The sequence below is a fragment of the Qipengyuania sp. SM2507 genome (assembly GCF_053714505.1).
In genome coordinates, this window is record NZ_CM132307.1 from 524,116 (window position 1) to 635,379 (window position 111,264).

The 111,264-nt window shown below is 65.9% G+C and carries 102 protein-coding genes, 4 tRNA genes, 1 other RNA gene and 2 riboswitches (2 of these 109 cut by a window edge); of the genes, 57 read left to right on the forward strand and 50 right to left on the reverse strand.

Annotation, left to right across the window (positions count from 1 at the left end):
* Positions 1-908, forward strand: partial view of an SPOR domain-containing protein gene (locus ACWIKC_RS02490; protein WP_454598559.1) — the 3' portion only. Its footprint begins 220 nt before the window's first position; only the last 908 of its 1,128 coding nucleotides appear in the window; the start codon falls outside the window, past its left edge; it ends in the stop codon at positions 906-908.
* A gap of 63 nt (positions 909-971) precedes the next feature.
* Entirely contained in the window at positions 972-2,267 is a 1,296-nt protein-coding gene (locus ACWIKC_RS02495; protein ID WP_454598560.1) for a DUF418 domain-containing protein, read from the forward strand.
* Positions 2,268-2,274: 7 nt separating this feature from the next.
* Here ACWIKC_RS02495 and ACWIKC_RS02500 read toward each other — a convergent pair whose 3' ends face one another.
* Both ACWIKC_RS02500 and der read right to left on the reverse strand, forming a co-directional pair.
* Positions 2,275-2,763: a DUF2721 domain-containing protein gene (locus tag ACWIKC_RS02500; RefSeq protein ID WP_454598561.1), complete on the reverse strand. Its 489-nt coding sequence runs from the start codon at positions 2,761-2,763 to the stop codon at positions 2,275-2,277.
* A gap of 3 nt (positions 2,764-2,766) precedes the next feature.
* Complete coding sequence (gene der / locus ACWIKC_RS02505) at positions 2,767-4,161, reverse strand: ribosome biogenesis GTPase Der (RefSeq protein WP_454598562.1); 1,395 nt, start codon at positions 4,159-4,161, stop codon at positions 2,767-2,769.
* On the opposite strand from der, the gene ACWIKC_RS02510 reads away from it, so the two are divergent.
* Positions 4,124-4,261 (forward strand): hypothetical protein, encoded by a 138-nt coding sequence (locus tag ACWIKC_RS02510; RefSeq protein ID WP_454599528.1) that lies wholly within the window; start codon positions 4,124-4,126, stop codon positions 4,259-4,261. The two genes, der and ACWIKC_RS02510, sit on opposite strands and share 38 nt — an antisense overlap.
* A gap of 49 nt (positions 4,262-4,310) precedes the next feature.
* Positions 4,311-4,904 (forward strand): CHAP domain-containing protein, encoded by a 594-nt coding sequence (locus ACWIKC_RS02515; protein ID WP_454598563.1) that lies wholly within the window; start codon positions 4,311-4,313, stop codon positions 4,902-4,904.
* Positions 4,905-4,916: 12 nt separating this feature from the next.
* Here ACWIKC_RS02515 and ACWIKC_RS02520 read toward each other — a convergent pair whose 3' ends face one another.
* From ACWIKC_RS02520 to ACWIKC_RS02530, 3 genes are all read right to left on the reverse strand, one after another.
* On the reverse strand, positions 4,917-5,201 hold the full coding sequence (locus tag ACWIKC_RS02520; protein WP_454598564.1) for a DUF3297 family protein: 285 nt from the start codon (positions 5,199-5,201) through the stop codon (positions 4,917-4,919).
* A 98-nt stretch (positions 5,202-5,299) separates the two neighbouring features.
* Complete coding sequence (locus ACWIKC_RS02525) at positions 5,300-5,464, reverse strand: hypothetical protein (protein WP_454598565.1); 165 nt, start codon at positions 5,462-5,464, stop codon at positions 5,300-5,302.
* A gap of 11 nt (positions 5,465-5,475) precedes the next feature.
* Positions 5,476-5,700: a hypothetical protein gene (locus ACWIKC_RS02530; protein WP_454598566.1), complete on the reverse strand. Its 225-nt coding sequence runs from the start codon at positions 5,698-5,700 to the stop codon at positions 5,476-5,478.
* Between the two features lie 146 nt (positions 5,701-5,846).
* Between ACWIKC_RS02530 and ACWIKC_RS02535 the strand changes: the two genes are divergently transcribed.
* Together ACWIKC_RS02535 and tig are read left to right on the forward strand one after the other, a co-directional pair.
* A tRNA-Leu gene (locus tag ACWIKC_RS02535) sits at positions 5,847-5,931 on the forward strand.
* Between the two features lie 59 nt (positions 5,932-5,990).
* A complete protein-coding gene (tig, locus tag ACWIKC_RS02540; protein WP_454598567.1) occupies positions 5,991-7,601 on the forward strand; it encodes a trigger factor in 1,611 nt (536 codons plus the stop codon).
* 88 nt (positions 7,602-7,689) lie between these two features.
* Here tig and ACWIKC_RS02545 read toward each other — a convergent pair whose 3' ends face one another.
* Positions 7,690-9,021 (reverse strand): cation:proton antiporter, encoded by a 1,332-nt coding sequence (locus ACWIKC_RS02545; protein ID WP_454598568.1) that lies wholly within the window; start codon positions 9,019-9,021, stop codon positions 7,690-7,692.
* Positions 9,022-9,356: 335 nt separating this feature from the next.
* On the opposite strand from ACWIKC_RS02545, the gene ACWIKC_RS02550 reads away from it, so the two are divergent.
* From ACWIKC_RS02550 to ACWIKC_RS02560, 3 genes are all read left to right on the forward strand, one after another.
* Complete coding sequence (locus ACWIKC_RS02550) at positions 9,357-10,061, forward strand: ATP-dependent Clp protease proteolytic subunit (RefSeq protein WP_454598569.1); 705 nt, start codon at positions 9,357-9,359, stop codon at positions 10,059-10,061.
* Positions 10,062-10,224: 163 nt separating this feature from the next.
* On the forward strand, positions 10,225-11,490 hold the full coding sequence (gene clpX, locus ACWIKC_RS02555) for an ATP-dependent Clp protease ATP-binding subunit ClpX (RefSeq protein WP_454598570.1): 1,266 nt from the start codon (positions 10,225-10,227) through the stop codon (positions 11,488-11,490).
* A gap of 2 nt (positions 11,491-11,492) precedes the next feature.
* A complete protein-coding gene (locus tag ACWIKC_RS02560; RefSeq protein WP_454598571.1) occupies positions 11,493-11,837 on the forward strand; it encodes a hypothetical protein in 345 nt (114 codons plus the stop codon).
* Between the two features lie 15 nt (positions 11,838-11,852).
* Here ACWIKC_RS02560 and ACWIKC_RS02565 read toward each other — a convergent pair whose 3' ends face one another.
* From ACWIKC_RS02565 to ACWIKC_RS02580, 4 genes are all read right to left on the reverse strand, one after another.
* Positions 11,853-12,767 (reverse strand): cation diffusion facilitator family transporter, encoded by a 915-nt coding sequence (locus ACWIKC_RS02565; RefSeq protein WP_454598572.1) that lies wholly within the window; start codon positions 12,765-12,767, stop codon positions 11,853-11,855.
* A 5-nt stretch (positions 12,768-12,772) separates the two neighbouring features.
* Entirely contained in the window at positions 12,773-13,444 is a 672-nt protein-coding gene (mtgA, locus tag ACWIKC_RS02570) for a monofunctional biosynthetic peptidoglycan transglycosylase (RefSeq protein ID WP_454598573.1), read from the reverse strand.
* A 92-nt stretch (positions 13,445-13,536) separates the two neighbouring features.
* Complete coding sequence (rpoH, locus tag ACWIKC_RS02575; RefSeq protein ID WP_454598574.1) at positions 13,537-14,442, reverse strand: RNA polymerase sigma factor RpoH; 906 nt, start codon at positions 14,440-14,442, stop codon at positions 13,537-13,539.
* Positions 14,443-14,565: 123 nt separating this feature from the next.
* Complete coding sequence (locus ACWIKC_RS02580; RefSeq protein WP_454598575.1) at positions 14,566-15,510, reverse strand: RluA family pseudouridine synthase; 945 nt, start codon at positions 15,508-15,510, stop codon at positions 14,566-14,568.
* A gap of 19 nt (positions 15,511-15,529) precedes the next feature.
* On the opposite strand from ACWIKC_RS02580, the gene ACWIKC_RS02585 reads away from it, so the two are divergent.
* From ACWIKC_RS02585 to rnpB, 4 genes are all read left to right on the forward strand, one after another.
* Positions 15,530-15,943, forward strand: coding sequence for a Mov34/MPN/PAD-1 family protein (locus tag ACWIKC_RS02585; protein WP_454598576.1), 414 nt, complete (start codon positions 15,530-15,532; stop codon positions 15,941-15,943).
* A 32-nt stretch (positions 15,944-15,975) separates the two neighbouring features.
* Positions 15,976-16,635, forward strand: coding sequence for a histidine phosphotransferase family protein (locus ACWIKC_RS02590; RefSeq protein ID WP_454598577.1), 660 nt, complete (start codon positions 15,976-15,978; stop codon positions 16,633-16,635).
* 104 nt (positions 16,636-16,739) lie between these two features.
* Complete coding sequence (locus tag ACWIKC_RS02595) at positions 16,740-17,378, forward strand: N-acetylmuramoyl-L-alanine amidase (protein ID WP_454599423.1); 639 nt, start codon at positions 16,740-16,742, stop codon at positions 17,376-17,378.
* 6 nt (positions 17,379-17,384) lie between these two features.
* Positions 17,385-17,830, forward strand: an RNA gene (gene rnpB, locus ACWIKC_RS02600) — RNase P RNA component class A.
* Positions 17,831-17,854: 24 nt separating this feature from the next.
* Here the strand turns inward: rnpB and ACWIKC_RS02605 are convergent.
* On the reverse strand, positions 17,855-18,634 hold the full coding sequence (locus tag ACWIKC_RS02605; RefSeq protein WP_454598578.1) for an acyl-CoA thioesterase: 780 nt from the start codon (positions 18,632-18,634) through the stop codon (positions 17,855-17,857).
* Positions 18,635-18,781: 147 nt separating this feature from the next.
* On the opposite strand from ACWIKC_RS02605, the gene ACWIKC_RS02610 reads away from it, so the two are divergent.
* Positions 18,782-18,855: transfer RNA gene (locus ACWIKC_RS02610), tRNA-Cys, on the forward strand.
* Between the two features lie 58 nt (positions 18,856-18,913).
* Positions 18,914-18,989: transfer RNA gene (locus tag ACWIKC_RS02615), tRNA-Thr, on the forward strand.
* A gap of 198 nt (positions 18,990-19,187) precedes the next feature.
* On the opposite strand, the gene ACWIKC_RS02620 is transcribed toward ACWIKC_RS02615, so the two are convergent.
* Genes ACWIKC_RS02620 through ACWIKC_RS02645 form a run of 6 tightly spaced genes read right to left on the reverse strand, consistent with a single transcriptional unit; the run spans position 19,188 to position 25,079 of the window.
* Positions 19,188-19,610 (reverse strand): Na+/H+ antiporter subunit G, encoded by a 423-nt coding sequence (locus tag ACWIKC_RS02620; RefSeq protein WP_454598579.1) that lies wholly within the window; start codon positions 19,608-19,610, stop codon positions 19,188-19,190.
* Positions 19,607-19,876 (reverse strand): K+/H+ antiporter subunit F, encoded by a 270-nt coding sequence (locus tag ACWIKC_RS02625; RefSeq protein ID WP_067611658.1) that lies wholly within the window; start codon positions 19,874-19,876, stop codon positions 19,607-19,609. Before ACWIKC_RS02625 ends, ACWIKC_RS02620 begins: the two co-directional genes overlap by 4 nt.
* Positions 19,873-20,358: a Na+/H+ antiporter subunit E gene (locus ACWIKC_RS02630; protein ID WP_454598580.1), complete on the reverse strand. Its 486-nt coding sequence runs from the start codon at positions 20,356-20,358 to the stop codon at positions 19,873-19,875. The genes ACWIKC_RS02625 and ACWIKC_RS02630 overlap by 4 nt, the downstream gene beginning before the upstream one ends.
* A 1-nt stretch (position 20,359) precedes the next feature.
* Positions 20,360-21,877 (reverse strand): monovalent cation/H+ antiporter subunit D, encoded by a 1,518-nt coding sequence (locus tag ACWIKC_RS02635; RefSeq protein WP_454598581.1) that lies wholly within the window; start codon positions 21,875-21,877, stop codon positions 20,360-20,362.
* Entirely contained in the window at positions 21,874-22,230 is a 357-nt protein-coding gene (locus ACWIKC_RS02640; RefSeq protein ID WP_454599424.1) for a Na+/H+ antiporter subunit C, read from the reverse strand. Before ACWIKC_RS02640 ends, ACWIKC_RS02635 begins: the two co-directional genes overlap by 4 nt.
* On the reverse strand, positions 22,230-25,079 hold the full coding sequence (locus tag ACWIKC_RS02645; protein WP_454598582.1) for a monovalent cation/H+ antiporter subunit A: 2,850 nt from the start codon (positions 25,077-25,079) through the stop codon (positions 22,230-22,232). The genes ACWIKC_RS02640 and ACWIKC_RS02645 overlap by 1 nt, the downstream gene beginning before the upstream one ends.
* Positions 25,080-25,294: 215 nt before the next feature.
* On the opposite strand from ACWIKC_RS02645, the gene ACWIKC_RS02650 reads away from it, so the two are divergent.
* The 4 genes from ACWIKC_RS02650 to ACWIKC_RS02665 all read left to right on the forward strand — a co-directional run bounded on the left by ACWIKC_RS02650 (position 25,295) and on the right by ACWIKC_RS02665 (position 27,414).
* Complete coding sequence (locus ACWIKC_RS02650) at positions 25,295-25,567, forward strand: metal-sensitive transcriptional regulator (protein ID WP_454598583.1); 273 nt, start codon at positions 25,295-25,297, stop codon at positions 25,565-25,567.
* A 44-nt stretch (positions 25,568-25,611) separates the two neighbouring features.
* Entirely contained in the window at positions 25,612-26,103 is a 492-nt protein-coding gene (locus ACWIKC_RS02655; protein ID WP_454598584.1) for a DUF411 domain-containing protein, read from the forward strand.
* A 41-nt stretch (positions 26,104-26,144) separates the two neighbouring features.
* Positions 26,145-26,870, forward strand: a complete 726-nt coding sequence (locus ACWIKC_RS02660) for a MauE/DoxX family redox-associated membrane protein (RefSeq protein WP_454599425.1) — start codon at positions 26,145-26,147, stop codon at positions 26,868-26,870.
* A gap of 100 nt (positions 26,871-26,970) precedes the next feature.
* A complete protein-coding gene (locus tag ACWIKC_RS02665) occupies positions 26,971-27,414 on the forward strand; it encodes a DUF305 domain-containing protein (protein ID WP_454599426.1) in 444 nt (147 codons plus the stop codon).
* A 17-nt stretch (positions 27,415-27,431) separates the two neighbouring features.
* On the opposite strand, the gene ACWIKC_RS02670 is transcribed toward ACWIKC_RS02665, so the two are convergent.
* Both ACWIKC_RS02670 and ACWIKC_RS02675 read right to left on the reverse strand, forming a co-directional pair.
* Positions 27,432-29,732 (reverse strand): putative bifunctional diguanylate cyclase/phosphodiesterase, encoded by a 2,301-nt coding sequence (locus tag ACWIKC_RS02670; protein ID WP_454598585.1) that lies wholly within the window; start codon positions 29,730-29,732, stop codon positions 27,432-27,434.
* A 5-nt stretch (positions 29,733-29,737) separates the two neighbouring features.
* The gene (locus ACWIKC_RS02675; RefSeq protein ID WP_454598586.1) at positions 29,738-30,355 is read right to left on the reverse strand and encodes a methylamine utilization protein; all 618 of its coding nucleotides are present in this window, start codon (positions 30,353-30,355) and stop codon (positions 29,738-29,740) included.
* 86 nt (positions 30,356-30,441) lie between these two features.
* Between ACWIKC_RS02675 and ACWIKC_RS02680 the strand changes: the two genes are divergently transcribed.
* Together ACWIKC_RS02680 and ACWIKC_RS02685 are read left to right on the forward strand one after the other, a co-directional pair.
* Positions 30,442-31,317 carry a DUF3034 family protein gene (locus ACWIKC_RS02680; RefSeq protein ID WP_454598587.1) on the forward strand — a complete coding sequence of 292 codons (876 nt, stop codon included), beginning with the start codon at positions 30,442-30,444 and terminating at the stop codon, positions 31,315-31,317.
* A 9-nt stretch (positions 31,318-31,326) separates the two neighbouring features.
* Positions 31,327-31,872 (forward strand): group I truncated hemoglobin, encoded by a 546-nt coding sequence (locus tag ACWIKC_RS02685; RefSeq protein WP_454598588.1) that lies wholly within the window; start codon positions 31,327-31,329, stop codon positions 31,870-31,872.
* A 36-nt stretch (positions 31,873-31,908) separates the two neighbouring features.
* Here the strand turns inward: ACWIKC_RS02685 and ACWIKC_RS02690 are convergent, their stop codons facing one another.
* Positions 31,909-33,885, reverse strand: a complete 1,977-nt coding sequence (locus ACWIKC_RS02690; protein ID WP_454598589.1) for a glycoside hydrolase family 3 C-terminal domain-containing protein — start codon at positions 33,883-33,885, stop codon at positions 31,909-31,911.
* A gap of 385 nt (positions 33,886-34,270) precedes the next feature.
* On the opposite strand from ACWIKC_RS02690, the gene ACWIKC_RS02695 reads away from it, so the two are divergent.
* From ACWIKC_RS02695 to gcvPB, 8 genes are all read left to right on the forward strand, one after another.
* Positions 34,271-35,263, forward strand: a complete 993-nt coding sequence (locus tag ACWIKC_RS02695) for an ArsR/SmtB family transcription factor (protein ID WP_454598590.1) — start codon at positions 34,271-34,273, stop codon at positions 35,261-35,263.
* The gene (metF, locus tag ACWIKC_RS02700; protein ID WP_454598591.1) at positions 35,260-36,192 is read left to right on the forward strand and encodes a methylenetetrahydrofolate reductase [NAD(P)H]; all 933 of its coding nucleotides are present in this window, start codon (positions 35,260-35,262) and stop codon (positions 36,190-36,192) included. The genes ACWIKC_RS02695 and metF overlap by 4 nt, the downstream gene beginning before the upstream one ends.
* A complete protein-coding gene (locus ACWIKC_RS02705; protein WP_454598592.1) occupies positions 36,185-37,231 on the forward strand; it encodes a homocysteine S-methyltransferase family protein in 1,047 nt (348 codons plus the stop codon). Before metF ends, ACWIKC_RS02705 begins: the two co-directional genes overlap by 8 nt.
* Complete coding sequence (gene metH / locus ACWIKC_RS02710) at positions 37,231-39,855, forward strand: methionine synthase (RefSeq protein WP_454598593.1); 2,625 nt, start codon at positions 37,231-37,233, stop codon at positions 39,853-39,855. Before ACWIKC_RS02705 ends, metH begins: the two co-directional genes overlap by 1 nt.
* 153 nt (positions 39,856-40,008) lie before the next feature.
* A riboswitch (glycine riboswitch) is annotated at positions 40,009-40,113 on the forward strand.
* A gap of 52 nt (positions 40,114-40,165) precedes the next feature.
* A complete protein-coding gene (gene gcvT, locus ACWIKC_RS02715; protein ID WP_454598594.1) occupies positions 40,166-41,356 on the forward strand; it encodes a glycine cleavage system aminomethyltransferase GcvT in 1,191 nt (396 codons plus the stop codon).
* 4 nt (positions 41,357-41,360) lie between these two features.
* On the forward strand, positions 41,361-41,732 hold the full coding sequence (gene gcvH / locus ACWIKC_RS02720) for a glycine cleavage system protein GcvH (RefSeq protein WP_454598595.1): 372 nt from the start codon (positions 41,361-41,363) through the stop codon (positions 41,730-41,732).
* A gap of 98 nt (positions 41,733-41,830) precedes the next feature.
* Positions 41,831-43,192 (forward strand): aminomethyl-transferring glycine dehydrogenase subunit GcvPA, encoded by a 1,362-nt coding sequence (gcvPA, locus tag ACWIKC_RS02725; RefSeq protein WP_454598596.1) that lies wholly within the window; start codon positions 41,831-41,833, stop codon positions 43,190-43,192.
* Positions 43,189-44,760, forward strand: coding sequence for an aminomethyl-transferring glycine dehydrogenase subunit GcvPB (gene gcvPB, locus ACWIKC_RS02730; protein ID WP_454598597.1), 1,572 nt, complete (start codon positions 43,189-43,191; stop codon positions 44,758-44,760). The genes gcvPA and gcvPB overlap by 4 nt, the downstream gene beginning before the upstream one ends.
* A gap of 24 nt (positions 44,761-44,784) precedes the next feature.
* Here gcvPB and ACWIKC_RS02735 read toward each other — a convergent pair whose 3' ends face one another.
* Together ACWIKC_RS02735 and ACWIKC_RS02740 are read right to left on the reverse strand one after the other, a co-directional pair.
* The gene (locus tag ACWIKC_RS02735; RefSeq protein ID WP_454598598.1) at positions 44,785-46,068 is read right to left on the reverse strand and encodes a lipopolysaccharide biosynthesis protein; all 1,284 of its coding nucleotides are present in this window, start codon (positions 46,066-46,068) and stop codon (positions 44,785-44,787) included.
* 18 nt (positions 46,069-46,086) lie between these two features.
* The gene (locus ACWIKC_RS02740; RefSeq protein ID WP_454598599.1) at positions 46,087-46,878 is read right to left on the reverse strand and encodes an NTP transferase domain-containing protein; all 792 of its coding nucleotides are present in this window, start codon (positions 46,876-46,878) and stop codon (positions 46,087-46,089) included.
* 107 nt (positions 46,879-46,985) lie between these two features.
* Here ACWIKC_RS02740 and ACWIKC_RS02745 point away from each other — a divergent pair, with 107 nt between their 5' ends.
* A complete protein-coding gene (locus tag ACWIKC_RS02745; protein ID WP_454598600.1) occupies positions 46,986-47,723 on the forward strand; it encodes an Nmad3 family putative nucleotide modification protein in 738 nt (245 codons plus the stop codon).
* On the opposite strand, the gene mmsB is transcribed toward ACWIKC_RS02745, so the two are convergent.
* From mmsB to ACWIKC_RS02795, 10 genes are all read right to left on the reverse strand, one after another.
* Complete coding sequence (gene mmsB, locus ACWIKC_RS02750; RefSeq protein ID WP_454598601.1) at positions 47,710-48,576, reverse strand: 3-hydroxyisobutyrate dehydrogenase; 867 nt, start codon at positions 48,574-48,576, stop codon at positions 47,710-47,712. The two genes, ACWIKC_RS02745 and mmsB, sit on opposite strands and share 14 nt — an antisense overlap.
* Position 48,577: 1 nt before the next feature.
* Positions 48,578-48,925, reverse strand: coding sequence for a hypothetical protein (locus ACWIKC_RS02755; RefSeq protein WP_454598602.1), 348 nt, complete (start codon positions 48,923-48,925; stop codon positions 48,578-48,580).
* A gap of 116 nt (positions 48,926-49,041) precedes the next feature.
* Complete coding sequence (locus tag ACWIKC_RS02760) at positions 49,042-49,824, reverse strand: enoyl-CoA hydratase-related protein (RefSeq protein WP_454598603.1); 783 nt, start codon at positions 49,822-49,824, stop codon at positions 49,042-49,044.
* Positions 49,821-50,879, reverse strand: a complete 1,059-nt coding sequence (locus ACWIKC_RS02765) for an enoyl-CoA hydratase/isomerase family protein (protein ID WP_454598604.1) — start codon at positions 50,877-50,879, stop codon at positions 49,821-49,823. The genes ACWIKC_RS02760 and ACWIKC_RS02765 overlap by 4 nt, the downstream gene beginning before the upstream one ends.
* 40 nt (positions 50,880-50,919) lie before the next feature.
* Positions 50,920-52,065, reverse strand: coding sequence for an acyl-CoA dehydrogenase family protein (locus tag ACWIKC_RS02770; protein ID WP_454598605.1), 1,146 nt, complete (start codon positions 52,063-52,065; stop codon positions 50,920-50,922).
* Positions 52,066-52,138: 73 nt separating this feature from the next.
* A complete protein-coding gene (locus ACWIKC_RS02775; RefSeq protein WP_454598606.1) occupies positions 52,139-52,450 on the reverse strand; it encodes an I78 family peptidase inhibitor in 312 nt (103 codons plus the stop codon).
* 1 nt (position 52,451) lies between these two features.
* The gene (locus tag ACWIKC_RS02780; RefSeq protein WP_454598607.1) at positions 52,452-52,904 is read right to left on the reverse strand and encodes a hypothetical protein; all 453 of its coding nucleotides are present in this window, start codon (positions 52,902-52,904) and stop codon (positions 52,452-52,454) included.
* A gap of 5 nt (positions 52,905-52,909) precedes the next feature.
* A complete protein-coding gene (locus ACWIKC_RS02785; RefSeq protein WP_454598608.1) occupies positions 52,910-54,412 on the reverse strand; it encodes a CoA-acylating methylmalonate-semialdehyde dehydrogenase in 1,503 nt (500 codons plus the stop codon).
* A gap of 106 nt (positions 54,413-54,518) precedes the next feature.
* Positions 54,519-54,592 (reverse strand) — tRNA-Gly (locus tag ACWIKC_RS02790).
* A 67-nt stretch (positions 54,593-54,659) separates the two neighbouring features.
* Positions 54,660-55,454: an SDR family oxidoreductase gene (locus ACWIKC_RS02795; RefSeq protein WP_454598609.1), complete on the reverse strand. Its 795-nt coding sequence runs from the start codon at positions 55,452-55,454 to the stop codon at positions 54,660-54,662.
* 105 nt (positions 55,455-55,559) lie between these two features.
* Here ACWIKC_RS02795 and ACWIKC_RS02800 point away from each other — a divergent pair, with 105 nt between their 5' ends.
* The 4 genes from ACWIKC_RS02800 (at position 55,560) to ACWIKC_RS02815 (ending at position 57,835) form a co-directional block, all read left to right on the forward strand.
* Positions 55,560-56,123, forward strand: a complete 564-nt coding sequence (locus ACWIKC_RS02800) for a TMEM165/GDT1 family protein (protein WP_454598610.1) — start codon at positions 55,560-55,562, stop codon at positions 56,121-56,123.
* A gap of 117 nt (positions 56,124-56,240) precedes the next feature.
* Positions 56,241-56,702 carry a Dps family protein gene (locus ACWIKC_RS02805; RefSeq protein WP_454598611.1) on the forward strand — a complete coding sequence of 154 codons (462 nt, stop codon included), beginning with the start codon at positions 56,241-56,243 and terminating at the stop codon, positions 56,700-56,702.
* Between the two features lie 24 nt (positions 56,703-56,726).
* Complete coding sequence (locus ACWIKC_RS02810) at positions 56,727-57,359, forward strand: 6-phosphogluconolactonase (protein ID WP_454598612.1); 633 nt, start codon at positions 56,727-56,729, stop codon at positions 57,357-57,359.
* Positions 57,356-57,835: an NUDIX domain-containing protein gene (locus ACWIKC_RS02815; protein ID WP_454598613.1), complete on the forward strand. Its 480-nt coding sequence runs from the start codon at positions 57,356-57,358 to the stop codon at positions 57,833-57,835. The genes ACWIKC_RS02810 and ACWIKC_RS02815 overlap by 4 nt, the downstream gene beginning before the upstream one ends.
* 22 nt (positions 57,836-57,857) lie before the next feature.
* Here the strand turns inward: ACWIKC_RS02815 and dinB are convergent, their stop codons facing one another.
* A complete protein-coding gene (dinB, locus tag ACWIKC_RS02820) occupies positions 57,858-58,994 on the reverse strand; it encodes a DNA polymerase IV (protein WP_454598614.1) in 1,137 nt (378 codons plus the stop codon).
* A 67-nt stretch (positions 58,995-59,061) separates the two neighbouring features.
* Between dinB and ACWIKC_RS02825 the strand changes: the two genes are divergently transcribed.
* Positions 59,062-60,351, forward strand: coding sequence for a multidrug effflux MFS transporter (locus ACWIKC_RS02825; RefSeq protein ID WP_454598615.1), 1,290 nt, complete (start codon positions 59,062-59,064; stop codon positions 60,349-60,351).
* Positions 60,352-60,376: 25 nt separating this feature from the next.
* On the opposite strand, the gene ACWIKC_RS02830 is transcribed toward ACWIKC_RS02825, so the two are convergent.
* Positions 60,377-61,924 carry an acyl-CoA carboxylase subunit beta gene (locus tag ACWIKC_RS02830; protein WP_454598616.1) on the reverse strand — a complete coding sequence of 516 codons (1,548 nt, stop codon included), beginning with the start codon at positions 61,922-61,924 and terminating at the stop codon, positions 60,377-60,379.
* Positions 61,925-62,048: 124 nt separating this feature from the next.
* Positions 62,049-62,156: riboswitch (TPP riboswitch) on the forward strand.
* A 46-nt stretch (positions 62,157-62,202) separates the two neighbouring features.
* On the opposite strand from ACWIKC_RS02830, the gene thiC reads away from it, so the two are divergent.
* The 3 genes from thiC (at position 62,203) to ACWIKC_RS02845 (ending at position 65,121) form a co-directional block, all read left to right on the forward strand.
* Positions 62,203-64,119 (forward strand): phosphomethylpyrimidine synthase ThiC, encoded by a 1,917-nt coding sequence (gene thiC / locus ACWIKC_RS02835; protein ID WP_454598617.1) that lies wholly within the window; start codon positions 62,203-62,205, stop codon positions 64,117-64,119.
* Positions 64,120-64,171: 52 nt separating this feature from the next.
* A complete protein-coding gene (locus ACWIKC_RS02840; protein ID WP_454598618.1) occupies positions 64,172-64,525 on the forward strand; it encodes a hypothetical protein in 354 nt (117 codons plus the stop codon).
* Between the two features lie 209 nt (positions 64,526-64,734).
* Complete coding sequence (locus ACWIKC_RS02845; protein ID WP_454598619.1) at positions 64,735-65,121, forward strand: hypothetical protein; 387 nt, start codon at positions 64,735-64,737, stop codon at positions 65,119-65,121.
* Here the strand turns inward: ACWIKC_RS02845 and ACWIKC_RS02850 are convergent.
* Both ACWIKC_RS02850 and ACWIKC_RS02855 read right to left on the reverse strand, forming a co-directional pair.
* On the reverse strand, positions 65,118-66,755 hold the full coding sequence (locus tag ACWIKC_RS02850; protein WP_454598620.1) for a GIY-YIG nuclease family protein: 1,638 nt from the start codon (positions 66,753-66,755) through the stop codon (positions 65,118-65,120). The two genes, ACWIKC_RS02845 and ACWIKC_RS02850, sit on opposite strands and share 4 nt — an antisense overlap.
* 14 nt (positions 66,756-66,769) lie before the next feature.
* On the reverse strand, positions 66,770-67,462 hold the full coding sequence (locus tag ACWIKC_RS02855; protein WP_454598621.1) for a DUF2726 domain-containing protein: 693 nt from the start codon (positions 67,460-67,462) through the stop codon (positions 66,770-66,772).
* A 102-nt stretch (positions 67,463-67,564) separates the two neighbouring features.
* On the opposite strand from ACWIKC_RS02855, the gene ACWIKC_RS02860 reads away from it, so the two are divergent.
* Complete coding sequence (locus ACWIKC_RS02860) at positions 67,565-68,308, forward strand: hypothetical protein (RefSeq protein ID WP_454598622.1); 744 nt, start codon at positions 67,565-67,567, stop codon at positions 68,306-68,308.
* Positions 68,309-68,448: 140 nt separating this feature from the next.
* Positions 68,449-69,018, forward strand: coding sequence for an EF-hand domain-containing protein (locus ACWIKC_RS02865; RefSeq protein WP_454598623.1), 570 nt, complete (start codon positions 68,449-68,451; stop codon positions 69,016-69,018).
* 19 nt (positions 69,019-69,037) lie between these two features.
* Here the strand turns inward: ACWIKC_RS02865 and ACWIKC_RS02870 are convergent, their stop codons facing one another.
* Complete coding sequence (locus ACWIKC_RS02870) at positions 69,038-69,967, reverse strand: GGDEF domain-containing protein (RefSeq protein WP_454598624.1); 930 nt, start codon at positions 69,965-69,967, stop codon at positions 69,038-69,040.
* Positions 69,968-70,368: 401 nt separating this feature from the next.
* Here ACWIKC_RS02870 and ACWIKC_RS02875 point away from each other — a divergent pair, with 401 nt between their 5' ends.
* From ACWIKC_RS02875 to ACWIKC_RS02905, 7 genes are all read left to right on the forward strand, one after another.
* The gene (locus ACWIKC_RS02875; protein ID WP_454598625.1) at positions 70,369-72,255 is read left to right on the forward strand and encodes an ABC-F family ATP-binding cassette domain-containing protein; all 1,887 of its coding nucleotides are present in this window, start codon (positions 70,369-70,371) and stop codon (positions 72,253-72,255) included.
* A gap of 349 nt (positions 72,256-72,604) precedes the next feature.
* On the forward strand, positions 72,605-73,591 hold the full coding sequence (locus tag ACWIKC_RS02880) for a calcium/sodium antiporter (protein ID WP_454598626.1): 987 nt from the start codon (positions 72,605-72,607) through the stop codon (positions 73,589-73,591).
* Between the two features lie 49 nt (positions 73,592-73,640).
* Positions 73,641-74,378 (forward strand): carbonic anhydrase, encoded by a 738-nt coding sequence (locus ACWIKC_RS02885; RefSeq protein ID WP_454598627.1) that lies wholly within the window; start codon positions 73,641-73,643, stop codon positions 74,376-74,378.
* A gap of 303 nt (positions 74,379-74,681) precedes the next feature.
* Positions 74,682-75,767, forward strand: coding sequence for an efflux RND transporter periplasmic adaptor subunit (locus ACWIKC_RS02890; protein WP_454598628.1), 1,086 nt, complete (start codon positions 74,682-74,684; stop codon positions 75,765-75,767).
* Complete coding sequence (locus ACWIKC_RS02895) at positions 75,757-78,858, forward strand: efflux RND transporter permease subunit (protein WP_454598629.1); 3,102 nt, start codon at positions 75,757-75,759, stop codon at positions 78,856-78,858. The genes ACWIKC_RS02890 and ACWIKC_RS02895 overlap by 11 nt, the downstream gene beginning before the upstream one ends.
* Entirely contained in the window at positions 78,858-80,249 is a 1,392-nt protein-coding gene (locus ACWIKC_RS02900) for an efflux transporter outer membrane subunit (protein WP_454598630.1), read from the forward strand. The genes ACWIKC_RS02895 and ACWIKC_RS02900 overlap by 1 nt, the downstream gene beginning before the upstream one ends.
* A 111-nt stretch (positions 80,250-80,360) precedes the next feature.
* Positions 80,361-80,570, forward strand: a complete 210-nt coding sequence (locus ACWIKC_RS02905) for a hypothetical protein (protein WP_454598631.1) — start codon at positions 80,361-80,363, stop codon at positions 80,568-80,570.
* On the opposite strand, the gene ACWIKC_RS02910 is transcribed toward ACWIKC_RS02905, so the two are convergent.
* The 8 genes from ACWIKC_RS02910 to crtY form a co-directional block, all read right to left on the reverse strand.
* Positions 80,571-81,017, reverse strand: coding sequence for a YaiI/YqxD family protein (locus tag ACWIKC_RS02910; RefSeq protein ID WP_454599427.1), 447 nt, complete (start codon positions 81,015-81,017; stop codon positions 80,571-80,573).
* A gap of 11 nt (positions 81,018-81,028) precedes the next feature.
* Positions 81,029-82,897: a DEAD/DEAH box helicase gene (locus tag ACWIKC_RS02915; RefSeq protein WP_454599428.1), complete on the reverse strand. Its 1,869-nt coding sequence runs from the start codon at positions 82,895-82,897 to the stop codon at positions 81,029-81,031.
* A 201-nt stretch (positions 82,898-83,098) separates the two neighbouring features.
* The gene (locus ACWIKC_RS02920; protein WP_454598632.1) at positions 83,099-83,734 is read right to left on the reverse strand and encodes a glutathione S-transferase family protein; all 636 of its coding nucleotides are present in this window, start codon (positions 83,732-83,734) and stop codon (positions 83,099-83,101) included.
* 88 nt (positions 83,735-83,822) lie between these two features.
* On the reverse strand, positions 83,823-85,688 hold the full coding sequence (locus ACWIKC_RS02925; protein ID WP_454598633.1) for an acetyl/propionyl/methylcrotonyl-CoA carboxylase subunit alpha: 1,866 nt from the start codon (positions 85,686-85,688) through the stop codon (positions 83,823-83,825).
* A 36-nt stretch (positions 85,689-85,724) separates the two neighbouring features.
* Positions 85,725-86,747, reverse strand: coding sequence for a phytoene/squalene synthase family protein (locus ACWIKC_RS02930; protein WP_454598634.1), 1,023 nt, complete (start codon positions 86,745-86,747; stop codon positions 85,725-85,727).
* A gap of 13 nt (positions 86,748-86,760) precedes the next feature.
* A complete protein-coding gene (locus tag ACWIKC_RS02935; RefSeq protein ID WP_454598635.1) occupies positions 86,761-87,342 on the reverse strand; it encodes an LOG family protein in 582 nt (193 codons plus the stop codon).
* A complete protein-coding gene (locus ACWIKC_RS02940; protein WP_454598636.1) occupies positions 87,339-88,904 on the reverse strand; it encodes a phytoene desaturase in 1,566 nt (521 codons plus the stop codon). The genes ACWIKC_RS02935 and ACWIKC_RS02940 overlap by 4 nt, the downstream gene beginning before the upstream one ends.
* Entirely contained in the window at positions 88,901-90,088 is a 1,188-nt protein-coding gene (gene crtY / locus ACWIKC_RS02945; RefSeq protein WP_454598637.1) for a lycopene beta-cyclase CrtY, read from the reverse strand. The genes ACWIKC_RS02940 and crtY overlap by 4 nt, the downstream gene beginning before the upstream one ends.
* A 109-nt stretch (positions 90,089-90,197) precedes the next feature.
* Between crtY and ACWIKC_RS02950 the strand changes: the two genes are divergently transcribed.
* Positions 90,198-91,088 carry a MipA/OmpV family protein gene (locus ACWIKC_RS02950; protein WP_454598638.1) on the forward strand — a complete coding sequence of 297 codons (891 nt, stop codon included), beginning with the start codon at positions 90,198-90,200 and terminating at the stop codon, positions 91,086-91,088.
* Between the two features lie 100 nt (positions 91,089-91,188).
* Here the strand turns inward: ACWIKC_RS02950 and ACWIKC_RS02955 are convergent, their stop codons facing one another.
* Positions 91,189-93,246, reverse strand: coding sequence for a S9 family peptidase (locus tag ACWIKC_RS02955; protein WP_454598639.1), 2,058 nt, complete (start codon positions 93,244-93,246; stop codon positions 91,189-91,191).
* A gap of 129 nt (positions 93,247-93,375) precedes the next feature.
* On the opposite strand from ACWIKC_RS02955, the gene ACWIKC_RS02960 reads away from it, so the two are divergent.
* Together ACWIKC_RS02960 and ACWIKC_RS02965 are read left to right on the forward strand one after the other, a co-directional pair.
* On the forward strand, positions 93,376-94,647 hold the full coding sequence (locus ACWIKC_RS02960; RefSeq protein WP_454598640.1) for an amidohydrolase family protein: 1,272 nt from the start codon (positions 93,376-93,378) through the stop codon (positions 94,645-94,647).
* A 141-nt stretch (positions 94,648-94,788) separates the two neighbouring features.
* Positions 94,789-96,609: a DUF885 domain-containing protein gene (locus ACWIKC_RS02965; protein ID WP_454598641.1), complete on the forward strand. Its 1,821-nt coding sequence runs from the start codon at positions 94,789-94,791 to the stop codon at positions 96,607-96,609.
* A 45-nt stretch (positions 96,610-96,654) separates the two neighbouring features.
* Here the strand turns inward: ACWIKC_RS02965 and ACWIKC_RS02970 are convergent, their stop codons facing one another.
* Together ACWIKC_RS02970 and ACWIKC_RS02975 are read right to left on the reverse strand one after the other, a co-directional pair.
* The gene (locus ACWIKC_RS02970) at positions 96,655-97,965 is read right to left on the reverse strand and encodes a UDP-glucose dehydrogenase family protein (RefSeq protein WP_454598642.1); all 1,311 of its coding nucleotides are present in this window, start codon (positions 97,963-97,965) and stop codon (positions 96,655-96,657) included.
* Complete coding sequence (locus ACWIKC_RS02975) at positions 97,962-98,768, reverse strand: metallophosphoesterase family protein (RefSeq protein ID WP_454598643.1); 807 nt, start codon at positions 98,766-98,768, stop codon at positions 97,962-97,964. Before ACWIKC_RS02975 ends, ACWIKC_RS02970 begins: the two co-directional genes overlap by 4 nt.
* Positions 98,769-99,046: 278 nt before the next feature.
* Between ACWIKC_RS02975 and ACWIKC_RS02980 the strand changes: the two genes are divergently transcribed.
* From ACWIKC_RS02980 to ACWIKC_RS03005, 6 genes are all read left to right on the forward strand, one after another.
* Complete coding sequence (locus ACWIKC_RS02980; protein ID WP_454598644.1) at positions 99,047-99,814, forward strand: TorF family putative porin; 768 nt, start codon at positions 99,047-99,049, stop codon at positions 99,812-99,814.
* Positions 99,815-100,069: 255 nt separating this feature from the next.
* The gene (locus ACWIKC_RS02985) at positions 100,070-101,476 is read left to right on the forward strand and encodes a glycosyl transferase family protein (protein WP_454598645.1); all 1,407 of its coding nucleotides are present in this window, start codon (positions 100,070-100,072) and stop codon (positions 101,474-101,476) included.
* Positions 101,477-101,820: 344 nt separating this feature from the next.
* Positions 101,821-102,621 (forward strand): hypothetical protein, encoded by an 801-nt coding sequence (locus ACWIKC_RS02990; RefSeq protein ID WP_454598646.1) that lies wholly within the window; start codon positions 101,821-101,823, stop codon positions 102,619-102,621.
* A gap of 46 nt (positions 102,622-102,667) precedes the next feature.
* On the forward strand, positions 102,668-103,576 hold the full coding sequence (locus ACWIKC_RS02995; RefSeq protein WP_454598647.1) for a sulfite exporter TauE/SafE family protein: 909 nt from the start codon (positions 102,668-102,670) through the stop codon (positions 103,574-103,576).
* Positions 103,573-104,325 (forward strand): TIGR02186 family protein, encoded by a 753-nt coding sequence (locus ACWIKC_RS03000; protein ID WP_454598648.1) that lies wholly within the window; start codon positions 103,573-103,575, stop codon positions 104,323-104,325. Before ACWIKC_RS02995 ends, ACWIKC_RS03000 begins: the two co-directional genes overlap by 4 nt.
* A gap of 105 nt (positions 104,326-104,430) precedes the next feature.
* The gene (locus ACWIKC_RS03005; RefSeq protein WP_454598649.1) at positions 104,431-106,482 is read left to right on the forward strand and encodes a helicase HerA domain-containing protein; all 2,052 of its coding nucleotides are present in this window, start codon (positions 104,431-104,433) and stop codon (positions 106,480-106,482) included.
* A gap of 8 nt (positions 106,483-106,490) precedes the next feature.
* On the opposite strand, the gene ACWIKC_RS03010 is transcribed toward ACWIKC_RS03005, so the two are convergent.
* Entirely contained in the window at positions 106,491-107,237 is a 747-nt protein-coding gene (locus ACWIKC_RS03010; protein ID WP_454598650.1) for a 7-carboxy-7-deazaguanine synthase QueE, read from the reverse strand.
* A 210-nt stretch (positions 107,238-107,447) separates the two neighbouring features.
* Positions 107,448-110,228: a valine--tRNA ligase gene (locus ACWIKC_RS03015; RefSeq protein WP_454598651.1), complete on the reverse strand. Its 2,781-nt coding sequence runs from the start codon at positions 110,226-110,228 to the stop codon at positions 107,448-107,450.
* Between the two features lie 126 nt (positions 110,229-110,354).
* Here ACWIKC_RS03015 and ACWIKC_RS03020 point away from each other — a divergent pair, with 126 nt between their 5' ends.
* Positions 110,355-111,264: the 5' portion of an MlaE family lipid ABC transporter permease subunit gene (locus ACWIKC_RS03020; RefSeq protein WP_454598652.1), read on the forward strand. It continues 203 nt past the right edge of the window; the window shows 910 of its 1,113 coding nt (coding positions 1-910); its start codon is at positions 110,355-110,357; the stop codon falls past the right edge of the window.

Sequence of the window (111,264 nt, forward strand, 5' to 3'; positions counted from 1 at the left end):
TGGCGCAGGCCTATCGCCTGGGTCGCGGGGTCCAGGCCGATCCTCGCCAGGCCGAAGCGCTCTATGCCGCCGCCGCGGCGCAGGGCCATGTGAAGGCAGCCGACAATTACGGCCTGCTGCTGTTCCAGGATGGCCGCCGCGAGGAAGCGATGCCCTATGTTAGCGCCGCCGCCGATCGTGGCGATCCGCGCGCGCAATATCTGGTCGGCGTCGCCCATTTCAACGGCGATCTGGTGGAGAAGGACTGGGTCCGCGCCTATGCGCTGCTGACGCTCGCCAATGGCACCGGCCTGCCGCAGGCGCGCGCCGCGCTGGCGCAGATGGACGAATACATCCCGCTCGACCAGCGCGAACAGGCGCAGGTGTTGGCGCAGCGGCTCGACGCCCAAGCGAACGCCAATCGTTCGCAGCAGCTCGCCACGGTCGATCTCGAGCGCGGCCCGGTGCAGACCGCAATGGCGCCCGAACCCGTTCCCGCCGGGCCGCAACCGCCGATGGTGCTGCCCGCGCCGACTGCCGCCCCGGTCACGACCGTCGCAGCAAATCGGGCAGGGGCCGATTACACGCTTCCGCAATCCCAGCCCGCTGCGTCACCGGCCGCGACCCGCACCACCGTGGCACAGGCGCCGGTGGTATCGAACCCGGCAGCTACCGCTCCTGCTTCCGTCAGCACCGCCATGACCGGACCATGGAAGCTTCAGCTTGGCGCCTTCGGTCAGCCGGGCAACGCCGATCGCCTGCTCGAACGGATGCGCAGCCGTTCCGCGCTTTCCGGAGCCCGGCTGGTCAAGGAGCCGGCAGGCCGCTTGACCAAGGTCATGGCCGCGGGCTTCGCGAGCCGCGCCGCGGCGCAGCAGGCCTGCAACGCGCTCAAATCCGGCGGGCAGGACTGCCTCGTCACGCAATAGGCTTGCCGTAACGGCTTCCCCCTCGCGCCACCTTTGCTAAAAGGGCGCACGAGGGGGAAGATCATGACCGATACCGCCGTTCCGGACCAGGCCAGCGCCGAGCTCAACGCCGCGCCAGACCAACCCAGGCCGGTCGCCGAGAGCGGCAACCGCATCGCCAGCCTCGACTTCATTCGCGGCTTGGCGGTCATGGGCATCCTGGCCGCGAACATCATCGCCTTCGGCCAGCCGATGGTGGCCTATATGTGGCCGGACGCTTTCCTCGTACCGAGCGGCGATCCCGGCGGCTGGCTTTGGGCGCTGCAGTTCGTGCTGATCGACGGCAAGATGCGCGGGTTGTTTACACTGCTGTTCGGCGCCGGGCTCTATCTCTTCCTAGAGAAGGCGTGGGAACGCGGCAGCGGGCGCGGATTGCAGGCGCGGCGGCTGGCATTCCTGCTATTGTTCGGGCTGATCCATTTCTTCTTCATCTGGAAGGGGGATATCCTCACCGGCTATGCGCTGTGCGGGTTTGCGGCGCTGCTGTTCGTGAAGATGACGCCGCGCGGCCAGCTTATCGTGGGCCTGATCGGCTATTTTGTCGGCGCGATCGCGTTCACTACGCTGTTCGCGGGAATGTATGCCTTCGACCGGATGGAGCCCGCCAATGAGGAGATTGTCGCCTCGCAGGTCGAGATGCGCGCGGTAAAGACAGAAGGCCTTGCCGATGGAAAGATCGAAACAGCGCTGATCTCCTCGGGCGATTACGCCGGTCTCGTCGCGCATAATTTCGCCGAGCACTGGTCGGACCCACTGACCTTCCTGCTGATATTCGTGTTCGAGACGCTGCCGCTGATTCTGGTCGGCATGGCGCTATACCGGGTGGGGCTGTTCGATGGCCGAATGCCGACGCCCAAGGTCCGCCTGTGGGGCTGGATATTGCTGGTGTTCGGTGGCGCTCTGTCGGCGGCGATTGCCTGGTGGGCCGTGCGCGATGGGCTGACCTATTTCGGCACGAGCCTGGCGTTCATAGGATTGGCCCGGTTCGCGAGCCTGCCGATGGTCCTGGGTCTGGCGGGTTTGCTTTCCCTATGGGGCGCAAGCGCAAGCGGGGCACTGGCCGAGCGCGTTTCGGCAGCCGGGCGCGCCGCCTTCACCAATTATATCGGCACCTCGGTGATCATGCTTTTCGTCTTCCACGGTTGGGCCGGGGGACTGTTCGGCGAGTTGAACCGCCCGCAGCTCTACCTGGTCGTGCTCGCGACCTGGGTGCTGATCCTCGCCTGGTCGAAGCCATGGCTCGACCGGTTCCGCTACGGGCCGCTGGAATGGCTGTGGCGTTGCCTGACCTATGGGCGGACGTTCGCGCTCCGGAGGTGAGGGCAGTCTAGGATTCGTCGCGGGCGATGCGCGGCGGGCCAATGGCGGCGAGACGGGTTTCGAGCAGGAAGAACAACAGGCCGGTCACCAGCAGGGTCATCGTCACCACCCAGGCCAGCGCGATTACCGAGCCGATCTGCGACTCGATATAGGCGCTCACGAACAGCAGGGCGATGACGACGCTGATCGTCACTGCCGATGCGGTGCTGAACACCAGCGCCTTTTGCGAATGCCGTCGCCGCTGGCCGAGCCAGGCGAGTTCGCCCGCTTCGCTGCTTGCTACCCCGTCGTCGATGCGCCGGTTGATCCTTTCGATCCGCTCGGCAACCCAGATCAGGCGGCTCATCATGACATTCATGATGGCCCCGATCGCGCTCAGCAGGAAAGCGGGTGCGAGCGAGAGCTGGACGATCTGCTGGACGCGCGGGGTGCTGGCGGTGCGTTCGAGCAGTTCGAAGGCGAAACTGCCGCCGACGGTGAGAAGGTCGAGCGTCATAGGCTAATCTTTGGCGAAGGGGTTCTTGGGACTCTTGAGCGTGAGCCGCACCGGCACTGCATCGAAGCCCAGCTTGGCGCGGATCCCGTTGACCAGATAGCGTTCGTAGCTGGTCGGCAACGCATCGAGCCTGGTGCCGAAGATCACGAACCGCGGCGGGCGGGTGCCGACCTGGGTTATGTAGCGCAGCTTGATCCGCCGACCCTTGGGGGCTGGCGGCGGGTTGGCTTCCAGCGCATCGTCGAACCAGCGGTTGAGCGCGGCGGTTGGCACGCGCTTGGACCAGCTGGTGCGAATCTCGAAGGCGGCGCTCAGCATCGTGTCGAGCCCCTTGCCGGTCTTGGCGCTGACCGCGAGCAGCGGCACGCCGCGCACCTGCGCCAAGCCGTCGTCGAGCGCGGCGCGCACGCCGTTGAACAGCCCGCTGGCGTCCTCGGCGATATCCCATTTGTTGATCGCCACCATCAGCGCGCGGCCTTCCTGCAGCACCATGTCGGCAATCTTGAGATCCTGGTGCTCGAGGCCTTGCGTCGCATCGAGCAGCAACACCACCACCTCGGCGAAATCGATCGCGCGATGGGCGTCGGCGACCGACATCTTCTCAAGCTTGTCCTGCACCTTGGCGCGCTTGCGCATGCCAGCGGTGTCGACCAGGTGAATGTCGCGCTGTTCGCCGGTCTTGGTGTCGGTCCATTGGTAATCGATCGCGATCGAATCGCGGGTGATCCCGGCCTCGGGCCCGGTCAGCAGGCGGTCCTCTCCCAGCAGGCGGTTGATCAGCGTCGACTTGCCGGCATTGGGCCGCCCGACGATGGCGAGCTTGAGCGGGCCGAGCGTGACTTCCTCGTCGTCGACATATTCGATCCGCTCGGCCACCGCATCGGCCTTCTCGCCGATAATCGGCCACAGCGCGGCGAACAGGTCGGCGATCCCGTCGCCGTGCTCGGCGGACAGACCGACCGGTTCGCCGAAGCCGAGATTGTAGCATTCGAGCACGCCCGCCTCGCCCGCGCGACCTTCGGCCTTGTTGGCCACCAGCACCACGGGCAGATGTTGCTCGCGCAGCCAGCGGCTGATCTCCTCGTCGAGCGGGGTCAGCCCCGCGCGCGCATCGACCACCAGCAGCGCGGCGTCGGCACCTTCGAGGCTGACCTCGGTCTGCTTGCGCATCCGCCCGGGCAGGCTGGCGGGGTCGTCGTCTTCCCAGCCGGCGGTATCGACGATGGTGAATTCCAGCCCTGCCACCGAAGCATCCCCCATCCGCCGGTCGCGCGTGACGCCGGGCTGGTCGTCGACCAGCGCCAGCTTCTTGCCGACCAGACGGTTGAACAGCGTCGACTTGCCGACGTTCGGGCGACCGATGATGATCACGGTCGGTTTGGTGGATTGGGGTTTCATGACTGGCGGGCAGGTGGCCCTTGTTGCGCGGTTTGGCAAGGAGGTCGCGCCGCTTGGCGTCGACCAGACGGGCACCGGCAAGATGGTGAATTCGGGTTAACCGCATTCGAAAGGTATGTTGCAAGGCTCATGCGGCAATAATTTGCCGCATGAGCAAACCCATCGCCTTCGGCCTGACCGCCCTCGCCCTGCTGGCAGCGTCACCCGCGCTGGCGCAATCCTCCGCCGATTTCGGCTTCGGCGCGCGCGATGCCGAGCTCGCGCCCTATCTGCAATGCGTGCCCTATGCGCGCGAGGTTTCGGGAATCCGGCTTTATGGCGATGCGCACACCTGGTGGCAGCAGGCCGAAGGCCGCTATGCGACCGGCAATGCGCCGAAGGTGGGAGCGGTGATGGCGTTTCGCCCGCATCGCAATATGGAATTGGGCCATGTCGCCGCGGTGAGCAGGGTGGTCGACAACCGCACCGTGCTGCTCGACCACGCCAACTGGTCGCCGATCGATGGACGGCGTGGCCAGATCGAGCGCGATGTGCTGGCGGTGGATGTTTCGCCCGCCAACGACTGGAGCGCGGTGCGCGTCTGGTACCATCCGTTGGGCGGCCTCGGCAAAACCGCATGGCCGGTCGAAGGCTTCATCTATTCAGGCCGCGCGCGCAGCGCCCCGGTGCAGGTAGCGCAGGGGCCGACGCGCCTGAAGAGTTCGCGCCGCTTCCTCAGCGCCTTCAACGAATTCTCGAACTAGGGTTTCTGCGAATCAGTCGGTCTTGGCGACCGGCGGGTTCTCGCCCAGATCCTCGTACCAGGCTTCGACCGGGCCGTTGAGCTTGATCGTCAAGGGATTGCCCTTGCGATCCATGGTCTTGCCCGCCTGGACGCGAATCCAGCCTTCGGAAATGGAGAACTCGTCGACATTGTTGCGCACCACACCCTTGAAGCGGATGCCGACGCCGCGCTTCAGTAGCTCGGCATCGAAAAATTCGCTGCGCGGATTGACCGAGAGGCGGTCGGGCGGGGTGTCGTTGGTGGCTGTTTCGCTCATGCCGCGCCCCTAAGACGCGGCGCAACGTCCCGCAAGTTCAATCGGCTTGCAGGATCGTTGCAGGATAATTGTCATTGCCTCTCAGGATTGATCGAGAATCATATCTCGTCGGGATTGCCGCCGGGATTGTCGGTATCGGGCTGGAGTGGCTCGATCTCGGGCGGTTCGCGCATCGGCGCCTCGTTGGGCGGGCTCGCGGGCGGCATTTCGTTGGGAGCGCCGGGTTCGATCGTATCGGGGCCAGGATCGGGTTGGGTAGCCATGGTTGAGTTCCTCAGTCGGGGGGCAGGAGTGGGGCCGACCGCATCGCGCGGCGCGAGTTTTCGCCCGTATCGTCGGGACGTTCGGTGTCGATCTCGCTCTGAACGGTGCGATGGCCGAGTGGCTCGCCCTCGGTCTCGCCATCCACTTCCATCTCTGCCGCGGTTTTGGCGTCGACATCCGGATCGATCACCGGCGGAGTGTCGGGCGGGGTCTTGGGCGTATCGTAATCGGCCATGAGGCACCTTCCTTTGCCTATCAACGGCGGACCGGCCCGTGCCGTTCCATCCATCCATCGCCGCACTTGCCCTTTTTGGCGCATCCGATTAGAGGCACGCGCCTACACGCGCGGCGTGGCTGTCGACGCGCGGCTTCGTTCGGGTTGCGGGCGTGGCGGAATTGGTAGACGCGCTGGTTTTAGGTACCAGTATCGAAAGATGTGGGGGTTCGAGTCCCTTCGCCCGCACCAGTCGCCATCCGGCAGCCTCTCGCCCAGCACCGGTTAGACCCATTCAAGAGTACCCATTCATGCAGATCACCGAGACGACCAACGAAGGCCTCAAGCGCGGCTACAAGCTGACGGTCCCCGCCAAAGATATCGACGCGAAGGTTTCCGCCGAGGTCAAGAAGCTCGCCCCACAGGTCCGCATGCCCGGCTTCCGCCCCGGCAAGGTGCCCGCCAATCTGGTGCGCAAGATGCACGGCGAGCAGATGCACGCGCAGGTGATGAACGACACGATTCGCGAATCGGTCGACAATCTGATGCGCGAGAAGCAGCTGCGCCCCGCGATGCAGCCCAAGATCGATCTCGACGAGAACTACGAGCAGGGCAAGGACGTCGAACTGACGGTCGAGCTGGAAATCCTGCCCAAGGTCGAGACCCCCGATGTCGACGGGCTGAAGCTGGAAAAGCTGACCGTGCCGGTGACCGACGAACAGGTCGATGAGGCGATCGGCCAGCTGACGGCGAACAACAAGAGCTATAAGGACGCGGCCAAGTCGAAGAAGGCCGCCGATGGCGACCAGCTGATCATCGATTTCGTCGGCAGCGTCGACGGTGTCGAATTCGAAGGCGGCAAGGCCGAAGGCGCGCCGCTGGTCATCGGCTCGGGCCAGTTCATTCCGGGCTTCGAAGAGCAGCTGACCGGGGTAAAGACCGGCGACGAGAAGACCATCACTGTCACTTTCCCCGAGGACTACCAGGCCACGCATCTCGCGGGCAAGGCGGCGCAATTCGCCATCACCGTCCAGCAGGTCAAGGTCGAGGACGAAACCAAGGCTGACGACGAGTTCGCCAAGAACCTCGGCCTCGAGAGCCTCGACAAGCTCAAGGAACTGCTCCGCGCGCAGCTCGAGCAGGAGACCGCGGGTCTCACCCGCACGCAGATGAAGCGCGCGCTGCTCGACCAGCTGGCTTCGGGTCATGATTTTGCCGTGCCGCAGGGCATGATCGACGCCGAGTTCGAGCAGATCTGGGCGCAGCTCCAGCAGGAAGCCTCGCAGTCCGACGATCCCGCAGAGGCGATGAAGGAAATCGAGGCCGAGAAGGACGATTACCGCCACATCGCCGAACGCCGGGTGCGGCTCGGCCTGTTGCTGTCGGAAATCGGCCAGAGCAACGGCGTCGAGGTCAGCGGTCAGGAAATGTCGATGCTGATCCAGCAGGCGGCGCAGCAATACCGCGCCGAGGATCGCGAGCGATTCATTCAGTACGTGCAGCAGGAGCCGATGGCCGCAGCCCAGCTGCGCGCGCCCCTCTATGAGGACAAGGTCGTCGATTTCCTTTTCGACAAGGCAGCAGTCACCGAGCGCGAAGTGACCCGCGAGGAACTCGAGGCAGCGATCGAGGCGGACGAGGACGCCGAGGAGGCGAAGAAGCCTGCCGCCAAGAAGAAGGCTCCGGCGAAGAAGGCCGCCGCCAAGAAGGACGACGACAAGGCCTCCGAGGACGAGCAGCCTGCCGCCAAGAAGGCGCCTGCCAAGAAATCCGCCGCCAAGAAGGATGCGTCCGAAACGGAAGGGGTCAAGAAGCCCGCTGCGAAGAAGGCCCCGGCCAAGAAGGCCCCCGCCAAGGGCGCCGCTGCCGAAAAGCCTGCCGCGAAGAAGGCACCGGCGAAGAAGCCCACCACCAAGAAATAATCCTGCACCACGCAGGACACCAAAAGGGCGGCAGGTCGCGATGACCTTGCCGCCCTTTTTTATGGCTGCTGGACCTGTGCGAAATGGCTCAGTCGGTTTGCCGGCTTGGTTCTTCCGCTGGCTCGACCGGGCGCGGCGTGAGATAGGCCATGTCTTCCTCCTGCCCCGTGTGAATATGCGCCTTTCGGCCCTCGACAAAGGCGATCAGCGGCCCGGCGAGTATACCGTGCACCACGATCGAGACGAGAATCGCGAAGCTGACCGTGGCCCACAGCAGCGGCAACCCCTCGAACTCGCCGTGGTTCTGGCCATAGGCGAGATAATAGATCGACCCCATCCCGCGCACGCCAAGGAAGGCGATCGCCATTTTCCCCGCAATCGGAAGGTCGGACCGGCTCTCGGCCAGCAACCCGGAAACCGGCCTGACAACGAACACCAGCGCCAGCGCCAGCAGCGCCGCAGGCCAGGTGAGCGCGTTGAGCACACCGCTGGCGAGCATCACCCCGAAGCCGAGCAGCACCGCGACCAGCACGATCTGTTCGATCTGGTCGATGAAATGGTGGCTTATCTTGTGATAGCGACTGGCATTCTCGCGCTGCCTCGCGGTGACCGCCGCGACGAAGACGGCAAGGAATCCGTAGCCATGCACAAGTTCCGCCGAACCATAGGCGAGCAGCAGGGTGCCCAATACGATCAACCCCTCGCGGGTGGAATATCTCGGCGTCCCGTCGTCGACCTCGTCGATCGGCGCATCCGCCTCGCGCTCGAAGACGTACCACGCACCGATGCGGCCGATGCCCCAGCCCACCGCGACACCCGCCGCGATGCGATAGACAAGGTCGAAGGCCGCCCATTCCAGTGTCCAGGCACCCAGCGCGGACATGCCCAGCGCGGCGATCGCCAGATGGGTGAAGGGGAAGGCCAGCCCGTCGTTGATCCCGGCCTCGACCGTAAGGCTGAACCGCACATCGTGACGCTTGCCCTCGCCCGGTGGGCCGACCTGGACGCTGCGCGCCAACACGGGATCGGTCGGCGCCAGCGCCGCGCCGAGCAGGATCGCGCTGGCCGGCGCGAGCCCGACTGCCCACCAGCCTAGGAATGCGACCGCCGCGATGGTCAGCGGCATGGCGACGACGAGCAGCGGCCAGATCTGGCGCCAGTTTTTCCAGCTCACCGGCCGGTCGATGGCGATTCCCGCCGCTGCCAGGCTGGCGATGACGATGAATTCGGTCACATATTCCAGCGTCAGTGCGTCGAACCCGTCCCAGGCCGGGTTGAAGAACGGCAGTTTCAGCGGCAGCGAGGCGAGCAGGAAGCCCGCCCCGACATAGAGGATGGGAAGCGACATCCACACCCTGGCCATCCAGCGTTCGAGCGTCACAGCCAGCATCAGCCCGATGCCGAAGATGACGAACATCATGATGCGGGGGTCAAATTCCACGGATTATCGACCGGTTCGTTGTAGCATTGGGCACCAACGCTCGAGATCCAATTTCGGGGCGCGGGTTTCGCGCCTGGCAAATGGGAAAGAACGCGAGGGGAGGGAGAAGCATGCATCGCTTCTGGCAGCGCTGCAACCCATTCGCAAAGCCCGACGATAATTTCGCCCGGAAAGCGTCGCAAGGCGGGTCCTTCCACCCGTGTGAACGGCATCCGCTCGCATTACTCCCGGGGAGACAAGGTTAAGCCCCTTGAATTCATGCCCGCAGTCGCGACATAGCGGGTTCATTCATTCACGACAGGATTCTCACCGACATGATCGATCTGAGCGCGCAAATTGGCGATACCTTCGGCTCGCAGGGGCAGTTTTCCCGCGATCCGGTGACCGGCGCTCTCGTGCCGGTGGTGGTCGAGCAGACCGCCCGCGGCGAGCGCAGCTTCGACATCTTCAGCCGCCTGTTGCGCGAGCGGATCGTGTTCGTCACCGGCCAGGTCGAGGACGGCATGGCCTCGCTGATCACCGCACAGCTGCTGTTTCTCGAGAGCGAGAACCCGTCCAAGCCGATCAGCATGTACATCAATTCGCCCGGTGGCGTGGTGACCGCCGGCATGGCGATCCACGATACGATGCAATACATCAAGCCGCGCGTCTCGACCGTCTGCCTCGGCCAGGCCGCCAGCATGGGCAGTTTCCTGCTCGCGGCGGGCGAGCCGGGCATGCGCATCGCGCTGCCCAATGCGCGGATCATGGTCCATCAGCCCTCGGGCGGCGCGCGCGGCATGGCCTCGGATATCGAGATTCAGGCGCGCGAAATCCTGCGCATCAAGAAGCGCATGAACGAGCTTTACGAGAAGTACACCGGTCGCAGCCTCGAGGAAATCGAGAAGGCGATGGATCGCGACACTTTCCTCGAAGCCGACGAAGCCATGGCATTCGGTCTCGTCGACAAGGTGTTCGAGACTCGCCCCGAGAACGAAGAAAGCGACGAAAAGCCCGGAAGCGGCGGCGCTCCGAGCTGAGTCCCATTTGCTTAACGAGCTCTAAAGCGTAGCATTTTGGCAACCTTGCCGCTTCAGCTTGCGGCAAGGCGGTTGCGCTAGACGCATTTATGAAGGAAACCGACCTGTCCGGCCCCTGTGGGCCGATTCAACCAGCTGGGTCAGGCGGGGATAGTATCAAGGTATGACCGAATTGAGCGGAACCGATAGCAAGTCGACGCTGTATTGCAGCTTCTGCGGCAAGTCCCAGCACGAGGTGCGCAAGCTGATTGCGGGCCCCACCGTGTTCATCTGCGACGAATGCGTCGAGCTGTGCAACGATATCATCCGCGAAGAGACCAAGGCCGGCATCGCCGGGCGCAAGGAAGGGGATATCCCCGCACCTTCGGAGATCTTCGCGACGCTCAATGATTACGTGATCGGCCAGGACCGCGCCAAGCGCGTCCTCTCGGTGGCGGTGCACAACCATTACAAGCGCCTCAAGCACGCCGGCAAGTCGGGCGATGTCGAGCTGGCCAAGTCCAACATCCTGCTGGTCGGGCCGACCGGCTGCGGCAAGACCCTGCTGGCGCAGACGCTGGCGCGCACCTTCGACGTACCCTTCACCATGGCCGATGCGACCACGCTGACCGAGGCCGGCTATGTCGGCGAGGATGTCGAGAACATCATCCTCAAGCTGCTCCAGTCGTCCGATTACAATGTCGAGAAGGCACAGCACGGGATCGTCTATATCGACGAGATCGACAAGATCACCCGCAAGGCCGAGAACCCCTCGATCACCCGCGATGTCTCGGGCGAGGGCGTGCAGCAGGCGCTGCTCAAGCTGATGGAAGGCACCACCGCCAGCGTTCCGCCGCAGGGCGGGCGCAAGCATCCGCAGCAGGAATTCCTCCAGGTCGATACCACCAACATTCTGTTCATCTGCGGCGGCGCGTTCAGCGGTCTGGAAAAGATCATCGGCGACCGGCTGCAGAAGCGCAGCATCGGCTTCGGCGCGCATGTCGCCGATCCGGACAAGCGCCGCGTCGGCGAGTTGCTCGAGAAGAGCGAGCCGGAAGATCTGCTCAAGTTCGGCCTGATCCCCGAATTCGTCGGCCGCCTGCCGGTGATCGCCACGTTGCGCGACCTCGATGTCGAGGCGCTGGTGACGATCCTGACCGAGCCCAAGAACGCGCTGATCAAGCAATACGCCAAGATGTTCGAGATCGAGGATGTCGAACTGACCTTCACCGAGGAAGCGCTCAAAGCGATCGCCGACCGGGCCATCGCCCGCAAGACCGGCGCCCGCGGTCTGCGCTCGATCGTCGAAGGCATCCTGCTCGATACGATGTTCGACCTGCCCGACATGGACGGGATCACCGAGATCGTGGTCGACAAGGATGTGGTCGAAGGTCGCAAGGATCCGGTCCGGGTCCATGGCGGCAAGAAGGACAAGGAAGAAGCGGCCTGAGGATGGCGGCATGGCTGCCCGTTGTGGTCGCCCTGCCATTCGTCGGCCTGCTGCTTCTGTCCGGCCTCTGGGCCAGCCGTCGCTACGCGCGGTTCGAACGGCTTCCGGGTCATTACGACATGGCGGGCAATCCCACGCGTATGGCTCCGCGCCATACGATGGTCTGGATGCTTCCGATCATCTTTTCGCTCGTCTTGCTGGCCATCGTGACATTCACCATCGTGCTTCCGCGGGAGATGCTAAATGGCGATCCGGCGATCGGTGCCTTTGTTGGCGGTGTCTGCTTGTCCGGAGCGCAGGTTTTCGTCTTATGGATTACCGAACGCTGGGCACTGCGCCAGCCTTAGGCGCCGCGCGCGCCCTCAACATCGCGCAGGGCAATCCTCGCGGCTGATTTCCACCTGCACGGTCGCATGGCCGATGCGGTGGTGGTGCTCGAGTTCTTCGGCAATTTCGCGCAGGAAATCGTCGCCGGGATGGCCGCCGGGCATGACCAGATGTGCGGTCAATGCCGTCTCGGTGGTGCTCATCGGCCAGATATGCAGATCGTGGACCGTCTCGACCCCCGGCAATCCGTCAAGATAGCCGCGCACCGCGCTCTCCGAAATGCCACGCGGCACCGCCAGCAGGCTCATCTTGAGGCTGTCCTTCAGCAGGCCCCAGGTGCCCCAGGCGATCACCAGCACGATCACCAGGCTCACCGCTGGGTCGAACCAAAGCGCGCCGGTCCACAGGATCGCCAGCCCGGCGATCACCACGCCCAGGCTCACCAGCGCATCGGCGGCCATGTGCAGGAAGGCGCCGCGGATGTTGAGATCGTCCTCGCGCCCGCGCAGAAACAGCAGCGCGGTGCCGGTGTTTATGACGATCCCGATGCCGGCGACCACCACCATGGTCATCCCCTCGACCGGCGCCGGGTCGGCCATGCGGGTGATCGTTTCATAGAGGATCGCTCCCACCGCGATCAGAAGCAACGCCGCATTGGCAAGCGCGGCGAGGATGGTCGAGCTCTTGTAGCCATAGGTGAAACGTTCGGTCGGCGGGCGCTTGGCCGCGACGCTGGCGGCCCAGGCGAGCATCAGCGCGAGTACGTCGGAGAGGTTGTGACCGGCATCGGCGATCAGCGCCATCGAACCAGAAAGCCAGCCATAGGTCGCCTCGACCACGACGAAGGCCGTGTTGAGGATGATGCCGATGAGGAAGGCGTTGCCGAAATCGGCGGGCGCATGGCTGTGGCCGTGCGCGTCGCTTTGGCTGTGTGAGTGACCGGCGCCCATGGGCGCTACCGGTAGACGCAGGCGTCGAGCCCGTCACGCGAGACCACGCCGATGCGTGCGGACAGGGTGTTGCCGTGGCGGCGCAGCCAGCCCGAGGGATTGGTGACCGAGCGCTGCTTGGGAAGCGGCAGCGCCGCCGCCATGCGCGCCGCTTCCAGCGCTGACAGATCGGCCGCCGACTTGTTGAAATAGCGCTGCGCCCCGGCTTCGGCGCCATAGGTGCCGATCCCGGTTTCGGCGACGTTGAGATAGACCTCCATGATCCGCCGCTTGCCCCAGACCTGCTCGATCAGCAGCGTGAACCACGCCTCGGCACCCTTGCGGGCAAAGCCTCCGCCCTGCCACAGGAAGACGTTCTTCGCGGTCTGCTGGCTGATGGTCGAGCCGCCGCGGATCCTGCCGCCCTCCGCGTTCCTGCGGATCGCGGTCTCGATCGCCTCGCGGTCGAAACCGTCATGGGTGCAGAACTTGCCATCCTCCGCCGCGATCACCGCGCGGACCAGGTCGCGGTCGATATCGGCCAGCGGCTCCCAGTCCTTGGTGATCCCGTTCTCGTCCATCAGCATCGTCGCGGTGACGGGGATGGGGACGAATTTGTAGAGGATCGTCAGCGCCAGGCTCAGCGCGACGAAACCGATGATCAGCTTGACGAGGAAGGTGGCGATGCGGGCAATCATCGCGCCCGGTTAGGCAACATGGCGCGCGCGCGCAACGAAAAGGGCGGCCGATCCTGAGATGGCCGCCCTCGCGTTGTCGTGTTCGATCGTCGTCACGCGGCGATAGGCATCAGCCTCTCGCCGGCGATCGACTTCATCGCCTTCTGGAGCTTCTCGAACGCCCGCACCTCGATCTGGCGGATGCGTTCGCGGCTGACGTCGTAGACCTTGCTCAATTCCTCGAGCGTCTGCGGATTGTCGGTCAGCCGCCGCTCGGTGAGGATGTGCTTCTCGCGGTCGTTGAGGCTGTCCATCGCCTCGATCAGCATCTCGTGGCGAACGGTCTTTTCCTCGACCTCGGCGACCGTCTCGTCCTGCAGCGGACGATCGTCGGTCAGCCAGTCGAGCCATTCGCCCGAACCGTCCTCGCCATTGCGCATCGGCGTGTTGAGCGAGCCGTCGCCGCCCATCATCATCCGGCGGTTCATGTTGACCACTTCTTGCTCGGGCACGCCGAGCGTGGTCGCGATCGTGGTCACGTCGTCGGGGTGGAGGTCGCTGTCCTCATAGGCTTCGAGCTGCTTCTTCATCCGGCGCAGGTTGAAGAACAGCTTCTTCTGCGCGGCGGTGGTGCCCATCTTGACCAGGCTCCAGCTGCGCAGGATGAACTCCTGGATGCTCGCCTTGATCCACCACATCGCATAGGTAGCGAGCCGGAAGCCGCGATCGGCCTCGAATTTCTTGACGCCCTGCATCAGCCCGACATTGCCCTCGGAAATCAGATCCGAAACGGGCAGGCCGTAGCCGCGATAACCCATGGCGATCTTGGCCACGAGCCGCAGGTGCGAGGTGACGAGCTGCGCCGCGGCGTCCGAATCCTCGTGCTCCTCGTAGCGCTTGGCGAGCATGTATTCCTGCTCGGCCGTCAGCACGGGAAACTTCTTGATTTCGGAAAGATAGCGGTTGAGGCTCTGCTCGCCGCCGAGCGCCGGGACGCTCAATGATTTGGAATTGCTCACGATTACCCTGACCTTTCTAGCGTCAGCCTCGGTGCATCGGACCCCTGCTGGGCATCCGATTGTTCGGGCCACTGATTCACTTATAAACGATGGACGCGCGCCTGGAAGCGCGTTTCATCGATTTCAACGAGCGGTTTCGTCGATCAGTTCCCGCATGTCCCGAGGCAATTCGGCGATGAATTGCACCTTATCGCCGGTGGCGGGATGGATGAAGCCAAGCTCCGCGGCATGAAGGGCCTGGCGGGCGAAACCGATCTCGGAAAGCAGCTCTCGCAGCGGTTTTGGCGTGCGTCCGTAGATTGCGTCACCCAATAAAGGATGACCGATTGACATGAGGTGAACCCTGACCTGGTGCGTGCGCCCGGTCTCGAGCCGGCATTCGATCAGCGTCGCGTGATCGAGCCTTCGGATCGATCGGTAATGCGTGATCGCGTGCTTGCCGCGCTCCGCATCCTCCTGAAGCACGGCCATCTTCTTGCGGTCCCGGTCGGAACGGCCGAGCCGTGCCTCGATTCGGCCCGATGGCGGGTTGGGATGGCCGGCGCAGACCGCCAGATAGCGGCGATGGACCGAATGCTCGGAGAATTGCGCGGCCAGGCTCTCGTGCGCGGCATCGGTCTTGGCGACCACGATCAGCCCCGAGGTGTCCTTGTCGATCCGGTGGACGATGCCGGGGCGGGCGACCCCGTTGATCCCCGAGAGCCGCCCGGCGCAATGGAACAGCAGCGCATTGACCAGCGTGCCGTCTCGATTGCCCGCGGCGGGGTGGACCACCATGCCGGCGGGCTTGTCGACCACGATCAGGTGCTCGTCCTCGAAGGCGACGCTCAGCGGGATGTCCTGCGGCTCGACATCGAGCGGCTTGGCCGGGGGCAGGGTGATGGCGAAATGGGTGCCCGCGGGCATCTTGCGCGAGGGATCGAGCGCGGCTTCGCCCGCCACGCTGACCGCGCCGTCGGCGATCAACCGCTTGACCCGTTCGCGCGACAGTCCGGCCGCGCCGGCCAGCGCCTTGTCGAGCCGGTCGGCCTGCTCGATCGTCCCGGTGATGATTTCCTTGGCACTCATGATTACAGAGCCATGGGTGATGACCCTGCAAGTGACAAGCGAGCTGTTCGATGCTTTGTTGGCGCAAGCCGAGGCGGCGCACCCGCGCGAATGCTGCGGGCTGCTGTTTGGCAGCGCCGAACAGGCGCGGATCGATGCCCTCGAGCCCGCTGCGAATGTCCACCCGCAGCCCGAAACCCATTTCGAGATCGACTCGCAGGTTCTGATCGATGCGCACCGCGCCGCGAGGTCGGGCGGGCCTGAACTGGTCGGCTATTACCATTCGCATCCCCATGGAAAGCCGCGCCCCTCCGCCACCGACGCGGCCATGGCCGCGCGCGATGGGATGGTCTGGGCGATCGTCGGGGATGGCGTCGGGAGTGGCACGGTGGCCTTCTGGCGCGCCGGAGAATCGGGGTTCAGCGCGCTTCCCTATCGCCTGATCTCCCGCTAATGCACGGGCCAGGCTTTAGAACTTTGGAAACCATGTCCGAAAACTCCTCCGTCGACCTCGCCGCGCTACTGTGTTCCCGTCTGTGCCATGACCTGCTTTCGCCGGTTGGAGCGCTCAGCAACGGGCTCGAGCTGCTCGCCACCGAAACCGACCCGGCAATGCGCCAGAACTGCATGGAGCTGCTCGAGCAGAGCGCGCTGGTCAGCACCAACAAGCTCAAGTTCTTCCGCCTCGCCTTCGGCGCCGCGGGCGGCTTTGGCGACCGGGTGCCGGTCGAGGAGACCCGCAAGCTGATCGACAGCCTGGTGGCGGACAAGGGCCGCATCGAAGTGAATTGGTCGCTTTCGCAGTCCAACCTGCCCAAGCCGGCGGTCAAGGTGATGCTCAACTTCGCGCAGATCGCGGTCGATTCGCTGGTCCGCGGCGGCACGCTCGAAATCGGTGCCGAACTGCGCGAGGGCGCGACCGAGATCGTGCTGCGCGCAAGCGGGCCGCGGATCGCCTTCGACGAGGTGCTGGGGCTCGCGCTCGAAGGCAAACTCGATCCCGAGGAACTGTCGAGCCGCACCGCGCCCGCGCATATGATCTACCTGCTGGCTCAGCAATGCGGCGGCGGACTGCAGTTCGCGCGCAGCGAGGATGCGCTGGTGCTGGGCGCGGTCCTGCCCGAGCCCGAGGGCATGATCGGGTGAGCGAATTCGGATCGGCCGGCGAGGAACTGCCCGTCAGCAAGGACGAGCTGGTCGATCGCGAGGTGCTGTCGCCCAATCACGACGAACGCGCGCTGCCGATCACCATGGTGGTGATCCACTACACCGAGATGGAGGACAAGGGCTTCGCGATCGAACGCCTCTGCGATCCCGAAGCCAAGGTCTCGGCCAATTATTTGATCGGCGCCCAGGGCGAGGTGGTCCGGCTGGTGCCCGAGGAAAAGCGCGCCTGGCATGCCGGCGTTTCCTACTGGCGCGGGATCAAGGATGTGAACTCCGCCAGCATCGGCATCGAGCTCGACCATCCGGGTCACAAATACGGCTATAGCCCCTTTCCCGATGCGCAGTTCGAAGCGCTGGTGCCGCTCGTCGCGCGGATGGTGAAGCGCTACGATATCCCGCGCGCCAATGTCGTCGGCCATTCCGACGTTGCGCCGGCGCGCAAGATCGATCCGGGCGAGCTCTTTCCCTGGGACCGGCTGGCCGAATACGGCTTGTGCCTGCCGCGCCCGGAAAAACTCGAACGCGGCGATCCTTTCGACAACGACGCCTCCTTCTACCTCGCACTCGAACGCTTCGGCTACGACATCACCGATGGCCACAAGGCGGTCGAGGCCTTCCAGCGCCGCTGGCGGCCCGGGCGGATCGACGGGGAGATCGATGGCGAGCTGCGCGCGATCCTGTTCCACTTGCTGCTGGACAGGGACCGGGGCCGCACTAGATAGGCCCTGCCAGGGGGCCGGGCAGCCGCGTCGGGAAGCAATTCCCGCCGAGGAAAGTCCGGGCTCCACGAAGAAAGGGTGGCGGGTAACGCCCGCCCGGTCCGCAGCCTTCGGGTTCGGGCCGAGGGACAGTGCCACAGAGAGCATACCGCCGATGGCCCGCGTTCCTTCGGGAGCGCAAACGGCACAGGCAAGGGTGAAAGGGTGCGGTAAGAGCGCACCGGGGCCACGGCAACGTGGTCCGCATGGTAAACCCCACCCGGAGCAAGGCCGAATAGGGGTCGCGCGCCCGGCTTCCGCAAGGAACGGGCAGGGGTGCTTTGCCCCGAGCGACCCGGGTTGGCTGCTCGAGCCGCGTGGCGACACGCGGCCCAGATGAATGGCTGCCCCTGCGGCGCAGGTCCTTCGGGATACCGGTTGCAGGACAGAACCCGGCTTACAGGCCCCCTGGCATCATCTCCCGTTCGGCGAAAGCGGCCTCAGCCGAAGATCGCCACCGACTGCAACCCGTCCATCACCTGCCTGCCATCGGCGTTCCACAGCCGCAGCCGCTCGCTCGAATAGCCGGCAGAGGCGTGCTGGCTGGCGTTCTCCGACAGCCACCAGCCGTCGCTGGTCACGGGCGCGGTGTCGAGCAGGTTGAACGACCAGTTGATCGAGCTGAGGGGGCCGGGCCGGGCCATCGCGCGCATCGCGCCCGGCGGCAGCACATCGCCCAGCAGCACCAGCTCGCTCACCGGGTCGAGCCCGGTCGGCGGCTTGAGCCGCGCCCACCGCCGCACCACCGGGTCGCCGGGGCCGCGCTGGTCCTGCGCGCGGCGCAGTTCGAAATTGTTCTGCAGGAAGGCCGGGCCCTGATTGCCCATCACGTCCTCGGCTTCTTCCGGAGAGCCGGGCCAGTCGGGAACGGGCGCCGCGTCGTGGCTGGCATTGGTCTCGCGTTCGGCGCCGAACAGGAAGAAGGCGGTGAGCGTGCATTTCCCCGCGCACCAGATCTCGCTGCGCACCTGCGCGACATTGCGCCCCTGACGGACGATTTCGCGGCGCAGCTCGGCGGTTTCGTCCACCGGCGCGACGAAGGCGACCTGGGCGGCGCGCAGCGGCGGAAGATCGGGAAAGGCGCGGATCGCCGCAGTGTAGGCGATCAGCGCCGAGGCGCCGCCATAGAGCGTGCGGCCCTGTTGCCATTCGTCGAAGCGTCCGAAGCGCACCTCGCCCGCGGTGGCGGTGATCGGATCGAGCAGTTCCTGGATAGCCATGGGGCAGGGCCATAGCCGCCTTCGCGGCGAGGTCCAGACTGACGTAACGGAAGGGCGCCAAGGATGGGGACGGAAGCGCATTGCCATGCGCGCCCGGGTTCGCTAATGCGCCGCTTCCCATCCGTCGTCTGGCGGCGGGAACCTCAAGGCCCGATGGCGGAGTGGTTACGCAGAGGACTGCAAATCCTTGCACGCCGGTTCGATTCCGGCTCGGGCCTCCACATCCCCGCCCACCGGCATTGCGACCAACCGCAATGCGAACCCGGTGGCGCGATCTGTGCCGCTTTAGCTCAGTTGGTAGAGCACATCATTCGTAATGATGGGGTCAGGTGTTCGAGTCACCTAAGCGGCACCACCACTTCCAGTAGGAAAAAGCGAGGCTTCCAGCGGAAGGGCCGTTCGGCTGGTCCGGTGACCGGCAAGCCGTTGGCAGAAGGGCGCTTGCGCCGTCGTCGGAGGTATCTCGATGGCAGAGGCGGGCCGTTCACTTGCCCTGAGCGGCCTTGCTTGCAGGGTGGCACCGCTGGCTGCTGAGCCAGTCGCATACGGGCCGCTATTCTTCCGAGGTTGCTACCGGGGTGTCGCTGTGCGGGGCTTCGTAGGTCGCCCAGTCGCCCTTGCCGGGGGGGCGTGGCGGCTTGCCCGCCGGGCTTTCGATGCTGTCGGCTTCCTTCAGCCGCGCGCGGTGCAAATGGACCTTGGCGATCATGTTGGCCGAGATCGGGGCGGTGATGAACAGGAAGATCGAGACCAGCAGCTCCTGCGCCGACCACACGCCCTGAACGAGGTGGAAGAAAGCGACCGAACCCAGCAGCATGCCGCCCAGCCCGAGCGTCGTCGCCTTGGTTGGGCCGTGCAGCCGCTCCATCAGCGTGGGCAGACGCACCAGGCCCCAGCTGCCGACCAGTGCGAAGATGGCGCCGATTACGATCAGCAGGCTGGTCAGGATCTCGCCAAGAAGGCCGGGCTGGATCATTCGATGATGTCCCCGCGCAGCTGGAACTTGCAATAGGCGACGGTGCCGATGAAGCCGACCATCGCCAGCAGCAGCGCCGCCTCGAAGGAGACCGCGTTGTTGGTCGCGATGCCGGTCAGCACGATCAGCGCGATGGCGTTGATGACCATCGTGTCGAGAGCGACGATGCGGTCGCCCACGGTGGGGCCGCGCAGCAGGCGCCACAGGTTGAGCGCGAAGGCCAGCACGAGGCAGGCGAAGCCGAACATGACTGCATAGCCGATCATGCGAACACCTTTTTCAGACGCGCTTCGTAGCGCTGCTTGATCCGGGCGATGTCCGCCTCTGGGTCGGCAGAATCGAGCGCATGCACGAGCAGATATTTGCCGCAGGCCGAAACATCGGCGGACACCGTTCCCGGGGTCAGGCTGATCGTCCCGGCGAAGACGGTGATCGCTTCGGGGGTGTCGAGCTCGAGCGGGATGACCAGCCATTGCGGGCGTAGGTCGCGTGTGCGGCGGAACAGTATGATTGCCGCAACCTCGAAATTGGCCACCACCACGTCCCACAGCACCAGCAGCACATAGGGAATCCCGTAACGAAACCGGACATCGGGGCGCCGCGGCCAGAACGGCGCGGTGAACAGGGGGAGCAGCACGCCGATGATCACGCCAATCAGCAGCGCGCCGAAGGACAGGCTGTTGGCCATCAGCAGCCATACCAGCGCGAGCAGCACCGAAAGGCCGGGATGGGGGATTATGCGGCGCATCTCATCCTTCTCCCAATACGGCGCGCGCGGTTGCGGGTGCGTCGAGCACCTGCGCCGCGGCGGCGTTGCCGAAGGCGGTCGCCGGGCCCGCGCCCGCGGCCAGCGCCGTCAGCAGGAGCAGCGCAATCGCGGGTGCCGCCATGTCTGAGCGTGGCACGCGAGCGGGCTCTGCGCCATCCGATACCGGGCCTTCCTTCCAGAAGATCGCGCTGCCCGCGCGAGCGAAGCCGATTACGCCCGCCAGCGTGGTCAGCAGGATCGCCGCCCAGGCCCAGCCCCAGCTGGCGGTGTCGGCCACCGATTCCATGATCAGCAGCTTGCCGATGAAGCCAGACAGCGGAGGCAACCCGACGGTTGCGATCGCCGCCGCGAGGAAGAGCAGGCCGACCGACTGGCGCTGGCAGAACGCGGGGCCCGAGGTGATCGTATCGCTGAAGCTGGCGCGGCGGCGCGCCACGACATCGGCGATCAGGAACAGCGCTGCCCCCGCCAGAGTCGAGTGGACCAGGTAATAGAGCGCCGCGCCCAGCGTATCGACCTGCCAGGCGGCGACCGCGATCATCAGCGTGCCGGTCGATCCGATGATCGCATAGGCAGCCTGTTCGGACAGCCGCCGGGCGACGAAAACGCCCGCGAACCCGACCACCGCGGTGAGGATCGCGGCGGGGAGCAGGTAGGGCGCCGGGGCCCAGGCGGCCGAGCCTGCATCGTCGCCCAGCACCTGCGGTACCACGCGGATCAGTGAATAGACCCCGACCTTGGTCATGATCGCGAACAGCGCGGCGACTGCGGGCGTGGCGACCGCATAGGTGCGCGGCAGCCACAGATGCAGCGGCACCAGCGCCGCCTTGAGCGCGAAGACGCTGACCAGCAGTAGCGCCGCGACGCGCAGCAGCCATTGGTCGTCGGGTCCGATCGCCGCGATACGCAGACCCATCTGCGCCATGTTGAGCGTCCCGGTGAGCGAATAAAGCAGCCCCAGCGCGATCAGGAACAGCGAGGAGCCGATGATGTTCACTACCACATATTGGACCCCCGCCTTGAGCCGCGCCGAGCCCTGTCCGTGGACCATCAACCCGTAGGACGCGATCAGCAGCACTTCGAAAAACACGAACAGGTTGAACAGGTCGCCGGTCAGGAATGCGCCGTTGAGGCCGAGCAGCTGGAATTGCAGCAGTGGGTGGAAATGCCAGCCATCGCGATCGGCCTTGGTCACAACAGCGTGGAGCAGCGCCAGCAGCGCCAGCACGGCGGCCAGCACCAGCATGATCGCGGAGAGACGATCGGTTACCAGCACGATGCCGAAGGGGGCTTCCCAGCCGCCCAGTTCGTAGGTCCGGATGACCCCGTCGCCCGACTGGACCGTCAGCGCGATGGCCGCGGCCAGCATGGCAAAGCACGAGACGAAGGAAATCGTGATGCCGAGCCGGCGGCGGCGGCGCATCACCAGCAGCGCCAGCGGCGCCGCCAGCGCCGGAATCACGATCGGCGCGATGGCGAGATGGAGCGCGAGATTCACGAGGACTCGTCCTCAGCGTCGTCGGAGGGGGCACCATCGACCTGATCGCTACCGGTCTCCAGAAATGTGCGCAGCATGAGGATCACCGCCAGCGCGGTCATGCCGAAGGTGATGACGATCGCGGTCAGCACCAGCGCCTGCGGCAGCGGATCGGCATATTCGGTCACCGTCTTGGACCAGATCGGCGCCCGGTTCACGACCAGCCGGCCCGAGGCGAACAGGAACAGGTTCACCGCGTAGGAGAAGAGCGTCAGCCCGAGCACCACCTGGAAGGTCCGGCCCCGCAGCGCGAGATAGATTCCGCCGGCGACCAGCACGCCGATCGCGCTCGCGACGAGAAATTCGAGGCTGATCACGATTCCTCCTCCCGTTGCTCGGCTTCATGGGCGGCGTGCGCGCGTGCGGCGCGCTTGGCGATATGGCTGAGTTGCGCGAGCGCCAGCATGACCGCGCCAAGCACCACCGAGAACACGCCGAGATCGAACAGCATGGCGGTCGCGAGTTCGAATTCGCCTACCAGCGGCAGGGTGAAATAATCGAAGGCGGTGGAGAGGAAATTGGCCCCGAACAGCAGCGCTCCCAGCCCCGTGAAAACCGCGATCAGCACGCCGAAGCCGATCAGCACATGCTCGCCTATCCGGCGGCGCGAATCGGTCCAGTCGAAGCCCGAGGCGAGATATTGCAGCAGGAAGGCGATCGCCACGATCAGTCCGGCGATAAACCCGCCGCCGGGCTCGTTGTGGCCGCGCAGGAAGATGAAAATGCCCGCCACCAGCACCAGCGGCAGCAGGATGCGGGTGGACATCACGAACATCACCGGGTGGCTTTCGGGCGAATGCGGCATGTCTTCCTGCCACGACCGCAGCCGCGCTCCGGCCGCGCCGCGCGAGGTGGTGTCGAGCAGCGCATAGATCACCAGCCCGGCGATCCCGAGCACGATGATTTCCCCCATCGTGTCGAAGGCGCGAAAGTCTACCAGTGTGACGTTGACGACATTGGTGCCGCCGCCGCCGCTGTAGCTGTTGTCGAGATGGAAGGCGGAGATCGGATCGTTGGCGTTGCGCGTGAGCATGGCCCAGGCCGCGCCGCCGACCCCAAGCCCGCCCAGCACCGCCAGCACGGTGTCGCGCATCCGTCGCGTGGCGCTGGAGAGGAGGCGCGGCCGTTTGGGCAGCAGGTTGAGCGCGAGCAGCAGCAGGAGGATCGTCACCACTTCGACCGAGATCTGGGTCAGCGCGAGGTCGGGAGCGGAAAAACGGACGAAGGCGAGCGCGATGACGAGGCCGATCACGCTGATATAGATCAGCGCGCGGAACCGCTGACGCTCCTCGACCAGCACCGCGATCGTAGCCCCGACCAGCAGCAGCCAGGCGACGACGGCGATGGGTGGCGCCTGCTGGAGTTCGCGCGGCCCCGTCAAGCCGCCACTCCCGTTGTTCGCGCCTTCGACGACAAGCAGCACGATCACCGCAAAGACCGCGAAGACCATCCGCTGGAGCGAGGGGCGGTGCACCGCGACCACCAGTCTGCGGACTGCCAGATCGGTGACGCGCATTCCGCGTTCGAACAGCGCCTTGGCATCGGCATGGCGCATGGCGGCGTAGCCCCGCAGCAGCGTGGCATGACGCCACAGCAGCAGCGCGCCGACCAGCACGGCAAGCGCGCTCATCCCCAGCGCGAGATTGATGCCATGCCACAGTCCGAGGTCGAGCTCGGGCGCCGGACCGCCGATGACCGCGCCGGCAGCCGAAGCAACCAGCGTTCCGGCGAGCAGCATCGGCGTGAGCCCCAGCAGCACTGCGATGCTCACCAGTACGACGGGGGCCGCCAGCATGCCTGCACCGGGGTCGTGCGCGCGGGCATGCGCCTCGGCGTCGCGCGGCTGGCCGAAGAACAGATGCGCCGCGAAGCGCAGCGAGTAGCCGACCGACAGCGTCGCCGCTATCGTCGCCACCACCGGCACCAGCCAGGGCAGGCCGAAGAGCGAGACGTTGAGCGCTTCGTAAAGCATCATCTCCTTGGAGATGAACCCGCCGAGCGGCGGGATGCCCGCCATGGCGAGAGCCGCGAGCGTGCCGACGAGTGCGGTGACGGGCATCACTTTCGCCAGCCCGCCGAGGCGGCGGATGTCGCGCGTTCCCGCTTCATGGTCGACGATGCCCGCGGTCATGAACAGCGCGGCCTTGAACGCGGCATGGTTGAGGATGTGCAGCACCGCCGCGATCGCCGCCGCCTCGAGCGAGAAGCCCAGCAGCATCACCAACAGGCCGAGCTGGCTGATCGTCGAATAGGCGAGGATGGCCTTGAGGTCGTGGCGGAACAGCGCCACCCAGGCGCCGAACAGCATGGTCACCAGCCCGACGCTGGTGACGATCACGGTGTAGAGTTCGGTCCCGGCGAGCACCGGCCACAGCCGCGCGAGCAGGAACACACCCGCCTTCACCATGGTCGCCGAGTGTAGATAGGCGCTGACCGGAGTGGGGGCCGCCATCGCGTGCGGCAGCCAGAAATGGAACGGGAACTGCGCCGATTTCGTAAAGCAGCCGATCAGGATCAGTACCAGGATCACCGGATAGAGCGGCGATGCCTGAACCACATCCGCGCTTTGCAGGATCGTCATCAGGTCGAAGGAGCCGGCCACCACGCCGAGCAGGATCATGCCCGCGATCAGCACCAGCCCGCCACCGCCGGTGACCGCCAGCGCCATGCGCGCGCCCTGCCGCGCCTCCGCCTTGTCGCGCCAGAAACCGATCAGCAGGAAGGAGGAGAGGCTGGTCAGTTCCCAGAACACCAGCAGCAGCAGGACATTGCCCGAGAGTACGATCCCCAGCATCGAGCCCTGGAACAGCATCAGCGAGGCGAAGAACCGCCCGGTCGCCTCGCTCGGCGCCAGATAGTAATGCGCAAAGATCATCACCAGCAGGCCGATCCCGAGGATCAGTCCGGCGAACATCAGACCCAGCGGGTCCATCATCAGCGAGAAGTCGAGCCCGAGCGCCGGAACCCAGGCGGCCGAAACCGCCACGCTCTCGCCAGCAAGGACCCGACCCGCGAGCGCCAGCGCCAGCGCCAGGCCCAGCGCGCTGGCACCGGCGGCGATGCCCGCATGGAGCGTTCGCCCGCGATCGGCACAGACGGCGATCACGAGGGCGGCGACGAAGGGGAGGCCGGCAAGGGTAAAGAGCGTCAAGGAAATCGGCATTGTCAGTACGAATTCATCCCTCGGGCGCGAAGCTTTCGTGCGCCCCATAGCCATAATGAGCGGCCAAGCGCCACCGGTCTCTGCGGTTTTCGCACGAGAGGCTGTCCGACGCAGGCCCTTGATCGCACCGCGTGCATCAGCCTATATACCCCTATACGGTATTTTTGCCCTGCCTTGGTAAGTTGGACTGGCAGGCGAAATCGAAAGGAAGCGCAGTGAAACCCGACCATTCCCTCATCGTCAACCGGTTGCGGCGGATCGAAGGGCAGGTGCGCGGGGTCGCGCAGATGGTCGAGGACGACCGCTATTGCATCGATATCCTCACCCAGGTCCAGGCGGTCAAGGCCGCGCTCGGCCGCGCGGAAAGCGAGATCCTCAAGCGCCACGCCGCCTGCTGCGTCTCCGAAGCGATCGCCAGCGGCGATGCGGCGGAGCAGAAGGCCAAATTCGACGAACTCGTCGACCTGTTCGAACGCGCCAAGCGTTGAACCCCTTGCCCAACGCCCTTTTCCAAGCAGACAAGGAACCGACCATGCTTGCCAATATCCGCTCAGCCGTGTTTCGCCGCAGCCTTGCCGGCGCGCTCATGATGGGCGGCACACTCGCCGCTTGCAGCGCGCAGGCCGCCACCTTCACCATGTATCGCGACGCCTCCTGCGGCTGCTGCACGGCCTGGGCCGATCACATCGAGCATGGCGATGCGCACAGCGTCGAGACGGTCAACCACCCCGACATGCGCGCGGTGAAGGCCGAGCATGGCGTCCCCGCCCAGCTGCAGTCCTGCCACACCGCGATCGTCGAGGGCTATGTCATCGAAGGCCATGTCCCCACCGCGGATATCGAACGGCTGCTGGCCGAGCGCCCCGCGGGCGTCACCGGACTGGCGGTGCCCGGGATGCCGATGGGTTCGCCGGGGATGGAGCATGGCGATCATCGCCAGGCCTATCAGGTCGTCGCCTTCGGGCCTGAAGGCATGCAGGTCTGGGCCAGCTATCCGGCGCGGTCGGGTGCCGCCGGATCGTGAGCAGCGCGAAAACCGCTCCGAAGACTGCCAGCGTCTATCGCATGGTCATGCCCGACCATGTCTGTCCCTATGGCCTCAAGACCGTGGACCTGCTCGAGCGCGAGGGTTTTGCGGTCGAGGATCACAAGCTGACGACGCGCGCCGAGACCGATGCGTTCAAGCAGGAACACGGGGTCTCCACCACGCCGCAGATCTTCATCGGTGACCGGCGGATCGGCGGCTATGAGGATCTGCGCGAGCATTTCGGCAAGTCCGTGCCCAAGGAAGGAGAGACCAGCTACCAGCCCGTGATCGCGATCTTCGCGGTCACCTTCCTGCTCGGTCTCGCGATCAGCTGGTACACGCTGGACGAAATCTTCACGGTCCAGGCGATCGAGTGGTTCGTCAGCCTGTCGATGTGCTTCCTCGCGGTCCAGAAGCTCCAGGACCTGCGCAGCTTCTCGACCATGTTCCTCAATTACGACCTGCTGGCGCAGCGCTGGGTGCGCTACGGCTATATCTACCCGTTCGGCGAGGCGCTGGCGGGAATCCTCATGGTCGCACACGCGCTCCCGATCGTCTCGGTCCCGGTCTCGCTGTTCATCGGCAGCATCGGCGCGGTTAGCGTGTTCAAGGCGGTCTATATCGACAAGCGCGAACTCAAATGCGCCTGCGTCGGCGGCAATTCCAACGTGCCATTGGGCTTCGTCTCGCTGACCGAGAACCTGTTCATGATCGGCATGGGACTGTGGATGGGCGCGAAGGCCTTGGGCTGGATCCAGATTTGACCGCGATGAACCGAGCAACAGGGAGTATCCAATCGTGACGAGCGACAGCAAAAAACACAACGATGGTGGGGATGGATCCAGCTATTGGCGCTTCATGGCGATGGTCTCGACCTCGACCGCGATCATGTTCGGCCTGATGTACGCCAACACCTACGTCGTCGATCACGTGTTTTGGAGCGAGACGCGCTTCTGGATGATGTTCATGATGGGCGCGATGATGATGGCGGTCATGCTGCTTTTCATGTGGGGTATGTACAAGGACCGGACCAAGAACTTCGTCATTCTCGGTGTTGCCGCGGTGGTTTTCGTCCTGGCTGTGTGGCTGATGCGCAGCCAGACGACCATCGACGACACCGATTATATGTCGGCTATGATCCCGCATCATTCGATCGCGATCATGACCAGCGAACGGGCGAATATCGAGGACCCCCGGGTCCGCGAACTGGCCGACGGGATCATCGCGGCACAACGTCGCGAGATCGCCGAGATGAAGGCCCTGATCGCGGATATCGAAGAGAACGGTGTTCAGGGCGGGGCTGACTAGCCCGATAGGTCGCCTTGTCAGCCGCCGTGGCCGTAGGACCGGACCGCGCTGTGGCCGAACAGTTCGAATACGTCCTCGCCCGCCATCGGCTTGCCGAACAGGAAACCCTGGATGAATTGGCAGCCCTCGCGCTTGAGGATGTCGAATTGCTCGTCGAGTTCGACACCTTCGGCGAGCGTGTCCATTCCCAACGCATCCGCCAGCGTCGTGATGGCGCGTATAACGGCGTGGGCGTTGCCGCCCTGGCCCAGGTCCTTGACGAAGCTGCGATCGATCTTGACCTTGTCGAAGGGGAAGGAGCGCAAATAGCTCAGCGAGGAATAGCCGGTCCCGAAATCATCCAGCGCGATCCGCACGCCAAGGCTGCGCAGTTTGTGCAACGTGGAAAGCGTGCGTTCGATATCGACGATGAAGATGCTCTCGGTGATTTCGAGCTCGAGCCGGCTGGGCGCCAGACCGCTGCTTGCCAGTGCCTGCAGGATGGTCTGCGCCAGATTTGGCGCGGCGAACTGCTTGGGCGAGATATTGACCGCGACCGAGACGTCGCCGGGCCATTGCGCCGCCTGACGGCAGGCTTCGCGCAGCACCCAGTCGCCGATCGGAATGATCAGCCCGGTTTCCTCGGCCAGCGGAATGAAATCGACAGGTCCGATCAGCCCACGCTCGGGATGCGGCCAGCGAATCAGCGCCTCGAAACCTTTCAGCTCTTCCTCGGCCATGTCGTAGAGCGGCTGGAAGTTGAGCACGAAGCCACCTTCGCGGATCGCGGTGCGCATATCGAGCTCGGTCTGGCGGCGCTTGCGGGCGAGTTCGTCCAGTTCGGGCTCGAAGAAGTGGTAGGTCGATTTGCCCTCGCTCTTGGCCCGGTAGAGCGCCAGATCGGCATTCTTCATCAGTGTCGATGCGTCCTTGCCATCTCCGGGCGCCATCGCAATGCCCAGGCTGGCGGTGCATTCGGCCTGGTGGCCATCGAGCATGATGGTCCGCTCGAAACAGTCGCTGATCCGCTCGGCCACCGCGGCCAGGCTGGCGGTCTCGGGCGGTATCGCCATCATGATGGCGAACTCGTCGCCGCCCAGCCGCGCGATCAGCGCATCGGGCAGGGCCGTCGAAAGGTACTCGGCAATATCGCGCAGCAGCGCATCGCCCGCAGGATGGCCCAGTGTGTCGTTGACCAGCTTGAAATCGTCGAGATCGACATAGACGACCATCGCGCGGTCGCCGTCCTTCAACCGGGGAAGCGCCTGGTTGAGCTGTTCGAGAAAGAGCTTGCGGTTGGGCAGTCCGGTCAGGCCGTCGTGCAATCCGACATGCAGGATCTTGCGCTCGCGCTCCTCGATCGCGGCGACCATGACATTGAAGCTGGTGGCGAGCCTGCCGATCTCGTCGTCGGAGCCGGTCGCGAGGTCGATATCGCGGCCCTCGGCGATCAGCCTTGTGGCCTCGTCGAGCTTTTGCAGTGGGCCGGTGACCGTGCGCGCTACCCGCCAGCTCAGCCCGACGACGAGAATAATCCCGCCGAATGCGAGGGCGGCGAGGAGATATTGCAGCGTCGAATATTGGGCGAGCGAGCGGCTCAGCGAATGGCGCAGCACGAGCCGCGGTTCGAGCCCGTCCTGCAGAGCCGGGACGGTCGACACCTGGTAGAGAAAGCGCTCGTCGGTGGTCCGTTCGAACACCTCGCCATTGGTGGCGACGCGCATCCATACGGGCAGGTCGCCGGCCAGTTCGACCCGTGCATCGAGTTCGATGGCGGCGAGCTGGACGAGGCGGTCGAGCTCGGCGCGGTCGAGTGGCTGGGCGAGCACCAGCCACCCGGCGAGATCGGGCGACATGATCGGCGAGGCCGCAGCCAGCGACAATTGCCCCCCGATACGAATGATCCCGCGCTGGCGTCCTTCGTCGAGCGCGGACCACATGGCCTTGGATGCACCGATGCGGGCATCGCCCGCAGCAACGAGGCTGCCATCGAGCCCGACGACGAAGGCGGCATCGGTCCGCGAGCGCGACTTGAGGCTCTCCAGCGCGCTGTCGATGGTCGCCCGGTCGCCGGTGGCCACGGCTTCGCGAAAGCCGAAATCGCGCGCCAGGACATCGGCCGAGCCGCGCATCTGGCTGGCGCGCAGCGTCAGGATCTCGTCGAACACCCGCGCATTGGCTGCCATGTCGCGCGCGGCGCTGTTCTCGCCGAAGCGCGACAGCCCCTGATCGGCAATCAGTGCGGTGGCGGCCAGGACCAGCGCGAACAGGCCCGCATAGAGCACCGCGATGCGAAGCTTGAGCGAGCCGAAGCGCAGGGCGTCGATGCGGAAGGGCATCGCGATCACCGCAGGCGCACGCCCAGCTTGCGCGACTGAGCGCCGCTGGCGATCGTCACGCCGTTGGTGATCTCGTTGCCCGTCGCGCGCAGCCGCGGATGCCAGACGGTCAGGCTGGCGGTCCCGGCCGGAATGTTGTCGAGCGCGACATAGCCGTTCGCGTCGGTCTTGCCCGCAAAGGGAGTCTCGGTGATGCGGATATAGCCGCGCATGGCATCGTGGATGTTGCAGCCCAACGCGACGGTGCCGGCGATCGGGAAATTGTGCGTGCGCGTCTGGTCACGTCCATAGAGATCGATCGTGAACCGCGCGGGCTGGGAGAAGCTGTAGACCGAATGCCGCACCCGATCGAGATTGGGAAAGGCCACGGTGCTGCCCTTGGCGATGATCAGCGTGCCGGGCACGAATTGCTGGTCCTTCTGCGCCATCGCCATCCGCCAGGGGAAGCGGATCGGACCCGATGGGCTGCGCGAGGGCGCGAGTTCGACCACCGCGTCGCGGACGGGCACGCCGCGCTCGTCCACCAGCTGGACCCGTAGCGAATTGCCCGGTGCGGCCTGCGCCGCCATGGCCAACCCGGCACTCAGGAAAATCAGGGCGAAAATGGAGCGCAGCCGTGTCATGCTCCCAGGACCTAGCTGCCACCGGTTAAGAACTTCTCCACCGATGCTTAAACCGTAATTAACCCCGAGCGGTTAGCGCGAATACCATGCGAACGACTTGCGTTGTGACCGGCCTGGCGCTGGCAATACTCTCCGCCCCGCCTGCCCAGGCCGAAGAGCTCGAATGGTTCGACGGCGGCAAGCTGGTGCTCACCAATGGGGTGACCACGATCGAAGGCACCAGCGGCGGCGGTATCGCCACCTGGGCGACCATCGCTGGCCTCGAGATGGACAATGGCGTGGGCGTTTCGGGCCATGCCACGATCATCGAACTGCCCGATTACGGCTGGCAGAGCCACGGGGTGGCGCTGGGCATCGCCAATCGCGTGGAGCTGTCCTACGCCCGCCAGAACCTCGATACGCGCGATGTCGGCACTGCGCTGGGGCTGGGCGAAGGCTACGTTCTCAATCAGGATGTCCTCGCGGCCAAGCTGCGGCTGGTGGGCGACCTCGTCTATGGCGACCCGCTGCTCCCGCAGGTCAGCATCGGCGTGGAATACAAGCGCAGCCTCGATGGCAATGTCGCCACGGCGGTCGGAGCGGCTGAAGACGAAGGGCTCGATTTTACGCTCAGCGCCACCAAGCTGTTCCTGTCGCGCAGCGTGCTGGTCAACGCCACTGCCCGGCTGACCAAGGCGAACCAGAACGGGTTGCTCGGCTTCGGCAGTGCTGCGGGTGCGGACCATTCGCTGCAGTTCGAGGGCTCGCTGGGCTACCAGCTGTCGCGCCGCGCGGTGATCGGGGCGGAACTGCGCACCAAGCCCGACAATCTCGGGCTCGGCGAGGACGACTGGTTCGATCTGTTCGCAGCCTACGCCGTCACCGACAACATCACCGTCACCGCCGCCTATGTCGATCTCGGCTCGATCGCCACCTTCGAAGACCAGCGCGGCGCCTTCCTGTCCGCGCAGGTCGCCTTCTAGGATTTGTCCATGTTCGCTACTGCTTCCGCCGCCGCTACTGCCATTGCGCTGCTTTTCCTCCAGCAGGCTCCGGCCGAGGATGTCGACTGGGATACCGAATTCGGGGTCGAGGAGCGCGAGCGCGATCCCGAGACGGGCGAATTCCCCGTCGACCCTTACGAGCAGAGCAATGCCAATGCCGGGGCCGAGCCTTTCGCCGATGGCAGGCTGGCCGCGGTATTCGGCGGGCGAGACGGTATCCGCCGCATCGCGGAACGCACGGTCGAACTGAGCGAAGCCGATCCGCGAATCGCCGAAATCTTCGTCGCGCATGACGCGGTGCGGCTCAAGCGCACGCTGTCCGAGCAGTTCTGCTATCTGCTCGGTGCGGGCTGCGACTACACCGGGCGCGACATGCGCGCCACGCATGACGGGCTGGGCATCCGCACCGCCGACCTCAACGCTCTGGTGGAGAACCTCCAACAGGCGATGCGCGAGGCCGATGTGCCCTTCGGCGCCCAGAACCGGCTGCTGTCGAAGCTCGCGCCGATGTCCGGCGACGTCGTCGAACGCTGACCCCGTCTTTGCGGCAGCAGACTCGGCCAGATCCGGTCAGAACCCGATCGAGCGCAGCCGGACGCTGCGCGAGAAGCCCTCGATGGCGCGGATCATCGATCCCGGCAGGTTGATCTCGCGACCAGAGAGGTGCGCGGCGTCCTTGCCCAGCTGGATCTCATAGGCACCCGGCTCCACGATGACCCGTCCGTCCGGGTGGATATCGCCAAGCTCTTCCAGTCCCAGTTCGAATTGCACGCGCTGGCTTTCGCCCGCGGCGAGCGCGACCCTCTGGAAGCAGCGCAGCTGGGTCTCGGCACCTGCCTCCCAGGCGGGGGAGCGCAGATAGAGCAGCACGGTTTCGATGCAGTCGTGCTCGCCGGAATTGTGCAGGCTGGTCTGCGCGATCAGGCGATCGGCGCCGAATTCGACATCCATGTCGCTGTAGGTGACGCGCGAATATCCCATTCCGTGGCCGAACGGCAGGCTGGCGGTATGATCGTCGGCCACGAGCGGGAGCGGCAGGCGGCCCGAAGGATTGACCTGTCCGACCAGCACTTCGCCCAAGGCGCTTTCGCAGCCCTCGTATCCGGTCCAGGCAAGCAGGCGCGCCGGGATCTGGTGTGCGAGATCGCCCAGATCGACCGGCAGCCGAGTCGATTCGATGAGCACGAAACACCGATTGGCATTGATCAGGGCACGCATTAGCGATTCGGCGGCAGCGCCCAGCCGAAGCATCGGCTTGCCGTCGCTCGGTTCGCAATCGCTATCGGTGATCGCCAACAGGACCGTGTTGCTGCGGGTCGCCGCGTCGCAAGCCAGGCCGATGGCGAGCCCGTCGCCAGGGATCGGCGCGAAAGGAACCATGCTGTCCTCGGTCCGCAATGCCAGCCCGGAAACCGCGCTGTGCTCGATGCCGAATTCGTTGAGCGCTTTGCGCAGCCCGGCGGCGGATTCGGTCCGCGTCCCGACGACCAGGATTCTGCCCGAATCGCGCGACAATGGCAGGAGCTCGTCCTCGTTGCGCAACAGCACCATGGATTTGCGGGCGAGGTCCTCGATCGCCGCGCGCGCCGCGAATGCAGCGCCGGCAGAAGGCTCTGCCGCAGAACCCAGCTTCAGATAGGGATCGCGGAACAGGCCGAGGTCGCTCTTTGCCCCGAGCACTCTCCGGACGGCCTCGTCGATCATGTTCTGCGACAGATAGCCCTTGTTCATACCGCTGGCGAGCTTTTGCCGATCGGTTTCATGAGGTTGCGCCGCGCCGAGTCGAGCCAGTCGTCGCCATGCTCCCAGATCGATGCCGGAATAGGCAAGGTGGATGTCCGAAACCGAATCATCCTCCAGCTCGCCCGGGATCGAGGGCAACTCCTCGATGCCGCCGGGATCGCTCTTGCGCAGGATCACGCGAATCAGCCGCTCGCTCGCCTGCCGCTCCGGACCCGCTGTGGGCAGGGGGCCGTAGCACAACAGGCAGAGGACATTTTCCAGATCCGCTGGCGAATTGCCCTGCAGGCCTTCGATCAGGACGTGTGCGATCCGTTCGACCAGATGGCTCGAGGTCCCGAAACTGGATTCCGCATCCGAAGGGCTGCTGGAGAGGTGGCGGATGGCTGGAGTCGCTACAAGGTTCCAGCCCCGACGGATGGCCTCGGCAGCGACCGCACGCGAGACGCGTGCGATCGCCTCTTCGTCCCAGCTCGCCGCCATGGCCAGGGGCTGCGGCCAGAGCCCCTGCGCGGCAGAATCACCCTTGCTGGAAAACAGCAGCGGAATGCCGAAGCGCGATTGTTCGACTGCCATGGTCTGGAGTTCGAGCGCTTCTTCGCGGCACGTCACTCCCTCGATCGCCGTCACCTGGCCCGCCCGTATCGCGGCGAGGACGTCCTCGTTGATGGCGCCGGAACTGGTACGGTTGTTCCCGGAAAGCCGGACGACGCGCAACTGGCCGAGCTTCTCCTCCAGCGTCATATAGGTGAGCATATCCTCGACCAGACGGGCGCGTCCGGTCTTGTCGATTCCGGGCGACGTCATTGGTCGAGCGGTCCGGACAAAGCCGAGCCGCGGCGAGACGCAAGGTGCGTTTCCGTCCTCGGACGATTGATAAGCGGCGGTGCCATAATGCTCCTGTGCCGGAAACCGGTTGCGGGCCGTCGACGCAAAGGTCGAGGCATGAAAATCGGGACGGACCGCCAAAGCGCGGCCAAGCCAGCTCCGACAGTCGGTGAAACAAGTTAATTTGGGGTTTGGTGGCCGCCGTTTGAGGAGGGCTGTCGCGCGCTCCGCATTTCCGCCTTGGGGGCCTCTGGGCGATTCGACGTGAACCGGTTCTGTATGCGGCCCACAGCCTGGCGAAAGCCACATGCAGAGCGGGAAAGCCATTTACACACTTGTCGATACCTTTATATCCTGTGTGGCAATGACGATCGAAACGACTTTCAGGGCTCTGGCCGACAACACCCGCCTGCGCATCCTGCGGCTGGTGGGGTCGATGGAGCTCGCGGTCGGCGAGATCGCGCAGGTTCTCGGGCAGAGCCAACCGCGCGTCTCGCGCCACATCGGCATTCTCGCCAGCGCCGGCCTTGCCGAACGGCGCCGCGAAGGCAGCTGGGTCTTTCTGCGCGCCGCGCCTGCGGGGGATCGGGCGACGCCCTTGCGGCAGGCTATCGCCACCATGCTCGAATGCGCCGAACGCGAAGACCCCGAGTTCGCCCGCGCCTGCGCGCAGGATCGCCAGCGACTGGCCGCTATTCGCGCCACCCGCGAGGAACAGGCGGCGGCCTATTTCGCCGCGCATGCGCATGATTGGGACGAGTTGCGCCGGATGCACACTTCGGACGAACAAGTCGAGGCGGCGCTCGCGCAGGCGCTCGACCGCCAAGGCCTCGGACGGCTGCTCGATATCGGCACCGGCACCGGCCGCATGGCGGAGCTGTTCTCTCGCTCGGCGGACCATATCGTTGCGCTCGACAAGAGCCTGGCGATGCTGCGGGTCGCGCGCGCCAAACTCCAGCACCTTCCGACCGAAGGCGTCGAGCTGGTGCAGGGCGATTTTGCCGGCCTGCCGTTCGGGGATGCGGTGTTCGACACCGTGCTGTTTCATCAGGTGCTGCATTTCGCTCCCGATCCCGCCGCGGCGCTGGTCGAGGCCGCGCGGGTGCTCAGGCCGGGCGGACGCGTCGCGATCGTCGATTTCGCGGCGCATCAGCGCGAGGAATTGCGCGAGAAGCACGCCCATGCGCGGCTCGGCTTCCGCGACGACCAGATGGCGGGGTTCCTCGCCGATGCGGGATTTGCTGCAGCCGAGCCGCAGGCCCTCGAAGGCGGCGAGCTGGTCGTGAAAATCTGGGTCTGCACGCGGCTGGATGCCCATCCGGCGCAGTCCGACACCGAACGAAAGGTTGCCTCGTGAGCCCGACCCTCGACCAGATGCAGGAAGCGCGCACCGCGCTCGATGCGCCGCTGTTCTCCGGCCTGCCCGGCGATATCGACGTGAGCTTCGAATTCTTTCCGCCCAAGTCGGAGGCGATGGAGGCGCAATTGTGGGCCTCGATCAAGGAATTGGCGCCGCTCGACCCCAGCTTCGTCTCGGTCACCTATGGTGCGGGCGGGACGACCCGAGAACGGACCCATCGCACCGTCGCGCGGATTATCGCTGAAGCCGGGTTGCCCGCCGCCGCGCATCTCACCTGCGTCGATGCGAGCAAGGCCGAGATTCGCGAGATCGCCGAGCACTATTGGGAAGCGGGCGTGCGCCACATCGTCGCGCTGCGCGGCGATCCGCCCGATCAGCAGCGCAAGTTCGCGCCGCACCCGCAAGGCTTCGCCAGCGCCGCCGAACTGGTCGCGGGCCTGCGCGAAGTCGCCGATTTCGAGATCTCGGTCGCCGCCTATCCCGAGACGCATCCCGAGGCCGATTGTCCCGACAGCGATCTCGACAATCTCAAGCGCAAGCTCGACGCGGGCGCCACCCGCGCGATCACGCAGTTCTTCTTTTCGCCCGACACCTTCTTCCGCTTCCGCGATGCCGCGCAGCGCCATGGGATCGAGGCACCGATCGTGCCCGGTATCCTGCCGGTGACCAATGTCGCGCGCGCCCGCGAATTCGCCGGATTGTGCGGTGCGGCGATCCCCGACTGGATGGACGGGTTGTTCGAAGGGCTCGACAGCCGCCCCGCCGCGCGCCAGCTCGTGGCGTCGATCGTCGCTGCGGAACTGTGCCGCCGGCTCTATGCCGGCGGGGTGCGCGAATTCCACTTCTACACCCTCAACCGTGCCGATCTCAGCTATGCGATCTGCCACATGCTGGGCCTGCGGCCCGAAGGTGAAGCCCATGGATAAGCGCGCCCAGTTCGAGGCTGCCGCGGCCAGTCGGATCCTCGTCAAGGACGGACCCTATGGCACCGAGATCCAGGCCGCGAAGCTGGCGGCGGAGGATTACGCCAGCTCGACCGGGCTGACGCAGGACCAGAAGGGCAACAACGACCTCGTCAATCTGAGCCAGCCCGCGTTGATCCGCAAAATCTGCGACAGCTATATTGAGGCGGGTGCGCATGTGCTCGCCACCAACACTTTCAACGCCAACCGCATCAGCCAGGCCGATTACGGCGCCGAGGGGCTGGTACGCGAAATTAACAGCGCCGCCGCGCGGATCATCCGCGAGGCGGTCGACGACGCCATGGCGAGCGACAGGATCCCGCGTTTCGTGGCAGGCGCGGTCGGGCCGACCAACAAGACGCTCTCGCTCTCGCCCGACGTCGAGGACCCCGGCTTTCGCGAGGTCACATTCGACGAGATCGTCGATGTCTATAAGGAGCAATGCGCCGCGCTGCTCGAGGGTGGGGCCGATTTCATCCTCATCGAGACCGTCTTCGATACGCTCAATTGCAAGGCCGCGATCATGGCGGTCAAACAGCTCGAGCGCGAGCTGGCGCGCGACATTCCGATGATGATTTCGCTCACGCTCACCGATCTCTCGGGGCGCAACCTTTCGGGCCACACGGTCGAGGCCTTCTGGCATTCGGTGCGCCACGCCAAACCGCTCGCCATCGGGCTCAACTGCAGCTTCGGTGCCGACCAATTGCGCCCGCACGTGCAATTGCTCTCCGCCATCGCCGACACCTATCTGCTCGCCTATCCCAACGCCGGCCTGCCCAATGAACTGGGCGAATATGACGAAGCGCCCGAGACCACCGCCGGCCTGGTGGCCAAATGGGCGCAGAACGGGCGGGTCAATGTGGTTGGCGGCTGCTGCGGCTCGACCCCGGCGCATATCGCCGCCATCGCCCGCGCGGTCGACGGCCTCGCGCCGCGCGTCGTCCCCGAGCGCGACACCACCATGACCCTGGCTGGCCTCGAACCCTTTACGATTGCTGCTTGATGTCCAACCTTTCCACTGCCCGCTTCGTCAATATCGGCGAGCGCACCAATGTCACCGGCTCGGCCCGGTTCAAGCAGCTCGTCATGGCGGGGGATTACGACACCGCGGTCGAGGTCGCGCGCAGCCAGGTCGAGAACGGCGCGCAGGTGATCGACGTCAATATGGACGAGGGCCTGCTCGATGCCGAGCTGGCGATGACCACCTTCCTCAAGCTGATCTCCGCCGAGCCCGATATCGCCCGCGTGCCGCTGATGATCGACAGTTCGCGCTGGGACGTGATCGAGGCCGGGCTCAAATGCGTCTCGGGCAAGCCGATCGTCAATTCGATCAGCATGAAGGAGGGCGAGGAACCCTTCCTCGACCACGCCCGCAAATGCATGGATTACGGCGCCGCGGTAGTGGTGATGGCGTTCGACGAGGTCGGACAGGCCGACACGAAGGAGCGCAAGGTCGAAATTTGCGAGCGCGCGTACAAGCTGCTGGTCGGGATCGGCTTCCCACCCGAGGATATCATCTTCGATCCCAACGTCTTTGCCGTGGCGACGGGGATCGAGGAGCACAACAATTACGGAGTCGATTTCATCGAGGCTTGCCGCGAGATCAAGGCGCGGTGTCCCCATGTCCATATCTCGGGCGGATTGTCCAACCTGTCGTTCTCGTTCCGCGGCAACGAGACGGTCCGCAGGGCGATGCATTCGGTGTTCCTGTACCATGCCATTCCGGCGGGCATGGACATGGCGATTGTCAATGCCGGCCAGCTCGACGTCTACGACCAAATCGAAACCGAATTGCGGACGGCCTGCGAAGATGTGATCATGAACCGCGATCCCGATGCGGGCGAGCGGCTGGTCGCGCTGGCCGAGCGGTTTCGCGGTACCGATGCAGTGGCGGAAAAGCAGGCCGCTGAATGGCGCAGCTACCCTGTCGCCAAGCGGCTCGAACATGCCCTGGTCAAAGGGATCGATGCGCACGTCGTCGACGATACCGAGGAAATGCGCGCCGCCACCGAAGCGGCCGGCGGGCGTCCGATCGAGGTGATCGAGGGCCCGCTGATGGACGGGATGAACGTGGTCGGCGATCTGTTCGGCAGCGGCAAGATGTTCCTGCCTCAGGTCGTCAAATCTGCGCGCGTGATGAAGAAGGCGGTCGCCCACTTGATCCCTTTTATCGAGGCGGAGAAGGATCTCCTCCCCGAAAGCCAGCGCAAGGCCAAGGGCAAGATCGTGATGGCCACCGTGAAGGGCGATGTGCACGATATCGGCAAGAACATCGTCGGCGTGGTGCTGCAATGCAATGGCTACGACGTGATCGACCTGGGCGTCATGGTGCCGTGGTCGCAAATCCTGCAAGCGGCCAACGAAAACCAAGCCGACATGATCGGCTTGTCGGGTCTGATCACCCCCTCGCTGGACGAGATGGTGACCGTGGCCGAAGAAATGGCGCGCGCGAAAATGACGCTGCCGCTGCTGATCGGCGGAGCGACCACCAGCAAGGTCCACACCGCCTTGCGCATCGATCCCGCCTATGACGGGCCGGTGATCCATGTGCTCGACGCCAGCCGCGCGGTCGGGGTGGCCAGCCGCTTGCTGTCGGACACGCAATGCGACGATTTCGTCACCGGTACCGCCGCCGAATATGTCGCGGTCCGCGATGCCCGCGCTGGCAAGGTGCCCAACCAATTGCTCGGCATCGCCGATGCGCGCGCCCGCGCCTTCCCCGCCGATTTCGCCGACAAGCCCTCCGCGCCGCTGCAGCCGGGGCTGCATGTCTTCGAGGACTGGTCGCTCGCCGAATTGCGCGAGTATATCGACTGGACGCCCTTCTTCCGCGCCTGGGAACTGCACGGCAATTATCCTGCGATACTCGAGGATAGCGTGGTCGGCGAGAGCGCGCGCAGCCTGTTCGCCGATGCGCAGGCCATGCTCGACCGCATCGTCGAGGAGCAATGGCTCACCGCGCGCGGAGTCTGCGGGCTGTGGCCCTGCCACCGCGATGGCGACGATATCAGTATCGATCTCGACGAGTCCGACCCGGTAGTGCTGCCGTTCCTGCGCCAGCAGGTGAAGAAAAGCCGCGACCGCGCCAATTTCTGCCTCGCCGATTTCATCGATCCCGCCGGCGACTGGATGGGCGGCTTCGCGGTCGGCATTCACGGGCTCGACACCCATTCCGCGCGCTTCCAGGCCGACAAGGACGACTACTCGGACATCCTGCTCAAGGCGCTGGCCGACCGCTTCGCCGAAGCCTTTGCCGAGCGGCTGCACCAGCATGTCCGCACCGACCTGTGGGGCTATGCGCCGGGCGAGCAGCTCACCAATCTGGCGCTGATCAAGGAACAGTACCGCGGCATCCGGCCTGCGCCGGGTTATCCCGCCTGCCCCGATCACAGCCTCAAGCCGATGCTGTTCGAGCTCTTGGATGCGGAAAAGAATGTCGGGCTCGAGCTGACGGAGAGCTTCGCGATGTTCCCCACCGCGGCGGTCAGCGGGTTCTATTTCGCGCATCCCGAGGCCGCCTATTTCGGGGTTGCCCGGATCGGTCGCGACCAGCTCGAGGATTATGCCGCGCGACGCGGGGTGGAGGTTTCCACCGCCGAGCGCTGGCTGCGCCCCAATCTCGATTGACCGGCGCGTCGCAATCGCGCAGGGCGGTGCGGTCGGCGGCGGGAGCGATTCTGCGGCGGGCACGCGCGGGAGAGATCGCGGGGCCGGGCAGGCCCCCGGCGCCGAAGGAGCAACCGCCCCGGAAACTCTCAGGCCAACGGACCGCGCGGGCCTCTTCGACACTCTGGAAAGCGTCGCTCCGCAATGGGGCGGCCACCGAAGGGGTAAGCCCGTCCATTCACGGGCCAGTCTCTCAGGTTACCCGACAGAGGGGGCATGGTTCGGAACGCGCCTCGCCGGGGCGCAATCATGCATGCAGTCGGGATAATTGATGAGCGAAGCCCCAGACCTTTCCCCGGATGACCTTCCGGACGAAACCCCGGCCAAACTGCCGCTCGATGCATGGCATCGCAGCAAGGGCGCGCGGATGGTGGAATTCGCGGGCTACGAGATGCCGATCCAGTTCGAAGGTATCGTGACCGAACACGATTGGACCCGCACACAGGCCTCGCTGTTCGATGTCAGCCACATGGGCCAGCTGCTGGTCTCGGGCGAGCGCGCGGCCGAGGAACTGGAAAAGCTCCTCCCCGGCGCGATCGCCACGCTCAAGCCGGGCCGGGTGCGCTATTCGTTGCTCCTCAATGAGGACGGCGGCATTCTCGACGATCTGATGGTCACCAATGTCACCCCCTGGATCGAGGGCGACGAGGAAGCGGGCACCGAAGGACACTGGGGCGAGCCGGCCTATTACCTCGTGGTCAATGGCGCGATGAAATGGGACGATATCGCCCATTTGCGCGAACATCTCGACGACGATGTCACGCTCACCCACCTCGACGACCAGGCGCTCATCGCGCTGCAGGGGCCCAACGCCGCGACCGCGCTCAACCGCGTGATGCGCGGCGTGCCCGAGCGGCTCGTGTTCATGCAGGCGGTGGATTACCAGTTCGGCGAATGGCCGCTGCGGATCACCCGCGCGGGCTACACCGGCGAGGACGGGTTCGAAATCTCGGTCCCCGCCGAATTCGCCGAATCGCTCGCCGACCGACTCTGCGCCGAGATCGAGGTGCGGCCTGCGGGGCTGGGCGCGCGCGACAGCCTGCGGCTCGAGGCCGGTCTGCCGCTCTACGGCCACGACCTCACCGAGGAGACCGATCCGGTCACCGCGGACCTGATCTTCGCGCTCACCAAGAGCCGCCGCGAGGCTGGCGGCTGGATGGGCCACGAGGCCTGCGCCGCGAAGCTCGAGGCGGGCACCGACACCAAACGCGTCGGGCTGGTGTTCGACGGGCGGCTGCCCGCGCGCGAGGGCGCGACGGTCTATGCGGGCGAGACAGAAATCGGCCGCGTCACCAGCGGCGGGTTCTCGCCCACGCTCGGCCATCCGATCGCGATGGCCTATCTCTCCGCCGATTTCGCCACGGTAGATACCGAGGTCGAAGTCGAGGTTCGCAAGAAGCGGCTGCCCGCCAAGGTCGCCGCTTTGCCTTTTGTCCCCCACCGCTATTACCGAGGGAAGTGACCCGATGGCCCGCTACTTCACCGATGAACACGAATGGATCGATGTCGAAGGCGATACCGCCACGGTCGGCATCACCGATTACGCGCAGGAACAGCTTGGCGACATCGTCTTCGTCGAATTGCCCGATGTCGGCGCGCAACTGGCCAAGGGCAAGGATGCCGCGGTGGTCGAGAGCGTCAAGGCTGCAAGCGACGTCTACGCGCCGATCAGCGGCGAGGTCACCGAAGCCAATGACTCGCTCGACGAGGATCCGGCGCTGGTCAATTCCAGCCCCGAGGAAGACGGCTGGTTCTTCAAGTTGACCATCGCCGACAAGGCTGAGCTCGACGGGCTGATGGACGCCAAGGCCTACAAGAGCTTCTGCGACGAATTGTGACGCCGCGCGGTCCCCGCGAAGGCGGGGACCTCGTGCCCCGTGGTCGTTTGTAACTGCCTGAGGTCCCTCCCTTCGCGGGGACTCACCGAGGATTGAAAATGCGCTACCTTCCCCTGACCCCCACCGATCGTTCGGCCATGCTCGAAACCATCGGCGCCGACAGCGTCGACGCGCTGTTCGCCGATGTGCCTGCCGAGGCGCAGCTCGACGGGCCGATCCACGGCCTGCCGATGCACGCCAGCGAGATGGCGGTCGAGAAACACATGCGGCGGCTGGCGCAACGCAATCTCGCGGCGGGCGATGCGGCGTTCTTTCTCGGGGCGGGGGCCTATCGCCATCATGTTCCGGCAACCGTCGATCACATCATCCAGCGCGGCGAGTTCCTGACCGCCTACACGCCCTACCAGCCCGAGATCGCGCAGGGCACGCTGCAGATGCTGTTCGAATTCCAGACGCAGGTCGCGCGGCTCTATGGCTGCGCGGTGGCGAACGCCTCGATGTACGACGGCTCGACCGCCTGCTGGGAAGCGGTGGCGATGGCGGCGCGCGTGACCAAGCGCGACCGGGTGGTGCTCTCGGGCGCGCTGCATCCGCATTATGCCGAGGTCGTCAAGACCATGGCGAAGTTCACGCAGGACACGATCGCCGATGCCGAGCCCGCCTTCCAGGCGCAGCCCGACAACGCCGGACTGATCGCGCGGATCGACGACGAGACCTCCTGCGTCGTGGTGCAATATCCCGATATCCTCGGCCGGCTCCCGGACCTTACCGAGATCGCCGAAGCGGCGCATGCCAGGGGCGCTCTGCTGGTGGTGGTCAACACCGAGCCGGTGGCGCTGGGCGCGCTCAAATCGCCCGGCGAATGCGGCGCGGATATCGTGGTCGGCGAGGGCCAGTCGATCGGCGTCGGGCTGCAGTTCGGCGGGCCTTATCTGGGCCTGTTCGCGGTGCGCGATCCCAAGCACGTCCGGCAGATGCCCGGGCGGCTGTGCGGCGAGACGCAGGATGCCGAGGGCAAGCGTGGTTTCGTGCTCACGCTCTCGACCCGCGAGCAGCATATCCGCCGCGAGAAGGCGACGAGCAACATCTGCACCAACAGCGGGCTCTGCGCGCTGGCCTTCAGCGTCCACATGACGCTGCTGGGCGAGAAGGGTCTGCGGCGGCTTGCGCTGGAGAACCATCGCCTCGCCTGCATTGCCGCCGAACGTCTGGCCAAGGTGCCCGGTGTCACGGTCCTCAACGATAGCTTCTTCAACGAATTCACGGTGACGCTGGGCCGCGATGCCCGCGATGTGGTGCGCAAGCTCGCCGACCGCGGTGTGCTCGCGGGCGTCTCGCTCGGGCGGCTCTACCCGCAGGCGAGCGCGATGGCCGAAGGCCTGCTGGTCGCGGTCACCGAAACGACCACCGAGGAAGATATCGACACACTCTGCGCCGCTCTCGAGGAGGTTCTGCGATGAACGCCCATAACGCCTCGGGCTGGAAGCCCGGCACCCCCGTCACCGTCGACCACTCAATGGAAGGCCCGCCCACCGTCACCGGCAACCGCGCGCTGATGCTCGAGGAACCGCTGATCTTCGAAATCGCGGGCAACACCACCACCGGGGTCGATCTGCCTGAACCCGCAGCGGATGCACCCAACCGGCTGGGCGGCTACGACCGCACCGAAGCCTTCGACCTGCCCGGCCTGTCCGAGCCGGAGACGGTGCGTCACTACACCCGCCTCAGCCGCCAGAACTACGCCATCGATCTGGGGCTGTTTCCGCTCGGCTCCTGCACGATGAAGCATAATCCGCGGCTCAACGAGAAGGTTGCGCGGCTGCCCGGCTTTGCCGATTGCCACCCGCTGGCGCCGATCCAGACGGTGCAGGGCGCGCTCGGCGTCATCCATGAGCTGGGCGAATGGCTCAAAGCGCTCACCGGCATGCCCGCGGTGGCGATGAGCCCCAAGGCCGGCGCGCATGGCGAGCTGTGCGGCATCCTCGCGATCCGCGCCGCGCTCGAGGCGCGCGGCGATGCCCGCAAGGTCGTGCTGTGCCCCGAAAGCGCGCATGGCACCAATCCCGCGACCGCGGCCTTCGCGGGCTATGAGGTCGAGGACATCCCCGCCAACGCCGATGGCCGGGTCGATTTCGACGCGCTCGAGGCGCGACTCGGCCCGGATGTCGCGGCGGTGATGATCACCAATCCCAACACCTGCGGATTGTTCGAGCGCGACTTCAAGCGGATCGCCGATGCGGTCCATGCCGCGGGCGGGCTGGTCTATTGCGACGGCGCCAATTTCAACGCCATCGTCGGCCGGGTGCGCCCGGGCGATCTCGGCGTCGATGCGATGCACATCAATCTGCACAAGACCTTCTCCACCCCGCATGGCGGCGGCGGCCCTGGTTCGGGCCCGGTGGTGTTCTCAGAGGCTCTGGCACCCTTCGCGCCGCTGCCCTTCGTCGAGCAGCTGGATGATGGCAGCTTCCACCTCGTCGAGGAGGAAACCGCGCAGGAGCATCACGCCAGCACCTTCGGGCGGATGACCGCTTTCCATGGCCAGATGGGGATGTTCACCCGTGCGCTGGCCTATATCCTCAGCCATGGCGCCGACGGGTTGAAACAGGTCGCCGAGGATGCGGTGCTCAACGCCAATTACATCCTGCGCAGCCTCGAGGATGTCCTCGCCGCGCCCTTCGCGCACAGCGGGCACTGCATGCACGAGGCGCTGTTCGGCGACGAGGGCTTTGGCGGCGGGCTGACGACGCTGGATCTCGCCAAGGGGCTGATCGACGAGGGCTATCACCCGATGACGATGTATTTCCCGCTGGTGGTCCATGGCGCGATGCTGGTCGAACCGACCGAGACCGAGAGCAAGGCCTCGCTCGACCAGTTCATCATGGCGCTGCGCAGCGTGGCCGAGCGCGCCAAGGCGGGCGACGCAACGCTGAAAACCGCGCCGCATTACGCGCCGCGCCGCCGGCTCGACGAGACCCAGGCCGCCCGCAAGCCGGTGCTGGCCTGGAACGACCCGAACCTGGCCTGAGCAGACCTGACCCGATGCGGGGCCTCAGCGCCCCGCGTCGGGGCCCTTGGCCGGATCCTCGGGCGGCTGGATCACGATCCGGATCTGCTGGAGCGAGATGATCGCCACCCAGAAACCAAGCACCGAGAGCGCGCTCGAGCCCAGCACGGTAAAGGCGGCGCCCTTGAGCCCGTTCCAGCCCATCGCGACATCGAGCAGCAGCAGCGAGAGCAGCGTCGGCACGGCGCGCACCACGAAGGCGGTGCCCGCGCGCCCGGCGCTGACCAGCAGCGATTCAAGGCTCGCCCCCACCAGCTCGATCGCGCCGGCGATGGCGAGGATGACCATCGCCCAATAGACCACGCGGAATTCCGGGCCGGCGATCAGCACCAGTCCCTGCCGCCCGAACAGCAGTGCGACCGAGACCGCCAGCACCCCGCCGATCAGCGCGATATTGGCCATCCGCCGCGCCATGTCGTGCGCCGCGTCGGCGGCGTGGACCAGTTCGGGGTAGATCGCCTTGGAGACCGTCTGCGCCAGCTGGACCAGCGCCTGGCCGAGCTGGCTGGCGACGCGGAACCCGCCCGCGAACCCTTCGCCGCCGATTGCCCCGACCAGCAGGATCAACACCTGTTTGCCGCCGACGTTGAGGCTGCCCGACATATTTGTGGCCCAGACGAAGCGCCAGGCGCCGGGATGGGCGCGCGGGATCCGCGTCAGGCTGATCCGCGACAGGTCGATCCGCTCGCGCAAGCCCGCGACCACCCACAGCGTCGCGGCCACCGCCACCTCCGCCGCCGCCCAGGCCAGCACGAAGCCGAGCACGGTGGGCATGACCAACACCGCCAGCACCGCGCCCAGCCCGCGCACTACCGGTTGCACCGCCTCAGCCGCGGTCGCCGCGCCATAGGCGAAGCGCAGGCGCAGCAGCCCGAGCGGGGTGGTGCGGATCGACAGCAGCGAGACGAGGCAATAGCCGAACGCCACCCACAGCAGGTCGTCGGTCAGCGGCAGCCAGAATTGCGCGCTCCACACCAGCCCCGCCGCCAGCACCGCGCCCAGCGCTACCGACATCATATCAAGCGCGATGGCGAAGCCGGTCGCCTCGCCCGGGCCGTCTTTGCCCGAACCCCAGCGCACCACGAATTGCCAGGTCTGGAAATTGGCCAGTCCGGTGACCGTCTGGCCGAGCGCCACGACCAGCGCGAAATAGCCGAAGCCGTCGAGCCCGAGCGTGCGCGTCGCCAGCGCGAGATAGACCAGGCTCAGCACCGCGTTCACGCCGCGCCCGCCGAGCAACCAGCCGATATTGCCGAACAGCCGTTTCATCGCGCCAGCCGGGCCCCGCTATGCGGACCTTGCGGCGAGCAGCTTCTCGGTGATCCGGTGCGAGCGCGGCTCGTCGACATCGATCGCGAATTCACCATTGGAGAGCACGATCGGGGCGAGCTTGTAGCCAAAGCGCCGGGAGACCTGCGCGAACAATCTGTCCTTGTCGCCCCAGCCGAAGTAGAAGCGCGCGAGGTTGAGCACCCCGAAGGCCTTGGCGATGCGACCGGGGTATTTCACGAACTGCCCGCCGCTGCGCATGATCTCGGCGGCCGAGAGAGCGCCCTCGTTGCCGATCCAGTAGGTGTTGCAGTTGGAATAGCCGCCGTCGGAGAATTCGTAGAACTTCTTCTGCCCTTCCGGGTCGGCGGCGATGACGTCCTCCTTGCGCGCCAGCGCGGCAGCGGCATCGGCGCTCGCGGCGAGGCATTTCTCGACGAATTCGGCATAGCCCTCGGGCGTGACGAGGCAATTGTCCGCGGTGGTGACGACCAGCGGGAATGTTGCTCCCTCGGCCCCCGCGAACACGCTGTCGACGAGGTTGAATGCCCCTTCGCGAAACGTCAGCCGACCCTCCTGCTCGAGCCGCCCCACCAGCGGGATGGCGCGGATCTCGTCGGCTTCGTGCGCGACCACGCGGATTTCGCCGATCCGCTCGCACTCGGCCAGCGCGGCGACGACATGCTCGATCATCGGCTTGCCCGCGACCGGGACGACGCTTTTCTGTCCGACGTTGGCGGCGGCGGCGAGCGGGTCGAGCGTACCCGAGCGCTTGCCCGCCATGACGAGTGCGGTGGCCTGTTCCTGCATGGCCAAGGCCCTTAGGCGCGAATGCGGGCCTGCGCAAAGTTCTCGCGCAAAGTTTTGTCAGGGTGCGCCCTTGTCAGGCGCGGGCGGGGCGGGCAGCGCTGAACGTCATGCGGATCGTGTTTTCACGCAAGGGTTTCGACAGCGCGACGGGCGGCGGGCCATCGCCGATCGTGGATGGTCGCCCGGTCAGCCTGCCGATCCCCGCCGGCGCGGCATCGCACACCAGCTACGACGCGCTGGGGCTGGGCGAGCACGCGCATCGCGCCAGCCGTGGCAGGGTCGGCGGTGCGGATTTGTGCCACCACGATCCGATGTTCCTCGAGGAACAGGACAGCGGCGGCACCTGCCTGTTCGGGCAATGCGGCGCGGCGCAGACGCACCTTGTCAATCAGGGGGTCGGGGTGGGGGATATGTTCGTCTTCTTCGGCCTGTTCCGCGAGGAGGCGAGCGGCGAGCCGCATCATCGCATCTTCGGCTTCATGGAAGTGGAGCAAATCGTCGACCTGATGCAGCCCGCGCCGGCCGATCTGGTCGCACTGGGGCATCCCCACGCGCTGACGCCGCATGGCAAGAACGACGTGGTCTATCGCGGGCCGGGCGCGACCGCGCGCACGGCGCCCGACAGCCTGCGGCTCACCGTCGCGGGCGGCCCGCCGACGCTGTGGCACCGCCCGAAATGGCTGCGTCCCGGTGGCCTGAGCTATCACGACCGCGCGGATCGCTGGCTGCCCGGCGGTCGGCTGCGCAGCGTGGCGCGGGGTCAGGAATTCGTCGCCGATGTGGGCAAGCGCCAAGCCCCGCGCGACTGGCTCGCAGGCGTGATCGCGGCGATTACAGCGTCTTGATGATCGCCGAGAAGTCGAGCGCGCCGTTTTCTGCGGCGAAGGCTTCGTAAAGCTCGCGCGCGTGCTTGCCCAGCGGGGTGCTGGCGCCGGCGGTCTCTGCCGCTTCCATCGCCAGCCTCAAATCCTTGAGCATCAGCGCGGTGGCAAATCCGCCCTGATAATCCTTGTCCGCCGGGCTCTCGACGCCGACGCCTGGCAGCGGCGTATAGGCGTTGAGCGACCAACAATAGCCCGAGGATTGCGAGGAAATCTCGTAGAATTTCTGCGGATCGAGGCCCAGCTTCTGCGCCATTTTCATCGCTTCGGCGGTTCCGATCATCGAGATCGCGAGCAGCATATTGTTGCAGATCTTGGCGGTCTGGCCGGCCCCTGCATCGCCCGCATGGATGACCGCCTTGCCCATCGCCTCGAGCACCTCCTTGGCGCGCCCGAACGCCTGTTCGGTGCCGCCGACCATGAAGGTAAGCGTCCCACCATTGGCCGCGGCGATCCCGCCCGAGACTGGGGCGTCGACCATGTCGTAACCCGCCGCCTCGGCGGTCTCTGCCACCTCCTTGGCGGTGGCGACATCGATGGTCGAACAGTCGAGCAGCACCGCACCCGCGGGCGCATGGCCGATCACGTCGTTCTCGTAGACCGCTTTCACGATCCCGCCATTGGGCAACATGCTGACCACCGCCTCGACCCCGCCGACCGCCTCGCGGGCTGCTGTGAAAGTTTCACAGCCATTGTCACGAGCGGCGGCCAGCGCCTCCTCGCTGAGATCGAAGGCATTCACCTGATGGCCCGCCTTGACGAGATTGGCAGCCATCCCGCCGCCCATGTTGCCGAGACCGATAAAGGCGATTTTCATGTCAGTGCATCCTTGCGTGGTTCTTGCCCAGCAGCACGGCGGCGGTGTCGCCATCGTGCTTCCAGGAGAGGTAGGTGAGATAGGGCAGCAGGAAGCCCGCGCCGCCAAAGAAGGCGGGCACCGCGAGCAGCAACCCGGTCGCGCCGAAGCCGTTGCGCCATGCGGTCCAACTCGCCGACAGCACCAGCATGAGCATGAAGTCGAGGTTGAACTGCCCCGGCCATCCCAGCGCGGCCATGTCGCCGAAGAAATAGGTAAACAGGTTCCAGCCGTGCTCGCCGATCACCAGCGCTGTGTAGATCGCGAGCACCAGCCACAGCAACATCAGCACGACCGAGAAGGGTTTCATGGCCTGCGGTCCTTTCTTGCGGTGATTTGCCAGCGGAGGGTGAGGGTTAGCCCAAAGCCCTCGTCATTGCGAGCGATCGCCAGATCGCGCGGCAATCCGTGGCGGGGCAGCAGATCCTAGCGCCCCTTCCACTGCCCTTCGCGCTTCTCCACAAAGGCTGCCATGCCCTCGACCTTGTCTTCGCTCGCGGCGAGGATCTGGAAGATGCGGCGTTCCATCACCAGCCCCTGGTCGAGCGTGCTCTCGAAGGCGGCGTTGACCATTTCCTTGTTGGCGATCGCGGCCATCGGCGGCATCGATGCGATCGTCTTGGCGGTCTTGAGTGCCTCGTCGAGCAGCGTCTCGTGCGGCACCACGCGGACCACCAGATTGGCGCGCTCGGCTTCTTCGGCATCCATCATCCGGCCGGTCAGGCACATTTCCATCGCCTTGGACTTGCCCACCGCGCGGGCCAGCCGCTGCGAGCCGCCCATACCCGGCGCGACGCCCAGCTTGATCTCCGGCTGGCCGAATTTCGCCTTCTCGCTGGCGATGATGAAATCGGCCATCATCGCCAGCTCGCAGCCGCCGCCCAGTGCGAAGCCGTTGACCGCGGCGATCCACGGCTTGCGGGTCTTCTTCACGATCTCGCTGGTCCAGGGGGCGAAGAAATCGTCGAGATAGAAATCCGCCGCCTGCTTCTCGCTCATTTCCTTGATATCGGCGCCCGCGGCAAAGGCCTTGTCGCCCGACCCGGTGAGCACCGCGCACAGCTGGCTGTCGTCGGCCTGATAGGCGGCGAAGGCGGCGATCAGATCCGCGAGCACCTGCGAATTCAAGGCGTTGAGCGCCTGCGGACGGTTGAGCGTGATCAGCGTGACCTTGTCATGCTGTTCGACGGTGATGGTTTTGTAGCTCATAGGGGTTTCCATTCCTCATCGGCGGGAAGCGGAGCGAAGATGGCGTCGAGCAACTCCTCGCTCACGCCTTCGGGCGTCGCCGGGTTCCATTGCGGATCGCCGGTCTTGTCGACGATCACTGCGCGCACGCCCTCGGCGAAATCGGGGCGGACGATCACCCGGCTGGCGATACGGTATTCCTGGCGCATATTGTCGGCGAAATCGGTGAAGTCCTTGGCCTCGGCCAGCTGGCGCAGCGCAACCTTGCAGGTCTGCGGGCTCTTGGTGCGCAGCGTGGCGAGTTCCTTGGCGGCCCATTCGCCGTCATCATTCCCGGCCTCGGCATCGAGGCTGGCGAGGATATCCTCGTAGCGGTCGGAGGCGAAATGGCGGTTGATCCGCTCCAGATTGCCCTCGATCCGGGCCTTGGGCGGGGTTTCGGCGAGGTCGGAAAGAATTCCGCCGATCCGGTCGGGGTGCTCGATGATCCGCGCCTTGGCCTCGGCCAGCTTTTCGCTGGGGAGATAGTGCGTCGCGATCCCGGCCCACAGGCATTCCGCGCCATCGAGCCGCGCGCCGGTCAGCGCGAGGAACTGGCCCAGCCGCCCCTGCAGCCGCGACAGGTGCCAGCCGCCGCCGACATCGGGGAACAGGCCGATCCCGGTCTCGGGCATGGCGAAGCGGGTGTTCTCGGTCGCGACGCGGTATTTGCAGGGCAAGGCGATGCCCACGCCGCCGCCCATGGTGATGCCGTCCATGAATGCCACGATGGGCTTGTCATAGGCGAACAGCTGATGGTTGAGCTGGTATTCGTCGTGGAAGAACTTGCGCCCCGATGCGCCGCCATCGTTGAGGGCCGAATTGCGCAGCATCCCGATATCGCCCCCGGCGCAGAACCCACGCCCTTCGGAATGGTCGAGCACCACCGCCTCGATCGCCTCGTCACCCGCCCAGCCGCTCAGCGCCGCGCTCATCGCGTGGCACATGTCGAGGGTCAGCGCGTGGAGCGCCTTGGGCCGGTCGAGCGAGATGTGCCCGACGCGCCCGTGCGAATGGATGTTGACGTTGTCGGTCAATTTTCTCTCCGTTGCAGTGTTTTCCGGCATCGCGCGCTTATTACTGGCGCAGCAAATCCCGGCCCACGATCATCCGCATGACCTGATTGGTGCCTTCGAGGATCGAATGCACCCTGAGGTCGCGCCAGAAGCGTTCGATCGGGTAATCCTTGAGATAGCCATAGCCGCCGAACAATTGCAGCGCATCGTTGACCACGTTGGAGCCGCTGTCGGTCGCGAGCCGTTTGGCCATCGCGGAAAACCGGCTCTTGTCTGGGGCATCGTCATTGACCTTGGCTGCCGCGAGATAGAGCAGCGCGCGCGCCGCCTCGAGCTCGGTCGCCATGTCAGCCAGCATGAATTGAGTGTTCTGGAAATCGGCGATCGGCTGACCGAACTGCTGGCGCTCCTTGGTGTAGGCGACCGCTTCGTCGAGACAGCGCTGCGCCCCGCCAAGCGAGCAGGCGCCGATGTTGAGCCTTCCGCCGTCCAACCCCATCATCGCGAAGCGGAAGCCTTCGCCCTCGGCGCCGACGCGGTTGGCGACGGGCACGCGGGCATCCTCGAAGATGACCTGCGCGGTCGGGCTGGCGTTCCAGCCCAGCTTCTTCTCGGGCTTGCCGAAGGAGACGCCGGGCGTATCCTTGTCGATCACCAGGCAGGTGACGCCCTTGGTCTTGTCCTCGCTGGTGCGGACCATGGTGACATAGACGTCGTTGTAACCCGCGCCCGAGATGAATTGCTTGGTGCCGTTGAGGACGTAGTGGTCGCCATCCAGCCGGGCGCTGGTCTTGAGCGCCGAGGCGTCCGACCCGCTACCCGGCTCGGTCAGCGCATAGCTCGCCATCTTGTCCATGTTGACCAGCTCGGGAAGGTAGCGTTCCTTGATCTCGTCCCCGCCGAAACGGTCGATCATCCAGCTGGCCATGTTGTGGATCGAGATGAACGCGCTGGTGGTGGGGCAGCCATAGGCCATCGCTTCCATGATCAGCGCCGCCTCGAGCCGCCCGAGCCCGATCCCGCCGGATTCTTCCGAGACGTAAATCGCCCCGAAACCAAGCTCGGCAGTGCGTTTGATCACATCGCGCGGGAAGTGGTGGTCCTCGTCCCATTGCGAGGCGTGCGGGGTGATGTTGTCGGCGGTGAAGCGGCGCGCCATCTCCTGGATCGCGAGCTGGTCGTCGGTAAGCTGGAATTGTCCTGTCATGGCGTGGCCCCTAGCACCGCAGCGGCGGCGATTTCCAGCGTGGAATGTGACTTGATCCGGCGGTCGGTCATGCTCAGCCGCAGGCGATCGAGGTGATCGCCATCGCCCGGTCGTAGCTCACCCGGACCCGGTCCTGGCGATAATCCATCGTCACCGCGGTTTCGGGCGGGACCCATTGGAAGACCGATGCGCCGGTGCGCTGCCGGATTTGAGTGCCGATTGTCGTCGTGGCGCGCTGGCCGATGAATCCTTCGGTGCCCGCAGTGGAGCAGCTTCCGCCTTCACCGGGCGCGCGGTCGACGGGTGCGTCCGTGGCAGGCGTGGTCATGCAGCCCGCCGTCAGGGCGGCAAGCGATCCGGCAAAGGCGAGTTTGGTAAAGCTCATATCAAATATCGCATCGTTTCAGGGTCATGGGTTCGAAATCCGCCTCCTCGCCCACCGGGCTGGGTGTCAGGCGGTCGGCGCCGTCCAGCGCGAAGCGGCGGGTCATCGTCCAGCGCTCGCCTTCGCCTTCCATCGCCAGGCTGGCGATGATCGCGTCCGAGCCATCGGTCATGATGTCGGTCACCTCGCCGCGCGCTTCGTAGAAGCCCAGCGTGGTGGCACCGATCTCGATCCGGAGGTCGGAGGAGGGCGCGCAATCGCCATCCAGCGCATCCCAGGTGCCGCGGAAGCGCGCCGGGATGGCGTCGAGCACCTGCGCGGTCTCGGCCTCGCGCTCGGGCGCCGCCGGCGAGTGAACCGCTGCCGGTTCGGCCTCGCTCTCGACCGGTGCCTCGGCCTCCTGCGAACAGGCCGCGAGCGTCAGCGCGAGCGTGGCGGCAAGGGCGATCCGCATCGCGCTTACCCCATCGTCGGGATGACGAAGGCGTTCGAGCCGTCGCCGCCACCATCGGGCCAGCGCTGGGTGACCTTCTTGGACTTGGTCCAGAACCGCAGGCCCTCGGTGCCGTACTGATCGATATCGCCGAAGCCCGAGCGCTTCCAGCCGCCGAAGCTGTGATAGGCGACCGGCACCGGGATCGGCACGTTGATCCCCACCATGCCGACATTCACCCGGCTGGCGAATTCGCGCGCCGCGTGGCCGTTGCGGGTGAAGATCGCGACGCCATTGCCGTATTGGTGCTCGCTGGGGAGCCGGACCGCTTCCTCGAAATCCTTGGCGCGCACGATCTGCAGCACCGGGCCGAAGATCTCTTCCTGATAACTTTCCATCTGGGGCGTGACGCGGTCGAGCAGCGTCGGGCCGACGAAGAAGCCTTTCTCGTGGCCCTGCAGCGTGTAGCCGCGGCCATCGATCACGACCTCGGCGCCTTCCTTTTCGGCGGTGTCGATCCAGCCCTCGATGCGCGCCTTGTGTTCGGGAGTCACAACCGGGCCGTAATGCGCGTCGGGGTCGTTCGAAACGCCGATCCGCAGCGCGTTGATCGCGGGGATGAGCTTTTCGCGCAAGGCGTTGGCGGTGTCCTCGCCGACCGGGACCACCACGGGGAGCGCCATGCAGCGCTCGCCGGCCGAGCCGAAGGCGGCGCCGACCAGGTCGTTGACCACCATGTCGAGATCGGCGTCGGGCATGACCACGCCATGGTTCTTGGCGCCGCCCATCGCCTGGACGCGCTTGCCCGCAGCGGCGCCGCGCTTGGAGACGTATTGCGCAATGTCGGAACTGCCGACGAAGCTGACACCCGCGATATCGGGATGGTCGAGAATGGCGTCGACCATCTCCTTGTCGCCATGGACCACCTGCAGCAGCCCCTCGGGCGCGCCGGCCTCGAGGAACAGTTCGGCGAGCCGCACGGGCACGCTGGGATCGCGCTCGGATGGCTTGAGGATGAAGGCGTTGCCCGCCGCGATCGCCATCCCGAACATCCACATCGGGATCATCGCGGGGAAGTTGAACGGGGTGATGCCAGCGCCGATGCCGATCGGCTGGCGCATCGAATAGACGTCGATCCCCGGGCCGGCACCTTGCGTGTACTCGCCCTTGAGGACCTGCGGGATGCCGCAGGCGTATTCGATCACCTCGAGCCCGCGCTGGACGTCGCCCTTGGCATCGTCGACCACCTTGCCGTGCTCGGAGGAGAGCAGCTCGGCGAGCTCCTGCATGTTCTCCTCGATCAGCTGCTTGTAGGTGAACATGACCCGTGCGCGACGCTGCGGATTGGTCGCGGCCCAGCCCGGCTGGACCTTTTTTGCGGCCTGGATGGCGCGCTCGAGCAGCGCGGCGTCGCCAAGCGCGACCTCGGCCTGGACTTCGCCGGTCGACGGGTTCCAGATCTGGTGGTTGCGGCCGGTACCGGTAAGGCCGCCAGTGCCCCCGGCGATGACGTGATCGATGGTGCGCATGAAATACCTCTCTTTTCTGACCAACGGCCTAGGCGAGCGAGGGGTCCGAACGCAAGCGGTTACATTTGCAACCGGCGGCTGCACGGGTCCGTCTGGAAAAAGGGAGTGGAGCGGGTAGCGAGAATCGAACTCGCGCGTCCAGCATGGGAAGCTGGCAGGCTACCATTACATCATACCCGCTTGGAGCCGCCTGTGCCGCGATGGTGCGGCCCCGTCAATATCCCTCGTGCTTCGGAACCGCGCTGGCTTAGCGCGGCGGCATGCGGATCGCCCCGTCGAGCCGGAACTGATGCGCGTTGAGATAGGAGTTGCGCGCGATCTCGAGGATCAGCGAGGCGAATTCCTCCGGGTGGCCGAGCCGTTTGGGGAAAGGCACGCTGGCGTTGAGCTGGTCCCACATCTGCGGGTTGCGGTCCTTCATCCCCAGCATCAGCGGGGTCGCGAAGATGCCCGGCATGACCGAGTTCACGCGGATTCCCATATCCATCAGGTCGCGCGCCATCGGCAGCACCAGCCCGTTCACCCCGGCCTTGCAGCTGCCGTAGATTACCTGGCCGATCTGCCCGTCCTGAGCCGCGACGCTCGCGGTCAGCGTGATGCAGCCGCGCTCGCCATCCTCGTTCAGCGGATCGGCATTGGCCATCCCCAGCGCCGAGAGGCTGGCGATGCGATAGGAGGAAACGAGGATGCCTTGCGCCCCGAAAGCGTAATCCTCGGTCGAGAGCCGCTTGTAGCCGCCGCTTTCCTTGTCCCAGCCCAGCGTCTTGCCGCGGCGGCTCGCCATGGCGCAATGCACTGTCACCCGCTCCTGGCCATGCGCTTCGCGCGCCGCCGCAAAGCCGGCGACGACCGAATCCTCGTCGGTGATGTCGACATGGTGGAAAGTGCCGCCGATCGCGTGCGCGTGCTCCTCGCCCGCCTCGCGGTTGACGTCGAAGATCGCCACCTTGAGCCCCGCTTCGGCCAGCGCGCTCGCGCTCGCTCTGCCCAGACCCGATGCGCCCCCGGTCACCACCGCCGCCATGCCTTGCGTCAATTTCATCCGTCACTCTCCCTGTGATTAGCTTTCGTCGACGCGGGTGCTATCGCATGGCACCGCGCACCGCCAGACAGGAGCTTTCATGCCGACCACGCAACCCGGGCAACCATGACCGCATCGCTGATCTTCGCCATGGTCGCCGCTTTCCTCGCCGGGATCGGCGCGCGCGACCAGCTGATCGTCGCGCGGCTGAGCGGGCATTTCGGCGGCTCGCCGCTGGTGCTGGCGACGGGGCTGGCCTGCGCCACGCTGAGCGCGGCGGCGATGGCCTGGGCGGGCTGGCGGGTCGAGACGATGATCTCGGATTCGGCGGAGACCATGCTGGTCGCCTTCGCGCTGGCGGCCGCCGCCTTCGAACTGTTCTGGCCGATCAGGCTGGCGCCCGCGCGCGAACCGACCCGCTCGCTCGCGGCGCTGGCGATCGTCCTGCTCTCGCGCCAGTTCGGCGATGGCGCGCGCTTCTGCATCTTCGCGATCGCCGCCGCGACTTCCTCGCCGCAGATGACCGCGCTGGGCGGAGCGCTGGGTGGGGCTGCGGCGCTGGCGATGGGCTGGGTGCTGGGGCATGCGCTCGAACGCAAGCTGCCCCTGCGCGGGATTCGCATCGCGCTCGGCAGCGTCACGCTGATCATCGCGCTGGTGATCGGCCTGAGCGTCCGCGGGATCATCTGATGATCGAGGGAAGCGATTTCAGCAACCGGAGCGCTGCATGAAACCAAGCGGTCGCTGTCCCGTTCTATTTCGGAGACACACGCCGCCGCTGGAAACGCGGCGAAAACAGGAGGCACTATGTCGAAACTCGGAAACAACGCCAAAACCGGCCTCGTCGAGGCGCTCAACGGCGCGCTCGCGGACACGTTCGCGCTCTACGTCAAAACCAAGAACTTTCACTGGCACGTCGCGGGCCCGCGCTTTCGCGACCTGCACCTGCTGTTCGACGAACAGGCCGCGCAGCTGATCGGCACGGTCGACGATATCGGCGAGCGCGTCCGCAAGAATGGCGAGAATACGCTGACCTCGATCGGCTCGATCGCCAGCGCCACAAGGGTCAAGGACCAGGACGACGTCACCATTTCCGCCGATGCGATGGTCGAGGAGCTGCGCGATGCCAATCGCAAGCTGCACGACCGGCTCGGCGAGGTAAAGGACGAGGCCGAGAAGGTGGGCGACAACGCCACCAGCGGCATCGTCGACGACTGGATCGACCAGTGCGAGGAACGCATCTGGTTCCTCGGCCAGACCGCCAAGTAACGCGCGCGCAACCGGGGCACATCGATGGCCGATATAACCCGCATCGCCCGGATTGATGGAGCGCGTGACAGCGCGATCGCCGACTGGCTCGCCGCAAAGCTGCGGCGGGCCTTCGGTGCGTCCGAGGGGCCGGTGGCAATCACCGTCCCGGGCGGCTCGACCCCGTTCCCGATCATCGAGCTGTTGCTGACGGAGGACCTGCCGTGGGAGCGGCTGGTGGTGTGGCCCAACGACGACCGCGTGGTCCCCGAGGACCACGAAGCGAGCAACACCGGCAAGCTGCGGCGCCTGTTCGAACCCGTCGGCGCCGATGTGGTCACGCTGAGCGTGATGGAACAGGTCCCGCCGTTCGCCTTCGCCTGGCTGGGGATGGGCGCGGACGGGCATGTGGCCTCGCTGTTCCCCAACACCGATCCGCGCGCCGACGATCCGCGCAGCGTGGTGCAACTCACCCCCGACCCGCTCCCTCCCGAGGCGCCCTACGACCGGATCAGCCTGACCATCACCGCGCTGCTCAACAGCGACGAGGTCGTCTTCGTCATTCGAGGCGCGGACAAATCCGACGTCATGGCGGCTGCCCTGGCGGGGACGGGCGATCTCCCTGTGTCTCGCCTGCTTGCCGCTGCGGACCAGCCGGTGACGGTGTTCGCAGGATGATCGCGAAACTCCACCGCATCGCCCTGCGCGTCGCGCACAAGCTGCGCCATCGCTGGCGGCTGCTGCGCGGCACCCCGCTCGAAGGGGTGACGGTCATCGCCTGCGACCTGCAGGGCAAACTGCTGATGGTTCGCCACAGCTACGGCCCGCGCGGCTGGTTCCTCCCCGGCGGCGGGATCAAGCGCGGCGAGAGCCCCGAACAGGCGGCGGTGCGCGAATTGCGCGAGGAAACCGATTGCCTGGCCGAAGGCGCGAAACTGGTGGGCTCGTTCGAAGAACAGGTCTCCGGATCGCCGCACACCGCCCATGTCGTCAGCTGCCTGACCTCCGACGAGCCGCGACCCGACCGCCGCGAAGTGGTCGAGGCACGCTTCTTCCCCACCCATTCGCTGCCCGAACCGCTCAGCCCGCGCACCAGGGCACGGCTGGCGTTGTGGCGCGACCCGGCGAACGGCGGCGGCCAGAGCCCCTGCTAGAGCCCCCTGCTAGAGCCCCCTGCTAGAGCAGCGACAGTTGCGCATCGGGGCGAGGCGGCTCGTCCGCGCCGTCGTGCTCCAGCTTCGACAGGGTGAGCCCCATCAGCCGGATCGGCATCGGCAGCGGCAGCACCTCGTCGAGCAGCGCGCGCGCCAGCCCTGCGAATTCCTGCTTGTCGGCGATCGCGCGCGGCAGCGATTTCGCGCGGCTCATGATCTGGAAATCGGTGTATTTGAGCTTGAGCGTCACCGTCCGGCCGCGCGCCTCGGCGCGGGTGATGCTGGTCCAGACGATTCCGATGATATCCTCCAGCGTCTCGCGCAGCGCCGGGCCGCTCGAGATGTCCGAGCCGAAAGTCCGCTCGCCGCCGACCGATTTGCGGATCCGGGTCGAACGCACCGGGCGCAGGTCGATGCCCCGCGCCGCGCGATAAAGATAATCGGCGAAGCTGCCGAAATGCGCGCGCAGCCAGGCGATGTCCTTTTCCGCCAGATCCGCACCGGTGGCGATCCCCAGCCGCGCCATCTTTTCCGCGCCCTTGGGTCCGACCCCGTGGAACCGCCGCACCGGCAATTGCGCGACGAACTGCGCGCCCTCGCCGGGGCGGATCACGCACAGGCCGTCGGGCTTGTTCTGGTCGCTGGCGATCTTGGCGAGAAACTTGTTGTAGCTGACCCCGGCGCTGGCGGTAAGCTGCGTCTTGGCGCGGATTTCCTGACGGATCAGTTCGGCGATGCGGGTCGCCGATCCGATGCCCAGCCGGTCACTGGTGACATCGAGATAGGCCTCGTCGAGGCTCAGCGGTTCGACCAGATCGGTGTGGTGGCGGAACACCGCGCGGATCTGCTGGCTGACCTCGCGATAGACCTCGAAGCGGCTCTTGCAGAAGATCAGGTCGGGGCACAGCCGCCTGGCGGTGACCGAGGGCATCGCGCTCTTCACCCCGAAGCGCCGCGCCTCGTAGCTCGCCGCCGCGACCACCCCGCGCCCGCTCGATCCGCCCACCGCCACCGGCTTCCCTCGTAGCTCGGGATGGTCGCGCTGCTCGACGCTGGCGAAGAAGGCATCCATGTCGACATGGATGATCTTGCGCAGCCCCTCAGCCTCGGCCCCTTCGCTTTCCCCGGCGTCGTTGCTGCTGTGATCTTCTTGCCTCATGACGGGCCAAAGATAGGCCACCGGGTTGCAAATCGGAACCGTTCGTTCCAATTTGCATATTGTGCACATGCGAAACGAAATTTCAGCCGGCGGCGAGCTTCATGGTTCGACCGAACAGGCCCGCCTTCCTGCCGAAACCGCGACCCGCAAGCCGATCGGCGAACGCGAGCTGATCTGGATGATGGCTATGCTGATGGCGCTCAACGCCTTTGGTATCGACGCAATTTTGCCAGCGCTGGACAATCTGGCGGGAACTCTCGGCGCTGCGGGCAATGATCGTCAATTCGTGGTCGGGGTCTATCTGCTCGCGGCCGGGATCGGCACGCTGGTCCCCGGCGCGTTTGCCGACCGCTTCGGGCGCCGTCCGGTGCTGTTCGTCGGACTGACGGCCTATATCGGGCTGTCGCTGGCTTGCGCGCTGGCGACCAGTTTCGATGCTCTGGTGGTCCTCCGCGCTGCGCAGGGCTTCTTCGCTGCCAGCATCATCGCGCTCCCGCCCGCGATCATCCGCGACCGGGTGGGCGGGGACAAGATGGCGCGGATGATGAGCCTGATCTTTGTCATCTTCCTGCTGGTCCCCGCGATCGCACCCTCGATCGGGCAAGGCGTGCTGCTCTTGACCGGCGACTGGCGCTGGATCTTTGTGACCATGGCTTTGGCCGGAGTGGTCATGTCGGTCTGGGTCTTTACGCGGCTGCCCGAAACCCTCCATCAGGAGGATCGCCAGCCGATCTACATCCCGCAAATAATGCGCAACATGAAGAGCGCGGTGACCCTGCGCACCACGGTCGGCTACACGCTGGGCAGCGCGCTGGTGTTCGGCGGCTTGTTCGGATTCATCAATTCCAGTCAGCAGCTGATCGGTGAGGCCTTCGGGGCAGGCGACGCCTTTCCGATGATCTTCGCGATCTGTGCGGGGTGCATGGCGATCGCCAACTGGCTCAACAGCCGGATCGTCGAACGCTACGGCGCTCGGCGGGTCAGCCATTGGGCGCTGTTCGTTTTCATCTTCGTGGCGGCGGCGCAACTGTGGTTCGCCAGCCAGCCCAACGAAACGCTTTGGACATTCGTCCCGCTGATGGCGGCCAACATGAGCATGCTCGGCTTCATCGGCGCCAATTTCGGTTCGATCGCGCTCCAGCCGTTCCGCCATATCGCGGGCGCGGCCAGCTCGGCGCAGGGCTTCCTGCGGATGACCGGCGGCGCCGCGCTGGGCGCCTATATCGGCTATTCCTACGATGGCACCGCGCGCCCGCTGGCGCTGGCGCTGCTGGTTACCGCGTTGCTGAGCCTGGCCTTCGTGCTGTTCTCCGAACGCGGCTCGCTGTTCGGCCCGCCGGAGCCTGAAGAGATTTAGTCTAAGAGATGACGGGGCGTGCCAGTTACTCGCCGGCCAGCCGTCGCCAAGCCAGACCGGCGAACTCGCACAGCAGCGGCCGCGTGTCGCGCGGGTCGATGATGTCCTCGACGTTGAAGCGCTCGGCGCTGCGGAAGGGGCTGGTGACCCGGTCCAGCCGCGCACGGATTTCCGCCAGCTCCGCCGCCGGGTCCGCCGCCGCCTCGAGCTCGGACTTGTAGGCCACCTCGAGCCCGCCCGCGATCGGCAGCGAGCCCCAGTCGCCGCTCGGCCAGCAATAGCGGTACTGGAAGCGCTCGGCATTGCTCATCGCGCTCCCGGCGATGCCATAGGCGCGGCGCAGCACCACGCAGGCCAGCGGCACGCGCGCGCGATAGACCGCGTTCATCGCCTGCACGCCATAACGGATCGTCCCCGCCAGTTCCGCCTCGCGCCCGATCATGAAGCCCGGATTGTCGACCAGATGGACGATCGGCAGCCGGAACCGGTCGGCCAGCGCCACGAAGCGCTCGACCTTCTCGCTGGTCTTGGCATCCCACGAACCGCCGAGGAACGACGGATCGCTGGCCAGCACCGCCACCGGCCAGCCGTCGAGCCGCGCCAGCGCGGTGATCGCCGCGCGTCCCCAATTGCGTCCGATCTCGAACAGCGTGCCCTTGTCGACCACCATGTCGAGACAGCGGCGCATCGAATAGACCTGTTTGTCCTCGCGCGGGACGAGTTCGAGCAGCGCCTCCTCGCGGCGGTCCACGGGGTCGTCGCAGGCGGTGCGGCGCGCCAGCTGGCCGACATGTTCGGGCATGAAGGAGAGGAAATGACGGGCGCGGGCGAAGGCCTCGGCCTCGCTGGCGACCTCGTCGTCGACCACGCCATTGCGGGTGTGGATGCCGCTCCCGCCCAGCTCCTCCTTGGCTTGCGCGTGGTCCTGCGAACCCTTGTAGCTCTCGCCCAGGCCGTCGACCACCGCGGGCCCGGCGGCGAAGATCTGCGAGAGGCCCTTGACCATCACCGAATAATGGCTCGCGACCACCCGCGCTGCGCCCAGCCCCGCGGTCGGGCCCAGCGCCAGCGCCACCACAGGCACGGTCTCGAGATTGGTCACGACATCGCCCCAGCCGGGCACTGCGGGGATATAGGTCGCGCCGATCTGCTCGAGCGTCTTGACCGAGCCGCCGCCGCCGGTGCCGTCGATCATCCGGATCAGCGGCAGCCGCAGCTCGTGTGCCATCCGCTCCGCCTGGACCATCTTGCGGCTGATCCCGGCATCCGCCGCGCCGCCGCGAATGGTGAAATCGTCCGCCGTGGCGACCACCGGGCGGCCGTTGATCTCGGCCTTGCCGAACAGGAAGGGCGCGGGCAGCACGCCGGTCAGCGCGCCATCCTCGTCATAGCTGGCCTTGCCCGCGATCTTGCCGATCTCGCGGAACGAGCCCGGATCGACCAGCGCCGCGAGCCGCCCACGCGCATCCATCTTGCCCCGCGCGTGCTGGCGGGCGAGCTTGTCGGCTCCGCCCATTTCCTCGGCCAGCGCCTCGCGGTGGCGCAGTTCTTCCAGTTCCTTCGCCCAGCTCAATCGTCGCTCCTCTCGCTTGTCCCGCGAGCGTGAATGCCGCGTCGGAGCGAGGCTGGCCAGCGCAAACGGAGGAGTTACCTCAATCCACACCGCCCTTTCGCGCTGCCCGCAAATGCGGTAGGTACCCGCATCCCCGGGGAGCCAGTGTTGGCTGAGAGGGGCAGGTCACGCTGCCCGACCCGTCGAACCTGAACCCGTTAGCACGGGCGGAGGGAGGGCCGGCCTTGGCGCTTCGCGTGTCGCCGGAAAACTCTCTCCCGCCCGAGGAGAGACAGCGTATGGCCGACATCAATTCCCCCCACGAGATCAGCCCCTCCGGCGAGCCGGTAACCGTTACCACCGGCCCGATCCGCGGCAGCCGCAAGGTCCATGTCGGGCCGCTCGGTGTGGCGATGCGCGAGATCGACCTTGCGGGCGGCGAGGCGCCGGTGCGCGTCTACGACACCAGCGGCCCCTACACCGATCCGGCGACCAGTATCGACATCCAGGCGGGCCTCGCGCCCCTGCGCCGCGACTGGCAGCTGGCGCGCGGCGATGTCGAGGAATACGCGCCCCGCGAGGTCCGCCCCGAGGACAACGGCCAGCTCGGCCCGGATCGCAGCGGCGGCGTGCCCCCGTTCCCCACCGCGCTGCGCCGCCCCTTGCGCGCCAAATCCGGCGGCAACATCAGCCAGATGCACTACGCCCGCCGCGGCATCATCACCCCCGAGATGGAGTACGTCGCCGAGCGCGAGAACCTGGGCCGCGAGCGGCTCGCCGAATACACCCGCGACGGCGAGGACTGGGGCGCCGAGATCCCCGACTACGTCACCCCCGAATTCGTCCGCAGCGAAGTCGCGCGCGGGCGGGCGATCATCCCCTCCAACGTCAACCACCCCGAGTGCGAGCCGATGGCGATCGGGCGCAACTTCCTCGTCAAGATCAACGCCAATATCGGCAATTCCGCGGTCGCCAGCGATGTCGCCAACGAGGTCGACAAGATGGTCTGGTCGATCCGCTGGGGTGCCGACACGGTGATGGACCTTTCCACCGGCCGCAACATCCACGACACCCGCGAATGGATCATCCGCAACTCCCCCGTGCCCATCGGCACCGTGCCGATCTACCAGGCGCTCGAGAAGGTTGGCGGCGTCGCCGAGGATCTCACCTGGGAGATCTTCCGCGACACGCTGATCGAGCAGGCGGAACAGGGCGTCGACTATTTCACCATCCACGCCGGCGTCCGGCTGCCCTATGTCCCGATGACCGCCAAGCGCGTCACCGGCATCGTCAGCCGCGGCGGCTCGATCATGGCGAAATGGTGCCTCAGCCACCACAAGGAGAGCTTCCTCTACGAGCGGTTCGACGAGATCACCGAGATCTGCAAGGCCTACGATATCGCCTATTCGCTGGGCGACGGCCTGCGCCCCGGCTCCATCGCCGATGCCAATGACGAGGCGCAGTTCGCGGAGCTCTACACGCTGGGCGAGCTGACCAAGCGCGCCTGGGCGCAGGACGTCCAGGTGATGATCGAGGGCCCGGGCCATGTCCCGATGCACAAGATCAAGGAGAACATGGCCAAGCAGCTCGAGGCCTGCGGCGAGGCGCCGTTCTACACCCTCGGCCCACTCGTCACCGATATCGCGCCCGGCTACGACCACATCACCAGCGGCATCGGCGCGGCGCAGATCGGCTGGTACGGCACCGCGATGCTCTGCTACGTCACGCCGAAAGAACACCTCGGCCTGCCCGACCGCGACGACGTGAAGGTGGGCGTGGTCACCTACAAGCTCGCCGCCCACGCCGCCGATCTCGCCAAGGGCCACCCCGCCGCGCAGGTCCGCGACGACGCGCTGAGCAAAGCCCGCTTCGACTTCCGCTGGCGCGACCAGTTCAACCTGTCGCTCGATCCCGACACCGCCGAGCAGTATCACGACCAGACGCTCCCCGCCGAAGGGGCGAAAACGGCGCATTTCTGCTCGATGTGCGGGCCGAAATTCTGCAGCATGGCGATCAGCCAGGAAGTGCGCGAGTTCGCGGCGAAGCAGAATTCGGGCAGCTATCTGGCGGCGGAGAACATCGCGCGCGAGACCAGCCCCGAGGAAGCCGAGCAGGCGCGCGAGGGGATGGAGGAGATGAGCAAGGTCTATCGCGAGAAGGGCGAGCAGCTCTACCTGCCCGAGGACGAAGTGGACGGGGCGGCTCCGGCGAAATAGGCTGGCGAACGGACAGGCTGCGACCGGGGCAGGCTGCGACAGGGGAGCGCCCATGGCCGAGACCGATGCGAATGCGATACTCGACGACCGGCGCGAACGCCGCCGGCTGCCGCTGATCGGGCTGGCCATCTCGGCGCTCTATGTCGCGGGCGTGACGCTCTACCTGGTGGTGCAGGGCCAGAACCCCGCCGATCTCCGGCTCAACGAGCTGGGCGATTTCCTCGGCGGGGTCTCCAGCCCGCTCGCCTTCCTGTGGCTGGTGCTCGGCTTCTTCCAGCAGAGCCGAGAGATCCGGCTGAGCGGCAAGGCGCTCAACCTGCAGGCCAGCGAGATGAAGCGCAGCGTCGACGAACACCGCCGGCTGGCGGGCGGCGGCCCGGTCGAGTCCAAGGCCGGAGACGCATGATGGCGCGCGTTCCCCTGATGCTCGCCAGCCTGCTGCTAGCGGCTTGCAGCGGTGGGGAAGCTGACGGGGACGGGGGCGCGGTGCCTTTAGCCGAGCGCGCGCCAACGCCCCCCGCATCCACGCCTACCGCCACGCCCGCCCCCGCCTGGGACCTGCTCGCGAGCGGGGAGGGCAGTGCGCTGCGCTTCCCCGCCACGGGGGACCACGCGATGCTGCTGTTCTGCCCCGCGGGCGAGGACCGGCTGCTGGTCAACATCCCCGCGTTCCGCCCGATCGGCAGCGAGGAGCGGCTGAGCTTCGGCAGCGGCGCCGAGGCCCACGCGCTGGTCGCCGACACGCGCGGCGACAAGCAACGCGGCGGCGTCAGCGGCGAGGGCGCCGTGCCCGCCAATCTCGCGGCGCTGATCGCCGGGCCACTCGCGGCGGTCTACGGCGCCCAGCAAAGCGGCCCGCATCCCGCACCGCCCGCCGAGCTGGCGCGGGGGTTTGTGGAGGGGTGTGAGGGGGGAAGGTACGGCCCCGCTATTAAACTTTCCCACGGCGGGATGTCGAACCCGCTGGTTTTCCAGCGGTGGCCTCCAGGCTTCCGAGCCTAGTTCTCCGAAATCTCCGCCGATGCTTCGGTCAGCACTTCCTCAATGCAAGAGCGTATTTCGCGATAATCAACCTGGAAAAATTCTCGCCTCTTATTGACGCGGAACCGTGAGAGTCGCTTATGAACTTCAAACTCAATCGCTCGTGGGTTATACACGAGCCAATCTTGTACGACGGCAAAGCCGTCGGGTTGCCCCGATGTCCCGCTTAATTGGCCCGCTCTGTCTTCTGCTTCTTTTGTTGTGAAGCCGATTTTAAAAGTGTTGCGAGGATGCTGAGCGTTTCGTAAGACATAAACCGTGCCGATATCGGAGCTTTTACCAACTGTTACGTTGATTGGTTTATAAACTTTAGATTTCGTATGGGTAGTCTCGTACCACGACTCGTGAACTTCCACCCAAGTCTTGCCAAATATCTCATTGCCGTTTCTGTCCTTGCCATGCGCTGTCGCCGCCAAGGTTTTCCAATATCCTCTAGACTCTATCTTCAGATTTTGAGGACTAACCGCATATTCCTTACCGCTGCCTACCTCAACATCTAGGGATGCTACATCCACGTAGTTATCAACCTCGGCTATCGAAAGTGCCTTCTTAATCTTCTTCGCCACTGAGGATTTTGATTCGGTACGAAGCTGAGTGGGGTATCTAACAATGCTAACTTCATCATCTAGCTCGACCAGCCTGTTTTGAAATCTAGGGATTTGCTCAACAAATTCGATGATGGGTAGGTATTCAATGAGTCGCTCCAGAGATGAAGCGATAGCAATGTCATCCATCCCCATAATCCTCATGTCGTTTAAAACGTTAGGATCATCTGTTATGACATCGAAATTATCTTTCTTTTCGTGAAGTATGTACCTCGCTTGCGCGGCACCTTCCTTTACATCTATTCTAGACATAACGATTAAAGGAACCATATTGCTTCCTTCAATGATCTCTATATCACTTATGTCGATCTCACCCATCTCTTCAAGAAAAGACTTACCTGGGTAGGTCTTCATATCTGCTTGATCGATTTTTCCAACCGATAATTTATCAACCTTCCTTCCAAAGAGAGAGACGATGGACAGTTCGGAACCCTCTCTTACAAAGGCTGCGCCATGAAAGGTTAGAGGAAAAGATCCTAGAGTAATATCGGTATATCCGCCGGCAACATGATACTCAAAGACTGTGAGCTCTTCGGCGACATCAATCAGGGATGACAGCATGTGATCTGACGAAGGGTCAGTGAGGCTTTCAAGAATCCTGTCCAAATTTAGTGAATAATGCTTCTCCGGTAATAGGCGAAGAACTAAGGATTTTTCGTCGGGCTCTACGAACGCGTTGAGAATATTGAAGGAGTTTGGCTGCTTGTCGCCTTGCCCCTGAAACAGCCTACCATTGTACTCCATAAGGAAGTCCCGAAGGTAGCGATCGATAAAGATTCCCGGACCATTCAAGCGGTAGCACGCCGCTAGAGCAGATGCTCGTTGGTTCGCCTTTTTTGCGATACGACGTGCGTCTTTATCTCCCTCGTGAAGGGCCTTTAACCTATCGAAGATCGGCTTATGCCGAGGATTTTCCTCGTGCAGACCAACACTTGCGCTATATCTTGCGATGCGTTCGGCTCTCGCGGCAGATTTATCACTTCTTTCCATATGTCTTTAATGCGTCAACGAGGCCGTATTCTCAATTGCAAATCACCAGGTTCGCTTGGACGATCCACCAACCTCTCCACCAACGCCCTCAGCTCGCCCGGCGTCGTGTGCCCGGCGACCACCTCGTGATAGCCGATCCCCGCCTTGCGCAGCGCTTCCTTCTTCACCGCGTCGCGCGCGGCGGTCGAGGTGCTCAAATGGTGGCCCGAACCCTGATATTCGAGCGCGTGGACCACGCGGCAGTGCTCGTCCATCAGCGCGAAATCGACGCGTTTTGAATTGATTGCGCGGAAGGCTTCGTCGTGGGGGCTGGCGAGGAATTCGCCCAGGCTCACCTGCGCCATCACCTGCCAGCCGGGGTTCCGCGCGATCACCGCTTTGTCGAGCGCGGCGAACACCTTGGCCTCCGACTTGTTGAGCAGGCTGCGCGCGGTGAATGTCGCCCGGCTGACCGCCTTGAGCTGGTCGGCGGCAAAATCCGCCGAGCCGGCTTCGGGCGATTTTGCAGCGTCGCCCCCGAACTGGCCATGGCGCTTTCCGTTGCGCGACGCGCCCTTGGCCGCGTTGCGCCCGCGCCAATAGGCCTTGCGCCGCTCGCGGTCGGCGCTGGCCAGCACGCGCTCCAACGCAATCCCGATTGCCGCGCCCAAGGCCAGCACGATGAACAGCGCCAGCGGCCGGTCGAGCAGGAAGTTGACGGTTTCCATTCGGGCGAACCTATCGGCAAAAGTTTGAAATTCGTTGAAGCGCCCCTAGCCCCCGCAAAAACCATTTTCCTACAGACCCCCATTTGTGGCTTATCCTGTCGGATGAAGCAGACACCGCCCCGCACTCCGCCCCAAGCCCACCGACGCGTTGCCGCACCGGCGCCCGCTCCCGCCCCGACAACCCCCGCCGCGCTCGCCAGCGGTCTCTCGCTCCCCGTGCTCGCCGCGGCGCAGGCGGCTTTGCCTGCGGTCAAGCGTCGCCGCGCCGCAATCGGCAGCCGCGGGCCGCGCTGGACCAAGGCGCGGCAGGCCGCGTTTCTCGCCGCGCTGGCCGAGACGCATTCGGTCGCCGAGGCGGCGCGCGCCGTGGGGATGTCGCGCCAGTCGGCCTACCGGCTGCGCACGCGGCTGCGGGGCGAGCCCTTCGCGATGGCCTGGGACGCAGCCTATGCGTCCGCGCCGCACAGCCTCTATCGCGCCGCGCTCGAGCGCGCGATCGCCGGGGTAGAGGTGCCGCATTACGCCAATGGCGAGTTGGTCGGCACTTCGCGCAAGTTCGACGAGCGGCTGACGCTCGCGCTGCTCGCCATACCCGCGCCCGCGCGCGCCGCGCTGGGGTTCGACACGCCCGGCAGCCGCTACAACCCCGACGATTTTCGCACCCTGCTGCTGCGCGTCGAACACGGGTCCGAGCGCTTCGAGGCGTGGGACACCGAGCGCGCGCTCCGTGCGGACGAGGCCGCAGAGGATTTTGACGACGAATGGGAGGAGGATCGGGAGCAGCAACCGGAGGACGAGGGGCAGGGTGCCCCCCTTACCCCCGATCTGTCACCCGGGGATGAATAACATACCCAAATTCAATGGCTTGGTCGCGGAGCGAGGGTGACACAGCTGTCACCCATTGTCACCCTCGCTGTTGCGAGCGCGCGCATGGCAGCGGGCCAATTTGCTTGACCCTCCGCCACGCTTGCCGTTTGTTCGGGTCCATGGCTCATTGCAAGGATAACAGCCGCATGCCCGCCCGCGCTCCGATCGCCCGCGTTCTGGCCGCCCGCGTTCTCACAACCGCCGCTCTGGCGCTTGGCGCCGCCACCGGGGCGCATGCGCAGGACGCGCAGGACGCCCGGGACGCCCAGGACGGGGGGCCGCCGACGACCACCGAGCCGCTGTCGCGCGCGGCCTTCATCGCGCAGATGGATGTCGAGTTCAAACGGCTCGACGGCGATGGCAACGGCATGGTGACGCCCGAGGAAATCGTCGCTTCGCAGCAGGCGGCGGCGCAGGCCGAAGCCCTGCGCCAGAACCGGATCATCTTCCAACGGATCGACACCGACGGGGACAATCTGCTCACTGCGGAGGAGTTCGCGGCGCTCGCCAACCCCTCAGCCATCCCCGTCGATGCCACCCCGCTGATGACCCAGTTCGACACCGACCGCGACGGGATCATCACGGTGGTCGAATACCGGATCGCCACCCAGGCCAATTTCGACCGCGTCGACTCCGACCGCGACGGGGTGGCGACCGATTCCGAAATGCGCGCCGCCGGGATCCGGTAAAACGGGCGAGTCCGCGCGGCTAGCCGGCAGACATCTCCACGCCAACTCCCTCGGGCGAGGCTGTGCCACTGTCGTTGTCCGCGCCCAGCGAGCCCAGGTTGCCGAACTGGATTCGCCCGCGGCCCGCGTGTTTCACCTCGTACATCAGCCGGTCGGCGGACTGGATGATGGCGTCGGTATCGGGATAGTCGGCCGGGGGGAGGATCAGGCCACCCGCGCTGGCAGAGAGGTCGTAGGGCAGTTCGTCGACCGCGCCGAGCATGTTGGCCTCGAAGCCGTCGATCCGGTCGCAGCCGTCGGCGTAGCGCAGGAAGACGAGGAATTCGTCGCCGCCGACCCGCGCGATGTGATCCTCGCTCAGCAACCGCGCCTTGAGATTGGCCACCAGCTGGCACAGCACCGCGTCGCCCGCCGCATGGCCGAACTCGTCGTTGACCGCCTTGAAGTGGTCGAGATCGATGAAGATCAGCGCGGTCGCGCGGTCGTCTTCGCGCGCCTCGAGAAGTTCGCTGCGGAGCATCCGGGCAAAGCCGCGCGGGGTCAGCGCCCCGGTCAGGCTGTCGACATTGGCCGCGCGCTCGGCCGCGACCAGTCGACGGCGAACCCCGATCATCCCCTCGCAGAACACCAGCGCGATCGCGACCAGCGCCAGATCGGACAGATCGGGCTGGGACCGCAGCACGCCGACGAGCAGGCACAGCGCCACGGCGATTGCCAGCGGGCGTGCGGTTTTCGGCTCGTTGAGCAGGCAGGCGATACCGGCGAGCAGGATCACCGCCACGGCGAGCACCGGGGTGGGGCCGAACAGCGCAATCAGGGCCGAAAAACCGGCGAGCGACACCAGGATCGTCACGGTGGCGGCGCGCGACCAATCGTCGCGCGGGGCGCGGCGCGAACGCCGCCGGGCAGGTGGTGCGCTTTCCCTAATCTCGATCTTCTCGTGGCGCATGGATCCCTCGTCAATTTCGAAGGCTTAGCACCCGGTTCGAGGCGAGGATTGGCGATTTGCGACGTCCGGTCGAGAGGAGCGATTGAGTGGGGCGATCGGCAACGGGCGAACTGCGCGCCGCCATTCCTGCGCCTAACGGGCGGACATGCTCGCATTCTAGAGACGCAACACCCGATGGCTGGCGGGAGGGCTGCTGCTCACGCTGTTTTCGTCCTTCGGACGGACCTTCTTCAGCGGCCTGTCGGGCATCTCTATCCTCAAAGGATTCGCGCATCCCGACGGCGAGTTCGGGCTGATCTACATGGGCTACATGCTCGCCAGCGCGGCGACTCTGAGACGCGCAAGCGCCCGCATGACGAGCGCCGCATGACAAGTGGGGCGCGCATTGCTATCGGGCCGCGATGCTCAATCTGAATGGTATTACGGTCCGTCTCGGCGGCAATGCGATCCTCGACGGCGCCAGCGCAGCGCTGCCCACCGGCGCGCGCGTCGGGCTGGTCGGGCGCAACGGCGCGGGCAAGTCCACGCTGATGCGGGTGCTGACCGGCGAGATCGACCCCGACGACGGCGAGATCGAGATGCCCAAGAAGGCCCGGCTCGGCTATCTGGCGCAGGAAGCGCCGGGCGGGGCGGAGAGCCCGTTCGAGACCGTGCTCAGTGCCGATCTCGAGCGGACCCGGCTGCTGGCCGAAGCCGAAGGGCTGACCGATGCCGAGCGGCTCGCGGACATCCACGAGCGGCTCAACGCGATCGATGCCCATGCCGCGCCCGCGCGCGCCGCGAAGATCCTCGTCGGACTGGGGTTCGACGAGGAAATGCAGGCGCGCCCGCTCGACAGTTTCTCGGGCGGCTGGCGGATGCGCGTCGCGCTCGCCGCGCTGCTGTTCTCCGACCCCGACCTGCTGCTGCTCGACGAGCCCTCGAACCACCTCGATCTCGAGGCGACGTTGTGGCTCGAAAGCTTTCTCAAGGCCTATCGCGGCACCATGCTGGTGGTCAGCCACGAGCGAGACTTGCTCAACAATGTGGTCGATCATGTGCTGCATCTCGATCACGGGCAGACCACGCTCTACCAGGGCGGCTACGATGCCTTCGAGCGCCAGCGCAGCGAGCGGATGGCGCAGGCCGAGGCGACGCGCGAGAAACAGTTGGCGCAGCGCGCCAAGCTGCAGAGCTTCGTCGATCGCTGGGGTGCCAAGGCGCATACCGCGCGCCAGGCGCAGAGCCGCATGAAGGCGCTGGCGCGGATGCAGCCGGTCGCGGCGGCGCTGGAAGACCCCAGCCTGTCGTTCGATTTTCCCAGCCCCAACGAGATGCGCCCGCCGCTGATGGTGCTGCAGGGAGCGGCGGTCGGCTATGTCGAGGATCAGCCGATCCTGCGCGGGCTCGACATGCGGATCGATCCCGACGACCGGATCGCGCTGCTCGGGCGCAACGGCAACGGCAAGACCACGTTGGCGCGGCTGCTCGCCGGACAGCTCGAGCCGATGGCGGGCGAAATCGTCGCCGGGGGCAAGCTGCGGGTCGGCTATTTCACCCAGTATCAGGTCGAGGAGCTCGACGGCAGCGACACGCCACTGCAGCATATGGCGCGGCTTATGCCCGATGCAGCCCCCAAGATCGTGCGCGCTCAGCTTGGCCGGTTCGGCTTCTCGGGCGAGCGGGCGATGCGCGAAGTCGGCAAGATGTCGGGCGGCGAGCGCGCGCGGCTGGCGCTGGCGCTGGTGACCCGCGACGCGCCGCATATGCTGATCCTCGACGAGCCCACCAACCACCTCGATGTCGATGCGCGCGAGGCGCTGGTGCAGGCGCTGGGCGCGTATGAGGGCGCGGTGGTGGTGGTCAGCCACGACCGCCACATGCTCGAGCTGACCGCCGACCGGCTGATGCTGGTCGATGGCGGCACCGCGACCGAATTCGACGGCAGCCTCGCCGATTACACCGATCTCATCCTCGGGCGCGATCCGAAGAAGAACCGCAAGCAAGCCGATGCGCCGCCGCAGGGTGGGCGCAAGGAGGCGCGCCGCGCGGCGGCGGAAGCGCGCGAGCAGACGCAGGGCCTGCGCAAGACCGTCAAGACGGCAGAGGCCGAGATCGCGAAGCTCGAAGCGCGCAAGACCGAGCTCGACCGCGCGATGTTCGATCCTGGCTCGGCCTCGAAGCAGGATGCCGATCGCAGCATGACCGAGCTGATGAAGCTGCGCGCCGATACGGTCGCCGGGATCGAGGCCGCCGAGACGCGCTGGATCGCGGCATCCGAAGCGATCGAGGGGGCCAAGGCCGCCTGACGTCTTGGCTCCGGCGCGGTCGTTGGCGGCGCGGCTCGGACGAACGGAATCGCCCGCAAGAACCCGGGACTTGAAACCGGCGCCGCTTTTGCCTATCTGGCGTGACGCGGACCGGGCCCCTCTGGCGCGCGCTTATAAAGCGCGCGTGATGTCGGACCGCATCGGACAACCGATGCATGCAAGACCCGGGCTCTTTTCCCCTGACCTGCGACACCATTGGCTGCCGATTGTGAATGTCACGATTAGGGAGAATTGCGCCGATGCGCCGCAGCCACGCGACCACCAGGACTGAACCGACGAATCCGGTGGGTGGGTCCGATCGCGCCATCCACCTCCGCGAGATACAGCCATGATCGTCACCTTCTTGATGGTGATTGGCGGGTTGGTCCTGCTCGTGGTCGGCGGCGAGCTGCTGGTCCGAGGCGCGGTCGCGCTGGCCGAGCGGCTGGGCGTCACCCCGCTGGTCATCGGCCTGGTGATCGTCGGCTTCGGCACTTCGATGCCCGAGCTGGTGACCAGCGTCGAAGCGGCGATGGCGGGTTCGCCGGCAATCGCCTGGGGCAATATCGTCGGCTCCAACATCGCCAACACTCTGCTCATCCTGGGTGCCGCCGCGGTGCTCGCTCCGATCGCAATCCGGCAGGGCGCGGCTCTGCGCGACACCGGCGTGGCGCTGGTCGCCACGCTGGCGCTGGCAGGTATCGCCTGGACGGGTCTCTCCGGACTTGGACTGGGCCTTGCGCTGCTCGCATCGCTGATCGTCTATGTCGCCTATTGCTATCGCGAGGAGCGCACGCAGGCGCCGGCCGTTGTCCACAACGCGCCCTACGATCGTTCGCTCGCCCTCGAGATGACCGATCCCACCCTCCACCAACCGGCCAGTCCGGGATGGCTGCGGCCCGTCCTGCTGACTCTCGCCGGGCTGGCAGTCCTGATTGTCGGAGGCCGGCTGCTGGTCACCGGCGCGATCGATCTCGCGCAGATGGCGGGGCTCAGCGAAACGCTGATCGGTCTGACCATCGTGGCGATCGGCACCTCGCTTCCCGAACTGGTCACTTCGGTGATCGCGGCGCGCAAGGGAGAGCCCGAGGTCGCTTTCGGCAATGTGGTCGGCTCCAACATCTACAATATCCTCGGCATCGGCGGGGTGACCATGATGGTCGCACCCGACGCGATTCCCGCGGACCTGCTGCCTTTCGACATCGGGATCATGGCGCTCTCCGCAATCGCGGTGATGGCGCTGGCGTGGTTCCTCTCGGGTGTGACCCGCATCGCCGGGATCGCGCTGCTGCTGGGATACGCGGCCTTCATGGCGTTGCTGGTGACCACCGGATAGCCACCGTTTCTCGACCCTACGACTTTCATCAAGCCCAAGGAGTGAAGACATGAATACCAGACGACAGATACTCGGCGGCACCGGCGCGCTTGGTGCGGCGGCCCTGGTCGGTGGCGGCTCCAGCCTCGCCGCCGCGCCCGCGGGAGGCACCGTCTTGCCACCCGCCCCGCCGGCAAGCGAACTGACCCCGGCGCAGGCGCTGGACCTGCTGCGCGAAGGCAATGCCTCCTTCCTGCGCGGCGAACAGCCCAGCGGGATCAGCAACGCCCAGCGGCGGCTCGATCTGGCCCGCGGCCAGGCACCTTTTGCTGCCTATGTCACCTGTTCGGACAGCCGGGTGCCGCCCGAATTGCTGTTCGGTCGCGGCCTCGGCGAATTGTTCATCATCCGCAATGCCGGCAACACCGTCGATACGGTTGCGCTGGGCTCGATCGAATACGCCGTCGCCGTCCTCGAGACGCCGCTGGTGGTGGTGATGGGCCATCAAAGCTGCGGCGCGGTTGCCGCCGCCGCCAAGGTGGTCACCGAAAACGCGACCTTCCCGGGATCGATCGGCCGGATGGTGGAGCCGATCATTCCCGCCGTGCTCCAGGCCCGCAGCGAGGAAGGCGATCTGGTCGACAATTCGGTGCGCGCCAACGTTCGCCGCGTCGTGCGCCAATTGCGCGAGCAGACCGATCCGATCATGCTCGATCCCCAGCGGGACGGGCGGCTCTGGGTCGTTGGCGCCTATTACAAGCTCGATACCGGCGAAGTCGATTTCTTCGATCTTCCGTCGGCAAGCTGATTGGGCCCGGTCCGGCGGGGGGAGGTCGCGCCTGCCGGACCGGGGCTTTCGCTGCGCGGTGGCGAGCAGCGCGAATACGACGGTTTGAACTGCTTGGTTCGATTACAGTAACGAACTTTCTCATCCAGAGCGAAGCGAGGCCTTGCAGGTCTCACGCAACCCCACATAAAGATCTGTATCGAAAAGTTTTTTGGGCCGGGCTGGCCCCGATGCCAAGCTGGTCCCGTGCAACTACCCGGTCCCGTTACAGTGACTAGCCTTTTACCGCTTTCTCGCCCGGTCCTTGTCCGATAGGTGGCCCGAATGCCGATACACCTCGCGCGCGCTGCGGCCGTATTTTCCTGCTTCATGATGGTCGCGTGCTCGAATGCCGAGCCCGAGGCGGAGCGCGATCCCGTCCCGGTAGTGGCGCAACCGATCCGCATGCTTCCCGAAGTGCTGGAGATCGAGGCGATCGGCTCCGCACGCGCTGCGACCTCGGCCGAAATCTACCCCGAGACCGCCGGGCGGGTCACCGCGGTGCTGTTCTCCGCCGGCGATTTCATCCGCGAAGGCGCACCCTTGTTGCGGCTCGACGCCAGGCAGGAACAGCTGTCGGTCGATGCCGCGCGGGTGCAGGTGCGCGAGGCCGACCAGCTGCTGGGCCGCTATCGCCGGATCGAGGACACCGGCGCGATTTCCGAAAGCCAGATCGAGGCGGGCGAGACCGCGCTCGCCTCCGCGCGAGTAGCGCTGCAACAGGCGCAGACTGCGCTGGCAGATCGGGTTATCCGCGCACCGTTCTCCGGCCATGTGGGGCTGACCGAGATCGACCGCGGCGACCGGGTCAATGATTCCACCCCGATCACGCAGATCGACCAGCGCGGCACGCTCTATGTCGATTTCCCCGCGCCCGAGGCGGTGTTCAACGCGCTGCGTCCCGGCCAGGTGGTGCAGGTCACGCCCTTTTCCGATCCGGCACGCACGATCGACGCCAGGGTCGTCACGACCGACAACCGCATTTCGCAGGACAGCCGCGATTTCATCGTCCGCACCGCGATCCCCAATTCGGACGATCAGCTGCGTCCGGGGATGAGCTTTCGCGTGGTCTTCACCCGCAATGGCGAGACCCGCGCCGCGGTGCCCGAGCAGGCGATCGTCTGGGGCGGCGAAGGCTCGCACCTGTTCGTCGTGCGTGATGGCAAGGCAAGCCGGGTCCCGGTCACGATCACCGCGCGCCGCGAAGGGCTGGTGTTCGTCGATGGAAGGGTAAGCGGCAGCGACCGGGTGATCGTCGAAGGCGTCCAGAAAGTCCGCGAGGGGCAGGAGATCAGGCTCGTCCAGCCTCGCGGTGCCCCGCCGCAGGAGGTCCGCGTCCGTCCAGCGGCGCCCGCGACCGATGGAGAATAGAACCGACCTTCCCATGCTGGCGGTCAAGCGGCCGCTGCTGATCGGCGTGCTCAACCTGCTGATCGTGATCGCGGGGATCGCCGCGCTCATGGGGGTGGAGGTTCGCGAGCTTCCCAATGTCGATCGGCCGATCGTGTCGGTCACCGCCAGCCTGCCGGGCGCGGCGCCCGAAACCATGGATTCCGAGGTGACCAGCCTGCTCGAGGATGCGGTCGCGCGGGTCTCCGGCGTGCGCCAGATCAGCGCCTCGAGCGAGGAGAACAATTCGCGCATCCGCGTCGAGTTCAATCCCGGCGTCGATCTCGACACCGCTGCTTCGGATGTGCGCGAAGCGGTCAGCCGGGTGACCCGCGAACTGCCCGACCGGGTCGAGCAGGTGAACGTGGTCAAGGCGGACCAGGACGCGCAGCCGATCATGACGCTGGCGGTGCTCTCGACCCGCTACGATCAGGCCGAACTGACCCGCATCGTCGAGAACGACATCATCCCCGAACTGCTGACCGCCGACGGCGTTGCCAGCATCGAGGAATTCGGCACCAGGCCCCGGCAGATGCGGGTTTCAGTGGATCCCGCGCGGCTCAACCGGTTCGGTCTGACCATCACCGATGTCGCTGACGCGCTCACAGGCGCGCCCTACGACGTGCCGGTCGGCTCGTTCCGCTCCGATGCGCAGGAACTGGTGGTCCGCGCCGAGGCGAGCGCGGTCAGTCCCGAGCTGATCGAGAATGTGATCGTCTCGGGCACCACCCGCGTGGGCGATGTCGCCCGCGCCGGTTTCGCGCCGGCCAATGCGACCAATTTCGTCCGGCTCGACGGGCAACCGATCATCGGGCTGGGCGTGGTGCGGCAGGCGAGCTCGAACACCATCGAGATCTCGAGCGCGATCCGCGACGGGGTCGAGCGCATCAACGAACGGTTCGATGGCGTGCGCATCGAGGTCGTCTCCGACGATGCCGAATTCATCCGCATCTCGGTGCGCGAAGTGCTGATCACGCTGGGCTTCACCATCGCGGTGGTGATCGGGACCATGCTGGTGTTCTTCCGCGCGCTGCGCCCGACCATCGTCCCCAGCGCGACCATTCCCGTGGCGCTGGTCGGGGTGGTCGCGGCGATCTGGGCGATGGGCTTTTCGGTCAACCTGCTCACCCTGCTGGCGCTGGTGCTCGCCACCGGTCTGATCGTCGACGATGCCATCGTGGTGCTGGAGAACGCGCAGCGCTTGCAGAACAAGGGGCTGGGTCGCCGCGCCGCTGCGGTGGTCGGCACGCGACAGGTGTTCTTCGCGGTCGTCGCGACCACGGCGGTGCTGGTTTCCGTGTTCGTCCCGATCGGCTTCCTGCCATCCGAGGTGGGGCGGCTGTTCCGCGAATTCGGGCTGGTGCTGGCCATCGCGGTGATCATCTCCTCCTTTGTTGCGCTGTCGCTGGTGCCTGCGCTGGCGGCGCGCTTCGATCTCACCAGCGAGAAGCAGGATTCGGGCCGCCTCGCGCAATGGGGCGGCAAGGCCAGCGGCTGGTATTCCAGGCAATTGCATCGCTGCCTCGACCGCCCGCGGCTGGTGGGTATCGTCTCGGTGGTGCTCGCCGGACTGGCCGGGACGCTTTATTTCCAGCTCGAAAACGAGCTCGTGCCCGACGAGGATCGCGGCGTGATCACCGTCGATGCGACCGGGCCCGACGGGGTCGGGATCGCCTTCATGGATGGCGAGCTCGACGAGGTCGAACGCGTGCTGGAACCCTATCTCGACAGCGGCGAGATCGAGAGCACCTTCTCGATTGTCGGCCGCTACGATCCCAACCGCGTGCGCGTCACCGCGCAGCTGGCCGGTTGGGACGAACGCGACCGCAGCCAGACCGCGATCGTCGAGGAGTTGAACCCACAGCTGCAGGAAATTCCCGGCTCGCGCACCAACGCCCGCGGGCGCGGCACGCTCAGCTTCGGCGGCGGCGGCGAAGGGATCGAGGTTGCGCTGACCGGGGCGGAATACGACAATATTTTCGAATCGGCGCAGGCGCTCGCCTCGGCGATCGATACCCGGTCGGACATCCTCTCCAACGCCGAAATTTCCTACCAGCCGACCCAGCCGCAGCTCTCGGTGCGGGTCGATCGCCAGCGCGCTTCCGATCTCGGGGTCGATCTCGACGATGTCGCGCAAACCTTGCGTGCGATGGTCGGCGGCGACGATCTGGTCGATCTCAACGTCGGCGATCAGGCCGTGCCGATCTTCCTGACCGCGCAGGCGGTCGCCATCACCAACCCCAATGACCTGCGCAATCTCTATGTCCGGGGTGCGAACGATGCGCTCGTCCCGCTGTCGAGCGTGACCGTGATCGAGGAACAGGGGATTGCCGCCGAACTCAACCGCACCGCGCAGCGCCGGGCGATCGAGGTCAGCGCCAGTATCCAGGCCGGAACCCCGCTGCGCGAGGCGGTGGACGAGATCGAGCGGCTGGCGGTCGACAGTGTCGCGCCCGACATCGACATGCTGTTGCAGGGCGATGCCGAGAGCCTCGAGGAAACCTCCAACGATCTGCTGCTCACCTATCTCTTCGCGCTGGTGATCGTCTTCCTCGTGCTGGTGGCGCAGTTCGAGAGCCTGACCAGCGCGCTGGTGGTGCTGCTGACGGTGCCCTTTGCGCTGGCAGCCGCAGTGTTCGCGCTGTTCCTGTCGGGCATCTCGCTCAATATCTATTCGCAGATCGGGCTGGTGATGCTGATCGGGTTGATGGCCAAGAACGGTATCCTGATGGTCGAATTCGCCGACCAGCTGCGCCACCAGGGCCGCAACGTCCGCGAGGCGGCGGAAGAAGCCGCAGCGATCCGCCTGCGCCCGATCGCGATGACGCTGATCTCGACGGTGCTCGGCGCGGTGCCGCTGATCCTCGCCAGCGGGGCGGGCTCCGAAGCGCGCCAGTCGATCGGCTGGGTGATCTTCGGCGGGCTCGGGCTGGCGGGCGTGTTCACGCTGTTCCTGACCCCGGTGATCTATCTGGCGGTGGCGCAATACGGCAAGCCGCGCAGCGTCGATCTGGCGCGCCTGCGCGACGAGATCGACAGCGTCGACGAAGACATGACGATGGCGCCCGCCTGATGCGGCTGGCTGCGTTACTCGTGCCGCTTCTGGTGGGCACGGCGCTGCTCGGCGGCTGCGCCACGGTTGCGCCCGAGCCGGTCGCGCCGCCGGTGTTCGCTCCCGCCAGCTATGCCACCGACCTGCCGCCCTCTGGGCTCGAGCAGGACTGGTGGCGGGGGTTCAACGACCCGGTGCTAGACGCGCTGATCGAGCGCGGGCTGGCCGCCAATCTCGATGTCGAAGCGGCTGCCGACCGGTTGCGCGCCGCGGAGGCGCTGCTGCGCGCCGAACGCTCGGACCGGCTGCCATCGCTCGATGGCGCAGGCGATACCGGAGTGGTGCTGGGCAGCGACAATGACGCGCTCGCATCGGCCGGGCTGTTTGGCTTGCTAGATCTCGATCTCAACGGCCGGCTGGCGGCGGAAATCCGCGCTGCGGCAGCCGATTATGCCGAGGCCGACTACCTGGCGGCGGACCGGCGCCGGCTGGTCGCCGCAGCGATTGCCAGCCAATATCTCGAATACCGCCGCAGCGGCGCGCAGCTCGAACTGGTGGAGGAATCCACCGATCTGCAGGAGCAGACGCTGCGGATCGTCACGCTGCGTTTCGAGGCCGGCCTTTCCGCCAATCTCGACGTCCGCCGCGCCGCCGCCGATCTGGCGCAGACGCGGGCGCGGCGTGGGCTGGTGGCCATCGCGCGGGCCAGTGCCGCCAATGCGCTGGCGGTGCTGGTCGCCGAGCCGCCGGGCACATTTTCGCCGCCGCCTGCACGCGACGAGACGCGGATACCCGATTACGCCATGGGTCCTTCGGTCGGAACTCCTGCCGACCTCTTGCGCCGCCGGACCGATATCCTCGCCGCCGAGGCGCGGCTGGTCCGCGCCGCCGCCGAGATCGGGATCGAGCGCGCGGATCTGCTGCCCTCGCTGACCATCCCCGGCAGCCTGGCGCTTGGCGATGGTTCGCTGGGCGGGCTGTTTTCCGACTTCCTAGTGACGCTGGGGGCGGCGATCGACCTGCCGCTGTTCGACGGCGGTCGGCGGCGCGCAGAAATCGAAGCGGCGGAAGCGCTGGCGGATGCGCGGATGGCGGAATACCGCGCTGTGTTCCTCGATGCGCTGGGCGAAGTCGAGAACGCGCTGGTGGGGATCGAGGCCTATCGCCAGCGCAACGCGGCGCTGGTCGAGGCGATCGAGCAGAGCGAGACCGCGCTGTCGCAATCCAACGCGCTCTATCGCGAGGGGCTGGCCTCGCTGTTCGACGTGCTCGATGCGCAGCGGCAGCTGATCGCGAGCCGCCAGTCGCTGATCGACAGCGAGGCGGCGCTTTCGAGTTCCTTCGTGGCGTTCCATGCCGCGGTGGGATCGGAGGGTTTTGGCCGGAGCCCGGAGCTGCCCGAAGAGGGCTGATTCGACCAACAGCTCGCAAGCGTAAACAGTCGAACCGCTTCTCGCCCTACACTGTTGAAGATGTCGAACTCGCAATGGACAGGCGGCGCGGGTGGTCGCACAGGGCTGCGCATGGCCATCACCGCAACCATCATGAACTCCGCCACCGGGCGACCCATCCAGACAATGACCTTCGGGCGGATGCCCAAACCCTGGGCGAGCTTCAACCTTACCAGCGGCGAGCTGGTGACCGCCGAGCGGATCGATGTCGGCAAGCCGGCGCCGGGCAAGTTCGTCGCCCCGATCGATATCTGGGTGACGCCGAAGAAATCCGGGGAATGACTAGCGCCGGCTAAGCCGGACGATCACCTGGTCGAGCGCCTGGAGGAAGTTCGAGCGGTCCGATTTCGCAAAGGGCGGAGGACCGCCGAGCTGTTCGCCGCCCGAGCGCAAGTCCGCCATCAACGCGCGCGTGGCGATGGCGCTGCCGATCGAATTGGCGGTGAAGGGCTTGCCATTAGGGGCCAGCACCGCGGCGCCCGCATCGAGACAGCGTCCGGCGAGCAATATGTCCGAGGTGACGACCACGCTGTCGGTCGTCGCGTGCTCGGCGATCCAGTCGTCGGCGGCGTCGAAGCCGTCGCTTACCACCACCCGCTCGACCGCGGGGTCCTCGGGAATGCGCAGCCAGGCGTTGCTGACGACCGTTACGCCCGCGCCATGGCGCTTCGCGACCCGGTAGATCTCGTCCTTCACCGGACAGGCGTCGGCATCGACCAGAACGCGCAGGCTCACCAGGGTCAGTCCTTATTGCCCTTCGGCTTGATGGTGGCGCCGCCGCTGGTCTTCACCGGACCGCTTGGACGTGGACCCTTGTTGCCCTTGTAGCCGCCGCCACCACCGGGCTTCTTGCCCTTATAGCCGCCGCCATCTGCGCCCTTGTAGCCGCCACCGCCACCGCCACCGCCACCGCCCTTGGGTCCGAAGGAATTGTTGGGCTTCTTGCCGCGATGGTGCGGCTTGGCGGGCTTGCCGCCTGCGGTGCGATGGACCCGCGCGGATTCGCGCGGCGCCTCGGAGGGTTCGATGCGGACGCCGTCCTCCTCGCTGTCGCCATCGGCGGTGCGCAGTACGGATTCGGCGAACCGTTCGGAGATCGCTCGCGGGACCTGGAAATGGGTCTCGTTGCCGCCGATGCGGATCGCGCCGACCTCGTTACGGGTGATATGCCCGCGGCGGCACAGCAGCGGCAGGATCCAGCGCGGATCGGCGTTCTGGCTGCGACCGATATCCATCTTGAACCAGACCGTGTCCTCGAAACCGGGACGATGGCGTTCCTTCTGCGCGGCCTGGCGCGCTTCGGGGGTGTTCTCGATCATTTCCTCGGGCTGCGGCATCGCCGCGCGATGCGCCCGAACCAGCGCCGCGGCGATATCCTCGGCGCTGCGCTCGTTCATCAGCCGCTGTGCCAGCGCGCGATCCTCGTCGTCGAATTCGGTGGGAGCCAGCATGGCCCCGATCAGGCGCTCGCGGTCCTGCGCACGGATGCTCTCAGGCGTCGGGGCATCGATCCACTGGGCGTCGATCTTGGCGCCGCGGAGCATAGATTCAATACGCTTGCGACGCGGGTAGGGGACGATCAGCACCGCGGTGCCCTTCTTGCCCGCGCGGCCGGTACGGCCCGAACGGTGCTGGAGCGTCTCGGCGTCGCGGGGGATCTCGACATGGATCACCAGGCTGACGCTGGGCAGATCGATCCCGCGCGAGGCGACATCGGTGGCGACGCACACGCGCGCGCGGCGATCGCGCAGCGCTTGCATCGCCTGGTTGCGTTCGGATTGCGAATGCTCACCCGACAGCGCGACCACCCCGAAGCCGCGCTCCTGCAGCGTGGCATGCAGTCGGCGGACACTGTCGCGCGTGGCGCAGAACAGGATCGCGGTTTCGGCCTCGTGGAAGCGGAGTAGGTTGATGGTTGCGGCCTCTATCTCGGCAGGCGACACGGTCACCGCCTGGAAAGAGATGTCGCCATGGCCGCGCTCGTCGCCCGCGGTGGCGATGCGCAGCGCGTCCTGCTGGTAGCGCTTGGCCAGCGTGACGATTGGCTTGGGCATGGTGGCGGAAAACAGCAGCGTGCGGCGACCGGCAGGGGTCGCGTCGAGGATTTCCTCGAGGTCTTCGCGAAAGCCCATGTCGAGCATCTCGTCCGCTTCGTCGAGCACAGCGGTGTGGAGCTGCGAGAGGTCGAGCGGGCCGCGCTCGAGGTGGTCGCGCAGGCGGCCCGGAGTACCGACGACGATATGCGCGCCATTGCGCAGCGCGCGGCGTTCCTTGGATGCGTCCATCCCGCCGACGCAGGTCGCGATCCGCGCACCCGTTCCGGCGTAGAGCCAGGTGAGTTCGCGGCTGACTTGCAGAGCGAGTTCGCGCGTCGGCGCAATCACCAGCACCAGCGGCAGTTCGGTCGCCTGATTGAAGCGCTCGAGCAGCTGCGCGGCGAGCGAGAGCCCGAAGGCGACGGTCTTGCCCGAGCCGGTCTGCGCCGAGACCACCAGATCGCGACCCGCAGCTTCGGGCGCCAGCACGGCGGCCTGGACTTCGGTGGGTTTTTCATAGCCGCGCTCGGCGAGCGCGGTGGCCAGGACTGGCGGAAGATTGGAAAAGGTCATCATGCTCACGGGGATGGGCCAGGTCGCGGGAGGCGACAGGCAGGATTGAGGGGTTTTGCGGCGAAGCGCACAGGCTTCGGCCAGCGCAGCCATTGCCGCACGGTCCATCGCCTTGGTCTGGGCCCGGGCCTATACAGCAAAGGCGCCGCTTTGGCTTCAATTGTTTTTGTCGCCCGGACGGGGGGCTCTCCCGGGCCTGCGTCAGGCGTCCGTGCTTGCCGACTGCGCCGCCGCGATCAGCTCGCTGTCGATCGCCTTGGCGCGGTTGTAGGCCGGGCGCTCGCGCAGCCGGCTCGCATAGGCTTCGAAGGCAGCGTTCGTCGGCAGCGTGCCGAACGCCAACCCCCAGTCGACCTGCGCGCCGACATAGACATCGGCGGCGGTGAAGCGCGCGCCGCAGACGTAATCGCGGTTCTCCAGCCAGCCCGCCAGCGCATCGACCACCAGCTCGAAATGGCCATAACCGACCATCGCCTGTTTATCTTCCGGCGCTTCCCAGCCCATCGAGCGATTGATCACCGCCTGTTCGAGCGGCCCCGCAGCGAAGAACAGCCAGCGGTAATAGGCGGCGCGTTCGTCCGCGGTCGGGGCAAGGCCGGCCTCGGGGAAGGCCTCGGCGAGATAGGCGCAGATCGCCGCGCATTCGGTCACCGTATTGCCGTCGTGGACGATGGCGGGGACCTTGCCCATCGGATTGACCGCGCGATACTCCGGGCCCTTCATCGCCTCGCCATATTCCACCAGGCGCTGCTCGTAAGGCGCGCCGGTCTCCTCGATCATCCAGCGCGCGATCTGCCCGCGCGACATCGGGTTGGTGTAGAAAATCAGCTCGGCCATGCCATCCTCCCGGCGACTCGCGACTCCTGGAACATACAATGAACGTGGGTGCAGTCCAGCAGCGTTTGAGAGCCCGGTCGGGGCGCGATCACTCCGCGGGTTCGACCACGGCGAGCACGGTATCGACCTGCACCTGCGCACCCTCGCTGGCAGACAGCGTGGTGACCGTCCCGTCGAACGGGGCGGTCAGCGCGTGTTCCATCTTCATCGCCTCGAGCACCAGCAGCCGGTCGCCCTTCTTGACCGCATCGCCCTCGGCGACATCGACCGCGATCACCTTGCCCGGCATCGGCGCGACAATCGCGCCATCGCCCGCCGAGGCTGCGCCCGAGCCGCGCGTCGCGAGCCCGAACTCATGCGCCTGGCCTTCGTGGAAGACCACCACGCGGTCGGCATCGGCGAAACCGGTCAGCGGTTCGAACGGCGCCTGCCCGGCGGGGTCGACCACCTGGCTTTCGCCATCGCGGGTCAGCGCGACCGACAATCGCGGCGCGCGGTTGAGGCGGAAGCCCGCGAGCGGATCGCGATAGGCGCCCGCCGCCAGCAGCACCAGTTCGGCGGCAGCAGCGCGGACCGAGGGGTCGGGTTCCCCATCGGCGATCAGCGCCTCGCCCTTGTTCTCGATAAACCCGGTGTCGAGACGAGCGGCGGCGAAATCGTCGTCGCCCAGCGCGTTGGCGAGGAAGGCAGCGTTGGTGCGGACCGGCCAGATCTCGACCCCGTCGGCCATCGCCAGCAGCGTGTCGATGGCATCGTCGCGGGTCTCGCCCCAGGCGACCAGCTTGGCGACCATCGGGTCGTAGAAGGGCGAAATGGTGTCGCCCTGCTCGACCCCGGTCTCGATCCGGCCTGTGCGGCCCAGGTCGAGATGGTCGAGCCGCCCGGTGCTGGGGAGAAAGCCCCGGGCCGGGTCCTCGGCATAGAGCCGCGCCTCGATGGCGTGGCCCTGGATCGAAAGCTCGTCCTGCGCCAGCGGGATCGGCTCGCCGCTCGCCACCAGCAGCTGCCATTCGACCAGATCGACCCCGGTGATCTCCTCGGTCACCGGATGCTCGACCTGCAGCCGCGTGTTCATCTCCATGAAGAAGATGCGGTCGGCGCGCAGGCCTTCCGAAGCGTCGGCGATGAATTCGATCGTGCCCGCGCCCTCGTAATCCACCGCTTTGGCCGCGCGGACCGCGGCGGCGCAGATCTGTTCGCGCGTGGCTTCGTCCATGCCCGGGGCGGGCGCTTCCTCGATCACCTTCTGGTGGCGCCGCTGGAGCGAGCAGTCGCGCTCGAACAGGTGGATCACATTGCCGTGACTATCGCCGAACACCTGCACCTCGATGTGGCGCGGGCTGGTGATCCATTTTTCCAGCAGCACTTCGTCGTTGGAAAAGCTGGCCTTGGCCTCGCGCCGGCAGCTGTCGAGCAGTTCGGCGAAAGCGGCGGGGTCGTCGACCTTGCGCATCCCCTTGCCGCCGCCGCCCGCGACCGCCTTGATCAGCACCGGATAGCCGATCGCCTGCGCTTCCTTGGCGAGCCGTTCGACCGACTGGTCCCCGCCCTCGTAGCCCGGCGTCACCGGGACCCCGGCGGCGCGCATCAGCTTCTTGGCGGCGTCCTTGAGACCCATCGCGCTGATGCTGGCGGGCTTGGGTCCGACCCAGATCAGCCCGGCATCGATCACCGCCTGCGCGAATTGCGCGTTCTCGGACAGGAAACCGTAGCCCGGGTGGATCGCCTCGGCGCCGGTTGCCTTGGCCGCCGCGATGATTTTCTCGCCGCGCAGATAGCTCTCGGCGGCGGGGGAGGGGCCGATATGCACCGCCTCGTCGGCTTGCCGGACATGCAGCGCGCGTGCATCGGCGTCGGAATGGACCGCGACGGTGGCGATCCCCATCAGCCTCGCGGTGCGGATGATGCGGCAGGCGATTTCGCCGCGATTGGCGATGAGGAGCTTGGTGATCATGCCAGCGCGCTAGCCGCCCCATGACCGCGCATCAAGCTACCAGCCCGCGACCGGGCGAAAGTCGTGCCGCGTCCAGGTGATGGGCACATCGGGTCCGGCGGGCCGATTGACCAGCGCCTGGCCGAGCGCGCGTACTACGTGCCAGAGTTTTTCGCGCCGCGGCACCACCACCCGGCGGTCCCACGCCAATTGCCCGCGGTTCAGGACCTTGCGTCCGATCGCGCCATAGATATTGGCCGCCGCCAGCACCGCCCAGCGCTTGCGGAAGCCGAGCTTCGCCGCGCCCAGCCGCGCTGCGGCTTCGTATGTTTCCATCATCCCGATCAGGCGCGGCATCAGGCTGGCGAGCATGAAGCGGTTGTGCGGCTTGGCGTGCTCGCCGGGGGCGAAATCCTTCTCCGCCAGCCACTCGGCGGGGAGGTAGCAGCGCCCGGCGGCATCATCCTCGACGATATCGCGCGCGATATTGGCGATCTGGAAGGCGAGCCCGAGATCGCAGGCGCGGTCGAGCGTTTCGCCGTCGTCTTCGGGCACGCCCATCACCCGCGCCATCATGATCCCGACCGCGCCCGCGACGTGGTAGCAATAGCGCAGCATGTCGCGCTCGTTCTTGGGGGTGAAACCGCCCGCGTCGAGCGCGAAGCCGGAAATCACGTCGCTGGCCATTTCGGGCGAGAGGTTGCACTCGTCGGCGACCAGCCCGAAGCCGTCGAAGGCGGGGTCGGCGGTGGGCTGTTCCTCGAAGGCGCGGCGGGTGAGCACGCGGATCGCCTGGACGCGGTCTTCCGCGCTCTTGGCATCGCCCTGATCGCCCAGCGGGCCGCCCTTGTCCTGATTGTCGGCGATGTCGTCGCAGCGGCGGCACCAGGCGTAGAGCAGCCAGGCACGTTCGCGGGTGCGGCGGTCGAACAGCTTGGAGGCGGCGGCGAAGCTGTGCGAGCCTTCCTCGATCGCCGCGCGCGATTGCTGCACCAGCGAGGCGCGATTGCGCCCGCCACCCGCCACCGCGGGCGTGGTGCGGATGTAGCTCGAGGGGGCGAGGGGGCGTTCCTTGCTCAAGGCTGGGCTGTGCTCAAAGGTCGGCGGCGGTCATCTGGAAGATCGGCGTGTGCGGTTGATAGCGGCCCATCTTGTCGAGCAGCCCGTCGAGCGTCTCGTCGGCGATCATGATCCCCTGGTGCGCCGGGCGGATGAAACCGACCTCGGCCATATGGCGGTTGAAGGCCAGCAGATGGTCGAAAAAGCCGAAGGCGTTGAGCAGGCCGACCGGGCTGGTGTGATAGCCCAGCTGCGCCCAGCTGATCGCTTCCCACAATTCGTCCATCGTCCCCACGCCGCCCGGAATGGTCACGAAACCGTCCGATAGGTCGGTGAAACGCTGCTTGCGCTCGTGCATCCCCGAGACGGTGTGCAGCTCGGTGCAGTCGTTGTTGGCGACTTCGGAGCTGGCGAGCGCTTCGGGGATGATCCCGATCACCTCGCCCCCGGCGTCGAGCGCGCCCTTGGCGACCGCGCCCATCAGCCCGAGCCGCCCGCCGCCATAGACCACGCCGATCCCGCGCCGTGCGAGACCGCCGCCGACCTCGCGGGCGAGCTCCATATAGCGCGGGTCCTGCGGCGTCGCCGACCCGCAATAAACGGCAATGCGTTTCACTGGGCGGTAGCTCCGACCAGGTCCTCGACCATCAGCCCGGCAGTCGCCTTGGCGCTGCCGACCACCCCGGGGATGCCCGCGCCCGGATGGGTCCCGGCGCCGACGAGGTAGAAATTGCCGATCACGTCGTCGCGATTGTGGCCGCGGAACCAGGCGCTCTGGGTGAGCAGCGGTTCGAGGCTGAAGGCGCTGCCCAGATGGGCGTTGAGATCCTGCGAGAAATCGCGCGGGGAGTAGTGGAACTTGGTGACGATTCGGTCGTGGATGTCGGGGATATCCAGCCGCCTGCCGACCTCGTCGAGCACGCGCTTTTCGAGCAGCGGACCGGTTTCTTCCCAATCGACCGCCAGCTTGCCGGTATGGGCGACGGGCACCAGCGCGTAGAAGGTGCTCATCCCCTCGGGTGCGACGCTGGGGTCGGTGACGCTGGGATGGTGGAGATAGACCGAGAAATCGGCGGGCAGCACACCATTCTTGTAGATGTCGTCGACCAGCCCTTTGTAGCGCGGGCCGAACAGGATCATGTGGTGGGCAATGTTGGGGAATGTCCCCTTGAGCCCGAAATGGACCACGAACAGGCTGGGCGAGAATTTCTTGCGCGCCAGCTTCTTGGCGTAGCTCGCGCCGCGCCCCGAACCGCTGAGCAAATCCTTGTAGCTGTGCATGATGTCGGCATTGCTGGCGACCGCATCGAAGCGCTGGCGGAAGCCCGAGCGGGTCTCGACCTCGGTCGCGACGGTGCCCAGCGTGTGAACCTGGATGACCGGATCGTCGAGACGCACGGTTCCGCCGATCCGTTCGAAATGGCGCACCATCCCGGCGATCAGCTGGTTGGTCCCGCCGCGCGCCCACCAGACGCCGCCGTCCTTTTCGAGCTTGTGGATCAGCGCGTAGATCGCGCTGGTCTTCATCGGGCTGCCGCCGACCAGCAGTGTGTGGAAGCTGAACGCCTCGCGCAGCTTCTCGTCCTCGATGTAGTGGCTGACCATCGAATAGACGCTGCGCCAGGCCTGCTTGCGCACCAGCGCGGGCGCGGCCTTGAGCATCGACTTGAAATCGAGGAACGGCACATGGCCCAGCTTGACGTAGCCTTCCTCGTAAACCTCGGCGGAATATTTGAGGAAGCGCTGGTAGCCCGCGACATCGGCGGGGTTGATCCGGGCAATCTCGTCGAACAGCTGGTCTTCGTCGTTGGAATAATTGAACTCGGTCCCGTCGGGCCAGGTCAGCCGGTAGAAGGGCATGACCTTCATCAAATCGACGTCTTGTGCCATGTCGTGCCCCGACAGCGCCCACAATTCGCGCAGGCAATCGGGGTCGGTGATGACGGTGGGGCCGGCGTCGAAGGTGAAACCTTCGCGTTCCCAGACATAGGCGCGGCCGCCCGGTTTATCGCGCGATTCGATCACCGTGGTGGCGATCCCGGCGGACTGCAGGCGAATGGCCAGTGCCAGCCCGCCGAAGCCCGAGCCGATCACGCAGGCGGTCTTGCCGGTTGCTGCCAGTTCGATCGGCGCGCCCTCGCCCGGCGCGGCGGTAATATTGGGGGTGTTGGCGTTCATCGCTTTTTTCCTTGGACCAGGGGCCTGCCTTTGCCAAGCAATGCGGCAATGGCTCGGGGGATGGGCACGGGCGGCTTGCCCGTCAGCGTACGCAATTGATCGAGCCGGGTCGAGCGGGCTGCGTAGAACCGCTCGATCAGGGGTTCGGGGAGGCGATAGAAGCGTTCGAAGATCTTGTAGCGGCGCTCGGGCTCGGCGGCGTCGAACAGCATCTTGCCCAGCATCCGATAAAAGCGTGTCGCGCGCCAATGGCCGTACGCGCGGCGATCGACGAAGCGCGCGAGCTCGTCGCCCGCGAGATGTGCCTCGCGGGCGATGGCGAGCGCATTGGCGACCGCGATCGGCATGGTGTAGCTGGTCAGCGGATGGGTGAAGCCGCCGCGCGCGCCCGCCAGCGCGACTCCGGGCACCGCAAGGCTGGCGCGATAGGCGGCGAAATCGCCCCCGGTCACCACCGGCAAGACCCCGGTTTCCTCGCCCACGGTTTCGCCGGTCCAGCCTTGGGCGGCGCAATAGGCAGCGATCCGTTCGGACAGCAGCGCCCGGTCGAGTTGCGGCTCGTCGGCGTAATAGGTGTCCTCGACGAAGATGTCCTGCGGCCCCAGCGGCAGGACATAGACGAAGCGATAGGCGCCGTGCTGTTCGACGGTCGCATCCATGATCACCGGCCGGACGACCCCGTGCGGGCTGTCGCAGCGCAGGTGTCGGCCCATGAAGACCTGCCAGCCGCCGGTCAGATGGGGCGAGGGCAGGGCATCGCGGCAGTCGATCACCGTGGCTGCATCGAGCCGCCCACCGCCCGCGAGTTCAACGCCACGTTCTGACAGGCTTGTCACTCGCGTCCCCGCCATGATCGCCCGCTGCGGCAGCAGGTGGCGCAGCGCGCGATCGAAGTCGGAACTGGCGAGCGAGCGGTATTCGCCCGCGAGATGGCGTTCGTGCGCGGGAAAGCGGACCATGTTGCCATCGAGCCAGCTGGTCTGGGTAAAGGGCGCCATCAGCGCCTCGCCCTCGGGGTCCAAATCGCCGGTGAACCAGCTCCAGCGGTGGTTTCCGCCGAAACTGCCCCCGGCCTCGATCAGCGCGATCCGGCTCCCGGGGTGCGCGCGATGGATGGCAAGGGCGATCAGCCCGCCGGCCAATCCGCCGCCAACCACGGCAATATCGAGGGTGTGCCCGTTCATTGCGGCTTTGCCCTAGGCAGCAACGTGGACTAGGGCAATGCAAAGGAATGCAATGGAACGTGCGTGCAAGCGGCCCGTTATTGCGGTGAACCGTTTACCGAGGAAAACCATGAAAATATTCGCCGCTGGCCTGATGGCCGCTGGAACCGTGCTTATTGCCGCCCCGCTTGCCGCGCAGGACGCCGGTGCCCCCGGCGTGCGCGCCGCGGCGCCCGACGTGCCCGAGGAAACCGTGTTCGACGGAGATTATCTCACCGTCGGCGTCGGGGTCGCCTATGGCGCGAGCTATTCGGGTTCGGACGATTACCGGACCTTCGTCCTGCCGATCGTGCAGGGATCGCTTGGCGGGGTCGATATCAGTCCGCGCCCGGCGGGTGTCGCGCTCGATTTCATCCCCGATCCGGACGAGGGCGTGTCCTTTTCCTTCGGGCCGGTGATCAAGCTCAACCGCGACCGCGCCGATCTCGACGGAATCAAGGACCCGGTGGTCGAGGCCTATGGCGAACTCGACACTGCGATCGAGGTCGGGCCGAGCGCCGGGGTCAGCTTCCCGCAATTGCTCAACCCCTTCGACAGCCTCAGCCTCTCGGTCGATGCCGCTTGGGATGTGGCGGGCGCGCATGACGGCATGTCGGTGAGCCCGGCGATCACCTATTTCACCCCGCTGAGCCGCGGGATCGCCGCCTCGCTCTCGCTGAGCACCAAATATATCGACGACGACTACGCCGATTATTACTATTCGGTGCCCGCCACCAACGCCGCGCTCCCCGCTGCCGATGTCCTGCCCGGGTTCCAGGCCGACAGCGGGTTCGAAAGTGCGGGCGTCAACGTGTTCCTGGCCTTCGACCTCAATGGCGATGTCACCGATGGCGGGCTCGCTCTGGTCGCGCTGGGGGGGTATTCGCGGATGCTCGGCGATGCCAAGGATTCGCCCTTCACCAGCATCCGCGGCGAGGCCGACCAGTTCCTTGGCGCGGTGGGGATCGGCTACACGTTCTAGAGCGTTTGCAACTATCCCAAAAAGCAAGGGCGGCTCGTTGAGCCGCCCTTGTCGTATCAGCACCCGATGATTGCAGGTTGCTTATAGCGTCATTGCCGGATCATTCCTCGTCCGCGGACGCGGTCCCGACCGTTCCTGCGGCCAGAACCGGCCTGGAATCAGGCAGTTGCGCCTTGCGGTCACCGGTCTTGAGATAGGTGTCGAACCAGCGCATCATCCGCAAATTGTAATCGTACCGTGCCGCCGCCTGGTTGTTGCCGTGGCCCTCGCCGGGGTAGAGCACCAGCCGCACCGGAGTCTCGGGCTTGCGCACCTTGATCGAGCGGTAGAGCTCGTAGCTCTGCGTCGGCGAAACCCGCGTATCCTCGGCACCGTGCATGATCAGCAGCGGGGTTTCGGCCTTGTCGACATGATAGACCGGGCTGACCTCGAGCATCTTGAGCCAGTCGTCCCAGGGCCAGGCCAGGCTGTGGACATTGTACATCTCGTAGGGGATGTCGGTGGTGCCGAACTTGCTGACCTGGTTGGATATCCCGACGAACATGACACCCGCCGCGAACTCCTCGCTGAAATAGGTCGAGGCCCAGCCGGTGGCATAGCCGCCATAGGATCCGCCGGTCATTCCGACCCGGTCGGCATCGGCGACGCCCAGTGCCACCAGCGCTCTTTTGGCATCGACCAGATCGGTGAATTCGGGGTCGGTGTAATTGCCCTGGTGCTGCTTGGAATAGGCGGTGCCATAACCGGTCGAGCCGCGATAATTGGGCAGGAAGACCGCATAACCCTGGCCCGCCGCGACCTGGCCGGGACCGCTGTAATTGGTAACCCAGCCATTGGAATCATGTGCTTCCGGACCACCGTGCACATCGAGGATCAACGGCGCGCCACCGCGCGGAGCACCCCCGACCGGCTCGACCAGCACGCCCTCGACCGCCTGCCCGTCGCGCGCGGTGTAGGTCACGGTGCGTTGGGTGCCGAAATCGATCTCCGACAGCCAGGGATTGTGCGAGGTCCAGCGCTGGAAAGCACCGTCGTTCCAGACGAACAGCTCGCTGGGATGGGTCGGCGAATTGGCCTCGACCGCAATGCGGTTCCCCGCCGCTTCGACCGCGGTCAAGATCAGAGCCCCGCTGTCGTGTTCGACATCGACCGTTCCGTCGGCGTTGTAGATTCGCAGCGCCGACTGCGCGCCTTTGTGGATCACCGCCGCAAGCCGTCCGTCGGGCAACCATTCGGCGTCCACCGCGGCCTCGGGCGCACCCTGGTTGAGCGCGCGATAGGTGCCGCTCGCGACATCGACGAAATGCAGCGTGGTCGCGGCGGGATCGTTGATGTCGATCCCCGCGATCAGCGACAGCCGCGAGCCGTCGGGCGAAATCTCGACATCGCCGATCTTGCCGGGCGTCTCGACCACCGCGCCGATCCGGCCGGTGGCGAGATCGAGCACATGGACCCGCTTGGCGGTGTAGCTGTCGTCGACCTGCGGGGTCGGCGCGCTTTCGATGATGCCATAGCGCGCATCGGGCGCGATCTTGAAAGCGCTGACATAGCCGGGGATCGCGATCGCCTGCGGCTCGGCGTCGACCGTCTCACCGATGGCGGCGCGGAACAGGCGGTTGAGGCGGGCTTCTTCCTCGTAGACGATCGCGTCGAAGCCGGCCTTGCTCTGGCTGGCGCGCAGCTTGTCTTCGGCGGCTCCGGCGAGCAGGTGCATGTGCCGCCCGTCGGGGCTCCAGGCATAGCTGCGCACGGCAGCGCCATCGATTTCTGCAAGCTTGCGCTGCGCGCCGCCATCGATGGGGATGCCCCAGACCGCGCGCTTCTCGTCTTCCTTGGTCCACAGGAAGCTGACCCAGCGGCCATCGGGCGAGAAGGCGATGCTGCCTACATTCATGTCATCGGGCAGGAAATCGCGGACATTGCCCGGCCCGTAGGCGAGCCTGAGTTGCTGGCGCGGGCCGCCATTCTCTTCGCCTGAGGTCACATCGGGCAGGCTGACGGTGGTGTAGGCGATCCGGTTGCCGTCGGGCGCGAGCGCGATCGCGCCGACGCTTTCGATCTTGGCGACGTCTTCCGCCGTCATCGGCCGCGCCGAAACGGAGGTGGCGGCGAGCGCGCTGGAAGCGAGCAAAAATGTGGCGATTGTCCGGTGGGTCATGGGCGGGGCGATCCTCTCTCGATCATGGAAATAGCTATGCTCGCTTCATAGCGGGGCGGGCGCGCGTGGCAAACCGGCGCTTGTGTGCGGGACGCCCGCAAGGCATCACGCTGCGCAAAGGGGAGAATAATGATGCGTTTCACCTATCCGCTGGCGCTTGTCGCCGCTTTCGCCGCCGCGCCCGCTTTGGCCGACACCACCGTGGTCCAAGCCGGCAATGTGATCGCCGATGCGAATAGCCAGCCGATGGGCCCGGCGACCATCACCGTCACAGACGGCCGCATCGTGAGTATCGAGCGCGGCTGGAATGCGGGACCGGAAGGCGCCGAGACGGTCCGGCTGGAGGGCATGACCGTAGTTCCCGGCCTGATCGACCTGCATGTCCATCTGACCGGCGATCCCGGTGGCGATTTCTGGAAGGGCGCGGTCGAGCCCGAGGAATGGGGCGTCGTGGTCGGCGCCAAGAACGCCGCCAAAACGCTTCGCGCCGGCTTCACTACGGTGCGCGAAGCCGGGAGCGCGCAGCACAGCGCTTTTTCGCTGCGGCGCGGGACCGAGGAAGGGATGATCGAGGGGCCGCGCATCGTCGCCGCCGGGCCGGCGCTCGCCATCGTCGGCGGGCATGGCGACGTCTCCGGGTTCCGCCCCGAGGTCAACGAAGTGCTCACCTCTGGCTACACCTGCACCGGCGCGGTGGAATGCGCCGAGAAGGTCCGCCGTGCGAGCCAGAACGGCGCCGACATCATCAAGATCACCGCCACCGGCGGGGTGCTGAGCCAGCAGGGTCGCGGGCTCGAGGCGCATTTCTCCGATGCCGAGATGAAGAGCATCGCCGACACCGCGCATTCGCTCGGGCTGCAGGTCATGGCGCATGCGCATGGCGCGCGCGGGATCGAGGCGGCGGCGCGGGCCGGGATCGACAGCATCGAGCACGCGACCTATCTCGACGAACAGGCGGCCGATGCGATGAAGGCCAATGGCACCGTGCTGGTACCGACGCTGATGGCGTTTCAGGGCGTCACCGAGCGGCTGGGGCAGGGCATCTACACGCCGGTGGTCGAGGACAAGATCCGTGCGGTCGCCGAAACCGCCAAGGTGTTCATGGGCAGGGCCTATCGCTGGGGCGTTCCGATCGCTTTCGGGACCGATGCCGGCGTGTTCGACCATGGCCGCAATGCCGAGGAATTCGCGCTGATGGTGGACCAGGGCATGTCGCATCGCGACGCCTTCGCCAGCGCCACCACCGTTGCGGCGGAGGTGCTGCAGATGGAAGGTGAGATCGGTCGCCTCGCGCCCGGCTATTCCGCCGACATGATCGCGGTCGCGGGCAATCCGGTCGAGGATGTCACCGTGCTCGAAAATGTGGAGTGGGTGATGGTGCGCGGCCGGATTGCCGAATAGGCGGCACCGGACACCCCGACCAAACCCAAACACCGAGTCGATATTTGTCGGGACGCGTAGCTCACTGGTCTGCTGGCCGGTTGCAGGGCTCCGTGGCGGGGCTTAGGCCCTGATTCAGTTTCATTGAAGGAATTTGCCATCATGGCCATCCGTTACGCGCTGCTCGCTGGCGCCGCTCTCTCGCTCGCCGCCTGCGCCACCACCGTTCCCGAGGCTGGTTCGCCCGGGGTAGCAACCACCGCAGCGGCGCAGTCGGAGCACGACCGGCTCTTCGCGCTGTTCGCCGATGCGGACGAACGCAATCTCAAGCTCAATCCGATCAGCGCGCTGTTCCGCGGCGACATGCGCTATGCCGACAGGCTGGGTGATTTCCTCACCGACGAATACAACGACGCGAGCCGCGCCGATGCGCAGACCAATCTGGAGCGACTGCGGGCAATCGACCGCGCTGCGCTCGATGAGACCGACCGGCTGGCCTATGACGTCTTCGAATACAATCAGCAGCAGGCGCTCAAGGGGCTGACCGACGCGATACTCGCGGTCACCGAGGTGCGCCCGGTGAACCATTTCTCTGGCTTCCACACCTTCTACCCGACCTTTGCCAGCGGGCAGAGCGCGGCGCCTTTCAAGACGGTCGAGGATTACGAGAACAATCTCAGCCGGCACGAGAACTATATCGAACTGACCGATCGTGCGATCGGCCTGTTCCGCGCAGGGCTCGAGAGCGGTGTGCTCGAAACCAGGCTAACGATCGGCAATGTGATCGAACAGCTCGATACGCAGGTGGAGATGCCGCTTGAGGAATCGCCGTTCTGGATGCCGGTCAAGAATTTCCCCGAGAGCTTCTCCGCCGCCGAAAAAGCGCGGCTGACCGGGGATTACCGCGCCAGCACGCAAGGCATCTACGCGGCGCACACGCGCATGCGCGATTTCCTGCGCGACGAGTATCTGCCGCGGGCGCGGACGAGCGTGGGCCTGTCGCAGATGAAGGGCGGCGAGGCGCTCTATCGCCAGCTGATCGAGAGCACGACCACGCTGCCGCTCGCACCCGATTACCTGCACGAGTTGGGCCTGAGCGAAGTCGCGCGGATCAAGACCGGGCTCGAAGAGATCAAGGCCGAGGTCGGCTTCGAGGGCACGCTCAACGAGTTTTTCGACTACGTCCGCACCGATCCGCAGTTCAAGCCGGAAAGCCGCGAGGCGCTGACGCAGACCTATTACGACATCGGCGAGCAGGTCGATGAAAAGATCGACGAGCTGTTTTCGCTGACTCCCGCAGCGCCGCTCGAAATCCGCCCCTACGAGACCTTCCGCGAGCAGTTCTCTGCCGGCGGCTCCTACCAGTCGGGCGCGCCGGACGGCTCGCGGCCGGGGATCTTCTATTTCAACGCCTACGATCTGCCCAGCCGGCTGACGACGGGCAATATGACGCTCTATCTGCACGAGGGCGCGCCCGGGCACCATTTCCAGATCAGCCTGGCGCAGGAGAACGAGGCGCTGCCCGCCTTCATGCGCTTCGGCGGGACCACCGCCTTCGTCGAGGGCTGGGCGCTTTATGCCGAGACGCTGGGCGAGGAGATGGGTTTCTTCGAGGATCCCTGGAATCGCTACGGCACGCTTCAGGACGAGCAATTGCGCGCCATGCGGCTGGTGGTCGATACCGGTCTGCACTCCAAGGGCTGGACGCGCGAGCAGGCGATCGACTTCATGCTGGAAAATTCGGGCATGACCCGCACCGAGGTGGTGGCCGAGGTCGAACGCTATATCGCCATCCCCAGCCAGGCGCTGGCCTACAAGGTCGGCGCGCTCAAGATCCAGGAACTGCGCCAGCGGGCCGAGCAGCGGCTGGGCGATGGTTTCGACATCAAGGCCTTCCACGCGCAGGTGCTGAACACCGGCGGGTTGCCGTTGCCGGTACTGGAAGCCAAGATCGACCGCTGGATCGCGGCGGGCGGCGCCTGAGGCCCTGAACCCGCGTCCGGCCTGTGCCGGGTGCGGGCTGGTCTGCTAGCTGCGCCCGACGCTCACATAGTCGAAGCCGCGTGCGCGGACATCCTCGGGGCGATAGATGTTGCGCAGATCGACCAGCACCGGGGCCTTGGCGATCTGCTTGACCCGGTCGAGGTCGAGCGCGCGGAAGGCGTCCCATTCGGTCACGATGGCGATGGCATCGGCGCCCTCGATCGCGGTGTAGGGATCCTCGCACATGGTCACTTGCGGCATCAGCGGACGCGCGGATTCCATGCCCTCGGGATCGTAGGCGCAAACCTCGACCCCGGCGTCGGTGAGCGTCTGGGCCACCGCGATCGCAGGCGAATCGCGCATGTCGTCGGTGTTGGGCTTGAAGGTCAGCCCGAGCAGCGCCACCTTCTTGCCGCGCGCATTGTCCTTGCCGCCCAGCGCGTCGAGCACCTTGCGGCCCATCGCTCGCTTGCGGCTGTCGTTGGCCTCGACCACCGCGGCGACGATCCTGACCGGGCTGTCGAAATCCTCGGCGGTCTTGAGCAGCGCCAGCGTGTCCTTGGGGAAGCACGAGCCGCCATAGCCGGGCCCGGCGTGGAGGAATTTTGAACCGATACGGTTGTCCATCCCGATCCCGCGGGCGACATCCTGGACATCCGCGCCGACGCGCTCGCACAGATCGGCCATCTCGTTGATGAAGGTGATCTTGGTCGCGAGGAAGGCGTTGGCGGCGTATTTGATCAGCTCGCTGGTGCGCCGCCCGGTGAACAGGATCGGCGATTCATTGAGGAACAGCGGGCGATAGACCTCGCGCATGATCTCGCGGCCGAACTCGTCCTGCGCGCCGATGACGATCCGGTCGGGGCGCTTGAAATCGCCGATCGCGGCGCCCTCGCGCAGGAATTCCGGGTTGGAGACCACCGCGAAGCGATGTGTGGTCCCGCTGTCGGCGAGGATGCGCTCGACCTCGTCGCCGGTTCCGACGGGGACGGTCGACTTGGTCACCACCACCGCGTCGTTGGAGAGGGTCGCGCCGATTTCCTCGGCGACCGCATAGACGAAGGACAGGTCGGCATGGCCGTCGCCGCGGCGGCTGGGGGTGCCGACCGCGATAAAGATCGCCTGCGCCCCGGCGATGCCTTCGGCCAGATCGGTGGTGAAGGTCAGACGCCCGGCCTTGACGTTGCTGTCGACCAGCTTGTCGAGCCCGGGTTCGTAGATCGGCATCACGCCCTCACGCAGCCGCGCGATCTTCGTCTGATCTTTGTCGATGCAGACCACTTCGTGGCCGAAATCGGCAAAGCAGGCCCCCGATACCAGCCCCACATAGCCCGAGCCAACCATTGCGATCTTCATGAAATGCCCCCGGTGTGACGGATGGTGATCGTGCCGTCGATGTCGACCGCCTGGATATAGCGCCGCTGCGTGCCGTCCAGCACCAGCGCGGTCAGCACGCCCGTGCGAAAGGCGCCGGTATCGATCCCGATGCGATGGCCGCGATCCTCGATGTCCTCGAAGATGGTGTGGCCATGGACGACGACATGGCTGAGCGGATCGACATGGCGCAGGAAGCGCTCGCGGATCCACAACAGGTCGCTGCGGCTCTGGTCGTCCATCGCGCGCAAGGGGTCGACGCCCGCGTGGACGAAGACGTAGTCTCCGGCGACGATCAGCTCCTCGAAGGACTCGAGGAAGTCGCGGTGCCCTGCCGGGACAAGGCGTGCCATTTCTGCGCGCAGTTCGTCCAGCGTCAGCGCGTCGAGTTCCTTGCGCGAGATGCCGTAGCTCATGATGGTCTCGCGGCCGCCATGCTTGAGGAAGTGGCGCAGCACGTCCTTGTCGTCGAAGCTCTCGAGGAACATCTCCTCGTGATTGCCGGCGAGGCAGCGCAGCGGGCGGAGGCCCTGCCATTCGCGCGCTGCGGCGATGACGCCCGCGCTCTGGGGGCCGCGATCGACCAGGTCGCCCAGCAGGACAACGGTCGAGCCAGCTTGCTGCGAAGCGCCATCGTCGTCCTCGATCGCGCGGCGCAGCGCGTCGAACAGGTCGAGGCGGCCGTGGACATCGCCGACGACGTAATAGCGCTCGCCCTCGGGCACCGCCGTAAGCTTGACCGGCGCCTTGGGCCTGCGGAAGATCTGGCGGATGGAGTTGAGCATGGGCGTTAAGATGGCGCCAAAACAAAGCGCTGCAAGGCGCATAGTCGCGCGCGGGCTGCCGGGCAACTGCACTCTGCCTGTCTTGGGGACCGCCTGCGCCTTCGCAGTTGCACAAAAACCACGCTGTCGGTCTTCAATCGGTAATACTCGCTGCGAAACTTGCTTTCGTTGGCTGGTTTGTGAAATATGGTTGCGAACACGTTAGAGGAACCCGAACCATAACCCGGGCCCGACGTCGTTTGCAGGTGGGACGAAGCGACAACCATCAGGAGTCTGTCATGCTCACGTCCTCGCGCGGCCTCGCCGCATCGCTCGTCTTGGCGAGTTTCACCCTATCCGCTCCTGCCTTTGCGCAGACCGTCAACCCGGCCGACGAGGTCGCGGCAGACACCCAGGGCCCGATCACCATCTCGGCCAATGTCGCGCTCGCAAGCGAATACCGCTTCCGCGGTGTCGACCTGTCGGGTGGCGAGATCGCCATCCAGGGCGGTTTCGATCTGGCAACCGATTCCGGCTTCTACGTCGGCACCTGGGCCTCGTCGCTCGACGAGACCACGGTTGGCTTCGGTTCGACCGAACTCGATGTCTATGGCGGCTGGAGCGGCGAATTCGCCAGCGGTCTTTCCGCCGATGTCGGGGTGATCGGCTATCTCTACCCTGACGCTGGCCCGGGTGATTTCGATTACATCGAAGTCTATGGCTCGGTCGGCTTCGCCATGGGACCCGCCGAAGCCACCGTCGGCGTGGCCTACGCGCCCGAACAGGATTCGCTGGGCGGCACCGACAATTTCTACATCTATACCGATCTCGGAGTGGGCATTCCCGGCACTCCGGTGAGCCTGATCGGCCATGTCGGTTACACCGACGGCTTCCTGACCTTCACCAACGACAGCAAGGCTTTCGACTGGTCGATCGGCGCGGAAGCGGAAATCTATGGTCCGCTGTCGGTCAGCGCCGCCTATGTCGGCGCCGAGGGCGACATTCCGGTCGGCTTCTACGATTTCGTCGACGATGCCTTCGTGGTGACGCTCAGCGCGAGCTTCTGACTTCGATCATCTATTCCAAACGGGGGCGGGCAAGGAACCGCCCCCGCTTGTCTTCCCGCCGGCATGGCTCATCGGCAAGGCGACCACTCGCGATTCGCGACCGACAAGTTTGTTCGACCGCGCTATTTGGTCCGAATCGGAGCGGATTGATACGACGGCAGGGCGGTTCTCTCTGAATCCTTTGACAGTTCATCCTGTCCATATCCGTTGCAAGTAATCGCTGTCGGTTATACGTAAGTCCCGGGAGGATTTGCGATGGGGTTATTGGCTCAGCTGAGTGCTGGCGAATGGCTTGCGCTGGTTCAGCACGAGCTGTTCCTCTTCGCGACCTTCTTTTTCATTCTCGGTGCGCTGGACGAACTGGCCGTGGACCTGGCCTATGGCTGGCTGCGCCTTCGCGGAAAGGTTGCGACCCCACACGTCGATGAAGCGCAATTGCACGCGCGCCCGCTTTCCGGGATCGCGGCGATCTTCGTGCCTGCGTGGGACGAGGCGCGCGTTATCCGCCCGATGCTGACCCACGCGCTGCTGGCCTGGCCGCAGGCCGAAGCGCGCTTCTACATCGGCTGCTATCGCAACGATCGCGCCACATTCGACGCAGCGTCCATCGTCGCGCAGACGGATGCGCGGGTGCGTCTGGTAGTCCACGATCGCGACGGTCCAACCTGCAAGGCCGACTGCCTCAACGCGCTTTATACAGCGCTGGTGGCTGACGAAGTGCGCACTCTCCAGCGCGCCCGCATGGTTGTGCTTCACGACGCCGAAGACCTGGTCGATCCCGCCGCGCTCGCCGCGCTCGACGCCGCGCTCGACCATGCAGAATTCGTCCAGCTGCCCGTCCTCGCCCTGCCGCAGCGCGGCTCACGCTTCGTCGGCAGTCATTATTGCGACGAATTCGCCGAAGCGCACGCCAAGGTCATGGTGGTACGCAATGCGCTGGGTGCGGGCATTCCGGGCGCCGGAGTAGGCTGCGCGGTGGAACGCGATACGCTCGGACGGCTGGCCGAGTTGTCCGGCGAAGGCGGACCGTTCGAGGTAAAATCGCTGACCGAAGACTATGAGTTCGGTCTCAATGTGAGCGCCATCGGCGGGCGCGACCGCTTTCTGCGCCTGCGCACCAGGGACGGACGGTTGATCGCCACGAGAGCCTACTTTCCATCGCGGATCGACACTGCGGTGCGCCAGAAAACGCGCTGGATTCACGGGATAGCGCTGCAGGGCTGGGATCGGCTGGGCTGGAACGGAGGAACACTGCGCGTGTGGATGAAGCTGCGCGACCGCCGTGGTCCGTTCGCGGCACTGCTTCTGGCGATGGCCTATCTGCTTGTGGTGCTGTCGGGTATCATCGGGATTGCCGCCTTGTTCGGTGTACTCCTGCCGGTCGCAGCGTCTCCGCTACTCACGACTATGCTGGTGATCTGCAGCATAGCCTTCGTCTGGCGCGCGCTGGTCCGCGCAGCATTTACTACCCGGGAGTTTGGGTGGCGCGAGGGGCTGCTGGCGATCCTGCGGATCCCGGTTTCCAATGTCGTCGCGATCATGGCGGGCCGCCGCGCGATTGTGGCCTATGTCGCAACCCTGAGCGGGGCGGAGGCGCGGTGGGACAAGACCGAACACGCCCACCATCCCGCGTCCGAACTGCACGAATCCCGGACGGCATGATTGCTCGACCGACCCTCGGCTCATTGCCGGACAAACGCCCCTTCCGCGGTCAGCCGCTGGCGCTCATGCTGGTGGTGCTGGCGCTCTGGATCTGGCTGAGGGCCAGCTATTGGGTGCCCCCGAATCAGATCGCCGAAATTTCGGTGTCCTTCGCAGGATCTGCTGAACAAAATCATGCGATCAGGAATGGTGGTGGAGAGGAGCCCCCCAATTCGACACTTCCATGGTGGGCATTCTCGACTTCCAATACGGTCGCTAACGAGGAGAGGCCATCTTCTCGCCCTATGATCGCACCGTCCGTGTCGCCGTGGGCTGACCCTTCCGGATTTGCCCGTCGGGGTCTGGTGTATAGCGGCCTGCAGTCGAATGTCCTTCCCAGCGTCGTACTGCCCTCGATTGCAGGCAACACTCGACAGTCGCTATCGAAATCAGATCAAGCAAATCCGCAGAATGCTATCTTCTCCCTTCCGACGAGAACGGACAAGTCGATCGAACCGCGGCGTTTTTCGGTCGATGGCTGGCTGTTCCTGCGCGAAGGCGGGGGACCCGATGCCGGCGCGGGACCGCTCGCCCCGACCTATGGCAAGAGCCAGTTCGGAGCCGTGCTGCGCTACGATCTCGGATCGCGGACAGCGCAACTGCCGCAAGCCTATCTGCGCGCCACCGGAGCGATCGATTCCCGCGAGGGGGATCTCGCTGCGGGGTTCTCCATTCGGCCCCTGCCCGGGCTGCCGCTCCGCGCGCATGGCGAAGTCCGCCTCTCGCGTCTCGGCGAGAAGGTCGAACTGCGTCCGTCCGCTTTCGTGACCGCCGGAATCGAAGAGACCTTGCCTCTCGACACCCGGGTCCGCGGCTATGCGCAGGCGGGCTATGTGGGGGGCGAGTTCGCCACCGCCTTCGCCGATGGCAGCCTGGTGGTCGAGAGCGTCGCGAAGCGTTTCGAGCACGGGGCGCTCGCCCTGGGGCTCGGCGCATGGGGCGGGGTGCAGGAGGGGACCGAGCGGCTCGACGCGGGACCGACTGCAAGCATGGATCTGCGCGTTGGCGGCGGTACGGTCCGGTTGGCGGCGGATTGCCGCTTCCGGGTCGCGGGCGATGCCAAACCGTCCTCGGGAGCCGCGCTGACGCTTTCGTCCTCTTTCTGACGCCTCGCAGCTTTTATCGGGGGGCGTGCTAGGATAGGGGCTGGACATGGACGTATACCTGCCCATCGCGAACCTGTCCGTGAACGGGCTCTGGATCGTCGCGCTCGGGCTGGTGACGGGCCTTCTCTCCGGCCTGTTCGGCGTCGGCGGCGGATTCCTGACCACGCCCTTGCTGATTTTCTACGGGGTGCCGCCGACGGTGGCAGCCGCCTCCGCCTCGACCCAGGTCACCGGCGCCAGCGTCTCGGGCGTATTCGCCCATTCCAAGCGCGCCGGGGTGGATTATCGCATGGGCAGCGTGATGGTCGTCGGCGGGATAATCGGCGCAGGCATCGGCTCGCTGCTGTTCCGCTGGCTGCGTGCGATGGGCCAGATCGACGTGGTCATCAGCGCGCTCTACGTCCTCCTGCTCGGGTCGATCGGGATGATGATGGCACGCGAGGCGGTCCAGGCGCTGCGTGGCAAGTCCTCCGGTTCGGTCGCCAAACGGCGTCGGCACCACCCGCTGGTCGCCTCGCTGCCGATGCGCTGGCGCTTCTATCGCTCGGGCCTCTACATTTCGCCGCTGGCGCCGCTGATCCTGGGCATTCTGGTCGGCATCCTGACCATGTTGATGGGGGTGGGCGGCGGTTTTATCCTCGTGCCCGCCATGCTCTACATCCTCGGGATGAGCGCAAACGTCGTGGTCGGCACCAGCCTGTTCAACATCCTCTTCGTCACCATCGCCACCACCATGATGCATTCGCTCACCACCAGGGCGGTCGATATCGTGCTGGTCGGATTGCTGCTGATCGGTTCGGTCACCGGGGCGCAGATGGGGACGCAGGTCGCCTCCAAGGTAAAGCCGGAAATCCTCCGGCTGATCCTCGCCTCGATCGTGCTTGCGATCGCCCTGCGGATGTTCTTCGGCCTGTTCGTCCAGCCCGATGAAATCTACACGGTCGCGCCGCTGTGAGGGTGCTGCTGCTCCTGCTGTTCGCCATGATGCTCTCGGGCCAGCGGGATCCGATCCTGGTGCCCGAAGTGTCGCAGCACGAGGTGCAGGTGCGGCAGGGCTTCACCGGCACCGAATTGCTGCTGTTCGGGGCGATCATCGATCCCGCCGGGCGAGGGGGAGGCGGGCAATACGACATCGTCGTCGTGCTCAAGGGGCCGCCCGAACCGATCCGGCTGCGCGAGAAGGCGCGGTTCGCGGGCGTCTGGGTCAATGCCGAGAACACCGACTTCCGCTCGGTCCCGTCTTTCTTCGCGGTGGCTTCCTCGCGACCGATCGAGGAGATCGTCGACCAGAAGACCGCCGCGATCTACGAATTCGGCACCGATTATATCCAGCTATCGCCCACCGGGGTCATCGACCCGGAAGAGCAGGCGCGTTTCACCGCCGGGCTGGTCGATCTCAAGACGCGGCAGGATCTCTATCAGGAACTGGTCGGCGGCGTGGAATTGCGCGAGCAGGTTCTCTACCAGGCGCGCATCTCGCTGCCGTCCAATGTCAGCACGGGGGTCTATACCGCCGAGACCTTCGCCGTGACCGATGGCCGCGTCATCGCCTCGGCGATGGCCGAAGTCGCGGTGCGCAAAGTCGGGTTCGAGCGCTTCATCGAGAATTCCGCCAATGAATGGGGGCTATATTACGGCCTTTCCGCGGTGCTGCTCTCGATCGGGATGGGCTGGGCCGCTGGGCGTTTCTACGCGATGATCTAGCCAATTTTTCCGGAGCTTGTGCCCCGCACCCAGCCCGATCGTTACCACATTTTAACCGCCAGCGCTTAGGCCATTTTATACAACAGCCGATCGAGCGGAAGCTTCATGACCGATATGTCCCATCACAATTTCCGCGCCCCCGACTCCACCGACGAAGGCGGGGCGGAGTTGCCGCAGCGCAATGCGCTGCGCGATCGGATCCGTCGTGGCGGGGCCGCTCCCTCGCCGCAGGACGCTCGCCCTGGATATGCGGCACCGACCGAACGTCCTGCTCCGCAGCGTAACGCGCCGACGCAGGACGCACCGCGTCCGCCGGTGCTCCGCCAGTCCGCATCGCCTCAGTCCAGCGCGCAGGACCGAGTTCCCGGCCGCGATCCGGAACTCCGCCGCCCGGCGCCGGTGCGTCCGAGATCCGAGCCGGTCCGTGAGACCACCGCGCACGGCGATGCGCCCCCGCCGCGCCCCGCTGCCGCGCAGCCCCGGCATGCCGAGCACAAGGAAGTCGCCCAGGCCGAGCGCCGTGGCGGCGGCGGTGGCGGCGGCAATGACGGGGTCGACAACGCTGTGCTCCCGATCGGTCAGGTGCTCGAGATCGCCGGTTCGGGCTCGCGCATCTCGATCGACCTGCAGCGTCTCAACGAATGCATGCAGGACGAGGACCCGGCAATCGCAATGGCGGGCCAGGTCGGCAGCCAGATCAAGATCCGCGTCGGAGACGGCTGGCTGCTCGCAAATGTCCGCAACCAGAAGCAGGACCGCCAGGTCAGCGGCTCGGTCGTCGCCAATATCGATTTCCTCGGCGAAGGTGCCGAAGAGCGGCTTACCGGCAAGCTCCACAGCTTCAAGCGCGGGGTTACCCGTTACCCGATCCCCGGTGCCAAGATTTTTCCGGCCACGACCCAGGATCTCAAGCAGGTCTACGCCAGCGATGGCCGCAGCGCGATTACGATCGGCAAGGTCTATCCGACCAAGGACATCCGCGCGGGCCTCTATATCGATGCGATGCTGGGCAAGCATTTCGCGTTGCTGGGATCGACCGGCACCGGCAAATCGACCAGCGCTGCGCTGATTCTCCACCGGATCTGCGAGGCGGCGCCCGAAGGCCATATCGTCATGATCGACCCGCATGGCGAATATTCGGCGGCCTTCCGCCAGACCGGCGTGATCCTCGACGTGTCGAACCTGCAGATGCCCTATTGGCTGATGAATTTCGAGGAGCATTGCGAAGTGCTGCTCACCAGCGCGGGCAACGAGCGGCAGGTCGATGCCGATATTCTCGCGCGCTGCCTGCTGCATGCGCGCGGCAAGAGCCGGCTGGCCGAACAGATGGGCAAGATCACCGTGGATTCGCCCATTCCCTATCTGCTGTCGGACCTCTCCACCGCGCTTCAGGATGCGAAGGGCAAGCTCGACAAGGCCACCAATTCGGCCCCCTACATGCGGATCAAGAACAAGCTGGACGAGATCAAATCCGATCCCCGCTACCAGTTCATGTTTTCAGGGATGCTGGTGGCCGACACCATGGCCGATTTCATCTGCAAGATTTTCCGCATGCCCGGCGACGGCAAGCCGATCTCGATCATCGACGTTTCGGGCGTGCCATCCGACATCACCGCCACGGTGGTCGCGGTGCTCAGCCGGCTGGTGTTCGACTTCGCGATCTGGGGCCGCGAGGAAAAGACCCGCCCGGTGCTGCTGGTCTGCGAGGAAGCGCATCGCTACGTCCCCAACGAGAAGAACGCCGACGGTTCGAGCGTGGGCAAGGTGCTCAGCCGGATCGCCAAGGAAGGTCGCAAATACGGCATCAGCCTGGGCCTCATCACCCAGCGCCCCTCCGACCTCGCCGAAGGCGTGCTGTCGCAATGCGGCACGATCATTTCGATGCGGCTCAACAACGACCGCGACCAGGCTTTCGTGAAAGCCGCCATGCCCGAGGGCGCGCGCGGTTTTCTCGATGCGATACCGGCGTTGCGCAACCGCGAATGCATCATCTGCGGCGAGGGCGTCGCGATCCCGATCCGGGTGCGCTTCGACAATCTGGAGGAATCCAAGCGTCCGGCCTCGGACGATCCCAGCTTTGTCGAATTGTGGAACAGCAGCGGCGGCGACGAGGAAGCGGTCGAGCGCGTCGTCCAGCGCTGGCGCGCCCAAGGCTAGGCCTGGGGTCAGGTCCCGCGGGTATCGCCGAACAGGTGGATATGCAGCCGGTCGCTCATCCGGAAGCCGTGCTCGAGGCATAGCGGCACCAGCCAACGCTCGCGCGTCCGCAGCGTGGCGCTGTCGGTGCCTTCGGGCATCAGGAACACCTTGGCAGGCGGGATCGCATGGCTCCGGACCAGCGCCGCCGCCTCGGCGACATCCCCGGGCCCGGCCACCACGAATTTGAACCAGGCGCGCGGATCGCCGGCATAGGCGTGCAGCCGCTCGGCGATCAGCGCGAGTTCGGGCGGATTGCCGCTGTGCGCCAGCTTGGGGCTGACATTGTACTGGTCGACCCGGATATCGAGCCGCGGCGGCGCCTTGGTGGTGCCATTGGTCTCGATCTCCACCACCATGTCTGGAAGCAGTTCGAGCAATTCGGCCAGCGACGCGGCCTGCAGCAGCGGTTCGCCGCCGGTGACCACCAGCCGCTTCTGACCATGTCCGGCAATCCGCTCCGCCACCTCGGCGACGGGCAGCTTGACCTGGTTGGGGCCGCGTTCGTAGGTCGGGTCGGAACGGTGGGGGCGCCCGAACTTTCTGGCGTCGCCGGTGAAGTGCCAGGTGTAGGCGGTGTCGCACCAGACGCAGGCGAGGTTGCAGCGCGACAGCCGCATGAAGGCGACCGGCATTCCGGCGGACGGACCTTCGCCCTGCAGCGAGGAGAAAATCTCCGGTCCCCCGGTGTCGTCAGTCGCGAGCGTAAGGTTCACATGGCTTTCCAGAAATTTCCCAAGAGGGTGACAGTGGGTGACGGCGGTGTCACCCTAACGAACGAACCAGCCAGTTGTTTTCGCGAGATTATTTCCCGCTTGGGTGACACTTGGCGGGTTAGTAGCCCCCCCCTTGCCAGCTTGGCGGAGCGCCTCACATCCGCTTTATGGCAGATATGATCGCTGTAGGAAAACGCGAACCCGCGGCAGTTACCCTAGCCGGGCCAGCGCCGCCTCGAGCCGATCGACTTCGGCACTGTGGTGCGCCAGATCGCCGCGCGCCTTCTCGACCGCTTCGGGCTTGGCGCGTTCGACGAAGCTGGCGTTGCCGAGCCGACCCGCGAGCGATCCCGCCTCCTTGCGCGAGACGACCAGCGCCTTTTCCAGACGCGCCTGTTCGGCGGCGATGTCGATCACGCCCTCGAGCGGGATGACGAAGCCATCCTCGCCCGCCGCGATCTGCATCGCCGGCCCGGAGGGCGCTTCGGCGAAATGCACCGGAGTCAGCCGCGCCAGCCGCTCGATCGCCGCCGGATTGCCCTCGACCACCGTCTTCGCCAGCGCGCTGGGCGCGGCGCAATAGGCCGCCAGCTTGGCACCGGGCGGGATGCCGAGCTCGTTCTTGGCGGCGCGGACCGCACCGGTCAGCGCGATCAGCCAATCGATCTCGGCCTTGGCGGCCTTGTCCACCTCGGCCTCGGGCTCGGGCCATTTCGCGGTGATCAGCGGGTAGTCGGACCGGTCGCCCTGCTTGCTCCACAGTTCTTCGGTGATGAAGGGCATAAAGGGGTGGAGCATGACGAGGATCTGGTCGAGCGCCCAGCCGGCGACGGTCTTGGTCTCGGCGTCGATCTGCGCCCCCGAAACCGGCTTGATGAGCTCCAGGTACCAGTCGCAGAACCGATCCCAGACGAAGTGGTAGATCGTGTTGGCGGCAGCATCGAAACGCAGCTCGGCGAGCGCGCGGTCGAGCGAGCCTTGCGTTTCCACGACCTCGCCGATGATCCACTTGTTCACCGCCAGCGTGGCTTGCGGTGCGGCGATCTGCGTGCTCGCGCCGATGCCGTTGGCCTGGCAGAAGCGGGTCGCGTTCCACAGCTTGGTCGCGAAATTGCGGTAGCCCTCGACCCGGCGGTCATCCATCTTGATGTCGCGGCCCTGGCTCTCCATCGCCGCCATGAAGAAGCGCAGCGCGTCGGCGCCATAGCGCTCGATCAGCCCCAGCGGATCGACCACATTGCCCTTGGATTTGGACATCTTCTGGCCATCGGCAGCGCGCACCAGCCCGTGGAGGTAGAGCTTGGGCCAGGGGTTCTGGCCGGTCAGGTGCCGCCCCATCATCATCATCCGCGCATCCCAGAAGAACAGGATGTCGAAGCCGGAGATGAGCAGATCGTTGGGATAGTGCTTCTCGACCAAGTCGGTCTTGTCCGGCCAGCCGAGCGTGGCGAAGGGCCAGAGCGCGCTGGAGAACCAGGTGTCGAGCACGTCCTCGTCGCGGGTCAGCTCGACGCCGTCGCCCGCCTGCTCGCGCGCTTCGGCTTCGGTCATCGCGACATAAGCCTTGCCGCTCTCGTCGTACCACGCCGGAATCCGGTGACCCCACCACAGCTGGCGGCTGACGCACCACGGCTGGATGTTCTCCATCCAGTTGAAGAAGGTCTTCTCCCAGGCCTTGGGGACGATCTCGACCTCGCCGCTCTTCACCGCCGCGATCGGGGCCTTGGCCAGTTCGCCAGCGTTCACATACCACTGGTCGGTCAGCATCGGTTCGATCACCACCCCGCCGCGATCGCCGTAGGGCTGCATGATGACCTTGTCCTCGACGCCGATCATCAGCCCTTCGGCATCGATATCGGCGACCACCCGCTTGCGCGCTTCGTAGCGATCGAGACCGCGGTATTCTTCGGGCACGAGGTTCATGGCGTCGATGTCCGCCGCGCTTGCCGCTTCGCCGCGAGCGAGGGCACGGGCGCGCTTCGAGGTTTCGGCGTATGTCTCACCGTCGCTGCGCATCGCGGCGACTTCGTCCATCAGGCGATACATCGGAATGCCGTTGCGCTGCGCGACACCATAGTCGTTCTCGTCGTGCGCGCCGGTGATCTTGACCGCGCCCGACCCGAAATCGGGATCGGGGTATTCGTCGGTGATGATCGGGATCTGGCGGCGGTGCTCCTTGGGCCCCACCGGGATCTCGCACAATTTACCAACCAGCGAGGCATAGCGCGCGTCGCCGGGATGGACCGCTACCGCGCCATCGCCCAGCATCGTTTCCGGGCGCGTGGTGGCGATGGAGATATAGTCGCGCTCTTCCTCGAGCACGATCGCGCCATCCTCGTCGCGCTCGACATAGGTGTAGGTCGCATTGTCGGCGAGCGGGTATTTGAAATGCCACATCTGGCCGTTCGTCTCGCGGTTCTCGACCTCGAGATCGGAGATCGCGGTTTTCAGCTTGGGGTCCCAGTTCACCAGCCGCTTGTCGCGGTAGATCAGCCCGTCGCGGTGGAGGTCGACGAAGGTCTTGAGCACGGCTTTCGAGAAATGCTCGTCCATCGTGAACTGCTCTCGGGACCAGTCCATCGAGCAGCCGAGCCGGCGCAGCTGGCGGGTGATCGTGCCGCCGCTTTCGTCCTTCCACTCCCACACCTTGGCGATGAAATCATCGCGCGAATAATTGGTGCGCTTGTCCTGCGCCGCCTCGAGCTGGCGTTCGACCACCATTTGGGTGGCGATCCCGGCATGATCGGTGCCGACCACCCACAGCGCATCCTTGCCGCGCATCCGCTCGTAGCGGATCATGATGTCCTGCAGCGTGTTGTCGAGCGCGTGGCCGATATGCAGGCTGCCCGTCACGTTGGGCGGCGGGTTGACGATGGTGTAGGCTTGCGCGCCAGCGCGGTCGGGGCGGAACAGCCCGTTCTCCTCCCAGTGGGAATACCAGCGCGCCTCGATATCGGCGGGGTCGAATGTGGTCGGCAGTTCGGTGCTCATGGCTGGAGCCTTTGCCAGCGGGTCTGGCCCTAGGCAACAACTCGCGGCAACAACTGCCCGCAACCAGCCTCTGCAAGCAGCGTGCGCCTTGTGGCGCGCGAGATTTATCCGCATAGGCTGGCGCATATGGACAGCGAAGCCGCATTCACGATCTCCGAGGAGGGAGAAGGACACGGCACGCTGGCGCTGTCGGGTCCGTGGCTGGTGTCTTCGATCGGCGCGCTCGAGCGGGATCTGCGCGGTATCGATGGGCCGGTGACGCGGATCGATCTGAGCGAGGTCAGCGAAATCGACACCGTCGGGGCCTGGGTTGCCTGTGACCTGGCCGAACGGCTCGATGCCGAAGTGGTCGGCGCCAGCGAACGCGCGACAAGGTTGATGGATGCGGTCTGCGGCCTCGGAGGCGGATTGAAGCTGGCCGCACCGCGCGATGCGGTGTGGAAGCGGATCACTGCGCGTACCGGCGAGAAAGTCTATGGCGCGCGCGCGGGCATCTATGGCGTGCTCGGATTTCTGGGTGCGATCCTCTCGGCCTCGGGCACGCTGATCCGTCATCCCGGCCGGTTTCGCGGCAAGGCGCTGGTGCGCCAGATGGAACTGGTCGGCGTGGCCGCGCTCCCCATCGTCGGGCTGATGAGCTTCCTGATCGGCATCGTTATCGCCCAGCAGGGCGCCGTGCAGCTGTCGCAATTCGGCGCCGAGACGCTGACGGTCAATCTGGTCGGGCGGATCACACTGCGCGAACTGGGCGTGCTGATGACAGCGATCATGGTCGCGGGGCGTTCTGGCTCGGCCTTCGCCGCGCAGATCGGCACCATGAGGCTCACCGAGGAAGTCGATGCCATGCGAACGATCGGCATTGCGCCGATGGAGGCGCTGGTGATCCCGCGCATTCTCGCCGCCACGCTGATGATGCCGCTGCTGGGTTTCTACGCTTCGGTTATGGCGATTGTCGGCGGTGCGACCATCTCGAATTTCGCGCTCGGCATCCCGTTCCTCAATTTCCTCGAGCGGATCCAGGATGTGGTGCCGATCT

What these genes read in the sequence shown, in the direction of transcription:
- ACWIKC_RS02995 (WP_454598647.1), top strand. Translation starts at nt 102,668, where the DNA reads ATGGACGTATACCTGCCCATCGCGAACCTGTCCGTGAACGGGCTCTGG.
- ACWIKC_RS02890 (WP_454598628.1), top strand. Translation starts at nt 74,682, where the DNA reads ATGCCGATACACCTCGCGCGCGCTGCGGCCGTATTTTCCTGCTTCATG.
- ACWIKC_RS02740 (WP_454598599.1), bottom strand. Translation starts at nt 46,878, where the DNA reads ATGCAGGAACAGGCCACCGCACTCGTCATGGCGGGCAAGCGCTCGGGT.
- ACWIKC_RS02590 (WP_454598577.1), top strand. Translation starts at nt 15,976, where the DNA reads ATGTCCGAAAACTCCTCCGTCGACCTCGCCGCGCTACTGTGTTCCCGT.
- gcvT (WP_454598594.1), top strand. Translation starts at nt 40,166, where the DNA reads ATGAGCGAAGCCCCAGACCTTTCCCCGGATGACCTTCCGGACGAAACC.
- ACWIKC_RS02695 (WP_454598590.1), top strand. Translation starts at nt 34,271, where the DNA reads ATGACGATCGAAACGACTTTCAGGGCTCTGGCCGACAACACCCGCCTG.
- ACWIKC_RS03015 (WP_454598651.1), bottom strand. Translation starts at nt 110,228, where the DNA reads ATGAGCACCGAACTGCCGACCACATTCGACCCCGCCGATATCGAGGCG.
- clpX (WP_454598570.1), top strand. Translation starts at nt 10,225, where the DNA reads ATGACCGAATTGAGCGGAACCGATAGCAAGTCGACGCTGTATTGCAGC.
- ACWIKC_RS02655 (WP_454598584.1), top strand. Translation starts at nt 25,612, where the DNA reads ATGCTTGCCAATATCCGCTCAGCCGTGTTTCGCCGCAGCCTTGCCGGC.
- ACWIKC_RS02560 (WP_454598571.1), top strand. Translation starts at nt 11,493, where the DNA reads ATGGCGGCATGGCTGCCCGTTGTGGTCGCCCTGCCATTCGTCGGCCTG.
- ACWIKC_RS02620 (WP_454598579.1), bottom strand. Translation starts at nt 19,610, where the DNA reads ATGATCCAGCCCGGCCTTCTTGGCGAGATCCTGACCAGCCTGCTGATC.
- ACWIKC_RS02940 (WP_454598636.1), bottom strand. Translation starts at nt 88,904, where the DNA reads ATGAACGCCAACACCCCCAATATTACCGCCGCGCCGGGCGAGGGCGCG.
- ACWIKC_RS02675 (WP_454598586.1), bottom strand. Translation starts at nt 30,355, where the DNA reads ATGACACGGCTGCGCTCCATTTTCGCCCTGATTTTCCTGAGTGCCGGG.
- ACWIKC_RS02855 (WP_454598621.1), bottom strand. Translation starts at nt 67,462, where the DNA reads ATGGAAACCGTCAACTTCCTGCTCGACCGGCCGCTGGCGCTGTTCATC.
- ACWIKC_RS02625 (WP_067611658.1), bottom strand. Translation starts at nt 19,876, where the DNA reads ATGATCGGCTATGCAGTCATGTTCGGCTTCGCCTGCCTCGTGCTGGCC.
- mtgA (WP_454598573.1), bottom strand. Translation starts at nt 13,444, where the DNA reads ATGATTGCCCGCATCGCCACCTTCCTCGTCAAGCTGATCATCGGTTTC.
- ACWIKC_RS02920 (WP_454598632.1), bottom strand. Translation starts at nt 83,734, where the DNA reads ATGGCCGAGCTGATTTTCTACACCAACCCGATGTCGCGCGGGCAGATC.
- gcvPB (WP_454598597.1), top strand. Translation starts at nt 43,189, where the DNA reads ATGAACGCCCATAACGCCTCGGGCTGGAAGCCCGGCACCCCCGTCACC.
- crtY (WP_454598637.1), bottom strand. Translation starts at nt 90,088, where the DNA reads ATGAACGGGCACACCCTCGATATTGCCGTGGTTGGCGGCGGATTGGCC.
- ACWIKC_RS02595 (WP_454599423.1), top strand. Translation starts at nt 16,740, where the DNA reads ATGGTGGTGATCCACTACACCGAGATGGAGGACAAGGGCTTCGCGATC.
- mmsB (WP_454598601.1), bottom strand. Translation starts at nt 48,576, where the DNA reads ATGAAAATCGCCTTTATCGGTCTCGGCAACATGGGCGGCGGGATGGCT.
- ACWIKC_RS02770 (WP_454598605.1), bottom strand. Translation starts at nt 52,065, where the DNA reads ATGACAGGACAATTCCAGCTTACCGACGACCAGCTCGCGATCCAGGAG.
- ACWIKC_RS02885 (WP_454598627.1), top strand. Translation starts at nt 73,641, where the DNA reads ATGAATACCAGACGACAGATACTCGGCGGCACCGGCGCGCTTGGTGCG.
- ACWIKC_RS03005 (WP_454598649.1), top strand. Translation starts at nt 104,431, where the DNA reads ATGACCGATATGTCCCATCACAATTTCCGCGCCCCCGACTCCACCGAC.
- ACWIKC_RS02860 (WP_454598622.1), top strand. Translation starts at nt 67,565, where the DNA reads ATGAAGCAGACACCGCCCCGCACTCCGCCCCAAGCCCACCGACGCGTT.
- dinB (WP_454598614.1), bottom strand. Translation starts at nt 58,994, where the DNA reads ATGAGGCAAGAAGATCACAGCAGCAACGACGCCGGGGAAAGCGAAGGG.
- ACWIKC_RS02900 (WP_454598630.1), top strand. Translation starts at nt 78,858, where the DNA reads ATGCGGCTGGCTGCGTTACTCGTGCCGCTTCTGGTGGGCACGGCGCTG.
- ACWIKC_RS02670 (WP_454598585.1), bottom strand. Translation starts at nt 29,732, where the DNA reads ATGCCCTTCCGCATCGACGCCCTGCGCTTCGGCTCGCTCAAGCTTCGC.
- ACWIKC_RS02815 (WP_454598613.1), top strand. Translation starts at nt 57,356, where the DNA reads ATGATCGCGAAACTCCACCGCATCGCCCTGCGCGTCGCGCACAAGCTG.
- gcvPA (WP_454598596.1), top strand. Translation starts at nt 41,831, where the DNA reads ATGCGCTACCTTCCCCTGACCCCCACCGATCGTTCGGCCATGCTCGAA.
- ACWIKC_RS02905 (WP_454598631.1), top strand. Translation starts at nt 80,361, where the DNA reads ATGGCCATCACCGCAACCATCATGAACTCCGCCACCGGGCGACCCATC.
- ACWIKC_RS02980 (WP_454598644.1), top strand. Translation starts at nt 99,047, where the DNA reads ATGCTCACGTCCTCGCGCGGCCTCGCCGCATCGCTCGTCTTGGCGAGT.
- ACWIKC_RS02775 (WP_454598606.1), bottom strand. Translation starts at nt 52,450, where the DNA reads ATGAGCTTTACCAAACTCGCCTTTGCCGGATCGCTTGCCGCCCTGACG.
- ACWIKC_RS02550 (WP_454598569.1), top strand. Translation starts at nt 9,357, where the DNA reads ATGATCGATCTGAGCGCGCAAATTGGCGATACCTTCGGCTCGCAGGGG.
- ACWIKC_RS02925 (WP_454598633.1), bottom strand. Translation starts at nt 85,688, where the DNA reads ATGATCACCAAGCTCCTCATCGCCAATCGCGGCGAAATCGCCTGCCGC.
- ACWIKC_RS02865 (WP_454598623.1), top strand. Translation starts at nt 68,449, where the DNA reads ATGGCTCATTGCAAGGATAACAGCCGCATGCCCGCCCGCGCTCCGATC.
- ACWIKC_RS02605 (WP_454598578.1), bottom strand. Translation starts at nt 18,634, where the DNA reads ATGGCTATCCAGGAACTGCTCGATCCGATCACCGCCACCGCGGGCGAG.
- ACWIKC_RS02965 (WP_454598641.1), top strand. Translation starts at nt 94,789, where the DNA reads ATGGCCATCCGTTACGCGCTGCTCGCTGGCGCCGCTCTCTCGCTCGCC.
- ACWIKC_RS02960 (WP_454598640.1), top strand. Translation starts at nt 93,376, where the DNA reads ATGATGCGTTTCACCTATCCGCTGGCGCTTGTCGCCGCTTTCGCCGCC.
- ACWIKC_RS02780 (WP_454598607.1), bottom strand. Translation starts at nt 52,904, where the DNA reads ATGCGGATCGCCCTTGCCGCCACGCTCGCGCTGACGCTCGCGGCCTGT.
- ACWIKC_RS02745 (WP_454598600.1), top strand. Translation starts at nt 46,986, where the DNA reads ATGCGGATCGTGTTTTCACGCAAGGGTTTCGACAGCGCGACGGGCGGC.
- ACWIKC_RS02515 (WP_454598563.1), top strand. Translation starts at nt 4,311, where the DNA reads ATGAGCAAACCCATCGCCTTCGGCCTGACCGCCCTCGCCCTGCTGGCA.
- ACWIKC_RS02825 (WP_454598615.1), top strand. Translation starts at nt 59,062, where the DNA reads ATGCGAAACGAAATTTCAGCCGGCGGCGAGCTTCATGGTTCGACCGAA.
- ACWIKC_RS02705 (WP_454598592.1), top strand. Translation starts at nt 36,185, where the DNA reads ATGGATAAGCGCGCCCAGTTCGAGGCTGCCGCGGCCAGTCGGATCCTC.
- ACWIKC_RS02840 (WP_454598618.1), top strand. Translation starts at nt 64,172, where the DNA reads ATGGCCGAGACCGATGCGAATGCGATACTCGACGACCGGCGCGAACGC.
- ACWIKC_RS02875 (WP_454598625.1), top strand. Translation starts at nt 70,369, where the DNA reads ATGCTCAATCTGAATGGTATTACGGTCCGTCTCGGCGGCAATGCGATC.
- ACWIKC_RS02525 (WP_454598565.1), bottom strand. Translation starts at nt 5,464, where the DNA reads ATGGCTACCCAACCCGATCCTGGCCCCGATACGATCGAACCCGGCGCT.
- ACWIKC_RS02520 (WP_454598564.1), bottom strand. Translation starts at nt 5,201, where the DNA reads ATGAGCGAAACAGCCACCAACGACACCCCGCCCGACCGCCTCTCGGTC.
- ACWIKC_RS02585 (WP_454598576.1), top strand. Translation starts at nt 15,530, where the DNA reads ATGACCCTGCAAGTGACAAGCGAGCTGTTCGATGCTTTGTTGGCGCAA.
- ACWIKC_RS02680 (WP_454598587.1), top strand. Translation starts at nt 30,442, where the DNA reads ATGCGAACGACTTGCGTTGTGACCGGCCTGGCGCTGGCAATACTCTCC.
- thiC (WP_454598617.1), top strand. Translation starts at nt 62,203, where the DNA reads ATGGCCGACATCAATTCCCCCCACGAGATCAGCCCCTCCGGCGAGCCG.
- ACWIKC_RS02660 (WP_454599425.1), top strand. Translation starts at nt 26,145, where the DNA reads ATGGTCATGCCCGACCATGTCTGTCCCTATGGCCTCAAGACCGTGGAC.
- ACWIKC_RS02500 (WP_454598561.1), bottom strand. Translation starts at nt 2,763, where the DNA reads ATGACGCTCGACCTTCTCACCGTCGGCGGCAGTTTCGCCTTCGAACTG.
- ACWIKC_RS02565 (WP_454598572.1), bottom strand. Translation starts at nt 12,767, where the DNA reads ATGGGCGCCGGTCACTCACACAGCCAAAGCGACGCGCACGGCCACAGC.
- ACWIKC_RS02810 (WP_454598612.1), top strand. Translation starts at nt 56,727, where the DNA reads ATGGCCGATATAACCCGCATCGCCCGGATTGATGGAGCGCGTGACAGC.
- ACWIKC_RS02805 (WP_454598611.1), top strand. Translation starts at nt 56,241, where the DNA reads ATGTCGAAACTCGGAAACAACGCCAAAACCGGCCTCGTCGAGGCGCTC.
- ACWIKC_RS02755 (WP_454598602.1), bottom strand. Translation starts at nt 48,925, where the DNA reads ATGAAACCCTTCTCGGTCGTGCTGATGTTGCTGTGGCTGGTGCTCGCG.
- ACWIKC_RS02950 (WP_454598638.1), top strand. Translation starts at nt 90,198, where the DNA reads ATGAAAATATTCGCCGCTGGCCTGATGGCCGCTGGAACCGTGCTTATT.
- ACWIKC_RS02690 (WP_454598589.1), bottom strand. Translation starts at nt 33,885, where the DNA reads ATGACGTCGCCCGGAATCGACAAGACCGGACGCGCCCGTCTGGTCGAG.
- ACWIKC_RS02665 (WP_454599426.1), top strand. Translation starts at nt 26,971, where the DNA reads ATGGTCTCGACCTCGACCGCGATCATGTTCGGCCTGATGTACGCCAAC.
- ACWIKC_RS02495 (WP_454598560.1), top strand. Translation starts at nt 972, where the DNA reads ATGACCGATACCGCCGTTCCGGACCAGGCCAGCGCCGAGCTCAACGCC.
- ACWIKC_RS02785 (WP_454598608.1), bottom strand. Translation starts at nt 54,412, where the DNA reads ATGCGCACCATCGATCACGTCATCGCCGGGGGCACTGGCGGCCTTACC.
- ACWIKC_RS02975 (WP_454598643.1), bottom strand. Translation starts at nt 98,768, where the DNA reads ATGCTCAACTCCATCCGCCAGATCTTCCGCAGGCCCAAGGCGCCGGTC.
- metH (WP_454598593.1), top strand. Translation starts at nt 37,231, where the DNA reads ATGTCCAACCTTTCCACTGCCCGCTTCGTCAATATCGGCGAGCGCACC.
- ACWIKC_RS02630 (WP_454598580.1), bottom strand. Translation starts at nt 20,358, where the DNA reads ATGCGCCGCATAATCCCCCATCCCGGCCTTTCGGTGCTGCTCGCGCTG.
- ACWIKC_RS02895 (WP_454598629.1), top strand. Translation starts at nt 75,757, where the DNA reads ATGGAGAATAGAACCGACCTTCCCATGCTGGCGGTCAAGCGGCCGCTG.
- ACWIKC_RS02760 (WP_454598603.1), bottom strand. Translation starts at nt 49,824, where the DNA reads ATGAGCTACAAAACCATCACCGTCGAACAGCATGACAAGGTCACGCTG.
- tig (WP_454598567.1), top strand. Translation starts at nt 5,991, where the DNA reads ATGCAGATCACCGAGACGACCAACGAAGGCCTCAAGCGCGGCTACAAG.
- ACWIKC_RS02850 (WP_454598620.1), bottom strand. Translation starts at nt 66,755, where the DNA reads ATGGAAAGAAGTGATAAATCTGCCGCGAGAGCCGAACGCATCGCAAGA.
- ACWIKC_RS02735 (WP_454598598.1), bottom strand. Translation starts at nt 46,068, where the DNA reads ATGAAACGGCTGTTCGGCAATATCGGCTGGTTGCTCGGCGGGCGCGGC.
- ACWIKC_RS02845 (WP_454598619.1), top strand. Translation starts at nt 64,735, where the DNA reads ATGCTGCTGTTCTGCCCCGCGGGCGAGGACCGGCTGCTGGTCAACATC.
- ACWIKC_RS02915 (WP_454599428.1), bottom strand. Translation starts at nt 82,897, where the DNA reads ATGACCTTTTCCAATCTTCCGCCAGTCCTGGCCACCGCGCTCGCCGAG.
- ACWIKC_RS02580 (WP_454598575.1), bottom strand. Translation starts at nt 15,510, where the DNA reads ATGAGTGCCAAGGAAATCATCACCGGGACGATCGAGCAGGCCGACCGG.
- ACWIKC_RS02955 (WP_454598639.1), bottom strand. Translation starts at nt 93,246, where the DNA reads ATGACCCACCGGACAATCGCCACATTTTTGCTCGCTTCCAGCGCGCTC.
- ACWIKC_RS02530 (WP_454598566.1), bottom strand. Translation starts at nt 5,700, where the DNA reads ATGGCCGATTACGATACGCCCAAGACCCCGCCCGACACTCCGCCGGTG.
- ACWIKC_RS02645 (WP_454598582.1), bottom strand. Translation starts at nt 25,079, where the DNA reads ATGCCGATTTCCTTGACGCTCTTTACCCTTGCCGGCCTCCCCTTCGTC.
- ACWIKC_RS02985 (WP_454598645.1), top strand. Translation starts at nt 100,070, where the DNA reads ATGGGGTTATTGGCTCAGCTGAGTGCTGGCGAATGGCTTGCGCTGGTT.
- ACWIKC_RS02970 (WP_454598642.1), bottom strand. Translation starts at nt 97,965, where the DNA reads ATGAAGATCGCAATGGTTGGCTCGGGCTATGTGGGGCTGGTATCGGGG.
- ACWIKC_RS02510 (WP_454599528.1), top strand. Translation starts at nt 4,124, where the DNA reads ATGATGATCACGGTCGGTTTGGTGGATTGGGGTTTCATGACTGGCGGG.
- gcvH (WP_454598595.1), top strand. Translation starts at nt 41,361, where the DNA reads ATGGCCCGCTACTTCACCGATGAACACGAATGGATCGATGTCGAAGGC.
- ACWIKC_RS02545 (WP_454598568.1), bottom strand. Translation starts at nt 9,021, where the DNA reads ATGATGTTCGTCATCTTCGGCATCGGGCTGATGCTGGCTGTGACGCTC.
- ACWIKC_RS02795 (WP_454598609.1), bottom strand. Translation starts at nt 55,454, where the DNA reads ATGAAATTGACGCAAGGCATGGCGGCGGTGGTGACCGGGGGCGCATCG.
- ACWIKC_RS02800 (WP_454598610.1), top strand. Translation starts at nt 55,560, where the DNA reads ATGACCGCATCGCTGATCTTCGCCATGGTCGCCGCTTTCCTCGCCGGG.
- ACWIKC_RS02870 (WP_454598624.1), bottom strand. Translation starts at nt 69,967, where the DNA reads ATGCGCCACGAGAAGATCGAGATTAGGGAAAGCGCACCACCTGCCCGG.
- der (WP_454598562.1), bottom strand. Translation starts at nt 4,161, where the DNA reads ATGAAACCCCAATCCACCAAACCGACCGTGATCATCATCGGTCGCCCG.
- ACWIKC_RS02685 (WP_454598588.1), top strand. Translation starts at nt 31,327, where the DNA reads ATGTTCGCTACTGCTTCCGCCGCCGCTACTGCCATTGCGCTGCTTTTC.
- ACWIKC_RS02880 (WP_454598626.1), top strand. Translation starts at nt 72,605, where the DNA reads ATGATCGTCACCTTCTTGATGGTGATTGGCGGGTTGGTCCTGCTCGTG.